Annotated in this window: 97 protein-coding genes, 1 tRNA gene, 1 rRNA gene and 1 pseudogene (1 of these 100 running past the window's edge); 53 read left to right on the top strand and 47 right to left on the bottom strand. The window is 61.5% G+C overall.

Annotated features, from left to right (window positions below; translation table 11 throughout):
• Window positions 1-60: 60 nt before the first annotated feature.
• Window positions 61-1,293, bottom strand: a complete 1,233-nt coding sequence (gene pepT / locus J5J06_17625) for a peptidase T (GenBank protein MCO6438917.1) — start codon at window positions 1,291-1,293, stop codon at window positions 61-63.
• 247 nt (window positions 1,294-1,540) lie between these two features.
• Here pepT and J5J06_17620 point away from each other — a divergent pair, with 247 nt between their 5' ends.
• On the top strand, window positions 1,541-4,897 hold the full coding sequence (locus tag J5J06_17620; protein MCO6438916.1) for a PD40 domain-containing protein: 3,357 nt from the start codon (window positions 1,541-1,543) through the stop codon (window positions 4,895-4,897).
• A gap of 51 nt (window positions 4,898-4,948) precedes the next feature.
• On the opposite strand, the gene J5J06_17615 is transcribed toward J5J06_17620, so the two are convergent.
• From J5J06_17615 to J5J06_17590, 6 genes are all read right to left on the bottom strand, one after another.
• Window positions 4,949-6,061 (bottom strand): DUF21 domain-containing protein, encoded by a 1,113-nt coding sequence (locus J5J06_17615; protein MCO6438915.1) that lies wholly within the window; start codon window positions 6,059-6,061, stop codon window positions 4,949-4,951.
• A gap of 108 nt (window positions 6,062-6,169) precedes the next feature.
• A complete protein-coding gene (locus J5J06_17610) occupies window positions 6,170-6,514 on the bottom strand; it encodes a hypothetical protein (GenBank protein ID MCO6438914.1) in 345 nt (114 codons plus the stop codon).
• A gap of 829 nt (window positions 6,515-7,343) precedes the next feature.
• The gene (locus J5J06_17605; GenBank protein MCO6438913.1) at window positions 7,344-8,699 is read right to left on the bottom strand and encodes a glycine--tRNA ligase; all 1,356 of its coding nucleotides are present in this window, start codon (window positions 8,697-8,699) and stop codon (window positions 7,344-7,346) included.
• Window positions 8,700-8,884: 185 nt separating this feature from the next.
• A complete protein-coding gene (locus tag J5J06_17600) occupies window positions 8,885-9,925 on the bottom strand; it encodes a septation protein SpoVG family protein (GenBank protein ID MCO6438912.1) in 1,041 nt (346 codons plus the stop codon).
• Between the two features lie 12 nt (window positions 9,926-9,937).
• The gene (gene ispE, locus J5J06_17595) at window positions 9,938-10,882 is read right to left on the bottom strand and encodes a 4-(cytidine 5'-diphospho)-2-C-methyl-D-erythritol kinase (protein MCO6438911.1); all 945 of its coding nucleotides are present in this window, start codon (window positions 10,880-10,882) and stop codon (window positions 9,938-9,940) included.
• Between the two features lie 242 nt (window positions 10,883-11,124).
• The gene (locus tag J5J06_17590; protein ID MCO6438910.1) at window positions 11,125-13,260 is read right to left on the bottom strand and encodes a tetratricopeptide repeat protein; all 2,136 of its coding nucleotides are present in this window, start codon (window positions 13,258-13,260) and stop codon (window positions 11,125-11,127) included.
• 250 nt (window positions 13,261-13,510) lie between these two features.
• Here J5J06_17590 and J5J06_17585 point away from each other — a divergent pair, with 250 nt between their 5' ends.
• Complete coding sequence (locus J5J06_17585) at window positions 13,511-14,833, top strand: hypothetical protein (protein MCO6438909.1); 1,323 nt, start codon at window positions 13,511-13,513, stop codon at window positions 14,831-14,833.
• Between the two features lie 41 nt (window positions 14,834-14,874).
• Complete coding sequence (locus J5J06_17580) at window positions 14,875-15,912, top strand: twin-arginine translocase subunit TatC (protein ID MCO6438908.1); 1,038 nt, start codon at window positions 14,875-14,877, stop codon at window positions 15,910-15,912.
• Between the two features lie 32 nt (window positions 15,913-15,944).
• Here the strand turns inward: J5J06_17580 and J5J06_17575 are convergent, their stop codons facing one another.
• Window positions 15,945-16,892: a dihydroorotate dehydrogenase gene (locus tag J5J06_17575; protein ID MCO6438907.1), complete on the bottom strand. Its 948-nt coding sequence runs from the start codon at window positions 16,890-16,892 to the stop codon at window positions 15,945-15,947.
• Between the two features lie 170 nt (window positions 16,893-17,062).
• On the opposite strand from J5J06_17575, the gene coaD reads away from it, so the two are divergent.
• The 3 genes from coaD (at window position 17,063) to J5J06_17560 (ending at window position 18,466) form a co-directional block, all read left to right on the top strand.
• On the top strand, window positions 17,063-17,563 hold the full coding sequence (gene coaD / locus J5J06_17570; GenBank protein MCO6438906.1) for a pantetheine-phosphate adenylyltransferase: 501 nt from the start codon (window positions 17,063-17,065) through the stop codon (window positions 17,561-17,563).
• Window positions 17,564-17,835: 272 nt separating this feature from the next.
• Window positions 17,836-18,090, top strand: coding sequence for a hypothetical protein (locus J5J06_17565; GenBank protein ID MCO6438905.1), 255 nt, complete (start codon window positions 17,836-17,838; stop codon window positions 18,088-18,090).
• A gap of 85 nt (window positions 18,091-18,175) precedes the next feature.
• Window positions 18,176-18,466 carry a hypothetical protein gene (locus J5J06_17560; GenBank protein MCO6438904.1) on the top strand — a complete coding sequence of 97 codons (291 nt, stop codon included), beginning with the start codon at window positions 18,176-18,178 and terminating at the stop codon, window positions 18,464-18,466.
• 94 nt (window positions 18,467-18,560) lie between these two features.
• Here the strand turns inward: J5J06_17560 and J5J06_17555 are convergent, their stop codons facing one another.
• The 3 genes from J5J06_17555 to J5J06_17545 form a co-directional block, all read right to left on the bottom strand.
• Window positions 18,561-19,301: a hypothetical protein gene (locus J5J06_17555; GenBank protein MCO6438903.1), complete on the bottom strand. Its 741-nt coding sequence runs from the start codon at window positions 19,299-19,301 to the stop codon at window positions 18,561-18,563.
• Between the two features lie 242 nt (window positions 19,302-19,543).
• On the bottom strand, window positions 19,544-20,935 hold the full coding sequence (locus tag J5J06_17550) for a 6-phosphofructokinase (GenBank protein MCO6438902.1): 1,392 nt from the start codon (window positions 20,933-20,935) through the stop codon (window positions 19,544-19,546).
• A 324-nt stretch (window positions 20,936-21,259) separates the two neighbouring features.
• The gene (locus tag J5J06_17545) at window positions 21,260-26,026 is read right to left on the bottom strand and encodes a hypothetical protein (GenBank protein MCO6438901.1); all 4,767 of its coding nucleotides are present in this window, start codon (window positions 26,024-26,026) and stop codon (window positions 21,260-21,262) included.
• Between the two features lie 438 nt (window positions 26,027-26,464).
• Between J5J06_17545 and J5J06_17540 the strand changes: the two genes are divergently transcribed.
• Both J5J06_17540 and J5J06_17535 read left to right on the top strand, forming a co-directional pair.
• Window positions 26,465-27,274, top strand: a complete 810-nt coding sequence (locus J5J06_17540) for a hypothetical protein (GenBank protein MCO6438900.1) — start codon at window positions 26,465-26,467, stop codon at window positions 27,272-27,274.
• A 295-nt stretch (window positions 27,275-27,569) separates the two neighbouring features.
• Complete coding sequence (locus J5J06_17535) at window positions 27,570-28,691, top strand: VCBS repeat-containing protein (GenBank protein MCO6438899.1); 1,122 nt, start codon at window positions 27,570-27,572, stop codon at window positions 28,689-28,691.
• A gap of 222 nt (window positions 28,692-28,913) precedes the next feature.
• Here the strand turns inward: J5J06_17535 and J5J06_17530 are convergent, their stop codons facing one another.
• The 6 genes from J5J06_17530 to J5J06_17505 all read right to left on the bottom strand — a co-directional run bounded on the left by J5J06_17530 (window position 28,914) and on the right by J5J06_17505 (window position 39,688).
• On the bottom strand, window positions 28,914-30,281 hold the full coding sequence (locus J5J06_17530) for a hypothetical protein (protein MCO6438898.1): 1,368 nt from the start codon (window positions 30,279-30,281) through the stop codon (window positions 28,914-28,916).
• 255 nt (window positions 30,282-30,536) lie between these two features.
• Window positions 30,537-32,837: a thrombospondin type 3 repeat-containing protein gene (locus J5J06_17525; protein ID MCO6438897.1), complete on the bottom strand. Its 2,301-nt coding sequence runs from the start codon at window positions 32,835-32,837 to the stop codon at window positions 30,537-30,539.
• Between the two features lie 64 nt (window positions 32,838-32,901).
• Window positions 32,902-34,725: a hypothetical protein gene (locus J5J06_17520; protein ID MCO6438896.1), complete on the bottom strand. Its 1,824-nt coding sequence runs from the start codon at window positions 34,723-34,725 to the stop codon at window positions 32,902-32,904.
• 54 nt (window positions 34,726-34,779) lie between these two features.
• Window positions 34,780-36,108 (bottom strand): hypothetical protein, encoded by a 1,329-nt coding sequence (locus tag J5J06_17515; GenBank protein ID MCO6438895.1) that lies wholly within the window; start codon window positions 36,106-36,108, stop codon window positions 34,780-34,782.
• Between the two features lie 565 nt (window positions 36,109-36,673).
• Window positions 36,674-37,072: a hypothetical protein gene (locus J5J06_17510; protein MCO6438894.1), complete on the bottom strand. Its 399-nt coding sequence runs from the start codon at window positions 37,070-37,072 to the stop codon at window positions 36,674-36,676.
• Between the two features lie 264 nt (window positions 37,073-37,336).
• Entirely contained in the window at window positions 37,337-39,688 is a 2,352-nt protein-coding gene (locus J5J06_17505; GenBank protein MCO6438893.1) for a trypsin-like peptidase domain-containing protein, read from the bottom strand.
• Window positions 39,689-40,073: 385 nt separating this feature from the next.
• On the opposite strand from J5J06_17505, the gene J5J06_17500 reads away from it, so the two are divergent.
• From J5J06_17500 to folK, 8 genes are all read left to right on the top strand, one after another.
• A complete protein-coding gene (locus J5J06_17500) occupies window positions 40,074-40,784 on the top strand; it encodes a TIGR00730 family Rossman fold protein (protein MCO6438892.1) in 711 nt (236 codons plus the stop codon).
• 261 nt (window positions 40,785-41,045) lie between these two features.
• The gene (locus J5J06_17495) at window positions 41,046-41,636 is read left to right on the top strand and encodes an HNH endonuclease (GenBank protein ID MCO6438891.1); all 591 of its coding nucleotides are present in this window, start codon (window positions 41,046-41,048) and stop codon (window positions 41,634-41,636) included.
• A 263-nt stretch (window positions 41,637-41,899) separates the two neighbouring features.
• A complete protein-coding gene (locus tag J5J06_17490; protein ID MCO6438890.1) occupies window positions 41,900-43,612 on the top strand; it encodes a diguanylate cyclase in 1,713 nt (570 codons plus the stop codon).
• Between the two features lie 203 nt (window positions 43,613-43,815).
• Complete coding sequence (locus tag J5J06_17485; protein ID MCO6438889.1) at window positions 43,816-45,012, top strand: family 10 glycosylhydrolase; 1,197 nt, start codon at window positions 43,816-43,818, stop codon at window positions 45,010-45,012.
• A gap of 63 nt (window positions 45,013-45,075) precedes the next feature.
• A complete protein-coding gene (locus J5J06_17480) occupies window positions 45,076-45,777 on the top strand; it encodes a DUF480 domain-containing protein (GenBank protein ID MCO6438888.1) in 702 nt (233 codons plus the stop codon).
• 49 nt (window positions 45,778-45,826) lie between these two features.
• On the top strand, window positions 45,827-46,288 hold the full coding sequence (locus J5J06_17475; GenBank protein MCO6438887.1) for an Hsp20/alpha crystallin family protein: 462 nt from the start codon (window positions 45,827-45,829) through the stop codon (window positions 46,286-46,288).
• A gap of 22 nt (window positions 46,289-46,310) precedes the next feature.
• Window positions 46,311-47,477, top strand: a complete 1,167-nt coding sequence (locus J5J06_17470; protein ID MCO6438886.1) for an LL-diaminopimelate aminotransferase — start codon at window positions 46,311-46,313, stop codon at window positions 47,475-47,477.
• Window positions 47,471-48,049, top strand: a complete 579-nt coding sequence (gene folK, locus J5J06_17465) for a 2-amino-4-hydroxy-6-hydroxymethyldihydropteridine diphosphokinase (protein MCO6438885.1) — start codon at window positions 47,471-47,473, stop codon at window positions 48,047-48,049. The genes J5J06_17470 and folK overlap by 7 nt, the downstream gene beginning before the upstream one ends.
• Here the strand turns inward: folK and lpxB are convergent.
• Window positions 48,001-49,194, bottom strand: a complete 1,194-nt coding sequence (gene lpxB, locus J5J06_17460; protein MCO6438884.1) for a lipid-A-disaccharide synthase — start codon at window positions 49,192-49,194, stop codon at window positions 48,001-48,003. The genes folK and lpxB overlap by 49 nt on opposite strands.
• A 382-nt stretch (window positions 49,195-49,576) precedes the next feature.
• On the opposite strand from lpxB, the gene rpsB reads away from it, so the two are divergent.
• From rpsB to J5J06_17390, 14 genes are all read left to right on the top strand, one after another.
• Complete coding sequence (gene rpsB / locus J5J06_17455; GenBank protein ID MCO6438883.1) at window positions 49,577-50,428, top strand: 30S ribosomal protein S2; 852 nt, start codon at window positions 49,577-49,579, stop codon at window positions 50,426-50,428.
• A gap of 180 nt (window positions 50,429-50,608) precedes the next feature.
• The gene (gene tsf / locus J5J06_17450) at window positions 50,609-51,442 is read left to right on the top strand and encodes a translation elongation factor Ts (GenBank protein ID MCO6438882.1); all 834 of its coding nucleotides are present in this window, start codon (window positions 50,609-50,611) and stop codon (window positions 51,440-51,442) included.
• Window positions 51,443-51,503: 61 nt separating this feature from the next.
• A complete protein-coding gene (locus J5J06_17445) occupies window positions 51,504-52,229 on the top strand; it encodes a UMP kinase (GenBank protein ID MCO6438881.1) in 726 nt (241 codons plus the stop codon).
• A gap of 115 nt (window positions 52,230-52,344) precedes the next feature.
• Window positions 52,345-52,911: a ribosome recycling factor gene (gene frr, locus J5J06_17440; protein MCO6438880.1), complete on the top strand. Its 567-nt coding sequence runs from the start codon at window positions 52,345-52,347 to the stop codon at window positions 52,909-52,911.
• Window positions 52,912-53,200: 289 nt separating this feature from the next.
• Entirely contained in the window at window positions 53,201-54,004 is an 804-nt protein-coding gene (locus tag J5J06_17435) for a sigma-70 family RNA polymerase sigma factor (protein ID MCO6438879.1), read from the top strand.
• A gap of 71 nt (window positions 54,005-54,075) precedes the next feature.
• On the top strand, window positions 54,076-54,678 hold the full coding sequence (locus tag J5J06_17430; protein MCO6438878.1) for an Rrf2 family transcriptional regulator: 603 nt from the start codon (window positions 54,076-54,078) through the stop codon (window positions 54,676-54,678).
• Window positions 54,675-56,123: a Fe-S cluster assembly protein SufB gene (sufB, locus tag J5J06_17425; protein MCO6438877.1), complete on the top strand. Its 1,449-nt coding sequence runs from the start codon at window positions 54,675-54,677 to the stop codon at window positions 56,121-56,123. Before J5J06_17430 ends, sufB begins: the two co-directional genes overlap by 4 nt.
• Before the next feature lie 123 nt (window positions 56,124-56,246).
• Window positions 56,247-56,561 (top strand): hypothetical protein, encoded by a 315-nt coding sequence (locus J5J06_17420; GenBank protein ID MCO6438876.1) that lies wholly within the window; start codon window positions 56,247-56,249, stop codon window positions 56,559-56,561.
• A gap of 55 nt (window positions 56,562-56,616) precedes the next feature.
• On the top strand, window positions 56,617-57,381 hold the full coding sequence (gene sufC / locus J5J06_17415; protein MCO6438875.1) for a Fe-S cluster assembly ATPase SufC: 765 nt from the start codon (window positions 56,617-56,619) through the stop codon (window positions 57,379-57,381).
• Between the two features lie 19 nt (window positions 57,382-57,400).
• Window positions 57,401-58,741, top strand: a complete 1,341-nt coding sequence (gene sufD / locus J5J06_17410) for a Fe-S cluster assembly protein SufD (protein ID MCO6438874.1) — start codon at window positions 57,401-57,403, stop codon at window positions 58,739-58,741.
• 11 nt (window positions 58,742-58,752) lie between these two features.
• Window positions 58,753-60,009, top strand: coding sequence for a cysteine desulfurase (locus J5J06_17405; protein ID MCO6438873.1), 1,257 nt, complete (start codon window positions 58,753-58,755; stop codon window positions 60,007-60,009).
• A complete protein-coding gene (locus J5J06_17400) occupies window positions 60,009-60,464 on the top strand; it encodes an SUF system NifU family Fe-S cluster assembly protein (protein MCO6438872.1) in 456 nt (151 codons plus the stop codon). The genes J5J06_17405 and J5J06_17400 overlap by 1 nt, the downstream gene beginning before the upstream one ends.
• 79 nt (window positions 60,465-60,543) lie before the next feature.
• On the top strand, window positions 60,544-61,878 hold the full coding sequence (locus tag J5J06_17395) for a hypothetical protein (protein MCO6438871.1): 1,335 nt from the start codon (window positions 60,544-60,546) through the stop codon (window positions 61,876-61,878).
• A 62-nt stretch (window positions 61,879-61,940) separates the two neighbouring features.
• Window positions 61,941-62,261 (top strand): SUF system Fe-S cluster assembly protein, encoded by a 321-nt coding sequence (locus J5J06_17390; GenBank protein ID MCO6438870.1) that lies wholly within the window; start codon window positions 61,941-61,943, stop codon window positions 62,259-62,261.
• A gap of 78 nt (window positions 62,262-62,339) precedes the next feature.
• Here the strand turns inward: J5J06_17390 and J5J06_17385 are convergent, their stop codons facing one another.
• Entirely contained in the window at window positions 62,340-63,755 is a 1,416-nt protein-coding gene (locus J5J06_17385; protein MCO6438869.1) for an MATE family efflux transporter, read from the bottom strand.
• 305 nt (window positions 63,756-64,060) lie between these two features.
• On the opposite strand from J5J06_17385, the gene J5J06_17380 reads away from it, so the two are divergent.
• From J5J06_17380 to J5J06_17365, 4 genes are all read left to right on the top strand, one after another.
• On the top strand, window positions 64,061-65,149 hold the full coding sequence (locus J5J06_17380) for a PIN domain-containing protein (GenBank protein MCO6438868.1): 1,089 nt from the start codon (window positions 64,061-64,063) through the stop codon (window positions 65,147-65,149).
• Window positions 65,150-65,205: 56 nt separating this feature from the next.
• Window positions 65,206-65,940: a 2-C-methyl-D-erythritol 4-phosphate cytidylyltransferase gene (ispD, locus tag J5J06_17375; protein MCO6438867.1), complete on the top strand. Its 735-nt coding sequence runs from the start codon at window positions 65,206-65,208 to the stop codon at window positions 65,938-65,940.
• Window positions 65,941-66,079: 139 nt separating this feature from the next.
• Window positions 66,080-66,925 (top strand): hypothetical protein, encoded by an 846-nt coding sequence (locus J5J06_17370; protein ID MCO6438866.1) that lies wholly within the window; start codon window positions 66,080-66,082, stop codon window positions 66,923-66,925.
• A 344-nt stretch (window positions 66,926-67,269) separates the two neighbouring features.
• Window positions 67,270-67,947: a hypothetical protein gene (locus J5J06_17365; GenBank protein ID MCO6438865.1), complete on the top strand. Its 678-nt coding sequence runs from the start codon at window positions 67,270-67,272 to the stop codon at window positions 67,945-67,947.
• 123 nt (window positions 67,948-68,070) lie between these two features.
• Here J5J06_17365 and J5J06_17360 read toward each other — a convergent pair whose 3' ends face one another.
• On the bottom strand, window positions 68,071-69,129 hold the full coding sequence (locus J5J06_17360; GenBank protein ID MCO6438864.1) for an HDOD domain-containing protein: 1,059 nt from the start codon (window positions 69,127-69,129) through the stop codon (window positions 68,071-68,073).
• Between the two features lie 155 nt (window positions 69,130-69,284).
• On the opposite strand from J5J06_17360, the gene J5J06_17355 reads away from it, so the two are divergent.
• A complete protein-coding gene (locus tag J5J06_17355) occupies window positions 69,285-70,550 on the top strand; it encodes an undecaprenyl/decaprenyl-phosphate alpha-N-acetylglucosaminyl 1-phosphate transferase (GenBank protein ID MCO6438863.1) in 1,266 nt (421 codons plus the stop codon).
• Here the strand turns inward: J5J06_17355 and J5J06_17350 are convergent.
• The 3 genes from J5J06_17350 to J5J06_17340 are packed head-to-tail and all read right to left on the bottom strand — an operon-like array spanning window position 70,517 to window position 74,938.
• Window positions 70,517-72,103, bottom strand: coding sequence for a glycosyltransferase family 39 protein (locus J5J06_17350; GenBank protein MCO6438862.1), 1,587 nt, complete (start codon window positions 72,101-72,103; stop codon window positions 70,517-70,519). The two genes, J5J06_17355 and J5J06_17350, sit on opposite strands and share 34 nt — an antisense overlap.
• 37 nt (window positions 72,104-72,140) lie before the next feature.
• Entirely contained in the window at window positions 72,141-73,661 is a 1,521-nt protein-coding gene (locus tag J5J06_17345; protein MCO6438861.1) for a glycosyltransferase family 39 protein, read from the bottom strand.
• Window positions 73,661-74,938, bottom strand: a complete 1,278-nt coding sequence (locus J5J06_17340; protein MCO6438860.1) for an MFS transporter — start codon at window positions 74,936-74,938, stop codon at window positions 73,661-73,663. Before J5J06_17340 ends, J5J06_17345 begins: the two co-directional genes overlap by 1 nt.
• Before the next feature lie 584 nt (window positions 74,939-75,522).
• Between J5J06_17340 and J5J06_17335 the strand changes: the two genes are divergently transcribed.
• The 3 genes from J5J06_17335 to J5J06_17325 all read left to right on the top strand — a co-directional run bounded on the left by J5J06_17335 (window position 75,523) and on the right by J5J06_17325 (window position 78,747).
• Window positions 75,523-77,068, top strand: a 16S ribosomal RNA gene (locus tag J5J06_17335).
• Between the two features lie 195 nt (window positions 77,069-77,263).
• Window positions 77,264-78,496: a hypothetical protein gene (locus tag J5J06_17330; protein ID MCO6438859.1), complete on the top strand. Its 1,233-nt coding sequence runs from the start codon at window positions 77,264-77,266 to the stop codon at window positions 78,494-78,496.
• 29 nt (window positions 78,497-78,525) lie between these two features.
• Window positions 78,526-78,747 carry a hypothetical protein gene (locus J5J06_17325; protein ID MCO6438858.1) on the top strand — a complete coding sequence of 74 codons (222 nt, stop codon included), beginning with the start codon at window positions 78,526-78,528 and terminating at the stop codon, window positions 78,745-78,747.
• 17 nt (window positions 78,748-78,764) lie between these two features.
• On the opposite strand, the gene J5J06_17320 is transcribed toward J5J06_17325, so the two are convergent.
• From J5J06_17320 to J5J06_17305, 4 genes are all read right to left on the bottom strand, one after another.
• Window positions 78,765-79,619 carry a hypothetical protein gene (locus J5J06_17320; protein MCO6438857.1) on the bottom strand — a complete coding sequence of 285 codons (855 nt, stop codon included), beginning with the start codon at window positions 79,617-79,619 and terminating at the stop codon, window positions 78,765-78,767.
• Window positions 79,594-80,568: a serine/threonine protein kinase gene (locus J5J06_17315; GenBank protein MCO6438856.1), complete on the bottom strand. Its 975-nt coding sequence runs from the start codon at window positions 80,566-80,568 to the stop codon at window positions 79,594-79,596. Before J5J06_17315 ends, J5J06_17320 begins: the two co-directional genes overlap by 26 nt.
• A 228-nt stretch (window positions 80,569-80,796) precedes the next feature.
• Window positions 80,797-83,688, bottom strand: coding sequence for a tetratricopeptide repeat protein (locus J5J06_17310; protein ID MCO6438855.1), 2,892 nt, complete (start codon window positions 83,686-83,688; stop codon window positions 80,797-80,799).
• Between the two features lie 175 nt (window positions 83,689-83,863).
• On the bottom strand, window positions 83,864-84,265 hold the full coding sequence (locus tag J5J06_17305; protein ID MCO6438854.1) for a response regulator: 402 nt from the start codon (window positions 84,263-84,265) through the stop codon (window positions 83,864-83,866).
• Between the two features lie 220 nt (window positions 84,266-84,485).
• On the opposite strand from J5J06_17305, the gene recJ reads away from it, so the two are divergent.
• Window positions 84,486-86,219, top strand: a complete 1,734-nt coding sequence (gene recJ / locus J5J06_17300; protein ID MCO6438853.1) for a single-stranded-DNA-specific exonuclease RecJ — start codon at window positions 84,486-84,488, stop codon at window positions 86,217-86,219.
• A 59-nt stretch (window positions 86,220-86,278) separates the two neighbouring features.
• The gene (locus J5J06_17295; GenBank protein ID MCO6438852.1) at window positions 86,279-87,292 is read left to right on the top strand and encodes a hypothetical protein; all 1,014 of its coding nucleotides are present in this window, start codon (window positions 86,279-86,281) and stop codon (window positions 87,290-87,292) included.
• Between the two features lie 329 nt (window positions 87,293-87,621).
• Here the strand turns inward: J5J06_17295 and J5J06_17290 are convergent.
• The 6 genes from J5J06_17290 to J5J06_17265 form a co-directional block, all read right to left on the bottom strand.
• A tRNA-His gene (locus J5J06_17290) sits at window positions 87,622-87,695 on the bottom strand.
• A gap of 236 nt (window positions 87,696-87,931) precedes the next feature.
• Window positions 87,932-88,258 carry a hypothetical protein gene (locus J5J06_17285; protein MCO6438851.1) on the bottom strand — a complete coding sequence of 109 codons (327 nt, stop codon included), beginning with the start codon at window positions 88,256-88,258 and terminating at the stop codon, window positions 87,932-87,934.
• Between the two features lie 98 nt (window positions 88,259-88,356).
• Window positions 88,357-88,647, bottom strand: coding sequence for a hypothetical protein (locus J5J06_17280; protein MCO6438850.1), 291 nt, complete (start codon window positions 88,645-88,647; stop codon window positions 88,357-88,359).
• Between the two features lie 100 nt (window positions 88,648-88,747).
• Window positions 88,748-88,942, bottom strand: a complete 195-nt coding sequence (locus tag J5J06_17275; GenBank protein MCO6438849.1) for a hypothetical protein — start codon at window positions 88,940-88,942, stop codon at window positions 88,748-88,750.
• Between the two features lie 73 nt (window positions 88,943-89,015).
• Window positions 89,016-89,513 (bottom strand): HYExAFE family protein, encoded by a 498-nt coding sequence (locus tag J5J06_17270; protein MCO6438848.1) that lies wholly within the window; start codon window positions 89,511-89,513, stop codon window positions 89,016-89,018.
• Window positions 89,514-89,542: 29 nt separating this feature from the next.
• Window positions 89,543-89,944 (bottom strand): YkgJ family cysteine cluster protein, encoded by a 402-nt coding sequence (locus J5J06_17265; protein ID MCO6438847.1) that lies wholly within the window; start codon window positions 89,942-89,944, stop codon window positions 89,543-89,545.
• Between the two features lie 129 nt (window positions 89,945-90,073).
• Between J5J06_17265 and J5J06_17260 the strand changes: the two genes are divergently transcribed.
• Complete coding sequence (locus J5J06_17260) at window positions 90,074-90,757, top strand: RsmD family RNA methyltransferase (GenBank protein MCO6438846.1); 684 nt, start codon at window positions 90,074-90,076, stop codon at window positions 90,755-90,757.
• A complete protein-coding gene (locus J5J06_17255; GenBank protein MCO6438845.1) occupies window positions 90,735-91,976 on the top strand; it encodes a CCA tRNA nucleotidyltransferase in 1,242 nt (413 codons plus the stop codon). The genes J5J06_17260 and J5J06_17255 overlap by 23 nt, the downstream gene beginning before the upstream one ends.
• Window positions 91,977-91,978: 2 nt before the next feature.
• Here the strand turns inward: J5J06_17255 and J5J06_17250 are convergent, their stop codons facing one another.
• From J5J06_17250 to J5J06_17195, 12 genes and pseudogenes are all read right to left on the bottom strand, one after another.
• The gene (locus tag J5J06_17250; GenBank protein MCO6438844.1) at window positions 91,979-92,269 is read right to left on the bottom strand and encodes a FliM/FliN family flagellar motor switch protein; all 291 of its coding nucleotides are present in this window, start codon (window positions 92,267-92,269) and stop codon (window positions 91,979-91,981) included.
• A 117-nt stretch (window positions 92,270-92,386) separates the two neighbouring features.
• Window positions 92,387-93,628, bottom strand: coding sequence for a beta-ketoacyl-ACP synthase II (gene fabF, locus J5J06_17245; protein MCO6438843.1), 1,242 nt, complete (start codon window positions 93,626-93,628; stop codon window positions 92,387-92,389).
• Between the two features lie 20 nt (window positions 93,629-93,648).
• Window positions 93,649-93,900, bottom strand: a complete 252-nt coding sequence (gene acpP / locus J5J06_17240; GenBank protein MCO6438842.1) for an acyl carrier protein — start codon at window positions 93,898-93,900, stop codon at window positions 93,649-93,651.
• A gap of 159 nt (window positions 93,901-94,059) precedes the next feature.
• Window positions 94,060-94,800, bottom strand: coding sequence for a 3-oxoacyl-[acyl-carrier-protein] reductase (gene fabG, locus J5J06_17235; protein ID MCO6438841.1), 741 nt, complete (start codon window positions 94,798-94,800; stop codon window positions 94,060-94,062).
• Between the two features lie 35 nt (window positions 94,801-94,835).
• Window positions 94,836-95,777: an ACP S-malonyltransferase gene (gene fabD / locus J5J06_17230; GenBank protein ID MCO6438840.1), complete on the bottom strand. Its 942-nt coding sequence runs from the start codon at window positions 95,775-95,777 to the stop codon at window positions 94,836-94,838.
• A gap of 14 nt (window positions 95,778-95,791) precedes the next feature.
• Window positions 95,792-96,787, bottom strand: a complete 996-nt coding sequence (locus tag J5J06_17225) for a ketoacyl-ACP synthase III (GenBank protein MCO6438839.1) — start codon at window positions 96,785-96,787, stop codon at window positions 95,792-95,794.
• Window positions 96,788-96,986: 199 nt separating this feature from the next.
• The gene (gene rpmF / locus J5J06_17220) at window positions 96,987-97,172 is read right to left on the bottom strand and encodes a 50S ribosomal protein L32 (protein ID MCO6438838.1); all 186 of its coding nucleotides are present in this window, start codon (window positions 97,170-97,172) and stop codon (window positions 96,987-96,989) included.
• Between the two features lie 204 nt (window positions 97,173-97,376).
• A complete protein-coding gene (locus J5J06_17215; protein MCO6438837.1) occupies window positions 97,377-100,583 on the bottom strand; it encodes a hypothetical protein in 3,207 nt (1,068 codons plus the stop codon).
• A gap of 144 nt (window positions 100,584-100,727) precedes the next feature.
• Entirely contained in the window at window positions 100,728-101,498 is a 771-nt protein-coding gene (gene nth / locus J5J06_17210) for an endonuclease III (GenBank protein MCO6438836.1), read from the bottom strand.
• Between the two features lie 47 nt (window positions 101,499-101,545).
• Entirely contained in the window at window positions 101,546-102,112 is a 567-nt protein-coding gene (locus J5J06_17205; GenBank protein MCO6438835.1) for a class I SAM-dependent methyltransferase, read from the bottom strand.
• 60 nt (window positions 102,113-102,172) lie between these two features.
• On the bottom strand, window positions 102,173-102,676 hold the full coding sequence (locus J5J06_17200) for a DinB family protein (protein ID MCO6438834.1): 504 nt from the start codon (window positions 102,674-102,676) through the stop codon (window positions 102,173-102,175).
• Between the two features lie 36 nt (window positions 102,677-102,712).
• Window positions 102,713-103,774: pseudogene (locus J5J06_17195) on the bottom strand (Mrp/NBP35 family ATP-binding protein).
• Between the two features lie 267 nt (window positions 103,775-104,041).
• Here J5J06_17195 and J5J06_17190 point away from each other — a divergent pair.
• The 8 genes from J5J06_17190 (at window position 104,042) to J5J06_17155 (ending at window position 110,616) form a co-directional block, all read left to right on the top strand.
• On the top strand, window positions 104,042-105,676 hold the full coding sequence (locus J5J06_17190; protein MCO6438833.1) for a HAMP domain-containing histidine kinase: 1,635 nt from the start codon (window positions 104,042-104,044) through the stop codon (window positions 105,674-105,676).
• Window positions 105,677-105,757: 81 nt separating this feature from the next.
• Entirely contained in the window at window positions 105,758-106,438 is a 681-nt protein-coding gene (locus tag J5J06_17185; GenBank protein MCO6438832.1) for a response regulator transcription factor, read from the top strand.
• A gap of 107 nt (window positions 106,439-106,545) precedes the next feature.
• A complete protein-coding gene (locus J5J06_17180) occupies window positions 106,546-107,694 on the top strand; it encodes a DUF1570 domain-containing protein (GenBank protein MCO6438831.1) in 1,149 nt (382 codons plus the stop codon).
• A 91-nt stretch (window positions 107,695-107,785) separates the two neighbouring features.
• Entirely contained in the window at window positions 107,786-108,019 is a 234-nt protein-coding gene (locus J5J06_17175) for a hypothetical protein (protein ID MCO6438830.1), read from the top strand.
• Between the two features lie 349 nt (window positions 108,020-108,368).
• The gene (locus tag J5J06_17170) at window positions 108,369-108,896 is read left to right on the top strand and encodes a hypothetical protein (GenBank protein ID MCO6438829.1); all 528 of its coding nucleotides are present in this window, start codon (window positions 108,369-108,371) and stop codon (window positions 108,894-108,896) included.
• Between the two features lie 78 nt (window positions 108,897-108,974).
• Window positions 108,975-109,427, top strand: coding sequence for a hypothetical protein (locus tag J5J06_17165; GenBank protein MCO6438828.1), 453 nt, complete (start codon window positions 108,975-108,977; stop codon window positions 109,425-109,427).
• 90 nt (window positions 109,428-109,517) lie between these two features.
• Window positions 109,518-110,177 carry a hypothetical protein gene (locus J5J06_17160; protein MCO6438827.1) on the top strand — a complete coding sequence of 220 codons (660 nt, stop codon included), beginning with the start codon at window positions 109,518-109,520 and terminating at the stop codon, window positions 110,175-110,177.
• Window positions 110,178-110,193: 16 nt separating this feature from the next.
• Window positions 110,194-110,616 carry a hypothetical protein gene (locus J5J06_17155; protein MCO6438826.1) on the top strand — a complete coding sequence of 141 codons (423 nt, stop codon included), beginning with the start codon at window positions 110,194-110,196 and terminating at the stop codon, window positions 110,614-110,616.
• Between the two features lies 1 nt (window position 110,617).
• Here the strand turns inward: J5J06_17155 and J5J06_17150 are convergent, their stop codons facing one another.
• A complete protein-coding gene (locus tag J5J06_17150) occupies window positions 110,618-111,292 on the bottom strand; it encodes a hypothetical protein (protein ID MCO6438825.1) in 675 nt (224 codons plus the stop codon).
• A gap of 429 nt (window positions 111,293-111,721) precedes the next feature.
• Here J5J06_17150 and J5J06_17145 point away from each other — a divergent pair, with 429 nt between their 5' ends.
• Window positions 111,722-112,909, top strand: a complete 1,188-nt coding sequence (locus tag J5J06_17145; protein ID MCO6438824.1) for an AAA family ATPase — start codon at window positions 111,722-111,724, stop codon at window positions 112,907-112,909.
• 138 nt (window positions 112,910-113,047) lie between these two features.
• Here J5J06_17145 and J5J06_17140 read toward each other — a convergent pair whose 3' ends face one another.
• Complete coding sequence (locus tag J5J06_17140; protein ID MCO6438823.1) at window positions 113,048-114,031, bottom strand: polyprenyl synthetase family protein; 984 nt, start codon at window positions 114,029-114,031, stop codon at window positions 113,048-113,050.
• Window positions 114,032-114,355: 324 nt separating this feature from the next.
• Between J5J06_17140 and J5J06_17135 the strand changes: the two genes are divergently transcribed.
• Entirely contained in the window at window positions 114,356-114,793 is a 438-nt protein-coding gene (locus J5J06_17135; GenBank protein ID MCO6438822.1) for a hypothetical protein, read from the top strand.
• Window positions 114,794-114,812: 19 nt separating this feature from the next.
• Window positions 114,813-115,343: the 5' portion of a cyclase family protein gene (locus J5J06_17130; GenBank protein MCO6438821.1), read on the top strand. 99 nt of this gene lie beyond the right edge of the window; the window shows 531 of its 630 coding nt (coding positions 1-531); it begins with the start codon at window positions 114,813-114,815; its stop codon lies beyond the right edge, outside the window.

Below are 115,343 nucleotides of genomic sequence, written 5' to 3'. Positions count from 1 at the left end.
ACGCACGCTAACCCATCACGAGTGTCTTTCCAATGGATCGCGCCCCATTTCGCCTGCTAGCTACTTCTTCTGCTTCCCCCAAAGCTGAGCGAGTTCGATCAGCACCTTCACGGCCGATTCCATCTGCTCGAGGCACGCGAACTCCAGCGGGGAGTGGAAATTGTGCATGCCCACGGAGAGGTTGGGCGTCGGCAGGCCCATCTCGCTGAGGCGCGAGCCGTCCGTGCCGCCACGGATGGACTGGAACTTCGGCGTGAGCCCTGCGTTACGGATAGCCTGCTCCGCCAGCGGCACGGCGCGCGGTTCCTTCTCGAAGTACTCGATCATGTTGCGATATTGCTTCTTGATCGACACATCCACTTTCGCTCCGGGAAATTCCGCTTCAAGTGTCGCTGCGATATTCCTAAGAACCTTGGCCTGTTCCTTGAGCTCGGCTGTGACGAAGCTGCGCAGGAGGATCCGGATCTTGGTCTCCGGAACGCCACCCTCGATGACATAAGGGTGAAGGAAGCCGTCGCGCCCGCTGGTTCGCTCCGGGGCGAGTCGGTGCCACGGCATCCGCGTAATAAATTGACCCGCAAGCCGAATGGCGTTGATCATCACGTCCTTGGCGAAACCGGGGTGGATGTTCCGTCCGGTGATTGTCACGGTCGCCAGATCGGCCGAGAACGTCTCGTTTTCCAGTCCCGCCTCACTTTCGCCGTCCAGTGTGTAGGCACAGATGGCGCCGATCTTCTTGAGGTCGAGCTTCGCGGTACCCCGGCCGACTTCCTCATCGCAGGTGAAGACGATGCGGATGGGGCCGTGCTTGAGATCGCGGTTCTGCATCAGATGGTCGACTGCGGTCATGATGGCCGCCACGCCGCTCTTGTCGTCCGCGCCGAGTAGCGTGTTGCCGTCCGTGGTAATCAGCGTCTTGCCCTTGAGCTCGGCCAATTCCGGGTTCTCCTCGACGCGAATCACCCGCGACTTGTTTCCAGGCAGGACGATATCTTTGCCGTTGTAGTTGCGCATGACCTGTGGCTTGACGTCCTTGGCCGTGAATTCCGGGGATGTATCCATGTGTGCCAGCCACGCAATGGTGGGGGCTGCTTTGACCGTCGCCGGCACCGTCGCCATGACGATGCCGAATTTATCCATCACTGCGTCGTCAAGCCCGAGCGCCTTGAGCTCTTCGACGAGCATCCGGGCGAGGTCGAATTGGCCGGGCGAACTCGGATAGTCCTCCGTTTCCTCTACGGCGGTGGTTTCGACCTTGACGTAGCGCAGGAAGCGATCGAGCAGTTCCTTCATGCCGAAGTCTCCGAGTCTGGCGGGGTAGGCAGGCGGAACCAAAGCCGGCCGGGTCCATTTTGTCGCCCGGTCGAGACCGCGCCACGTACGCCGTCCGCGCCTGCTTCGGGCTTGTTGTAAGCCCCCGGCGAAGGGAACGCAACTTCTCACGGTTCACGACTGGAACAAGTCGGCCCGGTCGGCGAAACTGCTCGATCTGATTGGAGGGATCATCGAATCGGCCTGCCTACGAAAGGATCTGCGAGCCATGTCAGCTTCCATCCGAACCTTGCTGTCGATCTGCCTGATTGCCGTCCTGAGCCCGGCTGCATGGGGTCAGACCCATCTGATGCGTTACGCGGATGTCCATGACGACCTGATCGTGTTCACCTACGAGGACGACCTCTGGCTCGTCTCAACCGACGGGGGCGAAGCCCGTCGTATCACCAGTGACCCCGGCGCGGAAACGTGGGCCAAGTTCTCACCCGACGGGCGCTGGGTAGCCTTCAGCGCCGAATACGACGGCGACACGGATGTTTTCGTGATGAGCGTTGACGGCGGAATGCCCAAGCGCCTGACCTTCCACCCGGCCAACGACGGCGTACTTGGCTGGTTCCCCGACGGCAAGCACATTTTCTTCCGTTCGCGTCGGGAGTACCCATCGCGCGCCGAAATGATCTACAAGGTTTCCATTGACGGTGGAATGCCCGAAAAGCTCCCCGTGGACCGCGCCGGGCTGACGGCGCTCTCACCCGATGCGACGATGATCGTCTACAACCGCATCAGCCGGGAGAATCGCACGTGGAAGCGGCACCAGGGCGGCACCGCCCAGGACCTCTGGCTCGGTAGTCTGGCCAAGGGCGATTACCACAAGATCACCGACTGGGTCGGCACGGATAATTACCCGATGTGGGAAGGCGACGCGATCTATTTCACGTCGGATCGCGATTTTGGCACGTTGAACATCTTTCGCTACGACGTTTCGTCGGGAAGTGTCACGCGCCTCACGGACTACCGCGACTACGACGTGAAGTTCCCGTCTATTGGAACGGGCAAAATCGTCTACCAGTACGAGGAGAAGCTGCACCTGCTCGATCTTGCGACAGGCGAGTCTCGGGAGGTACAGGCCGTGATTCCCTCCGACCGCGTTCGCATGCGACCCGAACTGGTAGATGTCGAGCCGCGGACAGGTTCGTTCCGGCTCTCGCCGACCGGCAAGCGGCTCGTGCTGGATGTACGGGGCGAAGTGGTGAACGTGCCCGTGGAGGACGACGGGGGCACGTTCGTGAACGTTACCGACGCGCCCGGCTCCCGGGAGAAAGACGCAGTTTGGTCACCTGACGGGAAGTGGATCGCTTTCTTCTCAGACCGGACCGGCGAAGAGGAACTTTACCTTGCCGATCCGAACGGGCAGGAGGAACCGCGCCGGCTTACCACGGGCGGGATGGGCTTTCGCCGCCAACCGGAGTGGTCGCCGGACGGCAAGTGGCTCATGTTCTCCGACAAGTTCTTGAAGCTGAACCTGGTCAACGCGGAGACCGGTGCAATCACCGTTGTCGACCAGGGTGAATACGACGACGGCTGGAACCGCTGGGGCATCCAGGACTACGCCTGGTCGCCGGACAGCCGTTGGATCGCCTACTCGAAGCTTGAGCAGAGCCTCTACGAGTCGATCTTCATATACTCGCTGGACGACGCCTCCATTCATCGCGTCACCAGTGAAATGACCTCCGACTGGAGTCCGACCTGGGATCCGAAAGGTCGGTACCTCTACTTCCTCTCCATGCGTCACTTCGCGCCGATTATGGGATTCGTCGATCAGAACCACATCTTCCTCGATATGACCGTTCCGCACATCGTGCTGCTCAAGACCGATGAGGCTTCGCCGTTCGCGCCGAAGGTCGTTGAGGAAGAAGTGAAGGAGTCGAAAGAGACAAAAGGCGAGACCGCGGACGCCGCGTCCAAGGGCGAGGGTGACCGGCCCAAGGAGGACTCCGCCGGTGAGAAGAAGGTCGAATCAAAGAAATCAGACGGTGTCAAGGTCGATATCGACTTCGAGGGCATCGGCCGGCGGATCATCGCCGCCAAGGGGGTCGAACCCGGCAACTACTTCCGGCTCGAAGCCACGGACAAGGGCCTGCTCTTCCTGTCGCGCAGCAAGAATCAGTTTGAAAAGTATCAATATGTGGACGACGGGACTTCTGACAGGCTTAACTTAATGAGCTACAAGCTCGATGACGCCGAGACTTCGGAAGTGCTCGGCCGGATCAACAACTATCACCTCTCGCCGGACGGCAAGAAGCTCGTCTACCGGGCGGGCTCGACCTATGGTGTGGTCGATGTGCACGCCAAGGGCAAGGTGGGTGATGGCGAGGTCGATCTATCGCACGCCTTCATTACCGTTGATCGCCTCAAGGAGTTTCTCCAGATATTCGACGAAGCCTGGCGTGTGCAGCGTGACTGGTTCTATGACCCGAACATGCACGGCGTGGACTGGCAGGCGATGCGCGAAAAATACCGCAAGCTCGTTCCCGACTGCGGCAACCGCGGCGACCTGAACTATGTCATCGGGGAGATGATCAGCGAGCTCAACATCGGGCATACCTATGTCTTCGGCGGCGATATCGAGCGCGACGCCCGCCGCGTTCCCATCGGACTGCTCGGTGCCGACTTCGCCCGCGACGGGAGCGCGGACTATTACCGCATTACGCGTATCTACCCCGGCACACCGTGGGACGAGGACGAGCGCGGCCCGCTTGCCGAACCCGGATGCGGTGTTCGTGAAGGCGACTACCTTATTTCGATCGATGGAAAGGAGATCGGCGTCGGCGAGAACCTCCACGAGCGGCTTCTGAACAAGGCCGGAACCATCGTTACGATCAGCTATAACGATCGGCCCAGCGCCGAGGGCGCCAAGTCATGCCGCATTCGCACCACGCGCAGCGAAGGCTCGGTGCGTTATCGCGATTGGGTAGAACGCAACGGGGCGTTCGTCGACCAGGCCAGCAACGGTCAGATCGGCTACCTGCACATTCCCAATATGGGCGAACAGGGTCTGATCGAGTTCGCCAAGGCGTTTTACCCGCAGTACTACAAGAAGGGCCTGATTGTTGATGTTCGGGCCAACGGCGGAGGGTTCACCTCGCGAATGATCATCGACCGGCTGGAGCGCGAGCTTTCCTCCATCACCAAACCGCGCGAGGGCAAACCAATCCCGGACCCGGAGCGCGTCTTCAACGGCCACCTCGTCGTCCTGCTCAACGAGGACACGGGATCGGACGGCGAGCTCTTCTCCGAGACAGTCAAGACACACAAGCTCGCTCCGCTGATCGGCATGCGTACCTGGGGCGGCGCCGTGGGCATCGAGCTGCATCAGCCACTGGTGGACGGCGGGGGTACAACGCCTCCGCAGTTCGGGCCCTACAACCTCGCCGGGAAATGGATCATCGAAGGTCGCGGCGTCGAGCCGGACATCGAGGTACAGAATATGCCCGGCGACGTGCTCAAGGGCATCGATGCCCAGCTCCAGGCCGGAATTGATAATCTAAGGAAACGTATCGGCGACGATCCGCGCGATCTTCCGCCGCCGCCGCCGTATCCGGACAAGAGCAAGCCGAAGTCGTAGGCTCTTTGCGGACGGTCGGCGGGACCGATCAAACACTGACCATGTGTTGAGTCAGTCCCGTCGATCTATCCGCGTCGCTCGTCGTTGCGCCAGCTTGCCGGCCAGGCGCTGCATGTTGGCCACTGGGTCGGTTTCGTCGACGATCTCCTGCCCCAGCAGCGTTTCGAGGGCATCTTCGAGCGTTACGATGCCCTCGAATCCGCCGTGCTCATCGACCACGGCGGCAATGTGTTCGTTGCGGTCAAGAAGCTGGGCGAGCGCATCCGCCACGGAGCCAAGCTCGGGTACGAAAAGTATCGGCCGGCGGATGGCGCCCAGTGTCTCTTCTCCCCGTCCTTCCGCAGCCGCTTTGTAAAGGTCATAGCGAGCGACGTAACCGACGATCTTCTCGACGGTGCCGCGATACACCGGGATACGCGCAAATCGTATGGGAGGACTGGCTTCCGCGGCCGCGGCGATTGGCTGTTCAACAGGCAGGGCGAAGACCACGGTCCGCGGCGTGAGGATCTCCGATACGCGTACCGAGCCCAGTGCCATGAGATTCGAAATCACGTGGAATTCGCGATCGCCGAGCGCGCCTCCTTCCCGTCCCAGGCGAACCGTGGCGAACACCTCCATACGACTGATCTGCTCACGATGACGCTGGTAGCCGATCATGCGGTTCATCCATTCGAGCGCGACGATCATCGGCAGACAGATCACGATCATGGCCCGGATAATGTACGCGGTCATGCCCACCATCCGGCCGGCATGCACCGCCCCGAGCGTCTTGGGGATGATCTCGCTGAAGACCAGGATTGCGAAGGTCATGACGCCACTCGCCACCCCCACGGCAGCGTCGCCGAACATTACAGCGGCCTGAGCACCGACGCCGGCCGCGCCCACGGTGTGGGCGATGGTGTTGAGCGTCAGAATCGCTGCCAGCGGGCGGTCGATGTTCTCCTTCAGGCCCTTCATACTTCGTCCGGCGGGGGAACCCTCCGCCACCAGGGTCTCAACCTGACTGCGGGGCAGGCTGAGGAGGCTCGCTTCAAGAAGGGAACAAAGAAAGGACACGCCCAAGGCGAGCAGGGCGTAGAGAATGAGCAGGGTCATCGTGCGGCTCCAGATGCGGTCTTGCTGCCCGACATATGCCAGGGGATACGGCCGCAGTCTACGTTCCATACAGCCCCGCTCAAGCCTGGCGCGGTGTCCGGCAACTCGAATCCAAGAGCCGAGGTTCGGTGGGATTGCTGCGTTACCGGGCGAGGCTTCGGGAAAGTGTGGAAACAGTCAAAACGTGGAAGCTCGCTCCGTTGATCGGCACGCGCACGTGGGGCGGGGGTTGGGGATAATGAACGGCACCAGCCGCTGGTGGACGGCGGAGGGACTACCCCTCCGCAGTTCGGGCCCTACAACCTCGCCGGAAAATGGATCATCGAGGGTCGCGGCGTCGAGCCGGACATCGAAGTGCAGAATATGCCCGGCGACGTGCTCAAGGGTATCGATGCCCAGCTCCAGACGGGCATCGATAATCTGAAAAAGCGCATCGCGGACGATCCGCGCGAACTTCCGCCGCCCTATCCGGACAAGAGCAAGCCGAAGTCGCAGGCCGCGCGCAAGAAGAGCAAGGATCAAGCCCGATGGGCGTTGGAGTCGGCATTTCGCTGGCGACAGCGCCCACGGGTTTGTCCGCGTGTTTCGGTTACTCGCAACCACCTAACTCCACGAGCTTCTTGGCTGGAATATCTATCGCAAACCACGCTGTCCTGTCATTCTCGTTCGCGGGGGTCCCCCACGCGACGACGAAATGCACTTGGCACCTCTCGCCCGGATCCAAGGACGGGAGTGCAACGCGGATTCCATCGTGCAGAAACTGAATGACGTTGAGGCCTGTGGAGACCTGAATACCGTCAGAGCGAACCCGCGAACTCGGACTCAGTTCCCGCGCAAATCGGGCGGGCATCTCATAGCGCGCCTTAGCGCGATACGCAAGGCTATGGGTGTCCTCAGTGCCAAGTGCTATGCGGTGTCCCAGACAGTCCCATGTTTGTGCGTCAAGGTGCTCGCCGCAATCGACACCTCCCTTGGCGCTGAGCGGGAAGTCAATCCAACTGCAGTCAAACAACACCGAGTGCATGTTACGCAAGACATGGAAACGCCAAACCGCCACCTGACACCCTAGCACTTCACCGTCAGGCGTTTCAAATGGCAGGCCTACTCGGAGCAGTTCTAGGTGAGCCTCGTCGTCTTCCCACGCGAACAGATCCCCGCCATGCGTGATGCCATGTGAAGTATCTGGAGTGCGATACTTTGTGTCAACCGAGGCAAAGACCGCGCGCGGGAGAAACTGCCCTACAGGTGTGACAATGGTCTCGTTGTCGAGTCGCCTTCGACATTTCTCCTTGTGCGCGAACAAGCTCATTATGATGCTACACCGGGCGAAGATATTTCAGAGACACTGCGCCTACAGTCCGAGCCTCTCGTGCAGATACCTCAGCACGCCTTCCCTGGATATCCGCTCCTGACTCGCGTCGTCGCGGTTGCGGACCGTGACCGTGCCGTCCTCCTTGGTCTGGCCGTCGATGGTGAAGCAGAAGGGCGTGCCGGCCTCGTCCATGCGCGCGTAACGCTTGCCGATGGACTGCTTGGGGTCGTACTGGCAGGGCATGTGCCTGCGAATCTCGCGGTAGATCGGCTCGGCGATTTCCGGCAGCCCATCCTTGGCCACCAGCGGAAAGATGGCTGCCTTGATCGGCGCCAGCCGCGGATGGAACTTCATGAACTCCGGGCTGGCCCGCGACTCATCGAAGCTGTACGCCTCGCAGAGCACCGCCAGCGTGAAACGATCGGCACCGGCCGAAGGCTCCACGACGTGCGGTGTGAACTTCTCCTTGGTCTCGTCGTCCACGACCGCGAAGGCCTCTTTGTCTCCGCGCGAGAATTCTCCGTGCTGGTTCAAGTCGAATGATCCGCGATGCGCGACACCTTCTAGCTCCTGTGGCTCCTCGGAGAAGGGGAATAGGTACTCGATGTCCGTACAGGCCTTGCTGTAGTGGGCCAGCTCGTCCTTGTCCTGCTGCCGCGGCCGAAGCTTGTCGCTTTTGATGCCCAACGACTCATACCACTTGATCCGCGTGTCCCGCCAGAACTCGTACCACTCCATCGATTCGCTCGGCCGGCAGAAGAATTCGATCTCCATCTGCTCGAACTCCCGGGAGCGGAAGGTGTAATTGCGTGGGTTGATTTCGTTGCGGAAGGCCTTGCCCACCTGGGCGATGCCGAAGGGAATTTTCACCCGCGACGTGTCCATCACGTTCTTGAAGTTGGCGAAGATGCCCTGGGCCGTTTCGGGGCGGAGGTAGGCCTTGCTGGTGGCGTCTTGCAGCGCACCGACAAAGGTCTCGAACATAAGGTTGAAGGCGCGGGGTTCCGTGAGGCTGCACTTTTCGAAAGCACCTGCATTCATACTCGGCTTCAGCGGACAAGGCGTACTCTCGAGTTGGTCCGCGCGAAAGAGCCCTTTGCAGCCTTCAGTCTTGCAAGTGACCATCGGATCACGAAATCCCCCCACGTGCCCGCTGGCCTCCCACACCTTGGGGTTCATGATGATCGAGCAGTCCACGCCGACCATCTGGTACTCCCGGCCGTTGGGACCCGGCGGGGGGGTGTGGACCATGTCCTTCCACCAGGCGTCCTTGATGTTTCGCTTGAGCTCGACGCCGAGCGGGCCGTAGTCCCAAAAGCCGCCAATGCCGCCGTAGATCTCGCTGCTGCCGAAGATGAACCCTCGGCGGCGGCACAGGGCGACGATCTTCTCCATCGTATCCGTCGATTTCGACATCAAACTGCTCCCAAGCGGCCTCGCCCAAACGATTGGTCCTACGCCCGCAATACCGGCTGTAGCTTGCGTGCGAACAAGCCCAACACTCTGCCTATTGCCTATTGCCTATTGCCTTCCTCTTCTTCCCTTCGTGGCTCCGTGCCTTCGTCGCTTCGTGGCTTCTTCTAGAGAATCCCTGCACCGAATGCCTGCGTATCTTCACGGGCATCGTCCGTTTCCTCGACCTCGGCCGTGTCTTCGATTCTCACTTCATCGGCCGGCGGAGGAGGTGGCGTTTGAGATTCGCTCGATCGGCCTGCCGGCTTTGGCGTACGCTTCGGGCTCTGACCCCGCCCGCTCGTGCCCTTGGACGCCTGCTGGGACGGCTCCGATGCATCCCCGAGAATGCCCGCGCCGAATCCCTCGATCTCCGCTTCGGTCTCCACTCCGTGATCCGGCTCTGTCAGATCGATCGGCTCCGGTGCCGGTGGAGGTGGATTCGAGGATCGCCGACCGGTCGCCGGTGCAGCCTGTTCATCCCTGCGAGGCCGCCTCGACGGCGCTTCGCGGCGCTCTCCCCGATGACCTTCCTCGGAGCTCTGGCCGCGCCGATTACCGGTTCCTCGGCCGCGCTGGTCCTTACCGCCGCGCTCGCCGCGCGAACCGACGTCGCGCCCACGTGATTCTCCTGTGGGACGTCCGCCATGATCGCGCCGACCTTCGCCGCCGGCCGGCCGGCCGCGGAGTCCGGCGATCAGCTCATCATACTCCGTGGGCTGGCGATCACCCTTCGACCCGCCGCCGCCGGTTCCCGTGCTTCGCCGAGGCGCCGATCCACGCCCGCCGTTCCCCCGCGCCGGAGCTTTCGGCGTGGCACCCTCGAATTCCTCGTCGCTTTCGTCCGAGTACTCATAGCTGCCGTGAGCCTTGGCCGCGGCCATCTCATCCTCGTAGGCGTCGAGCACGCGCTCCTGCAGTTTCTCCCGAAATGCGGTCGTAATCGGATGGGCGATATCGCGGTACTGCCGCTGACGGCCTTCGTTGTCCACGTCGCCCTCGCCGGCGTTGACCTTGCGGGAAGGCATGGCCACAAAAAGCCCGTTCGCGCCGTCAACGATCTTCATGTCGCGAATGACGAATTCATCGTCGAAGGTCACGTTACAGAAGGCCCGTAGGCGGTCGGTCGGACGGCGAACAAGTCTGATCTGAACATCGGTGATTTCCATCAGTTCCTCCGGTCAAGAGTCCAAACGCATTCCCACGGGCGCCGGCACGACGTAAGTGCAGAGCGAAGGGTCTCTTTCCTGGACCCGCTTCGCGGCATGTTGGGCCGACGCCTCGTCGTCGAAAAGGTGATACAGCACGGATCCGGCTCCGCTGATCCGAAAGGTACCCATCTCCCAGTCCCTGAGGCAACACTGAACCGCGGCGACACGCGGAGCGACGCGCGCTACGGCTGGCTCGAGGTCGTTACGGCAGACGGCCATGAGTTCGCTGGAGGAGCGTACCCGCGCGATCGCGGCAGGATCGGGACGCTCTCGCCCTTTGTAGTGCTCAGGGCGAAGTGCTGCGTAGACGGCAGCCGTGGATACATTGCAGGCGACATGAACGAGCAGTACCCAACCTGACCACGCCATATTCACTGGTTCGACGCGTTCGCCCCTCCCTCGCACCCGCGCCGCCGGAAGGTGAAAGAACAGCGGAACGTCTGATCCGAGTTCCGCGCCGAGTTCGCCGAGCCTGGCGCAACTCCAGTTCATCTCCATCGCCCTGTTAAGCAGCGCAAGCGTACCGGCGGCGTTGCCGCTCCCACCACCAAGCCCGCCGCCGACTGGAATCCGCTTCTCGAGACGAAGCTGCCGACCGGCCGTCGGTGATTCAGGGCGGGTCGGGTCACTCCTGGCACTGCCGGGAATCACCCGTTCCACCAGCCGGACTGCTCGCACCACGAGATTGTCCTCGGTTGCCAGTTCAGCATGCTCGCAGGCGAATTGAAAGTCGCTGTCGGCTGTTTGGGAGAGGTGCAATTCATCGAAAAGCCCCACCCCGATGACCACGGAATCCAATTCGTGGTAACCGTCACTGCGCTTGCCCAGGACGTCAAGCGTGAGATTGATTTTTGCACAGGTGGCTGCGGATGCGGTTTTCGCGCCGCGTGCGCCTTCGACTCGGGCTTGAATCATGGTGTCAAATCAACGCAAGACGCGCGGCCGGCAAGGGCAGGTTGAGGAGCGATTGCCGGTAGGCCTTGTGAGCCCGGGCGTTCTGGTTTGGCCTTGTCCTCTTCAGCTACTCGTTGTGAAACGCCGTCCGAACCGGACCATCATTGCCTGAGACGCAACTCGATGCGAAACGCCGACGGCCCATTCCATGTTAATTCGGGAGGTTGGGGTGGTCAACCCGCCGGGTACTTGGCGGCTCGGCACTACGGAAGGCCCTGGCGAGGGACCGGTTCGGTGCCCCCCGGTGCGACATAGTGCTTGCCAGCCGTGAAAAGCCCGATTCGGTACCGAACTTCACGCCGAAACCCGGCGTCGTCGGCAGGTCCAAGTGTCATGGCCTTCTCCGCCACCCGGACTGCCATGTCAAATTTGCCAAGCTGCGCCCAGGCGGTCGCGAGACGGACCAGTGCAAAAGGATCTTGATCCCCCCTGGCGGCGCTGGCAATCTCAGCCAGCCGGACGGCTTCCGCACCGTTTCGAATGTTCTGATCCGGGTAGGTCGCCAGGAGGTCTGCAAGAGCGTCCATCAGTTCAAGAGAATCGGGATGATGCTGCAGCCCCTCCCTCCACACCTCGGCCGCCTGAGCTCCGCGCCCGGACGCTGCCAGAATCTGCCCCAACGCCAGCGCTGCCTGCTCTCGCGTGGGGTCGATCGAAAGAGCCCTGGCATACAGTTGAGCGGCGTCAACAGATCGTCCCTGTCGTTCCAGCACTCGACCCAGATGATCAAGGGCGACAACGTCCTTGGGATTGAGGCTCAGTGCGATTTCGTAATGTCGAATCGCTGGCTCGATCCCCTCCTGTCCAAAGCGGGCGTACGCATCGGCCAGGTTGGTATGCACAACGGGGCTCTCGGGAGAAACCGCCACGCCCCGGCTCCAGAGAGCAAGTGCGTTATCCCAGTAGGCCGTCTGCGCCATGCTGAGATGGCCCAATCCCACCAGGATCGCGACCATGATCAGGGATACAATGGCTCGTGTGCGACTCGACCCTTGCCATGAGCGGGTCCGCATGAATTGCAGGAGACCGCCTCCCGCCAAGAGTGCCAGCGGCATGGTGGCGAGGTAGCTGTATCGGTCGGCCACGAATTGCGGGCCGCTCTGGAAGAACCCCAGCACAGGGCCAATCAGCACAACGTAACAGAGAAATGCAATGCCAATGGCCGGCCGTCGCCGAGAGAGAAACGCGACGGCGATGACGACAAAGGCGAGGACAACCAAGGTGGCAATCAAATCGCCTCCGAAGAGTCCGCTGTCCGCCGGGATTTCGTAAAGCGGTCCCAGACCGAAGGGTGCCACGGTCTTGTTCAGGTAGAACGCAAGCCCGTGGATGGCTTGGGCGACACGATCCAGCACGCCGTGATGGGACAGATCGTAGAGGGCACCTCCTCGGTCCTGAGCGATCAATGCTCGCCATCCGGCCGCGATGCCGAGACCGAAGAACGGGAGTTTTTCCAGGAGAAGGCGGCTCCAGCAGCCCATTCGAGTCTTGCCCGTACACGTTGTCCGCCTGAACGGCCAGATGTCCATCACGAGCAATACGACAGGCAGCATGGCGCCGGACGCCTTGGCCCCCAGTGAGAGGGCAAACGACGCCAGGCCTAAGCCGTACCAGAATACGAGCGACGAGGCGCTCGACGAACGAGTTGTGTTCGATGTCGACCGTTCCGATGCCGAAGTGCCATTTGTATGGTGGGCGCGGGATTGGCCGGTCGCTTCGACAAATTGAAGCCACGCCAATATTGCCAGGAGGAAAAACGCTCCGCTGAGTACGTCGCGCCGTTCAGCTATCCAGGCAACAGACTCCACACGCAAGGGATGAAGTGAGAAGAAAAGCGCCGCGAAGCAGCCCGCAAGCAGACGCGGATAAGCGGGATTCTGCCGATCATGCAGTTTGCCCCAGTTGAGAAGCCTCTCCGCTACAAAGTAGAAGAGTACTGCGTTGACAATATGGAGAACCAGGTTGGATAAGTGAAACATGAGAGCGCTGACGCCCGCGATCTGGTAGTCCAACCAGAAGCTCAGCCAGGTCAGCGGCTGCCAGTGACCGGCAAAGGACGTCGTGAACATCCAGGCCAGACCACCCTGCGATAGGTGCTGATAGCGCGTGTTCGCAACCAGAAGTGCGTAGTCATCCCAGAACACGAAACCTGCCAGGAGCACCGGTAGGAATACGGCGCCCGTACAGAATGCGACGACGATCGGCGGGATGGTGCGCAGCCAACCGGATTGGCGTTCCGGCGCAGCCCGAACGTGAGAGTGTTCCTCTCCGTTCGATTTTGCGCCGTAGGTTGCGCTCGCTCTGGAGCGCGCTGCATTCGTCTCATGCTGTTCGTACATTAAGGAATCGTCCATGCAGGCGGCTATTGCGCGCGATTGCGACCTTCCGCAGCCATTCTATACTACCCGGCTTGCGCACGGTGTTGAATCCGCGGGTTGGTCCGACCGAGCGGGTCAGCATGCGTAAGGTATGCAAGAGCAGTACTGAAATCGCGGTCTGGGGAAGGGCGTGCCACGCTTTGTCAATTCTGTCTCCTCAGGCGTCGAAGTAACTCAAGGGAATAGAGACCGATAAAGCGAGCGCTCGCCCGTGAAAACACTGTCGATGCGAACCTGGGTGCTGGCGATCGGCTTACTGGCAGCGGCCGTCTGCGCGGGCGGACTTCAGGGTGAAGGATCGACCGGCCTGACCAAGGGTCCCGTCTCGCCGGAGGAGTTGGATCGGCTCATCGCCGATCTGGGCAATTCATCATACGAGAAGCGTACCGAGGCCACGCGCAACCTCTGCGCTATTGGGATGCAGGCTTATCAACCGCTTGAGGAGGTGGCTCGAAGCGGCAATGCAGAGGCCGCGCTTCGGGCGGGGGTATTGTTGCGGACGCTGGATCGACTGCTTTTCAGCGGCGTTCAGGTCGAACTGGCTTTCTCCCGGGCGAGCATTGCCTGGAACGAACCGGTAGCGCTTTTCATCCGCTTGCACAATGCCACGCCTTGGCCGGCGCGAATCCCGTTTGATTCCGCTCCGGCCGAGACTGAGGCGGAGGCGGGGCAGTTGGGCCTGCTCTTGGACGTCGCCGACTGGCTTTACGTCGAAGGGCCGGACGGTTCGAAGATCGAACTCTACACCGACGACTATGCACCCCATTCATCGCTGGCCCGCGTTGTCGAGGACCGGCTTGATGACCCGCCCGTGAGCGTGCTCGGTCCGGGCGAGCGGCGCGAACTCAAGCTTGAAGAATTCAATCGTGGGTGGGGGCGGTTTCGCATGCTCGACGCCGGTCGGTACAGCGTTCGGCTGGATTATGATCCGCCCTGGTCCGATCCCGTCCTTCTCGAGAATCATGTGGGGCGGGTCGTCAGTAATGTAGCGACGATCAAAGTCACCGAGTCCGCGCCCGATTCCGTGTCGCGCGCCGGTGTGGCCGCCGGCTTGAGCGTCGAGCAGTCCGACGGAGACCTGGTCGTAGCCATCCGCAACCGGAAAGATGTTCCGCTCTGGGTGGGAACCGATTTCGGTGCCGACTCATCCCTGGCGCGTGGAACGTGGGTGTATTCCCGAGGGGAGGAGTTCAAGGACATTGCACAGCTCTCCCCATCGGCAAGAACGGGGAAGCAGAAACCGGAGCTTCGCGAGATCCCACCGGGCCAGACGCTCGAGATCCTGCGCGTGCCCCTCCGTGATGTACTGATGCGGTTGCAGCAGGCTGGGGCCGACGTTGACGGCGAGCAATGGTCATTGGCATTCCGATACTGGAATCCGCCCCTCGATCCGGTTCCGCAAATGGGGGACGAGAACGGCTCGATTGCCCCCGCACCGCAGCGTAGTGCTCAACTGCGGCGCGTTCTGACCACGCAGCACATAAGTAACCGTTTAATCGCTCCGCGGGGCGCGCGATCTGAGGGCGCACGTTAGCCACGCGTCCACACGACACTCCCGTTTGAGGATTGCTCCCCATGTCTCGTGGACCGGACCCTGCCAGCCAAGAACAAGTCGGCCACGGCAATGAGGACGATTTCGGCCTGCGCATGTCCATCGGGGATCACCTTGAGGAGCTCCGCACCCGACTGATACTGTCACTGCTGGGAATCGGGGCCGGAGCGGGCCTCGCACTGCTATTCGGCAGGGAAATCCTGGTCATCATTCTCCGTCCGCTGCTCGTCGTCCAATATGAAAACGGCATGGCCCCCGGTCTCCAGGTGCTCTCGCCCACGAGCGCCTTCAGCGCATACCTGCGAATCAGTATTCTCACCGGACTGATCCTGGCCATGCCCTGGGTTCTTTATCAGCTCTGGCAGTTCATTTCGGCCGGGCTTTACCGCCACGAGCGGCGCTTCGTAAAACTGCTGATGCCGGCGTCCGTCGGGCTCTTCGTAGTGGGTGTGGCGTTCCTCTACTTCATCGTTCTGCCAATGCTGCTGCAGTTCTTCATCCAGTTTAACCGCGGATTCGACCTTCCTGACCTTCACAGCGGACCGCTCGCCCGCCTCCTGTTCGATACCGAACAGGAGGCGCCGCCGGGCGAGGCGGAGGCAGCGCCGGTCGTTGTTCCCATACTGCGCGATGATCCGCAGAACCCGCAATCCGGTTCCATTTGGTTCAACGGCACGACGCGCCGGCTGATGGTGCAGGCACCTTCCGGCCTGTTGTCCACGGAGCCGCTTCTTCCACCGAGGCTGACCAGCATTCACAGCCAGTTTGCCCTCGACGAGTACATCGCCTTCGTACTGACGCTCGCCCTGGCGTTCGGGCTGACGTTCGAAACGCCCATCGTCGTGTTCTTCTTGTCCTGGAGCGGGTTGGTGCGGCGTCAGACGCTGGCCTCGGCGCGGCGATACGTTCTGTTGGGTATCGTCGTTTTGGCCGCGATTCTCACTCCACCCGATGTCATGAGCCAGATGATGCTCGCCGTGCCCATGTATGCCCTGTTCGAGATCGGCCTGTGGGCTGCGCGATGGAACGAATACCGGCAGGCCAAGCAGCAGTCGTCTTAGCGCAATGGGGAAAGGCGTCGCCCGAAGCAGGTTCAGAGGACGCCGCCGACGATATCGCCCAGGCGAACGTGCCCGTGACGGCGCAAGTAATCGGAGAGTCCTTCGCAGATTCGCGCCGGCGTATCGGGGTGGATGAACAGTGCGGTCCCCACGGCCACGGCACTGGCGCCGGCCAGCAGGAATTCCGCCGCGTCCCGCCAGTCCATGATTCCACCCATCCCGATGATGGGGACGCCCGCATCCTTGGCGACCTTGCTGAATACGCGATGAACCATGAAGAGGGCGACAGGTTTGATCGCGGGGCCGGACAGGCCTCCGGTTCGGTTCGCCAGCATGGGACGCTTCGTCTCCACGTTAATGGCCATGCCCGTGAGCGTATTGATGACCGAAAGAACCTCGGCGCCGCCGGAAATCGCCGCGGCCGCGCAAGCGGCGATGTCCGTTACGTTGGGCGAGAGCTTGACGATGAGTTTGGCCCGCTGGACGGTCGGCCTGACGGCTCGCACGAATTTCTCCAGGCGAGCGGGATCGGTCCCGAATTCCAGTCCATCAACGACATTCGGGCAGGAGACATTCAGTTCCAGGCCGGCGATACGCTCGATTGGGTCAAGGCGTCGGCAGACCGCCTGGTAGTCCTCCACGGTGTGGCCGACGACGTTTACGATGACTGGCGTGGAGTTGCCCTCCCAGAAGGGCAGCTTCTCGCGAATGAACTCGTCGAGTCCGACGTTGGCCAGGCCGATGGCGTTGAGCATGCCTCCCCGGGTCTCGACGGTGCGTTCCGGCGGATTGCCGCGCCGGGGTTCCGGCGAGACGGCCTTGGTGACGAAGGCACCGAGTTGATCGGTGTTGGCGAAACGTGCGTACTCGGCTCCGTAGCCGCTTGTGCCCGACGCCGTCATCACGGGATTGGGCAAACGCACGCCGGCAAGATCAACGGACAAGTCGATCCCGGAACCTGATGGTCTCTTCGGGTTCATGAGCGGTCACGATCGTAGCCCCTCTCGCGACTGTCAAGCCGCCGAAGTTTGTGCGATTGGACGAAGGGGCTCGCTAACCTAGAATGGCTTCTCGGATTCAGTACGCGGCCGCTGCCGCCCGGAATCAGGCTTTTCCTATGCCCTCTCGTGAACGAGCAATCTTTCCCGGCATGTTTGACCCGGTGACCCACGGCCACCTGGACATCATCCGCCGCGCGTCCCGGCTCTACCCGCACCTTATCGTGGCGATTGGCGACAACCCCACCAAGACCGCAGTCTTTTCGCAGGAGGAACGACGGGAAATGGTGGCCAAGCACGCGGGCGACCTGGCCAACGTCGAGGTCCGTACGTTTCTTGGGCTGACGGTGGAGTTTGCGAAGCAGATGGACGCGGGAGTGATCCTGCGCGGCATTCGGGACACGGTTGATCTCCACGCCGAACTGGAGATCGCCATGACCAACCGAATCATCGGGGACATCGAGACGGTGTTCCTGATGACCAGCGGGCAGCACGTGCTCACGTCGAGCACGCTCATCAAGCAGATCGTGGAGATCGGGAGTTACGATCCGGAGCACCTCGCCCGGCTTGTACCGCTGGATGTTGCCCGGCGGCTCGAAGAACGCCTGCGAAAACGCGGGACGCGCCACGACAATGCCATGGATGAATCCTGAAGGCCCCGGCCTCCGGCAAGGCAACTTGAGGTCCGGTTCCGATGACTGGGAAAACGCCGATTGACGGCTTTTCACCTCGGCTTGACGGGTGGGGGTTGCCCGGACAGCCGCCAGCCGTGATAATATGCCGATTCAAGGACGGTGCGCCCGGTTACAGACCGGCCTCCTGGGGCTGGTATTCCGGGCGCGTGTCGCTGCCGGCCGATGCATGGCGCGAAACCTCGGCCCGTGGCGCACGCTGATGGTCTGTTTGTTTCTTCAGGAGACTTTCCATGCGTGGTCGTCGTCGCTCGTTTATGGCCGCCAGCATATTGCTCGGCGGTGGACTGTTATACGCGGCAAGTTCCTCGTGCACGAGTTTCGTCGGCGAATCCATGCTGACCTCCACGAACTTCTGTTTCATCTTCGATTGCCAGAACGGATTCTTTGGCGGCACGGTCGATCCGTGCAGCGGTATCGGGAGCGGCAATTCGACGATTGAGAGCGGCGACGCGAACTCGCTGTTCCGGGATTGCCCGACGCAATAATGCGGATGCGTCACGACCTGCGCGCGGTTCTGTTTCTCGAGCACACTGGGGGCACCGGACGCTGCCCCGCGGAGCGACAAACACGATGACCATTCACTCAAAGAACTCAGGACGGAAGCTTCTGGCAGGGATAGCGCTGTTCAGCGCAGCCACGCTCATGCAATTCGGATTCATCGGCTCGTGCGACAGCCGTCTCGTGGAGCTGAGCCAGATCTTTGATCCCTGCGGTACCATCTTCGCCAACTGTACGCCGGGAAGCTTTCAAACGAATGCGGCGTCTATCGGCGACTACTGCATCGACCCGATTTGCACTGTGCCGGGAGGCTGCGATCAGACCGATCCGCCGCTCGGCACGCAACGAAATCTCTGCCCCTGAGCCGTCAATCGGCGGTCAGGCCGGCGCGCATTCAGGCCTATTCGTGATGGTAGCGTCAGGCTAATTCCCGAAGGGTGTGCGCTTGCCGTCTGCCTCAGGAGTTGGCCGCGGCGGCGTGAACCAACAAGGGGTTCGCTGGAGCCCACCGGCGCATATCGAGGGGCGGAATCGCCTCCCGCGGTTGTTCGGCTGATCCGATGATGAGTTCCTGATCCATGCTACCCGGCTCGAGCATGTACAGCATGTGAATCAACTTTGCGAGGGACCGGGCCTGCATCTTGTGCATGACTTTGGAACGGTGAGCCTCGACCGTCTTCTGGCTCAACTCAAGTTCCGCGGCGATGCATTTGTTGGGGTAGCCGCACGCCACGAGGTCGAGGACCTGGCGTTCACGATGCGTCAGCGTTCCAAGCCGCCGCGCGATCTCGTCGCGCTTGGTGCGGAATGTCTTGCGGCGCCGGTCCACATTCCACGCCCGCGTGACCATGTCGGAAAGCGCCGTCGCGTTCAGCGGTTTGGCCAGGAGTTCGGCACCGCAACGCAGCGCGTCCGCGACGAGTAAACAGCACCCTCCACAAAACGGTACCGCCAAGATGAGCGGGGGGGCGTTTCGGAGCGATTCCGGCAATCGCCCCGCGGCTCTGCTGCTCTCGAACGAAGGGTCGCCCACATCCAGAACCAGGCACTCGGGTTCGACATGAGCGTCGTGGCCTGCGCCGAAGGCGTCGGGATCGGCGTAAAGCAGGAGCTCTGCGGCACGGTCCTCTGCAAGTTCCGTCAGCGTCCGCTGAAAACCAGGGCAGCCCGAGATGACATGGAGAACGGGTGCAGTCATACTTTAACTCACTGAGCCAAGTTATGCCCCCGACCACGGGTAATTTCGGCAGAAATGAAAGAAGGATCTATGGGGGGTTTCCCTGAGATTTGCCGGAGGGGAGACATCGGCACTTTATTCTGCGGGAAGCAAATCGGGGAAATCTGATAAGGGCCTGGAAAACAGCGGCAGCGCAAATGAACTTCGGGTAGGCCAGCTTGCCCAAGTCATGAAGTGCGTAGCTGGGAGAATTTCGGCCGAAGCTACGATGCTTGGTTGGGAATGGGTCCGCACGGGGCGACGACGTCGCGAGCGCGGCCACCGCGGTCGCTGACCGTCAGCGTTCTGGCCTCCACGACGTGGGCGTAGCGCTGGCGGAATTGGTGGGGGGTCAGTCCCGCCTCAGCGGCGATGGCGGCGAGCATGGTCGGCGACTCGAAGTCATTTCTCTCGAGGCGGATCATGTAGGCGCGGGCAACACTGTAGCTGTAGCTCGTCAAATCGACATAGCGGACGCGCGTGCGGTTGGAATGGGGGTCCACCATGTCCTCGAAGGCCACGGGCTGCAGATTACCCTCCTTGAGCGCAACCATGACGCCCGGCGGCAGATCGCGCGTGGAGTCCAGGAGGAGGCGCACCCCGCCGTGGCCCAGGTCGCGTGTGTAGCCCATATCAAAAGTCGTCGGACGGGCACAGCGGAGCTCATAGCCCAGGGTGTGGGCGACGAGGGTCAGCTTGTCCCCGCGCTCCCGGAAGCGGCGCTGGAGCTCGTCGGTAATGATCCTGGCCAGGGGAACCTCCGAAAGCCGGGGATGTCCGGCGGCGTCAACGGGAACCTCCCGCCCGAGAATCCGGGAAAGTTCTTCGCGATCCCCCAGCTTGTAGGCAAGCCCTTCGGCCAGTACAGCAACACCATCCTGACGGCCCATTGTGCGGCGCTTGAGGATGGCGCCCTCGATGTGATCGGCGATGGCGCGAATGCTCGTGGATTCCCCGAATTCCTCCGGAATAAGGGTCATGGTGGCCCCAGCAGCCTTGCCGATTCCCAGCGCCAGGTGGCCTGCGTTGCGACCCATGGTGACGACGATGTACCAACGCTTCGTCGTTCGGGAGTCTTCCATGAGGTTGGCGATGATCGTCGAGCCCAAGTGGCGTGCTGTGGTGAATCCGAACGTTGGTGTATCACCCGGAAGGGGGAGGTCGTTGTCGATGGTCTTGGGAACGTGAACGACGCGAATGCGCCCGCCGGAGTGGTCGGCCACGAAGCGGGCGCTCAGCGCGGTATCGTCGCCGCCGATGGTGAGCAGGTGGGTGACGCCGCGCTGCCGAAGGCGTTCGTAAACGCGAACGACGCGGGGCATGTCGGGCCTGGCTACTGTGGAGGACTTCAGCGCCTCGATATCGAGCAGGCTCGTTCGAGCAGTGCGGAGAATCGAGCCACCGTCGAAGTGGATTCGCCCGACGTCTCGGATGCTCAAGTCGACGGAATGCTGGTCGGGATCGAACTCCTCGCCGGCGAGGTAGCTGAACCCGTCGTAGAAGCCGACGACTTTCAAGCCATTGTTGACAGCCTCGATGGCGGCGGCACCGATGACGCCGTTGATGCCCGGGGCGGGCCCGCCGCCGACGATAATGCCCATTGTTGGTTGGAGCATGAGCGCAATTCCCATAGAACCAGCTTCCGTTCCCTCCAGATTATCGGCAGGCGGGCGCTTCCTTGAACCAGTCGGCTCCGAATGACTCCGCCAATCGGGTCAACGGAAAGGCGGAGGCACGACCGGCCCCTTGAAAGAAAGGTCGTCCGCCGGCCTGCGCTCGCAGTTGGAACCCGAACCACGTAGTGGACTTTCTATTCTATCCGTCTCTTCGACGCTGAAAAGGACGGGGGCGAATCGCTTGGGCCCGATAACAAGGAATCCGATGCTGCGGGTCAGCCGGCGACAGGATCCGCCCCGACGACACCGGCGCGGCGCATTGGTTCAGGGGGTTTGCAGAATCGCCTGGAATCGAGCGAAATCGAACAGATCAATGTCCTCGTCGCCGTCAGAATCGAAGGCCCCAAGGCACCGGAGCGTGTTTCCGCTCGAAGCGCTGAGTACCGACGCTGGACCGGCAGCGCAGCCAAGGAATCCAGCGTAATCCGCAAGGTCAACATCCCCGTCCAGGTCGTAGTCCCCCGGCACGGTCAAGTCGCACTCATCGGGACGGCCGTTTCCATCACTGTCGGAGCTAAGCCCGTTAACAAGATCACAAGCATCGAGCCCGAGGTTTCGATTGCAGTCGTCAATTCCGGTAAACAAACTCGCGGCGCCGGTGCTGACGCCGGACAAGTTATTCGCATATTGAGCGCCTGCGACTCCATTCGAACCGGAGAGGCCGACGGCTATGCCAAATTGCGCGCCCGAGTTTCGAACGGACGGAAGAATCTTCGCCTGCTGAGCCCAACTGACACCATCCCAGGCAAAGATGTAGGCTGCTCCGGCATTCGTGGCGCCATCATCGCCACCGTCCGCACCAACGATGGCGAAGGACCCGTCAAGATCCACGGCAACGCCGAATCCGTCGCCGGCGGCGCCATCAGCGGGCAGGATCTTGCCCGCGGGTTGCCAGATTCCGGCTACTTTCTGGAAGAAATAGGCCGAACCGGACCCGGAGCCCTGTTCATCGGTGTAGCGGGCACCGACGAGTATTCGGTCTCCGTCGGTGGCGACGGCCGCGCCGAACCAGTCATCGGTCTTGCCATCCAGCGCCAGCAACTTGGCCTTCTGAGTCCAAAGCGTCCCGGTCCTTTCATAAACGTAGGCCGCGCCCGCGGTCCCGCCGCGCTCGTCCTCGCCAAAGGCACCGACGACCGCCACAGTCCCCGACAGCGCGACGGCGGAACCGAAGAAATCGGAGGGCTGGCCGTCGGCGGCGAGCAGCTTGGCTTCCTGTACCCACAATGAACCCGTCCATCGGAAGACGTAAGCGGAACCGCTGTTGCTTCCGCGGTCATCGTCGTAGCGGGCGCCGATAAGAATCCGGTCGCCGCCAACCGAAACGCTGTGACCGAAGGCATCTCCGGAACCGGGATCCGAAGCACTCAGCTTGGCCTCGAACGTCCATGTCTGGCCGATCAGTCGATAGACGTAGACCGATCCCGAGTTGGATGTGACATCGTCGTCGTAGATGGCGGAAATCGCGGCGATATTGCCGTCGAGCGACACGGACCAACCAAAGCGGTCGTCGCGGTCACCATCATTCGCCAGGACCCGCGTGCCCGGCAGGATGTCGTTGCCTTGAATACGGTAGAACCACGACGCGCCGGCGCGGTCGAATGACGTGTCGAAGCTCTGTGCACCAACAAGCATCCACTCGCCGTCGATATCAACGGCCGATCCAAAGGTATCGCCGAGCCCGCCGCCAACGGGCAGGATTCGGGCAACGTTGACCAGATCGCATGGCTGCGGTTCGCACTCATCGAGGAGCCCGTTGTTGTTGGCGTCCTCGGAAGTCCCTGCGATCAGATCACATTCGTCGGGCTCGCCATTCTGATTGCAGTCGTTGCCAAGAAGCTGGCACTCGTCGGGACGGCCGTCGCTCTGACAATCCGCACTCGTGCCGGCGGCGATGTCGCATGAATCGAGCCTGTCATTTCGATTACAGTCTCGCGTGGTGATCTGGCAGGTGTCGGGAACACCGTCGCCGTTGCAGTCATCGCCTGCGAGTTCGCACTCGTCGGGGATGCCATTGGACTGGCAGTCCTGGCTTGTCCCACGGGCAAGGTCGCACGGGTCGAGCACGCCGTTGTTGTTGCAGTCGCGCCCGGCGAGTTCGCAGCTATCGAGTACGTGATTGCCGTCGCAATCCCGGCCGGAAAGTTCGCAGACGTCCAATTTGGCGTTACTGTCACAATCCCGCCCGGAGAGCTCGCAGGAGTCCAGCACGTGGTTTCCGTCGCAGTCCCGACCGGACAATTCACACTGGTCGGGGATGCTGTTGCCGTCGCAGTCGTTGCCGGCAAGTTCGCATTCGTCGGGGATGCCGTTGACCTGGCAATCCTTACTCGCACCGGAGACAATGTCGCACGTGTCCGGCCGACCGTTTGCATTGCAGTCGTTGCCGGCGAGCTCGCACTCATCGGGAATCCCCGTCAGGTTGCAGTCGTTGCCGGCAAGCTCGCACTCGTCGGGAACGGCGTTGGATTGACAATCCCGGCTGGAGCCGGACGCCAAGTCGCAAGAATCGAGCCGTTGATTTCCATTGCAATCGTTTCCGGGAAGTTCGCATTCGTCGGGAACGCCGCTGCCGTCGCAGTCATTGCCGGCCAGCTCGCATTCATCCGGGACGCCGGTGGCGTTGCAGTCGTTGCCGATGAGTTCACACTCGTCCGGAGTGCCGTTGAGCTGGCAATCCGGGCTGCTCCCCGCAGCAATGTCACACGAATCCAGCCGGAGGTTGCCATTGCAGTCTCGTCCGGAAAGCTCGCACTCGTCGGGAACGCCGCTGCCGTCGCAGTCGTTGCCGGCGAGTTCACATTCGTCCGGAACGCCATTGAGCTGGCAGTCGGCGCTCGTGCCTGATGCGATGTCACAGGAGTCCGGCTGCATATTGTGATTGCAGTCGTTACCGATCAGTTCGCATTCGTCGGGGATGCCGGTCGCGTTGCAGTCGTTGCCGCTGAGCTCGCACTCATCGGGAATCCCCGTGAGGTTGCAGTCGTTGCCGACCAGTTCGCAGTCGTCGGGAATGTTGTTGAAATTGCAGTCGTTCTGCTGGAGTTCGCACTCATCCGGCTGGCCGTTTCCCTGACAATCAAGGCTCGCACCTGCCGACACGTCGCACGAGTCGAGCACACCATTGCCGTTGCAGTCGCGCGTAGCGAGTTCGCACGCATCGGGGATGCCGCTTCCGTCGCAGTCATTGTCCGCGAGTTGGCATTCGTCGGGAATCTGGTCACCCTGACAGTCGAGACTGAATCCACCGGCCGTATCACATGCGTCGATTCGTCCGTTGGCGTTGCAGTCGCGGCCGCTCAGCTCGCAGGAGTCAAGGACGCCGTTTCCGTCGCAGTCGTTACCGGGCAACTCGCACGTATCGGGAACGCCCGAGTCGTTGCAATCCTGATCGGCAAGCTGGCACTCGTCGGGGATGCCGTCGTCCTGGCAGTCGGAACTCGTTCCAGCATCCACATCGCAGACGTCCGGTACCTGATTGCCGTTGCAGTCGTTTCCAGTAAGTTCGCACTCGTCGGGAACGTCATTCCCGTTGCAATCGGGACTTGTCCCGTTCGCGACGTCCTCCTCGTCGGGAATGCCGTTCTCGTTGCAATCGCGGGCGAGGATGCGGAGATAGTAGACGTCCTGCTCTCCATTAAAGGTAGCGGCGTAGGCCACGTGAGCGCCGGCATTGTCGGAGATCATGTGGTAGTAGTCACCGAGCTTCTCCTGGTTGGGGTAGCCGACGGCATGGGCAAACGGCGGGCTTACCGGCTCGTTCTCGGACCAGGTGATTCCGCCGTCAAGAGAATAGGCGTAGTAGAGCTCGGAATACGTTTGCGTGATGTCGTTGCGGGTGTCGTTCCAGATGACGTCGATGCGGCCGTTGGGAGCAACCGACATCGTGCCGAACCACTGCCAAGCGAAATTCCCCACGGGGTCGTCGTTGATGCGAACCGGGGCGCTCCAATTGAGACCGCCGTTCGTGCTGGCAACAAAGTGGACGTCGAGGGGATCGAAGTTGAAAGGATCGAACGGCGTGACGGAGCAAAGCATGTATACGTTGCCGCGGGTGGGGCGATCGGAATGGTCCGTGGCGACCCAGACTTGCCCGTAGAGTCCGTCCGGATTGGGCCCTGTTCCGGGGTTGGCAAGAAATCGGCCCCCCATGTCGACTTCCGCACCGAAGTCGAATTCGAGAGGATTGGCCGGGTCCTTGATGGTTGATGAGCGGGCGATGATGAACTCGTTGTCAAAAAGGGGGCGCTTTCCCGCGACGTAGACCGTGCCGTCGGGCCCGGCCGAAATGGTGCCCCAGATGGGCTGCTGCGGAATCGTTACTGGCGTGTCGAAGGTCATGCCCCCGTCAACGGAGCGCATGAAGATGCGGTTGTCGCAGCATCCGATTGATCCCCAGGAGACGTAGATGTTTCCGCCGCCGATTCCGCCGGTTGGATCGACGGCTGCCCAGGGCTTGTCCCCGCCAAAGTCGGTCGGTCCGATTCTGGACCAGGAAAGCCCGCCGTCCGTCGAGCGAAAGAGCTGAGTCGTGAAGAGCTCTCCGCTGCGCCCGAGGCTCAAATAAAAGAAACTACCGCCGGCGTCGCTGAAAAGAACCGGATCGCTCCGCCGGACGCCGGGTTCGATGACGCCGGGAAAGGTCCAGTGGCGTCCGCTGTCGTGGCTGTATGCCCAGCCGGCCTGGCGAAAATCCGAAGTTACGGAATCGAACTGCCGCCACCCGATAACCATCCGCAGGGGGTTGGTGGGGTCGATGGCGAGGGAGGGCTCGTTGGCGGCGTCTCCGACGATGTTGGCGCCGTTGGCGTCGACATTGACCTGGACACTGACATAGCGGCCGCGAATCCAGGTGCTTGCCAATGGTCCGCGGGACGGCGATGAAGCGCCTTCCGTATCCGTTGTCCGCAAGGGATCGGTCGAGGGTCCCTCATGGGCCGGCAGGTATCGTCCGGCCAAGCGGTCGTGCTCACCGGCCGTGACGGACGTGATCGCAACCATCCCCAGGAGTAACCGACGAAACCAAAACATGGGCACAAACCGGGAAGGCGGAAACGATAGCCGGCGATCAGGCAAAGCGGGTTATCGGCGGTTTTCTTGAGCCGCGCCCCCGATCCCCCATTCGAGCGAGACTCGACCCCTTGGTATTGATGAACCATTGTCTCAACAGGCGGACCGATAGTCAATGGATGAGCGGCTTCGGCGCTTCGAGTTTCTCGGACGAATATCGGATTTTCTGTCCGATAATCCTCTCAGCGACAGGATCGATTGCCGAGAAAAGTGCTATAGCGAAGTCTATGTTCGACTCAGGAAAAGGACGGGTCTTCTTCCGATAGGAGTAAGACACCGGGCGACGCTTGCGGTTCATGCGCGACGACCTATACTCCGCGCCGGCGCACGAAAGCGATCATGCGGACAACCGGAATGTTACACGCCGGAACAACCGGTATCTCCACACGCGGAAGTATCATGAAACGCACTATGTACAATCGAATCGAAACTCCGGCCATTATTCTGATTCTGCTCATTGCCGGCTGCACCGCGAATTCGGCGAAGGTCGGAATGTCCGCGGTGGATCATCGGGCGCGATCCGCAGGTTTGCGGGAGCGCGTGGAGAAGCTGTGGTCGGCGCGTCAGGCCGAAGACTGGCGGACGGTGTTCACGTTCGAGGATCCGGAACTTCAGGCTGCGTCGACCCCCGAGGAATTCGAATCCTGGTCGAGCGAGAATGAGCCCTTCAAGGTGGTTTCGTATTCCGTTCTCGGCGTGGAACAGCAGGGCGATCTGGGGTGGGCCGAACTGGATACGAAGATGGGCGTGAGGCGCTTCCCGACGGCTCCCATTCGCGATATACAGCGCTGGGAGACGTGGCACCGCCTGGATGGTACGTGGTATCCCATTCCTCGAGGAGCGGACGACCAGTACCCCGTCGCGCCGTCCCGGCGGGACGCGGATGCGGAGGCGGCGTTGCGAACGCGGTTCGCGGAGGCATGGAAGGCGCGGAAGTCAGCCGACTGGAAGGCCCTGTTTCAGATGATCGAACCGCAGGATCGCGCCCAGACCGATGAGGCATCTTTTGCCCTGGTGCAGAACAAGATCAAGTTTCTGGACGCGGACGTGGAATGGGTACAGGTCGTCGGCTCGGCGGGAGTAGTTCGAGTGGACTACAAGCACCGCTTTAACGACCCCAGCTTGACGAAGATGACTCCGCGCAATCTGGTGGTTAACGAAGACTGGGTCTTGATCGACGGCACGTGGTATCTGGACGTCGTCAAGTGAGCTGGATCGTACCCGCTTGATGAATTCGTGCTTCATCCTGCGGCGCGCGGCCGCGAGTTCGGGCTTCACAAAGGAAATCGGAATGACAAGTTCGAAGTGCACTTTCGCGGTTCTTGCAGGCGTCGCTGGTATCTTGTGGCTGGCAGGGTGCAACGGCTCATCGGCGAAGCCGAGGGTCTCCGTGGATCAAGACAGTCCTCCCGCGACTACGCCGAAAAAACCGGCTCTTCCCGATGGTCCCTATCAGTTGTGTTCTACTGGATTGCCCACCAGCGGCATGTGGAAGTGTGACCCCATGCTTCTGGACGTTAACGGCGACGGGTACATCGATCTTGCGGCGTTGCCCCGATTGGGCATCGGACCGCACATCTGGTTCGGCGATGGCGAAGGTCGTTGGAAGGAGAATTCCTGGAAACTGTCAGCGACGCAGACTTCCTGTGGTGGCGGTTTCGACTTCGGCGACATCAATGGCGATGGCCACCTGGACATGGCCGTGGCCGATCACTGCAACGGAATATTCGTGTATCTGGGTGACGGACAGGGAGGCTGGATACCGATCGCGCAGGGATTGTTCCCCGAGGACCTGTTGCCGGGGGCACAGAAACGGCAGATGTTCCAAGGGGCCGAGGACCTTGTTCTCGGGGACGTCAACGGAGACGGATTTCCGGACATCGTATCGGGAGCGGCCGACGAAGGCGGCATTAACGTCTATCTGGGGAACGGCACCGGAGACAATTGGAAGAGGCAGGACCAAACGAGTCTGCCGGCGTCACGTTGGACGGTGCGTGTCGAGCTGGCTGACGTAAACGGCGACGGAATCAAGGACCTTCTGGCTTCACATTCCGTGGGGCCGCGTGTCTGGTTGAGTGACGGCAAGGGCGGGTGGACCGCGGCTTCCGATGGGCTGCCTTCGCCGATGATCGAGGGCCTTTATGGCGGCCTCTCCACGGGTGATTTCAATGAGGACGGCCGCGTCGACATCGCCGTGGCAAACTGGGTGGACGGTCCTGAAGTGTACCTGCAGCAGGCGGATGGCTCCTGGCGGAAGATGCCGGACGTTTTCCCGGATATGCAGGGCGGCGCCGTCGGGTTGGATACCGACGATCTCAATCAGGATGGACACCTGGACCTCGTAGTTTCCGGCCGTCTGACGACGGAGGGCGGCTTCGTTCGCGGGATCTTTGCACTGCTGGGGGATGGCAAGGGTGGCTTCCGGTTTTGGGAGAACAGCGGGTTGCCGTCCACCGGATTGGCAGCGTCAACGGGCGTGACCATCGGCGATGTCAATCAGGACGGGGTGCCCGACATTGCCCTGGCCAGCGGTCTGATTGTCGAGACCGGAACCGGGCGATCTGAACCGATCGTCCCGGAGCGGATGCTCGTCTGGTGCTCCAGCCCCAATTCTGGTTCGAAATAGCTGACCCTCTGGTGGCGGGCAATTGCCGGAGCGACAAGTCGGCAAAGCGCGAAATCCGCGGGATTACGATCACCCCTTTTCATCGGTGCGAGAGGGGTTCTTGCGCGAACTGACGACAAGGCCACGCCGTTTCCTCGCACGCCTGAATCCAGGATTGGATTGTTGGAGTAGCAGGCAACTGAGGCCTGCCGGCATCAGGAAACCGCCACCGCCGCCAGTCCATCATGGCCCGGCAAAGATCCGCTGGAACGTGGCATAGTCCCTCAGGTCGAGGTCGCCGTCCTCGTCCCGGTCGAGGCAGTCACAGTTCGACGACCCGAATCCGCCGTTGGGACCGTTGTCACAATCGTCCCATCGCGCGAAGTCGTCGAGGTCGAATCGGCCGTCGCCCGTGCAGTCGTCTATTGTCACCGAGCAGACCCAGCGGGCGATGCGGTTGGCCGTCGTATTGTTTGCCTGCGTGAATTGACCGCCGACGTAGAGCGCGCGGCCGATGGCGTTGGTCTCATCCGTGGACAGTAGGGCGCGAACGGTGTCGTTCGTTCCCGCGCCCACCGACGACCAGCCTGTGCCGTTCCACCGCGCGACTTGATTGACCGCAGTTCCGTTGGCGGCATCAAACTCTCCGCCAGCCATGAGTACCGGCCCGGATCCTTCATCCAGGATCGCCAAATCGAGCACCTTGCCGTTGAGCCCGGCGCCGACGCTGGTCCAGAACGTCCCGGTCCAGCGGGCAATGTTGGATGCAGGGCTCAACGGCCCGCCTGCAGTGGAAAACAGGCCACCGGTGTAAAGGTACGTACCGATCGGGCCGCCGTTGGATCCCAGGACGACGTTTGCGTCGTTGTTCAGACCACTCGTCAGTCCGGACCATCCGATTCCATTCCACATGGCGACGCGGTTGGCCGGGATTCCCGAGACGCTGGTAAAGAGCCCAGCGACATACAGCGCGTTTCCGGTCCCCGAATTCCATGTCGTCAGGCTGTTGACCACGGAACCGGCACCCTGCGTCCCAAGCTTGCTCCAGGAGGTCCCGTTCCATTTGGCGATATTGTTGACCAGCAAGCCGCTGCCGGGACCGACCGTCGCAAAGGAGCCACCCACGTACAGGGCCGTTCCCGTTCCGTCATTGAATGTGGTCAGAGCATAAACCACGCTGCTGGTTCCGCCACCCACGGCGGAGAAGCTCGTGCCATTCCACTTGGCGACCCGATTCGCGGTGACGAGACCGGCGGTTGTAAACATCCCGCCGACGTACAGGGCCGGGCCGGTCCCGTCGTTGTACACCGTCATGGCAAACACAGGCGCGTCGACGCCGAAGGACAGGGCGCTCCAGGAGGAGCCGTTCCATTTGGCAATGTTGTTTGCGAGAACGCCGCCCACCTGGCTGAACGACCCGCCGATGTAGAGGGCCGGTCCGCCGCCGTCGTCGTAGACCGCTAGGGCATTGACTGCTGGGAAAGTCCCGCCGCTCACGCCCGGGTTTCCAAAAGCCGGATCCCATGCACACTGTCCGAATGCCGCTGTACCGGAGAGTCCTCCGATAATCAGCCAGATCCCCGCCCCGATTATTACGCTTCTTTTCCGCATCGCTGAATTCCTTGGCTTCTCCTCTGGCGGCGGGTGTCATGCCGGCGACACTCACGAAAAAGCGAACGACTCGCCCGTCATGGCGGGGCGGCGACGTAGTTATCGCACGCTGCTTCCGAGGCTGTTCGCTCTTGGTCGTGAATCACGAATCGATCGTGACGCCGCGCCTGGCGGCCCGCGCACCGGGTGTGTCCGTTCCCCCTCGATGTTTCCGCATTCACCGTCGGCGGGTGAAGTCCGTTCCCCCGAATCGGCTCACCGACTACGACGCATCTTACACGGAACGGCCGCTAAAAACAAAGCGCAGAACCAGAATGCCATGGGAGTGCCTAATCCGCACGCGCCACAGAGTTGCCGAGGTGGATCATAAGTTCCCGGATCGAGGTCCTCACATTGGTCGCCGACACCGTCGGCGTCGGCATCTTCCTGGTCGGGATTGGGAGTTATCAGACAATTATCGCAGACATCGCCCCAGCGATCGCCGTCAAAGTCGTCCTGGTTGGTGTTTGCGATGTCGGGGCAGTTGTCACAGGCGTCTCCCACGCCATCGTTGTCGCGATCATTCTGGTCAGGGTTGAAGAAACCGGGACAATTATCGGTCGGTACCGGATTGCCCGGCGTATCGTCGTTGTTATCGGGCATGCCATCGCCGTCGGGGTCCTGCTCCGCGCTACACCCGAACGCATTGACGTCCACGTTATCGGTCGTATTGGGGCAATGATCGCAAGCATTTCCGACACCATCGTCGTCATCATCTTCCTGGGTCAGGTTTTCGATGCCCGGACAATTGTCGCAGGCGTTGCCCAGACCGTCGCCGTCGGCATCCATCTGGTCGGGGTTGCTCAGCGCGGGACAATTGTCCTCGCCGTTGTCCCAGCCATCGCCGTCGATGTCATCCCCGTTGTTCGGGGGCGGTCCCGGAGGCTCACCGCCATCATTGGCGCAGCCGTCAGCTCCGGGGATCACCTTGGAGGGATCGTTGGGGCATCCGTCGCACGCATTTCCGAAGCCGTCTCCGTCTGAATCAAGCTGATTCGGATTCGGGACCGTCAGGCAATTGTCCAGTGCGTTGGGAATCGAGTCGCCGTCTGTATCCGTTTCACAGGCATCGCCGATGCCGTCGTTGTCCAGATCGGCCTGGTCGGGGTTCGCCACTGCGAAGCAATTATCTTCGGTATTGGGCACGCCGTCGCCGTCGTTGTCAGCCGGAACGCCACTTCCTCCACCACCCCCACCGCCCGTGGGGGGCGGAGGCGTGCAGGAGTCGATTTCTTCGTAACAATCTCCGGGGCAAGGCGCGATTCCTGTCACGCAGGTGCCGCTGGCGAGGTCACAGGTCTCCGAGCCGTTGCAGAACAGACCATCATCACAATCGGCGTCGCTTGCGCAGTCTCCGCAGCTTTCGGTTGACTCGATACAGACGCCTTCGCCGCCGCATGGCAGCTCGCCAACCATGCAAATGCCTGAACCGACGTCGCAGGTTTCCACGCCCGTACAGAACAGGCCATCGTCGCACTGATCATCGACATTGCACGGTCCGCACGCGTCGACGTCCTCCAGACACCCTTCGGCTCCGCCACACGGGAAACCACTGTGAAGACAGATACCGGTGATCAGATCGCACGAGTCCGAGCCGTTGCAGAATAGGCCATCCTGGCACTGGGCGTCGGCCGTGCAGGCGCCGCATGTTCCGATGGACTCGAAGCAACCTTCGAGCTCGCCGCAGGGGAACGCCCCAGGAACACACTCGCCTGTAGAGACGTCACAGGTCTCCTCGCCATTACAGAACACGCCATCGTCGCATTCGCCGTCGGCAAAGCACGAACCGCACGTCTCGCTGGCTTCATCGCATCCCTGACCCGTCTCGCACGGAAACGCTCCGGGCGCGCAGACACCTTCGGCACAGACTTCCGAACCATTACAGAAGACGCCGTCGTCACAATCGGCGTTAGCCGTGCACCGCTGAACAGCGATGACCTCGATGTTCAGTGGCGGGCCGTAATCCACGGACGCGACCGGAACGTCTCCGAACATGCCGCAGATACTGATCCCCAATGCAGGGGACATCGAAGGGCCGAGTTGCAGCGTGCACATCCCATTGGTCGTGGCCTGTGCCGAAACAATCGCCAGGCGAGCCCAGCGCGGTGTCAGGCCCAGTTGGTCGGCACAGAAAGCGGTGCCCAGATGGGAGCCGCCGATATCATCAATTCCCGTCGGCGAAGACAATCCACTCGTGAAGAACGTGAAAAGTTGGCCGGCGTTGGGATCCTGAAGTGTAATCAGCGGCGCAGACAGACCGACATCCACGTAAACGGAAGCCAGTCCTTGCGGATGGCTCGTGGTTACCCAGAGTTCCAGGAAGAAGCTCTCTCCCTCCTCATAGGCGGTCTGTGACGGAGGCAATGCGGTTACGGCGTCCAGTAGGCCTGCGGATTTCACGGCCAGGAGGCGGGCGCTTACCACCGGCTGTGCTGCGGCATGGTCGGCACTTACGAGTGCGATTGTGACCAATGCAAGAAAGAGCCAGGCGAGATTGTAACGTTGAACGTGTTGCATGGTTGCGCGTCTCAGCGATGGTCGGCGGGTCCGAAACCCGCCGCGGTCAGCGTACCAATGTCCCTCAGTGTTCGATTGCCCCGACGCTTACATCGTTTCGAGGATCACCGGTCCTTACGGGTGCGGCGATCGTGCTCGTCTCTCCCGGTAGAACATCGCGGTACTCACCCAAGAGACTTACGCCGAGCGGACCGCCGGGAAGTCCGACCGTCACTTCTCCGGTGCCGCCGGACGATGCGCGCATCCGCAACGTCGCGACACGCAACCACTGGCCGACCCTTCCCGTGCTCAGGTGTCCCGGCGTCGTGCATCCGCCCACGCCGCGAAGAGCGCCCGCACCAGGTCTTCCCGGCTGTGCCAGCGCACCCAGTGAATCGCTGACCCGGCTGCTCAGCAGATCGAGTTGATTTTCATTCCACTGCACATCCAGATAGGCGGCGGCGACACCGGCGGATGGCGCGGCGACCGCCGAGACCCAGACCTCGACGTAGAAGGTCTGCCCGCGGAGCCAGTCCATACGTGAGGGTGGCAGTCGATCGACGGCGTCGCTTGGAGATGGATTCGTGGTTGTAGTGACCGCGAGGCGGAGCCGATCGGCGAACTTCGGCGCACTAGCAATGGGACGAGCCTGAGAAGGCGGCCCGGAGCACCCGGGGCATTCCGCGCAAACCAGTCCGTAGCAGGCGCTGAACGCGGCGAAATCCGCCGAGCCCACGCAGTTGGCCGGGTCGTTGTCGAAGTTGGCGGCTGCACAGGGACTGCCTGATGCGTAGCAGGCGCCCATGCACTCGCTGAGCAGATTGGCGTCCTCAGTTGCGATAACGCCGTCGCTATCCAGATCGAAAATACACCAGGTGCAGGTCTCGTTGGATTCGTTGCAGGACTCGCACGAGTCTCCGCATGGGGGCGGACCCGACTCGCACACACCGCTCGTCCCGCACACTTCCATGCCATTGCAGAACACGCCGTCATCGCATTCAGTATCGGCCACGCATGCCGCACAGGCGTCGACCAGTTCGTTGCAGGGCTTTCCGCTGGCGACACACGGTGGTACTCCCGCTACGCACGTTCCGGCATTGCAGCGCTCCGCGCCGTTGCAGAAAGCGCCATCGTCGCACTGGGCATCACTTGTACAGGAGCCCCTGGCAAACGCGAAGATGTTGCGCAGCAATGCGAGATTGTTGCCGAGGTGAATTGTGCCAATGCCGGCATCGAGAAAGCCGTTGATGTCGGAAAGGAACACGACGGGACCGCTTCCAGGCTGAAGGGCGTTCCGCTCGATCACCGCCACAACCGTTCGATTCGGCGTACGAAGTACCGCTTGAGCATAGGGTCCCAGGTTCAGTATCCCGCCGAAATAGTTGGTGAGGTTTCCGCTGCCGTCATATTCCGTAACGGCCCCACCTGGTCCGGACAGGAGGGGGTGGTTGGGTGCGAGAACGTTTCGTGCGGCATTTGAGATCGGATCGTTGGAGAACACAACGCCAAACAGGCCCGCGACGCTTTCGTTGGCCGCGGCGAACCCGTCGTTGTCTCCGAAGTAGACGAGCGCCCCGCCGGCGCGAACGAAGCTCTCGATGGCGAGCTGTTCGGGAACTTCCAAGCCGCTGCCAGGCGCAAACAGCCCGAGCGCGACAATGTCGTACCCGGAAAGACTTGGGACGGTGAACGACTCACTGGTGTCGATGACGAATCCGTCGTTGACCAGCGCTTGCCGCGCGGTGCTCATGCTCTCCCCGGCCAACGTGAGGTTAAACAGGTCGGCGCGCTGATACGCCCTTCCCGGGCCCAGCGTGAGGATCGAAGTCTGCGCAAGCGCCGGCGCGGCCATCACAGCCAGCGCCAGAAAGAGTGTCGCGCGTCGGAGAATGGAGCGAGTTGCGTTCACGATGTTTTGCTTTCCGACATAGCACTCCAACTGGTTCTCAACGAGGGTCTTCGCTTACGGTTGACCCTCCCGTTTGGGTAGCCGCTCACTGGTCGGCTGGATGACGTCGTATTGAATCCGGCCGCCGAGTAGCCCCTGTATGGACAGAGGTGAGCCTGCATAGGCCGTTCTCTCGCTGAAGTAGAGCGCCTTGCGGGACACGCCGAGCAATGCGGAGGCCTCGCTGACCACGCCCGGCGCGTCACAACGCTGGCTGGCCAGTCCCCGGACGCGGGCCTTCCCCCGGTCCGTCTGGAGGTTGTAAACCAGGAAGTGATTGGCCGCGCCGAGATAGGTGTACACATCAAGCGGGGTCGAATCCCAGCAGGTCACACAACGCTCCGTTCCGGAGAAGCGCACCTCATTGGCGTTCCAGATGTCGAAGTTGGCTTTCGTCGTTACGGGCCCGTCCGTCTCCTGGCGGAGGTCAACCGCACAGGGCATCAGCGTGAGCATCGTCTCCACGGGAACAACTGCGGTTGCGTCGGGCCGGCCGGGGACACCGGCACCTGCCGCGATGAATTCGAACATAAGTGCACTGGGGCACGAATCGTACTCAAATCCGTCCAGATCCAGACGCCCAGGAACAATGCGGGCGTCAAGGCACTGTCCGCTCTCCGCACTCAGGACCTCGCAGCTCGTGGGCTGCATTCCGTTCGAGCTGCCACGAGACTGGAAGGCATAGGGTTTATATTCCCATGCGGCGATCTGTTCGTAGTCGATGGCTACCGCGGTCCCCGAGAGATGGTTCCATCGGATTTCGCGCCCCTGGGCGTCGACCGCCCATGCGACCAGGAATCCGCGAACCGTCCGCTCGTTCTCATAATAGAGGTTTGGTCTGCCGGGTGGGTCACCCGGATCCAGCAGTTCCCACGGTGCCACACCGATCGGCAGTCCGGTGTGCGCCGACCAGTATGTGGGCTCATTTCCTGTCAGGAGAATCTGCACGCCGATGTTGTTCCAACCCGCATGAGCCCGTTCGCGCAGCATTCCCCCAGGATTGTAATCTGCCTCCAGCGGAGGATCTCCATTCACGAAATACATCTGGACAAAAACATCCTCCGTGTGATCATTGGTGAGTTCGATGAACGTATCTTGGAGAAGTGCTCCGCTATCATCCCATCGGATCTCAATGGACGGGAAGATAAGCATGCTGCCCTTCTGTTCGGCGACGGCACGGCCATCCACGGCTCGCGCGTTCGACGCCGCCAATGCGGCACTCAATGCACATGCGACCAGGCATGCCATCGAAACGTTGGCACGCAAGAGGGCCTTCTTCGCCACTATCGGGGCACGGTGGTTGGCGGCAGCGAGGCCGCGCGTGGTGGTGGGGGTCCCCTCCATTATTCTGCTTCTCCCTCTCCGATGCGGTACGTCCTCTGACCGTGACCCGCCTCAGTTCACGAATGGCCCTTTGCCCCTCGGTGGCGGCACGGTCGGCTGCGACGTTGCCGGACAACGACGCTCCTCGCAGTTTCCCTGATGAGTGTCACGTAAGTGGCATTCACGAGAAGCGCACTGATGCCCATAACACGGCGCCGTCTCATTGTATGAAACGGCCGAAAAGCAAGTCAATGAAAATGGTACAGTCTGATAACAGTGCCACATGCTGGCATTGTGTGATTATTGGACGTGCTGGCTTGGAAGTCCGGTAACAGGTTATGAGAGTGTCACCATCGCGGCACAGACGCTTGTCTTGGTCCGCGGCCTTTGCCTCAGGCCGATAACCCGGAGGGTGCAGCGAGGCATGCAGGGCGAAGTCGGCTGGGAATCGGTGATGCAGAGCGGGCAGAGGCGGAGGCGTTCTGGGGCCTCTTGTGGGGCGCCTCGCGCGCCGAACCGGAACGGCTTGCGACAATCCCCGCGTACCCTCGTAAGGCTTGGAGATGGCAACTGGTCAGTGCTCGGGCTACCCGGCGCCCCACTGTACCAGCAGGAGGATGACCGACGCGGCGGCTCCTCCAATGAGCAGTCCGAAAAGAAACCTCGCCATGGAGAACCGGCTTCGGATCCTTCCCTTTCCGCGCGCGGCACTTGGGCAGGACACGGCTCTGGTCGCGGATGTCGCTTCGTAGGCGAATTCGAACTGGTCAGGCTTGCGGAGGTCCGACCTTTCGACGAAGGAAGCGGTCGGATGAAATTGGTACCGACCGACGACGGGCTCTGGGCCATTGCGGCTTGCACCCTGCGGGCTGTCCGAATCCAGGTACTCCTCGATGCTCTGGCGGGCAAGCACAAGGGCCGCTCGTTGGCGCGTGCGAGCTCGCCGGGCCTTCCCGCTCCGATCACGATTTGCACGTCGAGACATGGCAGGCTCCGTGGCTGGAAAGCGATGACTGATCGTCTGATCCGAATCCGACGGAAGCACTTATCGGCCGGAGCCTGTCCCGGCGCGGAGCGATTCCGGAAGCTCCGCCGAAATTGCCTCTCGCAACACTGAAAAGCGACTATCTTGGCAGGGAACGCCTCAAGACGAGGGCAGCGCCCCGTCGCGCACTATTCAGTATGAATGAAAAACCCGGGCGAAGGTGGTTTTCGCCCGGGCAGGTGGTTGTTGCCGTTTTCGCAAGGCCTACACGTCGGCCTTCTTCTCCTTGAGTGCCTGGATGTCCGGATCCTCAATTCGAAATCCGTAGTCGAAGCGCTTGAAGTAATAGGTCCGCAGGGTCTCTTCAGTGTCTTCACGGAGGCGCTTGATCTCGTCCATTTCACGCTGGGCAAGGAGGTTTGATCCGCGTCCCTTTCGACTGCCGCCCCGCGCGTCCTCTTGCTGTTCCTGCTCGACCTTCTCCAAGCGATCCAGCTCTCTGTATCCGGTGTCGATGGCGACTTTCCACAAGCGAACCAGTACATCTTCGGCATCGGTTCCGATGAACACGGCAGCTCCGGTCAGGACATCCTCGTACTTCTTCACATCGCCGATTGTGCGGGCGTATTCGCCACGATTCTTGCCTTCGCGCCCGCGGGCGTCTTTGATTGCGCTGCGGGCTTCCGCGACGACGCGCCGTGCCGTCTCTAGCCCGGCTCGCTGGAAAGCCTGCCGATCGCTGAAGGGTTTGCCGTCGAATTCGTAACCGGTCCGCTCGTTTTCCTTCAGGACCATGCCGTAGCCGGACGCAAAAGCAGCCAGGTTGTTGTCATCGGCTCGGGCCACGCGCCGAAAGGCACGGGTGGACTCATCGTATCTGCCTTCACGAAGCAGCAGCACCGCTTCGAGTAAGCGTACCTGGTCTTTCTTCGCGTCGGTGAATTTCTTCATGGTGCTGGAGTCGGTAAGCTGATTCACCGTCTCCCGTGCTTTCGCAAGATCGCCGCCCTGGAGGTCCCGAGCCGTCTGAAGGACCTGGTCATCCGCGCCAGTGAGAACGTCAAGCAGCGTCGAACCCGCCGTAATACCCGCCTGCTGGTGCTCTTCGCGAACGGTCATCCAGTTGATGCCGGAGAGGTCGATGGCGATCGGCGTTCCCGTCGCGGCGATGGTCGCCTCGAACTTCCCGGCGTCGAACCGTCCGGTCATCCGCCGGCCGTCCTGCATCAACACAACCGTGGACCCGTCGGGTTGACGCGAGGCGCGGATGAGATTGGGGAGCTTGACCTGAATGGCACCGATTCGTCCGGCAAAGGAGGCCGAGCCGGATACACCCTTGACGACAAGATGACCTGCGTCGGAGTCGAGCACGAAGACGTCACCCTCCACCGGAGAGATTTCGCGGTCCTCTGTCTTGAACCCGATGACGGCGACGTTCTTCACGTCCACATCGGTCGGTTCACCGCCTTGGGGCTGGAACTTGATCGTGGCTTTGACATTCGACGTCGCTGCGAGGTAGTTGCCGCCCTCCAGAAACAGATGCGATCCTTCATCGTTATTGATGATGTAGGCCACGGCACTGACCGGGACCTCCAGTGTTCCGACTGAAGTCGGCCAGGTAATGGTGGAGCTTGCGATGGCCCCGTGAATCCGGTCACCATCATTGAAGTAGAGCACATCCTTGTCGTTGAGGCGCTCGTACTCCGGTACGTTAAGCCGCCCGCGGACGCGGGGCAGGGCGCTCATGAACGGCGTGACGTCCGTGTGCGCGGGCACCTTCCCGAGCACGAAGGCGTTGTGCAAGAGCTCTTTCGAAATCGATGCGGGTGACAGAGACGAGTACTTCGCCCCGCCGGTATCCTCCCGGCCCTCGGGCGCCTTCATGAGCGTGACCGCGCCAAGGACATAACCATCTGCATTGACCATCGCCCCGCCGCTGTTGCCCGGGCGGGCGATCACATCCGTGTAGATCATGCGGATCCGTCCGCCGGGCGTGCGGGGGTACTGGAGCACATTTCCGGCGGTAATAGAGACTTTCGGATTGAGGTTGTTCTCGATCCGCTGCGATGGGCCGCCCGGAAACCCAAAGGCCCACACGGGCATGCGCTCCTCCAGACGGGATTCCGGGAGCAGCCGCAGATAATTCGGTGTCTTCAGCAGCGTGCCCTGGTCATCGGCATAGACTTGGAGAAGGGCCTGGTCCGCCGTCTCATTCTGATAGATGACCATGGCGTCGTACTTCTTCTCCTCACCGTCCACGCCGGAGTTGACGATCGCCGTCCAGGTCAATCGACCGGCGCGATAATGGAAGTTCTGTTTCTCGGCCGGGCTTTTCATGTGCGTCGGGTCTACGACGTGGTTGTTGGTTATCGCCAAGCCGGTTCCATTGATGAAGAACCCCGATCCGGAGCCCAGAGGCGTGTCACCTTTTTCGCGCTCGGAAACGGCCATAAAGATCATGATCGACGCACGTTTGACGCGATCCTCGACCTCGGGCTTCATGGTGGTGGTCTGGGCCAGAACCGGCGCCGCCGCCAGCAGGGCGAGCAGGACGCCGGGCAGAATTCCTTTCTGGCCACGGGCGATGGTAAGGGGGGATGTTGCGGACGAAATCATGATACTCTCCGTGTGGCAGCGAATGGCCAAGTCTTATCCGATTGGGCCTCTTTGAATTACTCACTATTCCCTGGCATTCCGTGCCAGGGACAAGACTCGGGGCTGAATAGGTATCGGAATGACCGGCCGGCTGCCGAGAGATGCACTCGGCGCGCATGCTCGCCGATCGAACCCAACTTGATCGTACGCCGTTCGAGTCGCCGGTGTCAACGATTTTACCGGGTCGCTCGTGCCAAACTGAGCGGCGGTTATCGAATTCAGTATACTCTCGGGGCTACGAGCGTGTGTCGTTTTCTGTCTTTTGAGAAAGGTGGGGTCGCCGGTGCCCAGCAAGTTGCTTCCCGAGCGGGGTTACGCGGACGAGACGTGGCGCGTATTCCGCATCATGTCGGAGTTTGTCGAGGGATTCGAGACCATGTCACGGGTGCCGCCCGGCGTCTCGATATTCGGTTCGGCTCGAGCGACGCCGGACAGTGTGCATTATCTGCGAGCGGCGGACCTCGGGCGGGCGTTGGCGCGGAAGAACTTCTCCGTAATCACCGGGGGCGGTCCGGGCATCATGGAGGCCGCCAATCGCGGTGCCGCCGAGGCCGGAGGCGTGAGCGTGGGGCTGAATATCGAACTGCCCCACGAGCAGTTGCCTAACCAGTATCAGAATCTTGCCCTGGACTTCCGCTACTTCTTCGTTCGGAAAGTGATGTTCGTGAAGTATGCGGTGGCGTTCGTGTGCTTCCCGGGCGGATTCGGTACGATGGACGAGTTCTTCGAGTCGATGACCCTGATCCAGACCGAGCGGGTGGAGCCGTTTCCTGTCGTGCTCCTCGGAGAGGCATTCTGGAATCCGCTCGTCTCCTGGATGAAACAGCAGTTGCGCGACAACAAGTTCGTGGGACCGACCGACCTGGAACTTTTCCATATCACGGACGACGTCGACGAGGCCGTCAGCCTCATTTCCAGGCGGCATGCCAGCTCCAAGCGGAGAACCCAGCGGCGTGCCCGTGAGGTAGCGGCGCCGGAAGGGCACGAAAGACCTCGGAATCCGAGGTCCCGGCCGACGTCCACGCGTGGGGGGAAACACGGCGACATCATGCCTTGAGCCCGTTTGGCTAGGTATTCTCTGAGCTTGCGTCGGAATTAACCGATCGTTGACGCACGCTCTATTGAGGCTTGCGGGAAACGGGTGTACAATGACTGGTAGGGGAAGTTCTACGGAAGTACTTCCCACATGTCGAAATTCAGCCCTGTGTCGCCGGATCGGTTCCGGCACCATTGAGGAGGGTACGCCTTCGCAGCATCGAGTGTGTCCAATCCGGCCAGCGCGCTGGATTCCAGCGTGCTCCTGCTAAACGCTCATTACATGGCGCTGCGGGTGATCAACGCGCGCCGTGCTTTTTCCCTTCTTTGCAAACGAGATCGGAGTTCGTTTCCAGTCGCAGAAGTTGTGGCGATCGAGGACGGTCGGTACGTCTCGTACGATTTCGAGGATTGGGCCGAAATCAGCCGGTTTCGGCACGAATTCGAGCCCGCCAAGCACGACTGGATTCGAACCGTTCATTTCCACATTGCTGTGCCGCGGATCGTGCGCGTGTTCAGCTTCGCGCGGATGCCGCAGCGAGAAGTCAAGTTCAACCGCCGCAACATCTTCGCGCGTGATAACAATACGTGCCAGTATTGCGGCCGGCGCTTCCCGACGTCGGAATTAAGTCTCGACCATGTCGTTCCGCGTTCGCAGGGCGGGGCCTCCTGCTGGGAGAACATCGTCTGCGCCTGCGTGCGTTGCAACGTTCGCAAAGGCGGACGCACGCCGGATCAGGCCCGCCTGGCTCTGGTTCGGGAGCCGGTACGTCCGCGGCGCAATCCCGTCGTGACGATCAAGCTGTCCGATCAGCGATATTCATCCTGGAAACAGTTTCTGAACAACGCCTACTGGGACGTAGAACTGCATTGATCGGGCGCCTCCCAACCTGAATCCGGCCCCGGTCCCCCCGGGTTTCAGCTATCCGAGACATCGCACGAGCGCTCCACGCCCGGCAGGGATGCTTTCCCTCACGGGAAATACGTCACCACCAGCCTGATGCAGGCGGAGCGCGGGGCGTCCGATGTAACAAGCGAAGCATCATCATGACGGGCAGGGTCGTTACCGGACGCTGACGGGTTCGGCGGGTTATTCTCAGGTCCCTTTCTTTACGTCGCCCGAGTCGGGAGTGCCGCTTGCACGACGACCAAACAGTCGATGTCCTGATCGTAGAAAGTGATCCTGACCAGCGTCGTCTGTTAGGTCGGATGCTGGTGCGCGCGGGATTGGGTTGTATCGAGGCAGGGACAATTGGCCAGGCGCGAGACCAACTTCGCAATTGCCGGCCGACCATCATCGTTTCTGCCTACGAATTGCCGGACGGGTCCAGCGTAGACTTATGCGCCGTCGTGCGGCAAGTATCCAAGCTGGATGGAGCGCACTTCATCGTTTTTCATGCCAGCGCTCTTGGTGCTACGACTCGGGATCTGCTCGACTGCGGAGCCGACGACTGCGTCAGCAAGCTCGCGGGATGGGACGAAGTCGTCGCCCGAGTCCGCGTCGGGTTGCGTTTCCGGGCCATGCACGAAAAACTCCGACGCGCTGCGGTAACCGACGGGCTGACCGGACTTTTCAATCACGACCATTTCAATCGACTTCTGGACGCGGAAGTGAATCGATCTCGCCGTTTCGGGCATCCTCTGGCCCTGGTGATGATCGATCTCGACTACTTCAAAGCGATCAATGACAACTTCGGTCACCTCGTCGGGAACGCGACGCTTGAGGCCGTTGCGGAGGTGCTGTGCCGCAGTGTGCGCGAAGTGGATACGGTGGCACGCTTTGGCGGCGAGGAGTTCGCCATTATCGTGCCGGAAGCCACCTGCGGTGACATCATCCATGTCGCGGATCGGATCCGCAGGGCCCTTGCTGAAGAAATCAACCTACCCGCGCTGCGAGGGCACCGAGTGACCGCCTCGTTCGGGTTGGCCGATACCGACGATCCTCGAGTAAACGGTGCATCGGATCTGACCGATCTCGCAGACCGTGCCCTGTACGTCGCGAAACGCCGAGGGCGGGATCAGATTGTCGCCGCCGTGGAACTGGATGATCGCACGGAGTTGGAAGTGCGCATGGAGGTCGGCGAGGCTGATCGCCTCCGGAGGGAGATTGCCGCACAAAACGTCCGCACGCGCGACATGTACTTCCAGAGCGTGACGGCCCTGCTCCAGGCCCTCCACGAATCAGCCCCCAGCACGGCGCGGCACGCGGTCAACGTGGCCTTTTATTCGCGATGTATCGCCGCGCAGATGGGTTGCAGTCGGGGTGTTCTCAAGGCAATCCAGAACGCGAGCCTTCTTCATGATGTGGGCAAGATCGGAGTTCCCGGCCGGATCCTCATGAAGCGTTCGCCGCTCTCCATGTTTGAAAGGCGCATCCTGGCCCGCGTTCCAGATATCAGCACCCGTATCGTCAGCCACCTGCGCGTCCTCGATGCGGAAATGCAGATCATCCGGCACCAGCGGGAACGCTACGACGGCAGCGGCTCTCCGGAAGGGCTTGAGGGGACAAACATACCCATCGGCGCCCGAATCCTGCTCGTGGCCGATGCCTTCGACGCCATGACCACGGATTGTGCCTATCGGGCGCGCCGTCCGATCAATGCGGCGCTGGACGAGCTGGACGCCCATAGCGGCACGCAATTCGACCCGCGGGCGGTTCTTGCCCTCCGACAGGTCGTGACTCGTGATCGCCGATCAATCGAACGGCGTATCAAAGAAACCGTCGAGTCGCTGAACAACGGAAGCGCAATCTCCGGGCAGGGCGGAGTCTCCGAGTCGGATTCCCTCGGAGGCCTGCCCCCGATACTCGAAACGGCCGTCCGCGAGGCGGTTGCATCGCCCGTACCTTGATGGTGCACCCGGGGAATCGGTCGCTCCCCTGACAACAGTCCCTTGCAGGGATTCGCTAAAGTTCGAGCGCTCGACGCAGCGAAGGTAGAGAGAGGCCGTTGCTCCGTGGAGCGGACTGGCCGTCCATTGCCCGCCGGACCGGGGTAGCGGAGAATGAAGACACCCCGGCAAGCGGCAAGGAAGTCCACAAGGAAAGGAGTCCCATGCCTGGTTGGATTCGCTCTCGGCGTATCTTGTTCCTGTATTGCGTATTGCCGGTTGCCCTGGCCGCGGTTTCCGGATGTCACGGTCTCAACCGGACGACCGAGCTATCGGCGAGCCGACCGGTCCGCGCCGTGTGGGTTACGAGATGGGACTATCGAACGCCCTCGGATATCGCGGCGGTCATGGAGAATTGCCGTCGAGCTGGCTTTACGGATGTCCTGTTTCAGGTGCGTGGCGCCGGCGCCGCCTTCTACCGGTCGCGTCTCGAGCCTTGGGCGGATGAACTCGGAGGGCATGACCCGGGGTTTGATCCCTTGAGCGTTGCCTGCCGCGAAGCGCACAAGCGGGGGGTGCGCCTTCACGCCTGGGCCAACGTCATGCCCGCATGGTACGGGAAGAAGCCGCCCGGGAATCCGCGTCAACTCTACAATGCACGACCTGAGTGGTTTCTCCGGGACGAAAACGGACAGCGCCAGCCACTCGGGTGGTATTGCAGCCTGAATCCCACATATCCGGAAGTCCGCCGCTATCTGACGGACGTCATGCGGGAGATCGTCGCTCGCTATCCGATCGATGGCCTTCACTTGGATTATATTCGGCTGCCCGTCGATCCGAGCCCGGCCTATGCACCTGGTCAGGCGGTCCCTGACTACCCGCGCGACCGCCGGACGCTGGCATCGTATCAAGCCGCGACTGGCAAGCGTCCCGACGACGATCCGGCGCTCTGGACCCGATGGCGAGCAGCTCAGGTCACTCGGCTCGTGGCGGACATCCGAGCGATGCAGGAGCGGATCAAGCCGGGAATCATGCTCAGCGCGGCCGTCGGTGCGGACCCTGAGCGCTCCTACCGTGCATACTACCAGGATTCACGTCGCTGGCTGGCGCAAGGCCTGGTCGACGCCGTCTTTCCCATGAACTATGACGCATCGCCCGCGGAGTTCGAGCGCCGTGCGCGAGATTGGGCGGCCATCGGGCGCGGCCGTGTCGTGCAGGGCATCATGTTCGACAAGCGCCCCGGAAGAATTGTGCGTGAGCAGCTCCAATGTGCTCATGCGTACGGGAGACATTACGCGATCTTCGCGTATAACTCATTGTTTGAGCGGCGGGACGACAGCGGGCGACTCCTGAGGGACGCCCAGTCTCCATCGCGTGAGGAGCTGCGCCGCGAAGTGATCCCTGTCATGCACCGGGAGTAGATTCTGCCCATTGCGCTCGAACGATTCATCGACTCGGCTGATTGAGCCCTGGGGATATGTGGCATGAAACTCGGCGAAATCGAACTTCGCGTACTCGGCGTGCTGCTGGAGAAGGCCATGACCACGCCGGGCAGCTACCCGATGACGCTCAACGCCCTCGTGGTCGGGGCGAACCAGAAGCAGAACCGCGATCCAGTGACGGACCATTCGGAGGCGGACGTTGCTCGGGCGCTGCATTCGCTGATTCTCGCCGGTCTCGTTCGGGAGGCGCCGCCCCCACATGGCGCCCGGGCCAATCGTTTCGTGCACAATGTCGTGGAGAAGCTTCATTGGGATCCGCGGGAACAGGCCTTGATGGCGGAGCTGATCCTTCGCGGCAGGCAGACGGCCGGGGAGCTCCGCGCCCACGCCTCCCGCATGACGGCTTTTCCCGACATGCACGGGGTTCACGCGATCCTGAATGGACTCATGGGGGGCGAAACGCCTTTCGTCGAGGAATTGAGGCGCGAACCGGGCAGATCGGCAAACCGTTACCGACACCTGCTTGGTGAGGGTGCCGAGGTCGTCTCGCCCGCGGCGCTTCCATCGCCGTCTCAAGAGGATACGTACCACGAGTCGGTGGACCGCTCGAGTCCCGCCGATGTCGAAGCCCTGCTCGATCGAGTGTCCACACTGGAGTCTCAGGTCGAGCAGTTGACCGGCTTGATCGAGGAGCTGCGCAAAGAAGTGGGCGGACTCGACCGTTTCGACCCTGAAGAGGTATAATGCCCCTCGTTCCCGCGAGCCGAGACGAACAACTTTGAAAGGACGTAACATGCCTTTTCGCCCCTTCTCTGACGTTCAGGTTTCTTTGGGAAGCCTACAGGAAGAGATGAACAAGTTCTTCGATCGCGTGATGCACTCCGGTGTCTCCGCCGGTCCCTTCGACGGGCAGGAGTGGGGGCCTCCGCTGGACCTGTACGAAGAGGATGAACGATTCCGCCTGCTCATGGAGCTGCCCGGGGTCGATCCGGCGCACGTCGAAGTCACGCACGTTGGCAAGACGTTGAGCATTCGTGGTGAGAAGCTGCGTCCCAGCGACGTGGGTACCGGAGGCAAAGCGGTCCGCACCGAGCGGCGTTATGGCTCGTTCTGCAGGACGCTCGATCTGCCTGAGGATATTGACCCTGACCAGCTCACCGCGCGGTGCCGTGGGGGCGTGCTGGAGGTCATCATCCCCAAATCGGAAACGGCCAAGCCGCGGAGCGTACGAATCACTGCTGAAGAGGGCGCTTGATAGGTCTACGTGAGTTATACCCATGAGCTTCCGATCCGATCGGTTGTCGCAGTTACCGGCTTATCTCTTCGCCGAAATTGACCGCCGCAAGCGTGATGCCATAGCGGCCGGACGTGACGTCATCGACTTCGGCGTGGGGGATCCGGATCAGCCTACGCCCGCGTTCATTGTCGACCGCATGGCCGAGGCCATTCGCGACCCGGCCAACCACGTCTATTCCTTCGGCACCGGCATGCTTGCGTTTCGCGAAGCGGCCGCCCGGTACTTCGACAAGCGATTCGACGTCCGACTCGATCCCGCCACGGAAGTCGTAGGACTGCTCGGCTCAAAGGAAGGCATCGGGCACTTGCCGGTCGGTGTGCTGAACCCCGGACAGCTCGCCCTCGTTCCCGAGCCTGGATATCCGGTGTACGTGAATGGGACGATCTTTGCGGGCGGAAGCTGCCACACGATGCCGCTCACTGAAGAGAACGGTTGGCTGCCTGACCTTAAGGCGGTCCCCACTGAGATTCGCCAGCGGGCAAAGATCCTTTGGCTCAACTACCCCAACAACCCGACGGGCGCGATCGCACCGCGGTCGTTCCTGGAGGAGGTCGTCGCCTTTGCTCGCGAGAATGACATCCTCGTGGCGCAGGACGCGCCGTACTGCGACCTCTATTTCGGAGAGGATCGCCCGCTGAGCATACTTCAGATTCCGGGCGCCAAAGACGTCGCCATCGAGTTCCACTCGCTTTCCAAGACATTCAACATGACCGGGTGGCGAATCGCATTCGCCGTTGGGAACCGCGAAGCGCTGGCGTCCCTCGCCCGGGTCAAGAGCAATCTGGATTCCGGTATTTTTCAGGCGATTCAGGTCGCCGCCATGGCTGCACTGGATGGGTTCGATCGGCCTGAGATCCGCGACCTTCGAGCCATGTACACTCGACGGCGTGACGTGCTCGTCGCCGGTTTGAGGGAAGCAGGCTGGCCGGTGACGACGCCCCGCGCAACCATTTACGTCTGGGCGAAGCTTCCTCCGGGGGTGGATTCCCAGTCGGCCGCGCGTCGCCTGCTTGATGAGGCGGATATCGTCGTCATCCCCGGCGCCGGGCTCGGTGTCACGGGAGAGGGATTTGTGCGTTTTTCGCTCGTCAGAAGCGAGGAGCGGATTCGGGAAGCGGTCAAGCGCATTTCGGGAATTCAATGGTAGATCACGACTCGACGGCGTTCATCGCGCTTGGTTCCAACCTCGGCAACCGTTTGGCCGCATTACGCGGCGCGGTCAAAGCAATCGATGATCTACACGCCACGGCGATCGACGGTCCCGGCGCTATCGCCGGCTTGTACGAGACGTTTCCCGTCGACGTGCCCGACGATCAACCGGTGTTTCTCAATTCGGCCGTCCGCGTTGCAACGCGATTGGAGCCTCGCGCGTTGCTCGAGCATCTCCTAGACATCGAGCAGGCCTGGGGACGACAGCGACGGCAACCCAACGCGCCGCGACCGCTCGACCTCGATCTGCTCCTCTTCGACGATCGCGTAATCGACGAAGTGGATCTGCGCGTTCCTCACCCACGACTCCACCTTCGCAGATTCGTGCTGGAGCCGCTCACGGATATCGCCTCGGAGGTTGTTCATCCGGTTCTGGGTCAGACCATTACGGAACTCCTGACCGACTGCCGATCCCAGCAGCAGCCCCAGTCGGTAACGCGCATTGCGGAGGCGGACTGGTTTTACGGCGCCCGCTCTTTTCCTCGGCCTGAATTCATACAGGCCTGTTGACTGCGCCTCCGCTCAATCATCTGCATCAGGATTCCCGTCGTCCGCGATGAAGCATCCGTGCCGCGAAGGGGCTCGGTGATGACCCTGAGGTCCTCAACCGTTCTGCTGCGAACTTCGTCGTTCGTGAGCAATTCCAATGCCGCGGCAGAGATCGGGTCCGTCGACCGGTAGTAGGGCATGAACTCGGGAACGATTCGCCTCCCCGCGAGAATATTCGGCAGGGAAAGGTGCGGCGTGCGAACCATCCAACGGCCAACCAGGTGGTACATCATCCGCGAGGCGTTGTACATGACGATCATCGGCTTGCCGCGCATAGCCACTTCCAGGGACGCCGTCCCGGAAGCGACCAGCACGAGATCGGCTGCTTCGAGGAGTTCAGCGTAGTGCTTTCGCTCCATGACGACTCGAATTCCCGTCCCTTCAGCGGCGCGCGAGATCATCTCGGCAAGGCCGTCGGAGGCGACCGAAACGCCAAACGAGGCGCCAGGTAGTTGTCGAGAAATGGCCTTCGCCACTTCAATCTGCCCCGACAGAACTTCCTTCACGACGTGGCGCCTTGATCCGGGTAGCAAGGCAACGAAGGTCCGAGCGTCTTTCCGAAGTCGAGCGACGATGCTGGAGTCGACTGACCGTTCCCGGTGCTGTTCGGCGAGAGGGTGACCGACATACGTGGCGCGGACGCCACGCTCCCGGAAATACGCCTCCTCGAAGGGGAGGATGACGGCCAGTTCGTCCACATCCCGGCGCAGCTTGCTGATTCGCCGAGATCCCCAGGCCCACAACTGCGGAGCGATGTAGTAAAGTACCGGCAGATCAAGACGCCGGGCCATTCGTGCGAGGCGCAGGTGCAAGGCTGGCGAATCCACCACAACCACGGCGTCGGGCGGGTCGGATTGGAATCGTTCTCGGCAGCGTCGATAGTATGTGACCGCCCGCCCGACCAGCCGTACGGCCCCCAGCAGCATGGCCGAGTGCCCCGTGATGTCGAATATCGTCTCACATCCGGCATCGCGCATTTTCGGACCCGCGACTCCGGCAAACTGAACCGCTGGGTCGGCGCGATGCACCGCCCGGATCAGGCTCGCTGCGTGCTGGTCGGCACTGGGCTCGGCCGCACTAATGAAAACCTTGGTCGGCGGGGTCATGGGCGGGGAATTGACCGCCGAATGGACAGCAACGCAATGGGGCCCTGAAATTTCCCACGCTGGTGATCGCCTTGCTTCAGATGGTCCTGATGGATAAGTTATCCATAACCATATATATAATAGTAGTTTATATCACTCGCCACGGTTCAACGGAATCTGCTGGCCCGCTCCCAGCGGGGTGTGTTGGGCGAATTCTCACTTGGGAAGGTTCCGGCGAAGACTCAGACAGAGCGGCCGCGCCCTGGAAGCCGCCCAATGATGAACCCCGGCCAAATGTCGGCCGCTCGCGCTTGAAGGCGATTCTGAATCTGTTAGACTGCGGGGCTCCCAACGGGACCAGCCGGCAGGGTGGCGACAAGGACCTTTTGTGCGGAGGTGTTGATTGGCAGCGGAGTTAGTGCGTCAACTGATCGATTCCGGAATCCACTTCGGCCATCGTACGAGCCGGTGGAACCCGAAGATGGCCCCATTCATCTTCGGCAAGCGCAACCTGATTCACATCATCGACATACGTGAAACCGTCAAGGGTCTCGTCCGGGCCAAGAAGTTCATCGCCCAGGTCGTCGCCAAAGGCGATGACATACTCCTCGTTGGGACAAAGCGGCAGGCGCGAGGCCTCGTTCAACAATGCGCTCGCTCCTGCGGGATGCCATTCGTCAGCGAGCGCTGGCTGGGCGGAACCCTGACCAATTTCCGGACCATCCGGGCTCGCCTCGCCCGCCTCGAAGAGCTGGAACGTGAGGAGGCGGACGGTACGCTCCAGGAATACAGCAAGAAGATGATTGCCATGCGGACGCGAGAGTTGCGCAAGATCAAGCGCAATCTGGACGGCATCCGCAATATGGATCGGCTTCCTGGCGCCGTTGTTGTTATTGACGTTCACCGTGAGCGTAACGCATTGCGTGAGGCGCGGCGCCTGAACATCCCGACGGTCTGTTTGATCGACACGGATTCCGACCCGGACTTCGCTGATCTACCGATTCCTGGCAATGATGACGCCATCCGCTCGATCGACATGATCCTGACACACCTTGCGGAAGCCGTGGAGCTGGGCAAGAAGAGTCGTGTCGCTCCCGAGCCCGCCGAGACGAAGGGTCCTTCACCACGGCGTCCGCGTCGCGAGCCTTCCCGAGGTGCTTCTGCGGGCGGCGAGCGCGGCGGGAGAAAGGGAGCGGAATCCACCGAGTCGTCGAACATGGCCGCAGATGCCGTCGAGCAAGGCCAGACATCGTAGCGAGACGCTTCAAATCCCAATTGGTTCCGGGTCGGGAGGCCGGCGCTATGTACCGGCAGGGGGTCGCTGCCCCCGACTGAATTGACCGCGTGGTGGTTTTTCTCCCGCCCGATAGGGTTTTCTTGATTCGCAAGGTCGCCGAGAAAGCGACGCGCGATCGTTAATGAGAAGGTGAGTTTCATGGCTGACATCACGCCGCAAATGGTCAAGGAGCTTCGGGCCAAGACCGACCTCCCCATGATGGAATGCAAGCAAGCCCTGACCGAGGCCAAGGGCGACATGGAAGCTGCGGTCGAATGGCTGCGCAACAAGCACAAGGGCAAACTGGCGGAGCGCGCCGATCGTGCCACCGGCGAAGGGCGCATCGGCGTCTATATCGCTCCGGATCGTCGAAGCGGCGGCATCATCGAGCTGCAATGCGAGACGGCCCCGGTCGGCAAAAACGAGCAATTCATCCAGTTGGCCAACTTTATCGCCAAGCGCGTGGCGGAAGGAACGCAGAAAACTCCTGATCCGGCATCGATCCGCGGCGATTCCGAAGTGGATGCCCGCTTCACGGACGTGTTCGGCCGGCTGCGCGAGACCATGAATCTCAGGCAGTGCCGGCGCGTGGAGGGAGCTTGCTTGGCCTCCTACGTGCACCATGACGGCAAGAGCGGTGTTCTGCTCGCCTTGGACGCCGAGCCCAAGTCGGACAAGAATGTGGCTGCCGACCTGTGCATGCACTCGTTGTTTACGAATCCGCTGGCGGTCGACCGAACCGGTGTACCGGCGTCCGAGGTGGACGCCGTTCGGGCGGATGCCCTGCGTATGGCCAAGGCGGAAGGCAAGCCGGAGCAGATCGCCGGTAAGATCGCCGAAGGCAAGGTGGCGGCGTTCTTCGGCGAGCGTGTACTCATGGAGCAGCTCCATGTGAAGACGGACGACTACGGCAAGGCCAAGGTCGGCGACATTCTCAAACAGGCCGGCGTCAATGCCGTGACCGACCTCGTCGTCATGCGGGTCGGCGGGTAGCGCTGTTGAGCGGCGGGGCTTCGGCCCCGTTTTCTTTGCGCGGGTGCCTGGATGCGAATGCATGAACAGTCCGAAGTTCAATCGCGTTATTCTCAAGATCAGCGGTGAGGGCCTCTGCTCGGCCGGGAGGACCGGCATTGACGGGGACCAATTGCGCCGGCTTGCGGACGAGATCAAGCTGGTCGTCGACCTCGGGGTGCAGGTCTCGGTCTCCGTGGGCGGCGGGAACATCGTTCGCGGCAGCACCATCGCCCGCACGGCACCGATCGAGGAATCGACCGGTCATTACATGGGCATGCTGGCCACGGTGATCAACGCCCTCGCCGTGCAGGATACGCTCGAATCGCTGGGTGTTCCGACGCGGGTCATGAGCGCCCTGTCCATGGAGAGCGTTTGCGAGAAGTTCATCCGCCGCCGCGCGGTACGCCACTTGGAGAAAGGGCGCGTCGTCATCCTCGCCGCCGGAACCGGTAATCCCTTCGTCACGACGGACAGCGGGGCGGCCCTTCGGGCTGCAGAAATCGGTGCCGACGCACTGCTCAAGGCCACCAAAGTGGACGGCGTTTACACCGCCGACCCGGTCCGTGATCCCAGTGCCACGCGCATCGAGCGGATGACGTACGATCAACTGCTCGAGATGCGCCTGGAGATCATGGACGTCAGCGCCGTCGATCTCTGTCGGCGTAATCACGTTCCCATCGTCGTGCTCGATTTGTGGATCCCCGGAAATATGCGCGACGTGGTTTGCGGAAACGGGATTGGTACCTATATCGGTGATGACGCCTGAGCGGTGACCGGCAGCATTCTGCCCTGCCCCGTTTGCCGCGTCGGTTCCACGCCATCAAGACTTTCCGTCATCGTTTCCTGGTGTAGAATCGTGGCAATACTTCGGGAGACCAGTCATGAACCCCGCCGCCATCGAGAAAGACTGTTCGGGCAAGATGAGCAAAGCCGTCGAGTACCTCAAGCAGGAACTTCGGGGTCTGCGCACCGGAACGGCCCACCCCGGGCTCGTCGAGCACATCCGCATCGACGTTTCCAGCTACGGAACGCAGAACGAATTGCGCGAACTGGCCACGATCGCCGTGCCCGATCCGGCGACGTTGCTGGTCAAGCCGTTTGATCCCGGGACATTGAAGGACATCGAGCGCGGCCTGCAAACTTCGAACCTGGGTGTGACGCCGATGAACGACGGCAAGGCAATACGCCTGCCCATCCCGCCGCTCTCCGGCGAGCGTCGGCAGCAGATCGTCCAACAGGTCAAGAAGTTGGGCGAGGCACAGAAGATCGCCGTCCGCAATGCCCGGCGCGACGCCAATAAGGCCGCGGAAACGCTGGAGAAGGATAGCAAACTGAGCGAAGACGAGGCCAAGGACCTCAAGGACCGCATTCAGAAACTCACCAAGAAGTTTGAGGACGAAATCGACGCCGTCATGTCCGCCAAGTCGAAGGAACTCCAGCAGGTCTAGTCGCACTAGAATTGCACTGCTGCTTTACGCGCAGCCTTCCGCCCTGTGATGTACTTCATTCGGGCGCACCGGCCGCCGCGGCATCCAAAGCCCGTAACACGGCCGTACCAGAGTGGGGATTCTCGGCCCAACGGGGCTTTCGCCAGTTGATACCTCCCTCATGTGGTGATATATTTAATGTGCACCACATTGGTGATGATTCCGCTCCTTTCGGGCCAGAAGGCCGCCTGAGGCTGCCCGTCCCGGGAGGGGGGTCGTTGGGTCTCTTTGTGGAAGGTGACCAGCAGAGATGGTAGCAAACACGACAAACGCACCGGAGGCGTTTTTTGAGCGGAAGGACGCGCGCAAGAGGTACATTCCCGATCGGCGTCTACGCAGGCCGTCGGCGTCCGCTTCCGCGGCGCGAATTGCCCGCCAAGTCGAGGACGTACAGGCGGACATTCCGGACCTGGAAGAGCACGACGCCTTTGTGGCGCTCCAAACTTGCGCCTATCGGGCTTCGCCCAACAGTCGACGCCGAGCGGGTAACCGTCCGCGTGAACGTCGCATTTGGGCCCAGCGTTGGAAGACCATTCGGGATTACCTGGTCCACCGCAATCTGGGCCTGGTGTATTCCATGATCGGCCGCTTCGAGACGCAGGATGTCGATCGCGACGAGTTGCGCAGCGAAGCGCTCTTCTCTCTCGTTCGTGCGGTGGAAGGTTTCAATCCTTGGCTGGGTTTCCGTTTCAGCACATATGCGTGCAATGCGGTGATGCGAGCGATGATTCACTCGGTTCGCAAGGCTCGTCGCGCGCGAAGCACCGCACCGGTCGGACACGAGGATTGGCTGGAGCGTCCGGCGAAGGAAGAGAGCCGATCGGCCCTGCACGCCGAGCGGGTCAACAAGGCGCTCCGCGAGAACGTGGGCGAATTGACCCCGCGCGAGGCACTGGTTCTCTCCTGGCGGTTCCCCATGGACGGGGGCGTAGGGCGTACCCTCGGCGAGTGCGGCGATGCCATGGGCCTGAGCAAGGAGCGCGTCCGCCAGATCCAGAAGAGTGCTCTGGACAAGATCCGCGCTGTGCTCGAATCCGATCCGGTATTGCAATGATGGTACGGCCGCGGCGAAAATCGCCTTGGTCGGCGATCAAGTCGCGATGATGTGATTACGGAATTGTCAATTTGCTTTCATTGACGCGAAAGACCGACTACGCCCTCGTGGCGTTGGCCCACATGGCCCGCAACGGTGCGGGCAAAGTGTGTGCACGCGATCTTTCGGACCGTGTGCATATACCGGTTCGCGTCTTGACCAACGTGCTGAATCGCCTGACACGTTATGGCTACCTGAGCTCGGTTCGTGGCGTGGCTGGAGGCTATTGCCTGGCCCGGCTGCCGGAAGAAATTTCCGTCCGCGAGATCGTCGAGGCGATGGAGGGGCCTGTCCGGTTGGCCCGCTGTTGCGAGAGCGAGGAAACTGGTGGGGGCAGTCGCTGCCAGCGTGAACCCGGCTGCGAAATCAGCTCGCCCGTTAAGAAGCTGCACATGGGCATTCGGGAGTTCTTCGATCGCGTTACGGTGCATGATCTGGCGTGGGATACCATCAGCCTGGTTGCGCAAACGCGGGAGTCGAGCCGTGCTCCGACACATGACGGCCGAATGGTGGAGGGAGCCGGCGTTCGGCGTACATGTTGCGGGAACGGAGAACGGAACGGAGTCGTTTCAAACGTACATACCGACGTGTTGTCGCAGGAGAAGATTGCGGCAACCGGAGATCATTCGGAATGACCGACACACAGAAAACCCTGGATCGTTGGGCCCGGCAGGAATACAAGTACGGGTTCATAACGGATATCGAGGCCGACAGCGCTCCGCCGGGATTGAATGAGGACATCATCCGATTCATTTCCCAGAAAAAGGGCGAGCCGGACTTCATGACGGAATGGCGTCTGCGATCCTATCGCCATTGGCTTACCATGAAAGAGCCCACATGGGCGAACATCAACTATCCGCCGATCGATTATCAGAGTATCGTTTACTACTCGGCCCCGAAACAGAAGAAGGACGGACCGAAGTCGCTAGATGAGGTTGATCCCAAGCTCTTGGAGACTTACCAGAAGCTGGGTATTCCCTTGCAGGAGCAGGCCGTTCTGGCGGGCGTGGCCGTCGACGCCGTTTTCGACAGTGTTTCCGTTGCGACGACGTTTCAGGGCAAACTGAAAGAACTAGGTATTGTCTTCTGCTCATTCTCCGAAGCCGTCCGCGAGCACCCGGAACTGGTGAAGAAATACCTCGGCTCCGTTGTTCCCCACACGGACAACTTCTTCGCCACGTTGAATTCGGCGGTCTTCACTGACGGCTCATTCGTGTACATTCCCAAGGGCGTCCGCTGCCCGATGGAGCTTTCCACTTATTTCCGCATCAACGCCGCGTCGACGGGACAATTCGAGCGGACCTTGATCATCGCGGACGAAGGCAGCTACGTAAGTTACCTGGAGGGCTGCACGGCCCCGATGCGGGATGAGAACCAGCTGCACGCGGCTGTCGTGGAATTGGTCGCTCTGGAGAACGCGACGATCAAGTATTCGACAATCCAGAATTGGTACCCCGGGGATGAAGAAGGGCGCGGCGGCATCTACAATTTCGTCACGAAACGCGGCAAGTGTGCTGGCCGGAATTCAAGGATCTCCTGGACACAAGTAGAGACGGGCTCCGCCATCACCTGGAAGTATCCGAGTTGTATCCTGCTGGGTGACAACTCCGTCGGCGAGTTCTACTCCGTCGCGATGACCAATCATCGTCAACAGGCGGATACGGGTACCAAGATGATCCACGTGGGGAAAAACACCCGGAGCACGATCGTCTCCAAGGGCATTTCCGCCGGGCGGGGTCAGAACACCTATCGCGGCGGGGTTCGGATCAATCAGGGCGCGGAGCGGGCCCGGAACTATACGCAGTGTGACTCCCTGCTCATTGGCGACCAATGCGGAGCCCATACCTTTCCCTACATTGAAGTCAAGAACAGCACCGCCCAGATGGAACACGAGGCCACGACCTCGAAAATCGGCGAGGATCAGCTTTTCTACTGCAATCAGCGCGGCATCAGCACGGAGGATGCGGTGTCCATGATTGTAAACGGCTTCTGCAAGGAGGTGTTCCGCGAACTGCCCATGGAATTCGCCGTCGAAGCCCAGAAATTGCTCGAGGTAAGTCTGGAAGGCAGCGTGGGCTGATTGCCCGGGAAACGGCGGCCGCCGGAAGCCCGGGTGAGGCCCCAACAAAGGTCGGGGAAGGGCTTTCCCGAAGCGACCGGCGGCCGCGCATCGGATCGCTGCGGGCAACGAACATTGAAAGCCATGCAGATTTCTCCTCACGAGTTGAAGGATGCGCTCGCCCGAGGTGAAGACGTCGCACTGCTGGACGTTCGGTCTGTGGATGAATCGGAGATCTGTCGGCTGAAAGAGGGTAGGTTGGTGACGCGGGAGCTGCTGGAAGAAATTCTGCAAACCTGGGCGAAGGATCGGGCAATCGTGACGTATTGTCATCACGGAATCCGCAGTCTGGACGCCGCGTCGTTTCTCGCTTCACATGGTTTTACCAATGTTCGCAGTTTGAGCGGCGGGATCGATGCCTGGGCGGCGCAGATCGATCCGCACCTGGCAAGGTATTGATTTTTCGTGGGTTCGATGCCGAAGGGCACTCACGTATATGAACGAGGTCAACGAAATGCTGGAAATCCGCAATCTGCATGCCACGGTCGAGGGGCGCGAGATTCTCAAGGGGATTGATCTGACGGTCAGGGCCGGCGAGGTCCATTCCATCATGGGTCCGAACGGATCCGGAAAGAGTACGCTTGCCCAGGTTCTTGCCGGGCGGGACACGTACGAGGTCACCCAAGGTGAGATACTGTACAACGGCAAGAACCTGTTGGAGTTGGAACCGGACGAGCGGGCGTGCGAGGGCGTCTTTATGGCGTTCCAGTATCCTGTCGAAATCCCCGGCGTGAACACGAGCTATTTTCTCAAGGCCGCGCTTAATGCGCAGCGCAAGTATCACGGCCAACCCGAACTCGACGCCGTGGAATTTCTCCAGCTCGTAAAGGAGAAAGCCAAGGTCGTTGGGCTCAACGAGCAGTTGCTGGGGCGGTCCCTGAACGAGGGCTTTTCCGGTGGCGAGAAGAAACGGAACGAGATCTTCCAGCTTTCCGTGCTGGAACCCGGCATGGCCATCCTGGACGAAACAGATTCGGGACTGGATATCGACGCGCTGAAAGTCGTGGCGGACGGCGTGAATCGCCTCCGTGACTCAAAGCGATCGTTTATTATCGTCACGCACTACCAGCGATTGCTGAACTACATTGTCCCCGATTACGTCCATGTGCTCCGTGGCGGGCGCATTATCCGCTCGGGCGGAAAGGAACTGGCGCTCGAACTGGAGGAGAAGGGATATGGTTGGGTCGAGGAACTGGAGCCTTCAGGGGCGGGCGCCTAGGCGAGGGAGCGAGGCAAACATGGTCGAGACGGTGGAGCATGTTGACGCATATGTCGCCCGGTTCGAACGATTCGAATCCGAAGGCGCCAAAGGTCGCTACCCTTGGCTATTGCCCATTCGCAAGGCAGCGATGGCGCGGTTCGCGGAGCTGGGTTTCCCGACGACACGGCATGAAGAATGGCGGTTCACGAATATCGCTCCGGTGGCGGGGGGGACCTTCAACCAGGCGGGGCAGCAAGCGCTCGCGGTGAATCCGAAAATTCTCGAAAGCGTTCGTATCTCCGAAGACGAATCCGGGCTGGTGTTCGTAAACGGCCGGCTTGCCAAGGGGGTCTCGGACGAATTGACGCTGCCGTCGGGCGTTCGCGTGTTGAGTCTTGCTGCGGCGATGGACCGTGAGTCGAACCTGTTGGAAGGCCATCTTGCGCGGCATGCGAACTATCAGGAGAACGCCCTTGCAGCACTGAACACAGCCTTGATGGAAGACGGCGCCGTTGTGATCGTGCCCAAAGGAAAGGCGGCAACAACACCCGTGCACCTGGTTTTTGTTTCGGATGCCGCCCAAGGGCCGATTGCCTTGCACGGTCGCGTCCTGGTAATAGCCGACGAAAGCAGCCAGGTGGACGTGGTGGAAACCCACGTCGGGCAGGACGGACATTCGTACTTCAACAATCCGGTGACGGAAGTGTTTGCGGGTGAAAACGCCGTCGCCCGGCACTACAAGATCATTCGCGAGTCGGACGAAGCCTATCATCTGGCCACGACAACCTTGCACCAGAAGCGGAACAGCGTCGTCAATTCGTACACGCTGACGCTCGGCGGACGCATCGTACGCAACGACATTGAGTCGCAACTGGACGGCGAAGGGGCGGACAGCCACATCGACGGACTTTATCTGACCGACGGCGAACAGCTTGTGGATAACCACCTGCGCGTGGACCATCTCAAGCCGCATGCCTCCAGCCGGGAATTCTTCAAAGGCGTACTCAGCGGGCGGTCCCGCGGCGTATTCAGCGGGCGGATTTTCGTCGCCCAGGTCGCCCAGAAAACCGACGCCAAACAGAGCAACATGAGCCTGTTGCTTTCCGATGAGGCCCAAGTGGACAGCAAGCCTCAACTGGAAATCTTCGCCGATGACGTGAAATGCACCCACGGGGCGACCATCGGGCAGGTGGATCGCGACGCTGTGTTCTACCTCCGATCGCGGGGCATCTCGGAGCGCGACGCCGTGAGTATCCTGGTCCATGCATTCGCTCGCGAGAGCCTCGAACACATTCCGCTCGGGGTCCTGCGGCAGAAGCTCGAAGGTCTGCTGACCGAGCGTTTGCCCCATACCGCCCTCGTGAAGGAGGACGTATGATTCCCTCGACCATGGTCGAGAGGTACTCTTCAAATCGAAGCAACGGGGAAGGTCTCAGCGTGGAGCGACTGCGAGAGGACTTTCCGATACTCCGGCAGCAAGTCCACGGTCGGCCGCTGGTCTACCTGGACAATGCCGCCACCACGCAGAAGCCTCAGGCGGTGATCGACGCCCTTATTCGCTATTACACCGAGGACAACGCCAATATCCACCGTGGCGTCCACGCGCTGAGCGTTCGCGCGACAAGATTGTATGAGTCCGCCCGGCGAACGATCTCGGCGTTTCTCGGGGCATGCGAGCCGGAGGAAATCGTCTTCGTCCGCGGGGCCACGGAAGGGGTGAACCTCGTGGCCCAGTCGTGGGCCAGGCCGCGCCTCGCGCGGGGAGATGAGATCCTCATTACAGGGATGGAACACCACTCCAACATCGTCCCGTGGCAGATAATCTGTCGGCAGACGGGAGCGGTACTCCGGGTTGCGCCGATCGACGACCACGGAGCGCTGGTGGTTGATGAATACGAGCGGATGCTGTCCCCTCGGACGAAGGTCGTGGCCCTGGCGCACGTTTCCAATGCGCTCGGGACGATCAACCCAGTCCAGAGCCTGATCCGGTCGGCTCACAGTTTCGGGGCGGTTGTGCTGGTGGACGGTGCCCAGGCGGTTCCCCATCAGGCCGTGGACGTCGCCGGACTCGATTGCGATTTCTACGTCTTTTCGTCGCACAAGGTCTACGGCCCCACCGGCGTGGGAGCCCTCTACGGCCGCCGCTCCTTGCTCGAACAGATGGAACCCTACCAGGGTGGCGGGGAGATGATCCGCTCCGTGACCTTCGAGGAAACGACCTATAACGATATTCCGTACCGGTTCGAGGCCGGCACGCCCAATATTTCGGGAGCCATCGGCCTCGGGGCGGCGATCGAGTACCTCAAGGCGGTCGGCATGGACTGGATCGCGGCCCACGAGACCGATCTCCTCGCCTACGCAACGGAGTCACTCAAGAGGATCGAGCCGCTCCGGATCATCGGTACGGCCCCCGACAAGGCGGCGGTCATCTCCTTCGTCCTGCCGAGGATCCACGCCCACGACGTGGGGACCGTCCTGGACAGGGCGGGCGTTGCCGTCCGGACCGGGCACCACTGTGCCCAGCCGATTATGGACCGATTCGGCGTACCGGCCACGACAAGAGCCTCCTTCGCGCTGTACAATACCCGGGCGGACGTGGACGCCCTGGTCGCCGGGCTTGAAGAGGTTCTTAAGGTGTTCGGCTGATGTCTGACTTGCGAGACCTGTATCAAGAGTTGATCCTGGATCACAACAACCGTCCCCGGAACAAGGGCCGGATCGAGGGGGCGGATCGTGTTGCCAAGGGGCATAACCCGCTATGTGGCGATCACGTGACCGTTTACGTGAAGCTCAAGGACGGCGTGGTTGAGGATGTGACGTTTGAGGGCTCGGGCTGCGCCATCTCTACGGCATCCGCTTCGTTGATGACCGAATCGCTGCGGGGCAAGACGCTGGAAGAGGCCAAGGCGCTTTTCGCCAAGTTCCACGGGCTGGTGACGGGGGAGGTGGCGGAGAACGGCCAGGGCTCCGGACTTGGAAAGCTCGAGGTATTCTCCAATGTCTGCCAATACCCGGCGCGGGTAAAGTGCGCCACGCTGGCTTGGCACACAATTCGGGCAGCTCTCGAAGACAAGGATGAACCCGTCGTCACCACGGAGTGAACTCGCGCCGACAATGCGTTGCGTCGGCGCAGTCAAATGGTTCACCGCGCACCGGCCGACGAAGTGAGGAGACTTCGCCATGCAGGCGCCCCCCAATCTGGAAGCCTTTGCCCTGCCGCAGAGCAGCTCGACGAAACATGCAGGCTGCGGTTCGTGCGGGAGCGCAACGGGCGAGGACGCCCGGTGCGGAAACGGTCTGGAAAAGATCTACCCCACCACGGCCGTGCGATTCGGCTTCATGCGCTACATCGGGGAGTTCTCCCACGCTCCGGACATGAAGTTTACCTGTGGAGCGAAGGTGGTCATACAAACACGCCGCGGGATCGAGCTGGGAGAACAAGTCTCGCTGACCTGTTCCGGCTGCGACAAATCCGTCTCACGCGACAACATGAAAGAATGGGTTGCGGCGTGCGGGGACGACTCATACTTTTTCGATGCCGGGCGAATTCTCCGTGAGGCGACGGCCGCCGATCTGACCGAGCACGCCCGAATTCAGCAGGACAATCGCGATCGTCGCGACATCGCTCGACGCATGGCGGCCGAGCACCGCCTCCCTATTCGCGTGGTGGAATGCGAATCGCTCTTCGGCGGCGAACGGATCATTTTCTTCTTCACTTCCGACGAGCGCGTGGATTTCCGCGGGTTGGTCAAAGATCTGGCTCAGGAGTTCCGAACGCGAATAGAGATGCGCCAGGTGGGTGCTCGCGACGAGGCGCGCCTGCTTGCGGACTTCGAGACGTGCGGCCGGGAGGTCTGCTGCAAGGTCTTTCTGAAGACACTTCGGCCCATCAGCATGCGCATGGCCAAGTTGCAGAAGGCGACGCTCGATCCCACGCAGGTATCAGGGCGATGCGGTCGGCTGAAATGCTGCCTTCGATACGAACACGAGAGTTACGAGGACCTCGACAAGCGTCTGCCGCGCGTCGGCGTGCGCATCCGAACGAGTCACGGCGACGGGGTGATTGTGAACCGCCAGGTTCTGACGCAGTTGGTTCAGATTCGAACGGACGCGGACAAGTTCGTCACGGTTGTCGCCGAGGACATTCTGGAAACCGGCGTGAAACCGCCTCCGCCGGGAGCAGCAGAATCGGGAAGCGGTGATTCCTCGCGGCGTCCACGTCGTGAACGGGGATCATCACAACGTTCCGGACAGCCGCAGCGATCGGCAAGGCCTCGGCGTCCCGTACGAGAGACGAATGATGCCCAAGAGCCCACCGAAGAACGTGAAGATACCGATGCCGACGGGTCGACAGAAGGATCTGAATTGTCTGGCGCTGAGCAGGACCCGGCGGGCGAGGGTCGGGGCGAGCCTTCCCGTCGCCGGCGGCGGGGCGGGCGTCGACGGCCCCGTCGACCCAGACGGTCAGACGGTGAAGGCGGCGCTTCGAATGATGGAGGGAGTGAGGGGTCGTGACGGACGATAGAATTGAAAAGCGTAAGGAAGGCGGTTCCGATGCGGAGGTTTCGGGTTCTCCGGTGGACCAAATCAAGGCGCAAGCGATCGAATCGGCGGTTGTCGAAGTGCTTCGCACCTGCTTTGACCCCGAGATACCTGTCAATATCTACGATCTGGGGCTGATCTACGATATCGACGCCGGACCGAATGGCGAAGTCGAGGTCAAGATGACGCTGACCTCGCCCGCCTGTCCCGTGGCCGGCAGTCTGCCGCCCGAGGTGGAGCAGAAGATCCGCACGGTGGACGGCGTAACTGACGCCAAGGTAGAGGTGGTCTGGGATCCCCCGTGGACGCCCGAGCGCATGTCCGAGGCGGCCAAGCTGCAACTGAATTTCTTCTGACCGGTGCCAACCCGACGCGAGCATCCCAGCTTCCGCTTACCGATTTCTTACCTGCGCAAATCCCACCGAAATTCGACGTCACACGCGAGTCTGCAGCCATTTGCCACGGAAATAGCGCACACTGGATGCAATGGCCCGCCAGATCATATCCGTGAACATGCCCATCCAGGCTCCGAGAAGGCCCATCTGCAGGACGATGCCGCCCAGGTAGCCCACAGCAAGCCGCAAGGTAATGCCCACAATGGTGATCAGCATGGGTGTGCGCGTGTCGCCCGCGCCGCGTAGTCCGCCGACATAGACGATCGATACGACCAGTGCCGGCGTAAGGACAAAGAGCACCCGGAATGGCGCAGTGCCGGCCTCCCTCACGAGCGGGTCAGAACTCATCACGGCGTAGACGGTATTTGCACCGATGAACAAAACCGCGGAGACGATCACCGCCAGGATTCCACACTGCCGAACGCCTTCATGGCCCACTTGCTTGGCGCGGATCGGGTTTCCCGCTCCGAGAGCCTGTCCGATCATGGTCGCGGTAGCGGCCGCCCAGGCCACGGCCGGCAGATAGACAAGGGATTCTGTGCGAACGGCGATCATGTGTGCTGCAAAATAGGCCGTGCCGAGGGGGGGATCCGCGAGTCGTGAGAGAATCGCCAGGTAGCAGAAGTGGCCGGACCACATGATTGCACCGTCGGCGCCGGCCGGTACCCCAACATGCAGAATGCGGCGCGTCCGCTCCCAGGTAGGAACCGTCTCCCGCGGAACGAGCCGCAGCCCGACGCGCCCCCGTGCAAGCAAGACCAGCGTGAGAGCGAGCCCCACTGCATGTGCCACGACAGTACCCGTGACGATCCCCCGCACACCGAGAGATGGGATCGGCCCCGGTCCATAGACCAATGCCCAGGAAACGCTCATGTTGAGCAGATTGATCAGCGCGAAAATGAACATGGGGGTGCGCATGTTCCCGATGCCACGAAGGGCGGCGCAGGCGACCAGCGTGACCGTGGTGCAGGCAAGGCCGAGGGCACCGATGCGCAGGTAGTCGACGGTGATCGTGAAGGACTCGCCGGTCATGCGGCAGTACGTTGCAATGGCGGGGGCGATGCCGTAGATGAGTGCGGCTATCAAGACGGCGAGCGCGACGGCAAGCGTCAGAGACTGGTTGGCGACATGGTTCGCCTCGTGCCGGTCGCCCGCGCCTTCGTGACGGGAAACGAGGGCCGTCGTGCCGATCCCGATCATGGCGGCGAGCATGGAAACAAGCCACGCAACGTAAGCGGCCAGTCCCACGGCGGAGGTCGCGGCGGCGCTGAGCCGGCCGGCGAGAAAAATGTCGAATGTCCCCACCGCCGTGTTGAGCAACTGCTCGGCCAGAACGGGCATGGCGAGGACAAAGAGCTTCCGGCGAACGGAGCCGGTTACGAGCGTGGACCGTGCTTCCACCGCCGTTGGCACGGAGAGGGAATCAGCATCGGCGACGGCGGTACCTGTGGTCATGGCGCATGCGACTCGACAAACGGTTATGCGTGGGACGATTCGGTGGCACCCCAGGGCATCACGCCGCAATACCCGCTCGCTTAAAGAACGGAATATAGCGCCGCAGTAACCACTTGACCATTGCGCCGGCCCCTCTTGCGCAGCGCTGGAAGTACAGGCCGGGGGGAGTATACTGCCGGTTTGGGCGATTCCGCGGTTGGTTGACCGCGCCGGCATGCAGCATCGAGGCGAACACCCCCATGGCCATGGAATCCGGTTCATCGTCCTTGAGACCTCCTCCCAGCGTGCGGACCAGTGCGTGGGCGATGATCGGCCTGCGCTTGGCGTTCCTGCTGGTCCTCATGGGAGTGGGGTTCGGGCTGGCTTCGGACGAGCAGCGTCTGACCGGGCGCTTGGCGCAGCATCGGGATCTGATCGTCATCAGCTTCCTCGGCGCCGGGCTGATTGTCATTTCACTGGACATCTTTATCCCTCGAAAGTCGCTGGGGGCAATTTCCGGCGTCTTTTTCGGCTTGGTCGTGGGGATGGTCGTGGCCTACGGCCTGTCGCTGATCCTCAACCTCGTCGTGGAGGCCAACCCCGGCGGGCTGGAATCGGACGATCCCGTCACCAGTGCGCTCAAACTCGCTCTGGGAGTCGTGTGCTGCTACCTGGCGGTGAGCTTCATACTCCAGACGAAAGACGACATCCGGTTCGTCATTCCGTACGTGGAATTCTCGCGGGAAAGCAAGGGCGGCCGGCCGCTTGTGCTGGATACATCCGTGGTGGTGGACGGCCGTATCGCCGACATCGCCGCCACGAACATTTTCGACTCGGAGCTGGTCGTTCCTCGCTTCGTGCTCCAGGAGCTTCAGACCATTGCAGACAGTTCGGACAAGCTCAAGCGAAACCGCGGGCGTCGCGGCCTGGACATGCTCAACAAGCTGCAATCGTCCGACATCGTGGATATCCGCATATTGGAAGTCAAACCGGAACGCAGTGCGGGCGACGCTGGCGTGGACGAGATGCTGGTTGATCTGGCCAAACAACTCGAAGGCAAGATCGTCACCAACGACTACAACCTGAACAAGGTCGCGCGGCTGCGTGGCGTTCCGGTCATAAACATCAACGATTTGGCGGGCTCTCTGCGCCCCGTTGTACTGCCCGGCGAGACGATGGTCATCAAAGTCGTCAAGCCCGGCGAGGAAGTCGGACAGGGGGTGGGATACCTCGAAGACGGAACGATGGTCGTGGCCGAGGGGGCGCGCGAGCATATCGGCGAGAACGTGACACTCGTGGTCACGAGCGTGTTGCAGACGTCGGCGGGAAGGATGATCTTCGGCCGCATGGACGGCATGGCCCCGCCGGATCGTCGGCGCCCGCGTCCGGGAGGACCGAATTCAACGTCCGCATGACGTAATAGCCGGTCGGTTTCGATCGTTCCATTTGTCGTCTGGAAGGAGAACCGGTCATGCCGAAGATCGCAGTGATCATTCCCGCCGCAGGCAAGGGGGAGAGGTTCGGCGGCGGCGAGAACAAGATCTTTTCCAAGCTGGACGGGCGGCCTGTATTCCTGCGGACCGTTGAGCATTTCATCCGCCGTGAGGACATCTGCCAGATTCTTCTCGGTGTCGCTCCCGAGGACGACGAGGCGATGAGGACCCAATATGGCGCGAATCTGGCGTTCATGGGTGTCAAGACCGTGACGGGCGGAGCACGGCGCTGCGATACGGTGGCCGCGGCGCTGGGCGAACTGTCCGACGACGCCGAATTCGTCGCCGTGCACGATGCCGCGCGACCGTGTGTTACTTCCGAGCATATCGACGCCGTTTTTGCTGCGGCAGCGAAGAGCGGCGCCGCGATTCTTGCCGTCCCCCTTTCGGGGACGATCAAGCGCGTGGGAACGGCAAACCTCGTGGAGAGCACGGTTCCCCGGGCCGGACTTTACGAAGCACAGACGCCTCAGGTCTTTCGAAAGGACATTATCAGCCAGGCCTATGCAGCGCTGACGGAATCCGACAAAGACGTCACGGATGATGCAGAGCTCGTCGAGCGGGCCGGGCATCCGGTCACGGCCGTAATCTCCGATTCGACGAACCTGAAGATCACGACGCGGGCCGATCTCGCGCTGGCTTCGGCGATCCTCAAGAGTCGCCCCTCCAAGCCGGCGGCCAAGCTCGGGGCATTCGAGGAGGCGCAGTGGTAACCGGCGTAGGCGAAAGGACTTCCGGGTGTTACGGAGCCTCGCAGGGGCATCGTGGTTTGACAGGGAGTTTCGGCAGTCGTGTAATGCCCATTCTCGCTTTGGTGCGGGGTTTCTTTCTTGGTTTATCGAAGGGCCCGCTATGAACACGCGACCAGTTCTGCGATCAATCTTCGTCCTATTGGCGTCGGTTGCGCCACTTGTCCTTTCCGCCTGCAACGTGCAATACGCATTCCCGGGCAAGCAGCGCCCCAAGGGTCCGCTGGAGACATGGAACGACACCCGCACGGCGTCCGATGACGCCTCGGCGGACATCCGTGTGGTCGATTCCACGGAGGCTGATCTCGTCGAGGATATGGTCGCCCACCGCCAGGGCTACCACCGGGGCCTGAAACGTCTCGAGCGGTATTATCGCGAGCACGGCGACGCGCAAAAGGCCAACTGGGCTGCCTATGAAATGGAGGGCCTGCAACGCGTTAAGGCATTCCGGTATTTGATGGAGGCCGAGGTGGCCTCAGATAAGCTTCGACCAACAGAGTCCATTCCGGAAGCGGATGCCCTGTACGAGCAGGGACTCAAGGAGATGCGCCGCGGCGGACACGGAGTGCCGGCGCTGTATCGCGAAGATGTCATGGTTGAGGCCGCACAGACATTTCGCAAGTTGATCGAGCAGTATCCTTCCAGCGACAAGATTGATGACGCGGCCTACATGCTGGGCGAGATTCACAAGGAGTATCTGCCCGATCAGGACGAGCTTGCCGCCAAGTGGTTCGAGCGCGCCTGGGAATGGGATCCGCAGACGCCGCACCCTGCACGGTTTGAAGCGGCCACCGTCTATGACTACCGGCTGCACGACCGTGAACGGGCCCTCGAGCTTTACCATGCCGCCGTGGAGAACGAGTCCACCCACCTTGCCAATACGCGATTCGCAGAAAAGCGAATCGAGGAGCTATCGCGAGAGACCTCGGCGGCCCGCGTGGGGCAGTGATCTTACCGAGCGTCCCTGCATCGCGCGAAACTGGAAAGCTCTTCGACAGCCTGAGAGTACAAGACGTGCAGGATTCGTCCCGATGGGTGGCCATCAGTCCTGCGTTTCTCCCTTGTGAATTGATCCAATTCACAGCATTGAAAACGCCGGTTCGTCCTTGCTGACACCTGGAAATCAGGTAGTATGAACACGTTGGTCCGTCAGCTGCCTCATTTGAGCCGATCGGAGCATCGGCGCTGAAAGGGCTTCTCTCCACGTTTCGGTGGCCGGGATGAGCCGTCGAGATGGGGGACCGAGCCTTGGCGTTCGGTAGGGGACGGGCGCTGCGAAGGGGAGTCCGGGTCGTGAAAAAGACACACCAGCCGCGCGGGCCAGCATCGCTCCTCTGGGAATCATTGCAGACCGAGTCTGGGGTTGAGCGAGCGGAGACCCCTCGACCGGGGACACCGCCGACGGCGACGTGTCGCCTGCCCTACGATCGCCGCTGCCTGGCCAAAACGCGATCCGGTCGACGTTGCCGGGGCACGATTCGCGAAGGCAGCGACTTCTGCATTTTCCACGATCCAGAGTTGGCCGAGGTGCGTCGTCAGCGCCAGCTTGCCGCCAAAGCGGCGCGAAAGCGAAACGACATTTCCAACCTCCCCGATGGGTATCTTCGAAAGCTGAGTTCTCGTCGCGCTGTCGGGCAAGCGATGGATCGCCTTTACCGCGAGATCCGACTGGAGCGCATGACTGTCGAAATGGGCAAAGTTCTGTTCGACATTCTAACGCGACTCATGGACGCCGGACTGTGCGAAGATGGGAAAGAACCGCAGTCCTGGAAGCGGACCAAAGCCAAGCGAATGCGCCCGCGCCTGGCGGAATTGCTTACCGATGCGGAGAAGGCGGCGTGGCGCAGGGCGATCAACGCGGCCCAAGCTGCGCCCGCGCGGCGGGCGGACATGCCGATCAAACCGGGTGTGCGGGGAGATGGTCAGCGCGGCGGCACTTCTCAACGGTCCACGTTGACGATTGCATCCTGATTGGAACATTCAGAGCGATCAGTTGGTGCGGGCCGACCGCTTGCGCGTCCGAGGATCGACTGTTGGAGCGACGGAGCCGCACCCTCGTCGTGAATGAATGCTCCTCTCCACGACCGCTCTTATCTAAGAGAATGAGACGGCTTCTTCGACTTCCTCGGGCAGTCCTTCGAGCACGCTGGGCCAACCCGGGTGGTCCGGCAAATTCAATTCCTGAACCTGTTTGGCGCTGAGCAAATCATAGGGCTGTGGCAACGCATACCCCATGAGCGCGGTAATCATTTCCGTGGTCTGAAGCATGAGCCGCTGGTTGCGGAGCGGATCATCGGTCTCTACTGCGGTGTGGTGATTGGCAATCAGGCTGGACAGGTCCTCGGGGAGTTTCCACTCAGTGGCGAGCAATTCGCCGAATTCCTGATGAGAAACAAAGCAGAGGAAGTCAAAGATCTCGGGAGTGATCTGTTCCCGGCAGATGTTGCGATAATTGGCGATGACGCGGAGCGTGACGATGCTGCCGATATTGTGCAGCAGCCCGATCAGGAAGGCATCTTCTTCGTCAATGCCGACGCAAGGAGCTAGCCGCCGCATCGTGTGGGCAGAGGCAACGGAGCACTCCCACAGGCAGCGGGCCAGTTGACGGTCTTGCTCGCCGGCGTGAAACGTGGCCGCGCGCATCGATTCATGGAAAAGAAGTGTTCGGACGGCCTTGACCCCAAGGCGGGTCACCGCCGGGGCGACGGAAGTGAACTGGTGGACACCCCGGTAATAGGGCGAATTGGCCGTGCGGATCACGGCCGCCGCAAGTACCTGGTCTTCGCTGATGGCCTCAGCGACCTCGCTCAGGCTGGATTCCCTGGAACTCAGGAGCCGCAAGGCTCGCTCGGCGCCGCGCATCAGCGGCGGCAGGGAAAGGTCGTGGCCGTCAAAATAGGATACGAGCAGATTCTCCAGTCCGACAATCTCGGCGCTGAATTCAGGCCGCTGGGGCTCCTGCGGTTCGATGAGCGTCGCATCGGGGACGATCCACCAGGGAGCATCCGTGCCTGGCCGGGAGTCTGCCAACGGCTCCCGTTCCAGCGTCGCCGTGCCCGACGCACCACGCGCGGGTTCCCGGCAGGTCCCGGTCGGCGGTGACGGGGAAGGTCGTTCGGTCAGGCGATCGGTAATCCAGGTCCAGAATCCCATGAGTATTCATCCCCGGGTGACGAGTCGAGGCGTCCCGGAAGAGCCGGAACTGCTGCTTGCGGTTCGGAAACGGCGTAAAGGGGCCGTCCGAAATCCGCCTGATCCCGAAAGTCCCATCGACAACCCTACATTGCGAGTTTTGCCGGATTCGCAAGATGCCTCGGTGGCACGGCAACATCGTTGTGCTGTTGTTGATCGGACAGCACCCTGCCCGGGATTATGGGACGCGAAACCCAACGCTCGGCCGATGGTCGGCTGCGCGTGGCAACCTGATCCGGGCGTCGGTAGACTCGGTGTCCATGTTGCTCGCTCTGTTTGCCGGGACCTGCGTCGGCGCGCTGACCCTGTCAATTGTCATGACCGGGATCATTCGTGCCTGGGCCATTCGCGTGGATTTCGTCGATCGGCCCGGCGCCCACAAGCAGCATGCCGCTCCCGTAGCCCAGGGTGGCGGGATTGCCATTGCACTCTCCGTCCTGCTCCCTCTTCTTGCCGGCGTGTTGGGGGCCTGGCTGCTGACCCGGGAGGGGGTCCCAACCTGGGTTCCGGACGCGCTGGGGGAACAGTTATACGGCGCGGCCTCCAAGCTTCCGCAAGTGCTGGCCATCGTCGGAGGTGTGATTGTCCTGCACGTCGTCGGCCTGCTCGATGATCGCACCCCGATGGGTCCGGGGCCGAAGTTTCTGGCCGAATTTCTTGTTGCGGGTGTCATCGCCGGGCCTTGCGGCATCCGAGCGTTTGAGTTCCTTCCTTCCATCGTATCATTCGTCGTGACGGTGATCTGGATCGTCTTGATTACCAACGCCTTCAACTTCCTCGACAACATGGATGGGTTGAGCGCTGGCGTGGCGGCCATCGCCGCTGTCACCTTTGCAGTCGCATCGTTGGCAGCCGGCCAGCTCTTCGTGCCGCTACTGGCCCTGCTGGTCGCGTCGGTGTCGCTGGGCTTCCTGCTATGGAATTTCCATCCGGCGAGAATCTTCATGGGAGACGCGGGAAGCCTGGTGCTCGGGTTTCTGATGAGCCTGCTGACGATTCTCGTGACCTTCTACGATCCCCGCCAGGACCTTCAGCCGTTCGGCGTGCTCGTCCCGTTGGTTGTGCTGGCCGTTCCACTTTATGACGTGATCAGTGTGGTCGTGCGGCGCCTCCGTCTGGGGATCAGCCCACTGCGCGGTGACCGCCGCCATTTCTCGCACCGTCTTGTGCGGCGGGGGATGAGCATTCGCGCCGCCGTATTGACAATCTATCTCGCCACGGCCGCGACGGCCCTGCCGTCCATAGTACTTGCCCGAGTCGACTGGTTGGCCGGATCACTGCTGCTCGTTCAGAGCATCTGCGTCGTCGGACTGATCGCCTTGCTGGAGGACTGGCGTGAAACCGATCCTCACTCCGAACCGCCTCGACGCACGAACTCGTAGACGAACCCGATTTGATGAAGATACGGGCTCTGCTTCGCGACAGTAAACTTCTGCGGGAGCGGATTGGGCACCGTATCGACGCGGGGGGAGACGACCACGAGGCGATTGAAGCCGGCGATGGCGTCCGCCAGCGCTTCGTCGGGTGGGTCGCGAAGGAGGAGCACCGAGGGCTCCGAACGGGCCGGAAGTTGTTGCAGGTAGTAGGCGACATTGTGGTACGTTTGCGCAGCCCAGAACGGCGGCCAACCAATCGTGTCGAATATGATCAGCGTTCGCGTTCCCAGGTCCTCAGCGATGTATGCGGCAGCGGCCCGATTCTGCGGATTGTCCGGAGTCGGCAGGCGAATCGTCGCGAGTACTACAAGCAAGAACAGGGTGCCCGCCGCAGTGCGCGCGGACAGGCGAGTCGAACACCAGGCGAATCCCGCCAAGGCTGCCAGTCCCGGCATGACCAGCGCAATGTATCGCAAGTGTTTGAGCGTCTCCTTGCCGGTGGCAATGTCGATCGCAGCAAAGCAGATGAGCGGGATGACACACCATCCGCCGAGCAGAAACGTCGCCGTCCGGCTCCGTCGCCAAGAAAGAACCACGCAGGCCGCGACCAGGGATGCACCCAGGATCGACTTCCAGACCGCGAGTCGAAACGGGTCCTGAGCAAATAGCAAACGCAACGGCGCATCGGTCAGGCGCATGAGTGTTCGAAGTACATGGCCTTGCGAGTCGGCGTTGATCCAGCGGTATGACTCGATGATCTCGCGCTGTGCGAGCAGACTGGGAAGCCAGAGCAGACCAAAGAGCAGCACAGCGACCCCGGCAGACACGAGCCACCACCCCAGGCGCCGGCCGCGCGCATAACAGAAGGCGAACGGTATCTGGCCCAGGAGAATCAGCGCGGAAAAGTAATGCGTCAGGACCGCGAGCAGGCTGCTCAGTGCATATGCGGCGCAAGGGCCGACCCGGTTGGAAACGCGACTTTTCGTCCCCAGCGTGATGCCCGATAGCGACCAGTAGCTTACCGCCAGAAGCAGCATGGCGAGTGCATAGGGGCGAGCGTCCTGGGCACAGCGAATTGACGCGAAGGAAAGACCGAGAACAGCCGCGGCGGCGATCGCCCCAGACCAGTCGCTGACCTTTCGTACGGTCAATGCAACGACCAGAATCGTCAGCAGGGAGAAGACCATCGACGGGAAGCGTAAGGCCCATTCGTTGTCGCCGAACACTCCGCGCCAAAGATGAAGGAACACGAAGTAGAACGGCGGGTGCGTGTCGAAGCGCATGCCCGACCACACTTCGCCCGTTCCGGTCCCAGGGCGGATGGCATCGAACGTCGGTATCCCCGGCAGGATTACGCCGTGTGGCAGCGCTTCGAACGCCGCGCGGCGCCCGGCGGAGTCAACCAGCGAATGGACTTCGTCCAGCCAATAATCTGGGGCGGCGAGCTGGTAGAACCGCAGGAGCGCAGACACGGCGAGCATTAGAATCAGCAGGATGGGGCCGATTCGTTCAAGTGTCTTGCGCGATCCACCTCGAGATTTTCCGGCTTCGTCTCTCATCCTCGAAGTGTCTCTGTCGCGCACCGGGCCGGTCGACTCAATAATCCTTTGGACCTACCTGGATCAGGCGATGGGTTCCGAACGGCAACTGCTGGTACTCCCGGCCCTCGATCTCGAACGGTTCCCATTTCCGCCCTGCCTCCGCGAGCAACTCCAAAGCGTCGGATCGGAAGACAATCAGGAAGAATCGGCGTGGATCTTCCAGAACCGAATCCGGCGGCGGATTTTGTTTCGCGTCGAGCTTCAGGTAGTGCACCGGCCGATCCCTGAAGGGATAGTACGTTAGCGGCAGTCGCTGTGCTTCGTCCCATCCGGGGACATCTGCGTGATCCACAGCAAGAACAACGGGCTCACCGGTCGATCCCGGTTCCGATTCGACGAACTCCACGAGCTCCCGAAAGCCCGGCTCGACACGCGTACCGAATGTTGTCCACGCCGGTGCTGTCGCCAAGACAGCAGCCAATGCGACGGCCGGCGCCAGGAATCTGTGCATTCGTTCCACAATGAGGATCGGTACCAGCAGGGCCGAAATGGCTGCAGGCAATAGGTAGCGCTCCACCATGAGCGGTTGGACGATCCACGAGAAGGCCAGCAATCCAATCCAGGAATAGGCGAGCCATGTCAAGAGCAGTAGAACCAGGTCGTCGCGCGCATCAGATACTTCGTTTCGATCACCGCTCCCGGGAAGTTGCGGCGCCAGTTGCCTGAAACGCATGAAAATCCAAATGCCGATGGATGAGGACACGAGCGCGATCCAGCCCCATCCATAGGTGACAGCGCCGAGGAGTGCGAGCGCCTTCGGGACGGTCGGGGGTTGGATCCAACCGACTGCCGCCCGCGCCGTCGTCCCGAACAAAATCACACGCAGGAAAACCGGCGAGGCCAGCATCGCGATGAGAGCCAACGCGGTCGCGGGAGCCCAATGCCGCGTTCCCTGACGCCTGCCTTCGTGAGAAAGCACCCACCAGGTCAAATGCGCAGCCAGCACGGGCAAGACGAGCAGATGCGCAAAGAGCCCTGCTCCGGCCGAAAGTACGTATCCGAGCAAATACCGCGTCCGGCTCGTTCTCACCAGTTGAAACCAGAACCAGGTAGAAAGCACGGCAGCGAGGACGAGGAGCGTGTACGGACGGGCCTCCTGGCTGTATTGAAGGAGCGCGAGCTGGAATGTGACCAGCGCAGAAGCGGCGAGCGCCGTCGAGTTGGAAGCAGCGGTGCGCATAAGACAATAGACAGCAGGAATGATCGCAACGCCGGCGACAAAGGCAGGCAATCTGAGCAGCCATTCGGGCGGGTGCGGTCCGTGGTCAAGTAATCGCACCATGAGTTGATAAAGGGGTGGAATGGTAATCTCAGGAGGCCAGCGCAGACTCTCGCCCAGCGGCAATTGCGAAACATGCCAAGTGGACAATTCGTCGATCCAGAGCGAGGGCGCACCCAGTCCGCGCAATCGCAGAAAACCACCGGCGATCGACAGGACGGCGAGCGATAGCGGGGCAAAAATCGCTATAACGGGCTGGGATTTCAGACGAGACCTAATGGCATCGGTTGCTGTCATCAGTGGGAGGATTCATTCGATACGCCGACGTCGGCCGAACGCCGCAAGGCCGCCTCCTGCGCGGGTAGAACGGCCAAAGCCCCCAGCCCCACGCCTACAAATATGACAGCGCCCACGCGGAACGGCCATGCCGGTCCCAGATCATAAAGCCTTCCAGCCAGAAGGGGCGCGATCGCACGGGCCAGGGCAACGATGCTTTGCGACACACCCAGGACGCCGCCCTGATGGTAGCGTCCCGCGTGACGAGAGAGCATGGCATTAAGATTTGGTCCCGTGATTCCTTGCCCGAAAGCAATCGGGAGCGACCCCACAATAAGCAGAACCCAGCCCGTCGTGGGATTGGAAATCACCGCCGCTCCGGAGAGCATCAGGAATCCGAATGTCGTAATGAACGGACCCGTGGCAATCAGGCGACTCTCTCCATATCGCTTGGCGAGACGCCCCACGAGTCCTCCTTGAATAATCACCATCAGAATACCGAAGTACGTGAATACGAGTCCGGTTCCGAGGAAGTCGAGATCGAAGCGTTTCGTACAAAGCAGGATGAATGCCAGTTCCAGCAGAACGAAGGCGAACGTGGCGCTGAACAGCAACATCAGCAGTTCACGAAGGCGCGGCTCACCAAAGACTTTTCGGAAGTGGCGGACGCGCACGGCGTGGCGGGCGACGGGCCTGTCGGGGTCGGCAGGTGCGGCTGCCGGCCTTGACTCGGGAAGCAGGCGCCAGACAAGGAACAACGACCCCAGTGACAACGCTGCGGCACCGAATGCCGGCCAACTCGTTCCCGCTTCGCCCATCGCAGAACTACCGAGGGAGGCTAAAATGGCTCCCATCGCCGGTCCGATGACAAATCCAACGCCGAAGGCGGCTCCGAATAGGCCCATGCCCTTGGCCCGATCCTGTGCCGAAGTTACATCACCGATGTAGGCCTGTGCCGTCGAGATGTTTGCGCCGGTGATCCCGTCCAATGTTCGCGCTACAAAAAGAAGGGGAAGGGAGTGGGCGAGATCAGCCACGCCCAAAAGCACGTGCGCGCAGACGCTGCCGCCCACGCTGATCAGCAGGACGCGACGCCGGCCGACGTGATCCGACCAGCGCCCCAGCAAGGGCGTGAATACCAGTTGCATCAGGGCGTAAATGCCGACGAGGAGACCGAGCGTCGTGCCACTGGCCCCGAGCCGTTCGGCATACACACCCTGGAGCGGGATGATCAGTCCGAAACCGGCCAGGTCAACGAACGCGACCAGGAGGATGATCAGAAGGGGAGAGCGTTTCATAGGCAACCGTGTCGCTGGGCCCGGATTGGGAGCCGATCTTCGGGCTCCGACTCAGCGTAGCATAGCGGCGATTGGAAGGTCCGCGAACCAGGCCCGGCCGAGGGTATCCGGTTGTCGGGGCTGTTACCTTGTCGAATCCTCCCACGGGCCCCAGCGAATCACAAGTTCTCCTCTCATGGCACGTTAGGACTGTCAAAGGGATCGGACGGCACCTCGGGCGAGGCCGGGCGTGCGCTCGGAATCGAAACATGCCAAGACTGCTTTTCGAGGGAAGAAATGGTGCTTGACAGTCCGAATAACCGCGTTATAGTACGTTGCTCGCCTGCCCCCGAGGGCAGGCCGCTCTTTGACAAGTGAACGGGTTTGTCGTCGTGAGAATGTGGTCGGACGGTGCTGCCGCGTTTGCATTGGGCAGCGTTGTTCGTCTCAAGCAGTGTTCCGATGCTAGCCAGTAATCGGAGCACGCCACTGGTCCGCGAGGACCGGTTCGGCTCTCATTCTCACAGACGCGATAATGAGAAGCCTCAAGTTCAATTCAGGTGTCGAGGCGGCGTAAGCTGCCTCGATTTCCCGAACAGGAAAAACAACTGAAGAGTTTGATCCTGGCTCAGAACGAACGCTGGCGGCGTGGTTAAGGCATGCAAGTCGAGCGGACCTTATCGAGGGGTAACCCGAGATTTGGTTAGCGGCGAACGGGTGAGGAATACATGGATAACGTACCCTGGACTCGGGGATAGCGGCGGGGGCAACCCCTTTGCGAAAGTGCCGGTAATACCCGATGACCCCGCGGGAGCGCATGCTCCTGCGGGCAAAGCTCCGACGGTCCGGGATCGGTCCATGTCCTATCAGCTTGTTGGTGAGGTAACGGCTCACCAAGGCAACGACGGGTACCGGGCGTGAGAGCGTGTCCCGGCACATCGGAACTGAGATACGGTCCGGACACCTACGGGTGGCTGCAGCAACGAATATTCCGCAATGGACGAAAGTCTGACGGAGCGACGCCGCGTGCAGGAAGAAGTCCCTCGGGATGTAAACTGCTGTCAGGGGTGAGGAATAATGACCAGCCCCAGAGGAAGCACTGGCTAACTCCGTGCCAGCAGCCGCGGTAATACGGAGAGTGCAAGCGTTGTTCGGAATTACTGGGCTTAAAGCGCGTGTAGGCGGAGTGCAGGGTGTCGAGTGAAATCCCCGGGCTCAACCCGGGAACTGCTCGGCAAACCGGTATTCTGGAGGCAGGCAGAGGTGACCGGAACGACTGGTGGAGCGGTGAAATGCGTAGATATCAGTTGGAACGCCGGTGGCGAAAGCGGGTCACTGGGCCTGACCTGACGCTGAGACGCGAAAGCGTGGGGAGCAAACAGGATTAGATACCCTGGTAGTCCACGCCGTAAACGATGCGCACTAGGTATGAGGAGTTTTGACGCTCTTCGTGCCGGAGTAAAAACAATAAGTGCGCCGCCTGGGGAGTACGGCCGCAAGGCTAAAACTCAAAGGAATTGACGGGGGCTCACACAAGCGGTGGAGCATGTGGATTAATTCGAAGCAACGCGAAGAACCTTACCTGGGTTTGACATGCACGGATGCCCTCTTGGAAACAGGAGTAAGCTGCCTTCGGGTGAAACGTGCACAGGTGCTGCATGGCTGTCGTCAGCTCGTGCTGTGAAGTGTCGGGTTAAGTCCCTCAACGAGCGAAACCCTTATTGCTAGTTGCCAACAGGTCATGCTGGGGACTCTAGCGAGACTGCCGGTGTCAAACCGGAGGAAGGCGGGGATGACGTCAAGTCATCATGGCCCTTATGCCCAGGGTGTCACACGTGCTACAATGGCCGTTACAGAGCGACGCGAGACCGCGAGGTGGAGCAAATCGCAGAAAGGCGGCCTCAGTTCGGATTGGAGTCTGCAACTCGACTCCATGAAGCTGGAATCGCTAGTAATCGCGGATCAGCCATGCCGCGGTGAATGTGTTCCTGAGCCTTGTACACACCGCCCGTCAAGTCATGGGAGCTGGCAGTACCCGAAGTCCGCTTAGCTAACCCGCAAGGGAGGCGGCGGCCGACGGTAAGGCCGGTGACTGGGACTAAGTCGTAACAAGGTAGCCGTAGGGGAACCTGCGGCTGGATCACCTCCTTTCTAGGGGATACCTAGACACCAGACCCTCTCGGGGGTCATCGGTGATCAAAGTCAACGCATTTTCGACCGGGCCTTCGGGCTCCGGCGGTGCGACCGCAAGGAAGCACCCGGCGACAAACCCGTTTACCTTGATACCGCAGCGCCCGGTGGACATTCGTGTTCACCGGGCGTTTGCTTTGTAACCAGGAGACGCGCATGCCTTGCCGATTCGCAAACGAACGCTCGCGATGGTCCTGTTTGGCGCTGCTCATCATCTGCTCGTCGACGTTGGCCGCCGGGCCCAAGGTGAATGGGCGACTCGAGTCGTTCGGCAACATTTCCGCGCTCCGCGTTTGGGGGACGCCGAAGGAAATGGGCTTTGCCCACGGCTATCTCCTGGCGGACCGCGTGCTCGACAGCGCGTCGTTCGATTATCAGGGAAAATCAGCCGACGAGCGCGCCGTCCGCGACGCCATGCGCTCCTACCTGGCCGGGATGCTTGTCCTGCCGCCGCGCGTTGAGGAGGAGCTGGAGGGCATACTCGCGGGAGTGAAGGCCAAGCTGGGCGATCAGGCCGGGCAGAAAGAACTGGGTCGGCCGTTGAACATGAGCGACCTTCGCTTCTGGACGGGGTTCGATGCCATTCGAGCTGTTGCCTGCTCGGGATTTACGGTCTGGGGTGACCGGGCGGGCGATGCAGGAGTGATTACGACCCGCAACTTTGATTTTGAACTGCTCGGCAGCAAGATGCTCGACCGCCAGATCCTGCTCATCCGCGAGCCGGACGGCCGCAACAAGGTCGCCATGGTCACACTGGCTGGATACATCGGCGCATTCACCGGCATCAACGAGAAGGGCGTCTGCTCCTTTATTCACGATGGCTCCGGCGAGAGCACGATCGACGGGTTCTCCTCGATCAAACCGTTGATTCCGCAGCTGACCGAGTGGTTGGAAACGACCACGCCGGCGGATGCGCCCAAGAGCGCTCACGCGCTGCTGAAAGAGCTGGGGCGGTATCCCTTCAGCTACATGTTCCGCGTGGTGACGCCGCGCGTGGGGGACAGCCCGCCCGAGCGCGTTTTTCACATCGACACGTCCGGCATCGGCGAGAATGCGGCCGGAAACGGAGTGTGCATCACCACAAACCACTATGTTCTGGCTCAGCTCAAGCCGGACGATCGAGCGGACGCCTGGTCCAAGAAACGCTTCAATCGTCTGGAGGACGAGACCAGGAACCCGCTGACATCGGCCGACGTTTGGAAGGCTATGGAGTCGGTCGCCTGGAGTGACGCGAGGACTGGAACACTGCACACCGTTGTCGTTTATCCTGAGCTTCGCAAGATGGAACTCGCATTCGCGGCCGTGGAGGACGGCAGGCTGATTCCCGCCCCGAAGCGGGGTCAGGTGACCATCACGTTCGATGAGCTGTTCAACAAGCCGCACGACTAATGCCGCACGGCTCGTCTCAAGGCGCGCACATGAAAAAGGGCGTCAAAATCAAGGATCTGGCCGTCGAAATCGGCGTGACCTCCCGCGAGCTCATCGATCGCTGCCGGGCCGAGGGCATGCGGGTTCAGAACAGTATCACCAAAATTTCCCTGGCAGAAGCGAGGCAGGTGAGATCGTGGTTTACACCGGGAAGAGCAAGCAGCGAATCCCCTGGTTCAGCTTCCCTCGAAGCCCCGTTTCAAAGCCACTGATCCTCAAATCACATTGATCAGGCCACCCCCGCCAACGGCCGGATCGCGTTGGTCAACGATTCGATCGTCACCGGCTTGCCCAGGTCCAGCGGCAGGAATACGCCGTGGTTGTGGTCGCTGGCCAGGATGACCATGCACCCGTGGAGGATATCGTAGCCGGTTTCTTGCGGCTGATGCCCACAGAGGAAAAAGTCGGCATCGAGGAGGCTGCGCAGCGTCTCCAGCGCCGGAGCCGTGTGGTACCGACCCCAGACAAGCATGTGTCCGGCCCCGCGCTCGGCGAGATCGGCTTCGGTGGGAATCCGATCGAGCACCGTGGGATCGAACGCGGGCAGTTCTCGCGGGCCCGGCAGCGAATGGGAGCAGAAGACGCGATTGGCCGTCCGGCCGGCCAAGGGGTGCGAGCGGATGAATTCGTTGATGGCTTCGAGGACCTCGCCATTCGGGTCGTCGTAGGCCTGGGCGACACTGCGCTCGAAACCGACCGTCACAATCCGCCCATTCTTGGTAATCTCGTGCCGGTGGATCTGGGCGAGCTCATGGTTGCTCTGAAGAAAGTGAACCTGGTCCGGGAATTCACACTTCCAGCGAGCGGCTTCGAGCAGCACTTCATGCGATGTATCCGGCCCGTCAAGCGTTTCCACGTCCTCGTGGATGATCTCATGCAGAATGACGTGGCGTGCACCATACTGGGCAAGATCGCAGTAGCGCTGGAGTTTCTCAAAATTGCGCCGGTGGCCATGGAGGTCACCGGTCATGACCAACTGCCCGTAGTTCGGGAAGTCCAGCCGGGACCCTCGGCGGTGGGGGTCGTTACGGTTGAGGTCGGCGGCCTGACGGAAGATCTCAGCCGCTCGTTTCCGATCTATCATCCGATTGCTCGACGGTTTGCGCCAGAGGATCGATCACGGGTGCGCGGGAAGCGAGAAGCTCGGCTCGCGCCTGGTCGCGCTGCTTGTTCCAGAGCTTCTGGATTACGGCGAGCCTGGCCGCCACCTGTTTCATGTCCGCGGGGCGCTCGCCGGGGTTTTCCCGGCAGCTTTCCATCACCAACTGCGACAGCGCCAAAGGAATCTTATCATTACGCTCGATGGGGGCAACCGCCTTCTTCGACGCGATAACCTGCCTCCCGCCCGAGGTCCCCACTCCTGACATTTTTGTCGGATAGTTCTCCCCCGTCAGCAGCCAATACATCGTTGCGCCAAGATTGTACACATCTGTACGCCGGTCGAGCGGCAGCCGCTGTACCTGCTCCGGTGCGATGTAATCCGGCGTTCCCTGGATGCGCGACTTGCGGTGTCCGATGGGGCAGGATTGCCCAAAATCGATGATCTTCACAACGCCCTTGCGGCCGATCATGATGTTGTTCGGCTTGATATCGCTGTGCACGTAACCGGCGTCGTGGAGTGCATCCAATCCCACCGCCACACGCTGGAAGAGCATCAGAAACGTATTGAGCCGGTTGGGCAGAGCCTTATCCAGGGGCAGGCCGTCTACGTACTCCATGATCAGGATCACCTCGCGTAGCTGCAACAACTTGCGTACGCGATGGATGGCGTAGCTCTTGCGCAGGTAGGCATGGTCGGCCTTGCTGGCGACTTCGTGCTCGATCTCCACCTGGCGAATGAAAGGATCGTCCTCTGCCGATTCGCGGAGTACGTGCTTGACGGCAACCTGGCGATTGGTGGCCACCTCCACGGCGAGGCTGATGCGCGAAGCGGCGCCGACGCCGAGGAGGCGGGTAATGCGGTAGCCTGGTATCTCCGTGGGCAAGGTGACGACCTGCAACTGTCCCGTCTGGATTCCGATCGGACTCCCCACGGCCGATCATACTCGATTACCGGCCGGAGGGGCACCGACCCCGGTCAATCCGGCTGTTGATCGATCGGCTGCGGAGCATAGCGAAACGCCTTGTCTCGTCCAACCGGCCCCGGCGAGAACAATCGTGGTGCATTCTCGGACGATTCCGCCGCATGTGCTTGAAGCGGCGGCCGGCACCCTCGCCGTCTCTCCGCCGCTTGATCGAATTCGCAGGCGGTAACGCGAAGGTTATCGGAGCAGGGCACGGGCTGGAGTATCCGGATCGATGGCCACGGCGCGCTGAGCCAATTCCCGAGCGCGATCCGACTGTCCGATCTTGTTCGCTGCAATGGCGGCCTGCGACAGATAATCCGCATTCTGCGGATGGAGCCGAATCAGGGTTTCCAACTCTCGAAGAGCATCCTCGGTGCGATCGGCCCGCATCAACGTCTCCACAAGCTCGTGGCGAAAATCCGCATTCAGGGGATCGATGAAGAGGGCCTCCCCGTACCAGAAGACGGCTTCGGAAAGCCGATCGTGCCGCCGCTGGATTCGGGCGATCTCAGCCGGGACATCGGCCTGGTGCTCCTCAGTCCGGGCCAATTCGAGGAGTTGCGGCAGGGCCCGATCGTCATTGCCTCCGTGCAGATATGCGGCCGCAAGTCCCCGCCAGCTTCGTGGATCACGCGGGCAGGATCGCTGCAAGCGCTCGTAATGTTCGCGAGCCACGGACCATTGTTCCTCGCGCAAGGCCTTGTCGCCGAGCAGCCCTCGGGCCGTGCAGTTCTCCGGATCGACCTCCACCAGCTCTTGAAGGCGAGGCGACGCCTTTTTCTCCAGGCTTGCTCTTGTCGTGGGAGACTCAATCTGGGGCATGGCCGCTTCCACTGCCCGAGCAAGGACGGCTAGACAGGCCGGCGAGCCGGGGTTTTCTTCGAGCGCCTCGTCGGCAACCTTGAGGGCTTCACCAATCTCTCCTGCGTCCAGAAGGGCCTGGGCCAAGCGAGCTTGCAGATCGGGGTTGTCCGGGTTCTCGGCCAGCAGGGCACGGACCGTGTCGGGCTCTTCGGGCGGGGTGAGGTCGAAGCCCCACGCAACCGCCTGCTGGCGCGCCCAAACCGCGAAGTCCCTTGAGAAGTCCTCCGGTTCAACGCCCAGCACGACTCGAAAAACCTCGGGCTGGGACTTGCCGTTGCGGAATGCCTCGAGCATGTCGAAGATTTTCGCGTAGCCAAAACGGTCGATGATGTACTCGCACATCCATTCGCTTTGGGCGTAGGCTTGGGCGCGGTCGGTAGGGCGGCGGGGCCTCACGAACGCCCAGCTTACGGAAACGAGATCGAACAACTCGTCACGACGGACGGCCTCAGAGAGCATGCGCATCCAGTCGTAGCTTCGCGGGGCGTCCTCCTGGAGCACGGCCAGTCCTTCGGTAAACCAGTGTGGAATACGATTGTGTGTCGCAGCAAGCGTGACGGTGTGCGTGAATTCGTGACGGACCACGCGGGCAAAGTGGTAGGGACCGGTCAAGCCGGCCGCGCGGCGTGGCGCGGAAAGGGCGATGATGCGCCCCGTGCAGGCACCGATCGTGTGGATCCACGGCTGCCCGGTAATCCGCACGGCGAATTCGCGCAGCGATGGGAAGATTTCGATGATCGTCTTTTCACCGAGCGTCGTCTCGAAATCATCCGTCACCTCGGGGTAGATCTTGTCCATGTATCGGGCGATGGCTTCGGCCACGACCCCGTCTTCATCCCCCCTGTAGCGGACGATGACGTGGTCCGTCTCGACGGTGGAAAAAGCGCGCAGATCGTCCAGCAAGTCCAGCGTGAATTTCGTACGCTGGTTGAACGGGTCGATCTGGAAAGCAGTGCCAAGGACATCCCGGGCCTTGTCCTCCCGACCCCATTGCATGTACATCAGCCCGAGTTCGTTGCGTGCGTTGGCATCGTTGGGATTCAGCTCGATAGCCCGCAGGAATTCGCGCTCCGAGTCGGCATACTGACGGATTCCCGACAGCGCCGTGCCCAGTATCTGATGGAATACTGGACAGCGCGGGGCGATGGACTCGATCTGCTCGCGATACCCTTCGACGCCATCCTGGTCAAACCGGCAGGCATGAGCGGCGGCCGTCAGCGAGAGGGCAATCAGGTCTCGCGGGTTGACTTCCAATGCCACGTTCGCTGCGGCGATTGCTTCGTCATAGCGTCGTTCGATCAACAGTCGTTCGGCCTGGACGTGCCATGCGGGAGGAAAACGAGGGTTGATTTTCAGAGCTTCCTGTGCGTTTTTTTCCGCGTCTTCAAAGTTCCACGCGTCGAGGGCAACGCGGGCAAGGCCGACATACGCCTGCGGCAGGTGCTCGTTGATCCGCAGTGCTGCGAGGTAATCGGAGACGCTCCCGTCGATCTCGTCATTGTTATATCGTTCCCGGAGCAAGTCGGCCGCTGCAAGTCGCGCGGGCCAATAGGTCCGATCCAGAGTCGAATACACCGGTTGGAGCATCTCGCGGAGCACGTGGCGGGTGCGATCGGCGACATTCGTTCGCGTAAGCATACTGTACCGCAGGAATCCCTGGGCGGTGGCCGTGAGCCACGTCGGATCGCGGGGAAGCTCCGCCCGCTCCACGATCTGCCGATCAAACCAGCGGTACGCCTCGATGGCCTTTTGGAAGTCGCCGAACAACTCATGCCATTGGCCGATGAGCAGCCGCGATTCGGGACGCTCGGGAGCAATCTCGACGGCCCGCTCGGCATGCCTGAACGCCGCATCGTATCGACCAAGCACCATCTGAAGTTCAGCCGACGTTGTCTGCCAGTCGGCCGAGTCGACACCGCTTACTTGTCCCAAGGCGGACGAGGCGCCTTCATAGTTGCCGGTCTGCATCAGGCAACGCGCCAGTCCGACGGCCGAGGCGACGTCGCCGGGCTCATCCCCGAGTCGGGTGCGATAGGCGTCGATCGCAGCCCCGTATTCCCCTTTGATGTAGAGTTCATCGGGAGAAAGCTCGGCGGTAGGGGGGACGGACTCTTCCGCTGTCTCCTGCGCCGTCGCAGCTCCGAAACCGAACACGGCGAAGGAAAGAACCCACGGAATCGTGCAGGCCGCCGCGAGAGAAACGGGATTCGCCGGTCGATTCATGCTGAACATCCCTGCCTTATCCGGCGGCCTGTGCTCCGGGCGCATGGGACAATGGGCCGCTGGAACTGCAAGCACTCGCCCTCGGTATCCTATTGTAGCGGCGATCGTGCGGCGGGGGGCGCGCAACGTTTCAAGGCGCCATGGGCTCGACGTGCTGTGCCGCATCATGCGGAGATTACGACGGTGTCTCGGCGGCAAAGAGGCGGTCGATGCATTGCATGAGCCGGTCCATGCGGAACGGCTTGTTGAGGTAGTCATCCACCCCAAGGCTCTGGGCGAACGCCTGGTGGCGCTTGCCCTCGTTACCCGTGATCATGATGACGAAGGGGCGCTGGCCGCGCTTCTTCCCATTGCTCTTCAGCTTCTCGAGCACGAGAAATCCGCTACGCTTGGGCAGCATCGCGTCGAGCAGAACAAGGTCCGGATCGTGCTGCGATGCCGCCTCAAGCGCCGCATTGCCGTCGCCGGCGGTTTCAACCGTGGCGCCGGTTTCCTCCAGCATGGCGCACAAGGCACTGACCAAATCGCGGTCATCATCGACCACGAGGACGGTTTTTCCAGCTAAGGTTGCAGTCACGACGTTAGACCCCGAACAATTCAAATGATTGAGCCGCTGCGTGAGAATATAGGCAGCCGGGATTGTGTGTTCAAGTCGGTTGGGGCATTCCCTTTGTGCGTTATTGTCGCGTGAACTGGAGTTTCAATTCGGTGACGCGGCTTTACGGCCGCGCTGCGCGGCGATAGACTCGCGCGCCTGCCGTTTATGAGGGCAATTGCAGTCCGAACGGAGCGCTGGCGTGGCCAAGGAATGGCTGGTTCCGACACCGAACGAACCCGTCGACCGCCTTGCGCAGTTATGGGGTGTTCCCCCACTTGTCGCCCGCCTGCTGATCAATCGCGGGCTATCCGAAGAAACGCCCTGCGATTCATTCCTTTCGCCTCAGCTTCGCGACCTGCATGCCCCGGCCATGCTGCCGGGCATACCCCAGGCCGTACCCCTTGTCATCGACGCCGTCCGTAACGGAAGACGGATCGTCCTCTACGGCGACTACGACGTGGATGGCACAACGGGCGTCAGCATCTTATGGCACATGCTGACCCGTCTGGGCGCCAAGGTGTCGTTCTACGTTCCGCACCGCATCGAGGAAGGCTACGGCCTGAATGTCGAGGCCGTGCAGAAGTTGATTCGGCAGGACGGGGCCGACCTGATCATCTCCGTGGACTGCGGCATCACCGCCGTCGACGTCGCCGATGTGACCAGGGCGGCCGGCGTCCCGCTGATCATTACGGACCATCACACGCCTCACGCGCAATTGCCCCAGGTCGAGGCCATTGTCCATCCGACGGTGGGGGGGGCGTACCCCAATCCCCACCTTTGCGGTGCGGGAGTCGCCTTCAAGCTTGCCTGGGCAATCGCGCAGGATGCAAGTGGCAACGAGAGAGTCCGACCGGATCTTCGCGACCTGCTCATGGAACTTCTCTCGCTTGCGGCCTTGGGCACGATTGCTGATGTTGTCCCGTTGGTGGGCGAAAACCGCATAATCGCACGCCACGGCCTGCGTCTGCTTCCGCATTCCATCCTGCCCGGTGTTCGCGCTCTGATCGAAGCGGCCGGTTTGTCCGGCGGCAAGATCAGCGACTACGACGTTGGGTTCAAACTGGCCCCGCGCATCAACGCTGCCGGCCGGATGGGCCACGCACGCCTTGCCGTCGAGTTAATGACCCGGGCTGACCAGGCCCGCGCCCAGGAAATCGCCCTTTATCTCGAAGAGCACAACCGCTCCCGGCAGTCCACCGAACGAAAGATTACCCGGCAGGCGACGGAGATCGTCGAGCGCGACGGCCTTGCGGGTGACGGGCGGCGGGCGCTCGTGCTGGCGGGGGAAGGGTGGCACCCCGGCGTCATTGGCATTGTTGCTGCCCGCCTTGTTGGCCGCTATCACCGCCCGGCCGTCCTCATCGCCCTTTCCAATGGCGAAGGTCAGGGCTCCGCGCGGAGCATTCAACCTTTCGACCTTTCCGCAGCACTGGCCCGATGCGAGGAGCACCTTGTCTCTTTCGGCGGACATGCCATGGCCGCGGGGCTGCGCATTTCCACCGACCGCGTGCCCGCATTCACGGAGGCCTTCGTCGAAGTGGCCAACAATCGTCTGAGCGGCGCCGATCTGCGCCCGAGGCTGAAACTGGATGCTGAGGTGTCGCTGGGCGAGCTCACCATGGCCACCACGGAGCATATTCTTAACCTGGGCCCCTTCGGGCTGGGCAATCCCCGCCCTCGGCTGGCCACGGGTTGGATTGAACTTGCCGACGAGCCGCGCTGCGTTGGCCGGCAGTCGGACCATTTGCAGGCTTCATTTGTGGACGGCAAAACACGCGTTCGCGCGATCGGCTTCGGACTCGGGGCACACCTCGAGGATCTCAAGCATCATCGCCGATGCCGAGCGGCGTTTGAGCCGACGGTCAACGAATTCAACGGACGGCGCACCGTGGAAATGCAGGTGTTGGACCTGAGGTTTCCGAACGAGACTTGAACGCCGCCTATTCACATACTTCGCGCCCCTGCGCGACGCTCTGCCGACTGTGTAATTCGATGGCGTCAAGTCATCAACAGCAATTCAGTGATATCAGCCGGCGTCTGCTCTATTCGCTTGCCCTGATTCCCATAATTCCGGCGACTTCCTCACTCCTGACCATATGCCTATGGGAAATGCGACCTCCTCCAGCCGCCTGGGACGAGTTGCGCTGCTGGCACCTTCTCCTGGCCACCCTGACTGAGGCCGCGGTAATAATCATCTGGCGTCGAATGGTCCTGTGGACGCTGGGGAAGTCGCTCCTCACCGGCATGATCGGGATGATTCCCTTCGTGCAGGTAGCCATCGCCCAAGGATGGTGGAGCTTTCAATCCAGCGGTTGTTTTGACTTCCGCCCGGAGCTTCTCCGTACGGGACAATTTCATCTCGGTCTGGGCTTCTGGAGCTGGCTGCTTGTGTGGGTATGGTGGGGGATGGAGAAAACCCGAATGCAGAGCGAAACGACCAAGACTTCTGAATCTCCAATCACGAAAAGTATATCGCCGCTTGGCATACGGATCATCCTTTCGATGGGCTATATTCCGGTCGTATTTGGCCTGTTCTGGATTGTGAGTGTGGCAATTGATTCGCTCGTCATATCACTCAACGACCCCTACGATATGGGAGTCTCTTACCTGGCCGGAAGCATTCCAGCCATCGTCATATGGGCGGTGATTTGGAAGCGCCTCCTGCCCGCACCCAAGCCGATGATTGCGCGGGCAGTACTTTGCGCCGTTCTTCTGATCGACATCCCGGCCGCCTTGTTGATGTTGGTTCCGAATTCGGCGACGCTGCTGCAGCAAACCCTTTACGTGGGCCCGATCATCGGTTGGGGAGTCTGGATGGGGCTCACGCCCCGGCTGTGGTTCCACGGAGTCGGATATGCACCCGGTGGGGGACCTGACGTGGATTGCCCCCGTTGCATCGAATGCGGCTACCCGCTCATCGGGCTTACCTCAACCCGCTGCCCGGAATGTGGAGCGGAGCCGACTTTGGATGAATTATGGCAAACGTGCGGCGGAGACTTGCACTGAACGAAGCGGGAACCCTCGCCAAGCTGACTTCCTTCCACCAAGTCAGAGGGCGAGTAGTCGCTTCACCAATGGAAGCCACGACGAGAAAATCCAATCGTGGTCCAAACAGATCAGCTGTGGCTCACGCTGCGTTGAAACCACGCCCGATATGAACCCCAACGCAGTGCGCCAATGTCGGAAATCAATCGACGCGTGTAGTTGTAATACTGCCGATTCGAACTGTTTGATCCGGTCGGCATCGTCCTCAAGCATGAACAGGAACATCTGGCGCTGTCGTCCAAGGTTACGAATCGGTCGTAACTCACCGCCATGAAGTCATTTACGGAAATTACCGACGGCTGGACTCGAACCAGCGACATCCTGCTCCACAGGCAGGCGCTCTAACCAACTGAGCTACGTCGGCGGCCAACTGTAGATTAACGCGACGCCGCCCGAAGGCAACACGCCGCAGTGGCCCGAGGCCATCTACGGCCGCGGACTGGCAACGAGCGGCGACGGGGGCTACGCTGCAATTCCTCGCCGTCCATCTCAGGGCGGGAGGAAACGCCCTGCTTTCGGATTTGCTCGAATGCAACAGAACATACATTATCGGACGTTGAATATTGCACTTGCTCACACCCGGTCCCAACCAGCATCCGCCTAGGGCCTGCCGCGTCGACCCGGCTGTGGCGCCTTGTTCTGACTTTCCAGGGCCGGGGCCAGATCGATTCCGGCGCGCAATTCGATTTCTTTGCGACCCGGGTTGAACTGGTACCCGGCTACTTTCTGCTCCTGGGCATCCAGAATGTACACGACGTCCTGGTCGTTCTGGAGGCCGACGCCCACGGTGATCACGTAGTCGCCGAGTGTCTGGGTCATGCCGGCCGCGAGGACCGGGGCAGGTCGTGTAGAAATGAGTAGGACGCCGACGAGAAGGATCGTCGCCGTCGTTGCCAGGATGCCGATCGTGAAATCTCTCGAATCCATCGTAGTCGCTCCAGGTTGGAGTTGATTAGGGGTTCCGTATTGCAATCGACGTTTCCGGGATGCTCGTAAGAGGCCTCGCGGGCCTGTGGAGCGGGCAGCTACTTCCGCCCGAAATCCTGTGCGAGGTCGCGCGATCCGCCATAGGCATAGTTGTTGAGCTGCGGATTCGTCGGGTAATACGCGTGCAGGCGGCGGTTGGCCTTGTCCACGACGTAGACCACGTCATAGGACCAGCCCTGTGCCTTCGCAGTAACCATGGCGAAGTCGCCGGGACGTGCCTTGGTCTGCCCGAAGGCCGTCGTCGGCGAGTAGCTGCCGGCGAGCAGGACCCCTAGTAGAAATAGGTTGATTCCGGCCAGCAGAACGATCCACGAGCGTCGAGTAAGCATCTCTGTTCTCCGGTGCGATTGGAATTCAGCCTGAACCACGGTTATTGAGGAGTGAGACGGTGCAGCACGGCGTGCGTCTTGCATGAGCCGAGTGCCGGCCTCAGGACAGGTGGGACCGCTTGGGATTCAGGAAGGAAGCAAGACAGACGATCACCACGATGCCTGCGGCGATTGCCCAGGTCACCACCACGCCCTCTTCGTCCGGCAGCCTGGCCGGCGTCTGAGCCATGGCCGCCGCCGCCGACAAATGCAGCACAGGAATCGCAACCATCGTCAGCACGCGTCGTAAGGTCATGCGCTTGAACCTCCCTTGACCGGTACATTATAGGCCCGCCGGGGATCCGGTAAAACGCCCTATCCTCGATGCTCTAATTCAAGGGTCGAAAAAGCGTGCGGAAGGCATCGGCGGGCAAGAATACGGTATCCCAAGATTTCGAGCGCTGTCGGGCGTAACGGTCGTACTGGGAAGCGGATATGTAACCGAAGTGATACCATCGGTTGCGAAACAGGTGGACGTGCTCGTCGCGCCCGATGTCGGACCATTCCGGATACCAGTAAACAAAGACGAGAACCGGCTCGAATCGCTCACCGAATACGCCGTGCCAGCGACGGAGGTCTTCGAGGTCTTCCCGCGTGACCCAGTTCTGGCGATGCGATGAGCGCCGGCCGGGTTCCGTCTCCATCTTGCGCCCCTTCGAATCCACGATCCACGCCGATTCCCCCGGACGGTAGACGATGAAATCGAAGGATTTGATGCGCGCGCCGCCGAAAATCGCCCGGCGCTGTTCGTCTACGGGAACATAGGGCCAGCCCCGCGAGCGGATGAAGTCCTCGAAGGCGGCTTCGTAATGATTGTTCCGGAGCATTCGCTACTTCCCCGGCAGGGTTGCGGCGTTCAGGCCGATTTGCGCTTCCGCGTGCGTCGCGTGGCGGGATCCGGTGCTCCCAGGCGGCGGCCGGTTTTTTTCTCGTAGTATTCTTCCAGCTGGCTGGCATGCGTAAAAAGATGCTCGTAGCCATACTGCCCGCCAACGTAATCGCAATCGCCCGGCTCGTATTCTCGGCAGATCTCCGGGCGCGTATCGTAGATCTGGCAAAGATTGTTCGCGCCGAGATGTTTGCATCGGGTCTGGATCTGGATGTACCAGTCGCCATCTTCTACGAACACGCTGATTCCCTCGTGCAGGATGTACCAGCGTATGTCATCGTAGTCGCGCTTCGAGCGTGGCTTGTCCAGGGGCAGGGCGAGGTATCGGCAGCACGCCGCCGTGCAATGTTCGCAGAGAATCGAGCCCATGCGGTTTCGTGTTCCTCTCAGCTTCGGGACGTCGCTGGCGATTATAGAACCGGGCATCACCCGGTCAAACGGGACAAGCGAAACCGGCAGCGCAGACGAACCTCTTTGCCGGACGTACCATGATACATCATGATGCGAATCATCGCCGGACAATGGCGAACGCGCCGCCTCGAGCGACCGCCCACCGAAACGACCCGGCCTATGCCCGCCCGGGTGCGGCAGAGTATATTTGATATCCTCTCGAGCTATTACGGATGCCCTGGACAGTTGCCACTCTTGGACGTCGCAGACGTCTTTGCCGGCAGCGGATCGATGGGACTTGAGGCCCTTTCCCGCGGGGCGCGCCGCTGCACCTTTTACGAGCGTGATCGCCAGGCCCTGGAATCGCTGCGAAGCAACATTCACAGTCTTCAGGCCGAAGCCCGGGCGGACGTCGTCACGGCTGATGCCTGGCGCGTCGCGACAAGACAGACCGAAAACCGCCCTTTCGACCTCATTTTCCTTGATCCGCCCTACGCCGACTCCATGGACACGACCGAATCAGGAAACGTGGTGGGTTTCCTTGCTCGCGCGGTCTCGGGCATTTCCGGGAGCCACTCCCGCAGTGCCTGCAACGAAGGTATTGAACGCGATTCGATGGTCGACAACGGAGTAATCCCGCTGGTGCTATTGCACCATCCGCGGCCAGTGCGATATCCGGATCCGCGGAACTGGTTCGTTCTCGACCGGCGCGAAATCGGCTCCAACGCGGTGAGCTTCTTTCGGCCGCGAGTTCGCGGCACAATAGCTAATGATGACCGGCTCCAAGCGTGACAATTGGGAAGCGGCGCTATTCGTTCTCCACGCGCTGCGCGCGCGTGGCTACCAGGCATTGCTGGCTGGCGGATGCGTTCGGGATCGACTCCTCGGCATCGAGCCCAAGGACTACGACGTGGCCACGAACGCTCCGCCGGAGAGCGTGCTGGCAATCTTTCCCCGGGGCCGCAAAGTCGGCGCCCAGTTTGGCGTTATCCTGGTTCGGAAATATGGCTTTGACATCGAGGTTGCCACATTCCGCACCGAGGGCGATTACTCCGATGGGCGACGCCCCGATCGGGTCATCTTCGGCACCGCGGCAGAGGACGCCCGTCGCCGAGATTTCACAATTAATGGCCTGTTCCTCGATCCCGACGCTGATCACATTATCGATTACGTCGGCGGCCGGGCCGATCTCGACGCCCGAATCCTGCGGACCATCGGTGATCCCCGGCTCCGCTTTGCTGAGGATCACCTGCGTATGCTCCGCGCAGTGCGGTTCGCCGGGCGGCTGGGTTTCACCATCGAGGCGGAGACCCTGCACCAGATTCAATCCCACGCCGAGCGATTGCGGCGCATCAGCCCGGAACGCATCCGTATGGAACTCGAAGCCATCCTTGAAGCGCCCACGCGGGCCCGAGGTTGGGAGCTGATACTCGAGACCGGGTTGCGCCCGCACCTGTCGGCCTCCTGGCCGGTCGATGCGAATGCGGACCAGGCGGCCCTGGCACGATACCAGGCGATGCCCGAAATACCCTCCGAATTCAGCCTGACGCTCGCCTCAGCCCTGTACAACGCCCCACCCGAGATTTCCGACCTGTTTCCGGCACTTCGGCTCAGTAATCGCCAAGCGGAAAGCGTTCGGTGGCTGGTCGCGTGCGCGCGAAGCCTCTCTGCCTGTCCCGACCTCGAGTTAGCCGATCTGAAGTTGCTGATGGCCCGGCCGGACTGGCCCGATCTGATATTCCTCCTTGAGGCCATCTGGAAATCGGAAGGGCGCGAGCCGGTTTTCCTGGATGGGCTGAAAGCCCGCGCGGCCATGATCGATGAGGACGCCGTGGCCCCCCCACCTTTCGTTACGGGCGACGATCTTCTGGCACTGGGCCTGACACCTGGACGGAAGCTGGGCCGAGTTCTCGACGCAGTTTACCGAGCTCAACTCAATGAAGAGATCACGGATCCGGACGCCGCGATGACCATGGTTCGCGGTCTGCTCGGTGCAGGTAGTGATGGGTAGTTTCACTTTTTTCCCAGCATCTCGATCCGGTCGTGGACGGATCGGACGCAGGTCAGTCGAACCCCGAAATTCTCGCCGACCTTGACGGCGTGGCCGCGCGCGATGGGCTGGTTGGCTACCACCAGGGTCAGTTCCGCGTCGAAAGGCACCTCGAACTCGATAATCGTGCCGACTTTCATCTCCAGGATCGATTCGATCGACATGTCCCGCTCGGCCAGTGTCACCGTTAGTGGCACGTCCAACTGGAGCAGGCGCGCTACGGTGTTACTGCCGGTACCAGGATTGGCTTGCATTGTCGCAGACGGCATATTTCACGGCGGTGCGCAGAACTCCACTTCCGGGCGCAAGCCAACCTTGAGCGCCCTGTCGTTCTTATCGACAGAGGCGTCGGCTCCACTCCAATCCCTTGGTCAGGCCCACTGGCGAATGACAATACAGGCGTTGTGGCCGCCGAATCCGAAGGAATTGCTCATGGCGATGCGAACCCGGGCGTCGCGCGCCGTGTTGGGGCAATAATCGAGATCGCAGCCCTCGGCGGGATGGTCCAGGTTGATCGTCGGAGGGATGGTGGCGTTGTGGATGGCGCGTATGCAGGCAACCGCTTCGACCCCCCCACTAGCCCCCAGAGAATGACCCACCGAGCTCTTCGTGCTGCTGACCACGAGGCGGCTGGCAGCCGAGCCGAACACCTGCTTGATCGCTGTGGTCTCGGCCACGTCACCAAGCGGCGTTCCCGTCCCGTGGGCGTTAATGTAGTCCACGTCGCTGGGCGCGACGTGGGCGTCTTCCAAGGCCAAGCGCATGGCCTCGGCGGCGCCGGCTCCGCTCTCGGCCGGCTGCGTAAGATGCTCGGCGTCGCACGTCGTGGCGAAACCGATGACTTCTGCCAGAATATTCGCCCCCCGCTGTCGGGCGTGTTCGAGCTCCTCAAAGATCAGAACACCGGCGCCCTCGGCCAGCACGAATCCGTCCCGGTCCCGATCGAAAGGTCGGCTTGCCACTTCGGGCTGATCATTGCGCGAGCTCAATGCCTTCATCGATGCAAATGCCGCCAGAGCGAGAGGCGTGAGAGCCGCCTCAGAACCGCCCGTGAAGATCACGTCGGCCTCGCCGCGGCGGATACGATGCAATGCGATCCCCATCGCGTTCGTCGCGGAAGCACAGGCCGTACTGACCGCAATGCTCTCGCCCTTCGCACCATATTGAATAGATATGTTGCCGGCGGCCGCGTTGACCATCAGCTTGGGAATGGTGAATGCGGAAACCTTGCCCGGGCCCTTTTCCGCCAGACGTGTGAACTGCTCTTCGAGCTCGTTCATACCTCCGATGCCCGACCCGATGATGGCCGCCAGGCGACGCGGGTTCTCCCTGGATACGTCGAGGCCCGACGCCCGCAGGGCTTCATCGGCCGCGATCATCGCCAGGGTCGAGAATCGATCGAGCCGCTTGACGAGCTTTCGGTCGAGATATTGGTCCGGCTGGAACGAGGGAATTTCCCCGCCGATGCGCACATCAAACCCTGAGGCGTCAAAAAGAGACACCGGGCGGATGCCGCTTCGGCCTTGAACAAGCCCATCCCACAGCGGGTCGACGCCGATACCGAAGGGTGTAACGGCGCCCATCCCGGTTATGACCACGCGCTTACCGGACATGGTGACGACCAAAAACCTGGCTACCCGGCCTTACGATGCTGTTTGATGTACTCGATGGCCTCGCCGACGGTCTTGAGCTTCTCAGCCTCCTCATCAGGAATGGTGAGGTCAAACTCGTCTTCGAGTTCCATTACCAACTCGACTATGTCGAGCGAGTCCGCATTGAGATCATTCTGGAACGACGATGAGAGCGTGATTTCGCCCTTATCTACGCTGAGCTGGTCAGCGACAACCTGAATGACCTTCTCCTGAATTTCCTCAAGAGAATGCACGCCGCAGTCCTCCCGTAATTAGCGTATAGCGGTACCGCGCACCGCGAATTGTCGGAATCCTATACCGTCCGCCCTTCCCGAGCAAGGCACGCCGATCCTCAACTTCAAAGCCGCCAATCAGACCTCTGGAATCTGCCACCCCGCCCGAACGGATGACCATTACATGTGCATCCCGCCGTCCACGAGGAATACCTGGCCGGTGATATACGACGCACCCGGCCCGGCCAGAAATGACACCATCTCGGCGACTTCCCGCGCTTCGCCCATCCGCCCCAACGGGACAAACTGCTTGACCGATTCCTTGATCTTATCGGGAAGCACGTCGGTCATGTCCGTGGCAATGAAGCCCGGGGCAACGACGTTGCAGGTGATATTGCGCTTCCCCAGCTCTTTGGCGATCGACTTGGAAAGGCCGATCAGGCCCGCCTTGCTCGCCGCGTAATTCGCCTGCCCGGCATTGCCCATGACACCCGAAACGCTGCCGATGTTGATGATCCTGCCGTTCCGCTGCCGGACCATGTATTTGCTGACCGAGCGCGTCAGCCAGAACGCCGAACGCAGATTCGTCGTCAACACGCTCTCGAACTGCTCGTCTTCCATATTCAGAAGCAGGCCATCCCGCGTGATACCGGCATTATTGACCAGGATGTCGATGCGCCCGAATGACTCGGCCACGCTGTCCACGAAGGCCTCAACGGCAGACCGGTCGGTCACGTCAAGCGTACGAGGCTCGATCCGTCCCGGAAGCTCACGCCGGCGAACCTCCTCGGAGAGCGACTGAAGCGCTTCCGCTGATCGGGCCGAAGCAATGACCGTGGTGCCATGCTCGGCCAGGACCTCGCAGATTGACCGGCCGATACCCCGGCTTCCTCCTGTGACGATGGCGATTTGCCCGCTCATTGGCGATTTCCTGCCCTGCGTCAAAGTCCGCTTGTTTATACCGGCTGACCGGCCACGGCCCCGCCGATGGCCGCGACCGCGCTGACATTCACACAACGCGCCGCGCGATCGATCTTACGCATCAGGCCGGTAAGCACCCGCCCCGGACCCATCTCCACGAAGCTCTCAGCCCCGTCCTTTTGCAACCTCTCCACACACTGTTGCCAAAGAACAGGTTCGACCAGTTGCCGAGAGAGCGCCTGACGGATGGATTCCGGGGCGCCATGGTAATTCGCGTCCACGTTGGCCGCGACGCGCACGCTCGGTGATCGGATCGTTGTGCGGAGCAATTCTTCCTGCAATCCCCGCGCAGCCGGTTCCATAAGCGGCGAGTGAAACGCCCCGGCCACCGGCAATCGTACCGACCGAAGCCCCGATTCCTCCGCCAGTTTGGCGACGCGATCGCAGGCACTCGCATGCCCCGAAAGCACGATCTGGCCGGGACAGTTGAAATTCGCGGTCACGAGCACTTCGCCCTCGCGGGCGCGGTTGCACAGTTCCTTGGCGGTGGGAATATCAGCACCGACCACGGTGACCATTCCGCCGGCCGACGCTTCCGCCGCCTCTTGCATCAGCTCGCCGCGACGCCGCACGAGCCGGACCGCATCGACGAACTCGATCGCCCCGGCGGCGCACAGAGCCGAGTATTCCCCAAGACTAAGTCCGGCCGCGAATTCAAATTGATCCAGGGAGCCGCCCGCTTCCAGAAACGCCTCCCAGATCGCCATGCTCGTCACGAAAATCGCAGGCTGCTGAACGTCCGTCTTTTCGAGCAGACTTGCCGGGCCTTCGAAACACGCCGTGGCGAGGTCAAATCCCAGTACGTCATTGGCACGCTGGAAAACACTCCGGCCGGCAGAACTTGACGCCGCAATGTCGGCGCCCATGCCGACTTGCTGCGCCCCCTGTCCCGGGAATACGACTGCTGAATGAACCATGGAGCAGACTCCTCCTACAACCGTAAGATCATCAGGCCCCACGACAGCCCGGCACCGATGGCCACCATCAGAATCAGATCGCCGGCCTTGACCCGCCCCGCCTTGCGCGCCTCGTGCAAGGCAATGGGCACGGAAGCCGCCGAAGTATTCCCGTAGCGATCGATGTTCATGGAGACCCGCTCCGCCGGCAGCCCGAGTTTCTCTCGCACCGACTCGATGATCCGCATGTTGGACTGGTGCGGGATAATCAAGCGGATATCCTCCGGCGTCAGGTTGCAGGATTCCAACGCCCGATCGATGAGTTCCTGCATCTTGTTGACGGCGAAGCGATAGACCTCACGCCCCTTCATGCGCAGATAGTGCAGACGCTCCGCGACGGTATTCGATGACGTCGCCAGGCGCGATCCGCCCGCCGGGATCCAAATATGATCCGTCCGTGACCCCTCGCAGCCCAATTCCGAGTACAGAATCCCTTGTTCCGGATCGTTCGAACGCGAATAAACCACCGCTCCCGCCCCATCTCCGAAGAGTACGCAGGTCGTTCGATCCTCCGCGTCAGCCACCCGCGTGAGAACCTCGGCACCCACGACGAGCACGTTCTCGTAAACGCCCGAAGAGAGCAGACCGGAGACAAGCGATGAGCCGTACAGGAAACCCGCGCAGGCCGCACTGACATCCATGGCTGCGGTTGGCTTGGCGGACCCCAGCCCCGCCTGAATGAAGGCTGCCGTTGCAGGAAATGGATGATCGCCCGTGGCCGTACAGCAAACGATTAGGTCGATGTCGTCGGCAGAGATCCCCGCGTCCTTCAGCGCTGCCCGCGATGCTTCGAGAGCCAGATCGGAAGCAGCCTGCTCCGGCGCCGCGTAGTGCCTCTCCCTGATCCCCGTACGGGTAACGATCCACTCGTCGGTGGTGTCCAGGTAATTGCAGAAGCTCTGGTTATCACGGACGTCCGCCGGAACGTACATCCCTGTGCCCCGGACGCGGACGGGCATTCGCAATGTCATCCTTCTCGGTTCCCTGGATAGACTGCGTGCCGGCGGTCAGGCCGAGCTTCTCTGCTAAGGACGGATCAATCGAACCAGGAAGCCATGACGAACCCCGCGCCGGGGCCCCGCCCTTCTGCCCGATTCATTACGCCGATGGCTGTCTCGGCGGATTAGCTGTCGTGTTTGCTCAATAGCCGTTCTTGAAGCCGCGCCGCAATTATTCTTCTTCCTTACCCACCGGCAGCACAAGCTTGGCACTGACGTAACCACAAAGCTCGCATGCCGTATGCGGCAACTTGGGTTTCCCACACTTCGGACACGGGCTGAGCGTGACTGCGCGCAACGCATGATGCGCCCGCCGCGTCCGACTTCGCGATTTCGATTTCTTCTGAACCGGGAGCATGTAAACAATTCCTCCTCCGAGGACACCAATCGGAGGCATCCAACGGGGTCTGTTAATCTGGGCGACCAGGCTTTGGGGCGCTCGCTCTGCGGCCCTGAACTACACCTCCCGCGCAGCGTATTTCGGAGGGCAATACTTGTCAAGAAAGCGCCACCAACTCGTTCCGGCAGCGGAATTCACTGGGCGAAACTCAAAAAAGAACCGTTACGGGCAGTCGCTCGGCACCGAGAACGGATACGGCTCAAACGCGAACGCCCGGACGGTCTGAAGGATATCGTTACCGTTTACCAGCCCGTCAGGCGCCTCAGGATGCAAATCAGCCCATGTCATTGGAGGCGACGCCGAACCTTGCTGGAATCCCTGCACTACGGCTGTAATGTCAAACCCGCCCACATTGCCGTCCGGCGGCAGCCACTCTTGTGCGACACCGTCGAACGTTCCGACGACGTCCGCCCAGAAACGCCCGTCGGCCGGGATCGGCGTCGTATTCACGACCAGATCTCCCGAGAACAGGACGCCGTCATAGCTGGAGCGAACGGCATAGCTCGATCCGGGCACGATTGGGCAGTCGCCCACGTGCACGACGGATTCCGACCAGACCCGCGGTGCGGGCGGACTGGCCGACAGCCGCGAAACGCCCATGGCGTTTGGCGCGTCCACCCATCCGACGATGCCAGGGGTCCCCGGCCCGCTCAGCAGTTCGACCTGGAAGTTCACCGCGTCTGTGCCATTATTGGGCGCGAAGGAGATGTACCGGTTTGTTTCGGCGCTGTCCGGCCAATCGGCGGCAATCGGACTGGCCGCTCCGCAGACGAGGTCGAATACCTCCAATGCATCCACTCCCGCCTCAATGACCGAGCCGCCGCCGAAGTCCGAGGCGATGAACCGAATTCGGACGGAGTTGGTATAGTCGATCAGCCCGGCAAGCGGGAGCATGCGGAAATACCAGCCTCCGGCTGCTTCAATGCCGGTCGGCCCTACCCGCTCCAGAAGCGTCCAAGTGGCCCCGTTATCGTCACTGACCTGCACATCGAAAACGTCGGCTTGCGGATTGTCACCGGCGGTGTTCGAGTACCAACGGGCGTAGCGGACGTACGGATTGCCCATTCCCGTCAGGTCAAAGGCCGGGGAGGTGAGGATCGTATCACCGTTGTCCACGTCGGAGTTGCCCGCCACGTTGTCCGTAACGTAGCACTGGCCGGAACCATCGTAGTCGGTGGGCGGGTCGCCGCGACTGCCGCCGCCGGCAGGTATGCCTCGGGTCCACTGCCCGTCCGTGGCGGTGCCCGAGACCGCCCAGCCCGGCGCCGACTCGAAATCAAAGGACGCTTCGACATCCACGCCGGTGGCCACAATCCGTGCGTAAGGGGCGCTCTCGCCGTTCGGTGGATCGTACATCGGACCGAACCCACTCGCCTCCGCCGAGACGAAGAACTCCAAGACCTCACCGCAAGTAGCCGCGGGAATCTCCCCCTGATACGAATTCGGGCTTGACTCCGTCATGGACGCGGTGATGAATCCCCCGCTCGTGCCGTTCCGCCAATGCAACACGCCGGAACCCGGCACGGGACTGCCGTTCGTCGGCACAACGTCTACGAGCAGCGGGTAGGGCGCTCCCGGCGGAATCGTGGATGGAATGCCCTGCGGATAGGAAAACTCGATGGCCTGGACCGGCGGGCAATCGATTCCATGCGCACCGAAGGCCGTGCAGATCTCGCTCCAGTGCGGCGAGCCGTTGTTGATGTTCGCGTCGTCGTCATCCAGCGTCAGGAAGTCGATCGCGATCTGCGGCGTGATACCCGATCCCGAGTGCAGCAGAATGGAGTTGACCGTCAGGTTACGAACAATCGCCAGGCCCATGAGCGGTTGGCTCTGCCCCAGATTCTCGCGCAGGTCCCAGACGCACCCGGACAGCAGATTTCCGCAATCATGGGATTCGCTGCCGCACGTGGAGCAACTCGTCGCGCTGTACTGGCAGTTGTTGTCCGCATTGCGTAGCGGCGTGTTGCAATCGTTAAAAAAGAACCCGTAGCCCAGGCCTGGGTCATCGGCCACCAGCATGGCGATGCAGTCGGACATGCCCTCGCCATATTCTGCCTGACCGCTTCCGGCCATCTCCACCAGGTGGTGGCCGTATTCGTGCTGCGACACGCTGGCGAAAGACGTGTTGCCGTACGTCGATGTCGCCCGGCAGAAATTGAGGGCGCTGCCGTCATACCAGGCGTTCCCCGGGCAATAGAAATCGTTGCGGTTCACCCGGACGGTGAAATTGGTTTGTGTGGATACGACCGGATACGTGGGATGTACGCTGAGCACGAAATCACGCACGTCGTTGGCGTTCATGTACCCGTTGACCTGGGCGAGAACCAGCTCGTCGGTGTTCGGCAGGTTATGTACAAAGCTGGCCGGACCAGGCGGGGTGACCGTCTGCGTGAGCTCCTCCGTAATTCCCGCCGCATTGATCACCTGGAAGTACTGCCCGCGAATCGGCGAAAGGACGGTCACGGAACTCGTGCCGGCGTTGGGAATCTCGAAATTCCCGAACGGCGTGGCGAATGCGGATGCGCCGCCCTGAATGGAGACCGTGGCATACCGGAATGCCGCGGACACTTCATTGGTGCACTGGGCCGCCTTGGGACCCGGCGTGTAGTTGCCGGTGACGCTGCCCAGTACGTTCTCGAAAACGATCAGGTCTTCGTCGAGGAGGATTTCCCCGGTGGCGTTATCGACGACCAGGCGATGCTTGAAGTACTCACCGGCTGCGGGATTGCCGCCTTCCGCGACGAAAGAAACCGCCACGCGCGGGTCGGACGCCGCCTCTTCAGGCCCCGCCCAAATGACGGCCCGCTCCTCCGCAAACCGATCGACCTGCGGAAACCTGCTCACGACTGCCGCACGGGCGGAGGCGAAGTCGGCCACCGGTCCACGCTGCGCGGCGTTGAAACCGCCCAGATTTCGCAGGTTCGACCGTGCCCACACCGCCGGGTGGCCCGGCTCGTTCCGCACCAGCACCCGCAGCTCTCTCCCGTAAACCGGCAGCCCGCTGCGAACCTGGTTGTAATAGGCCAGCGTAAACTTGTACGAGCCCGTGTCCGGGTCAAACATGACCCCAACGGTCTCGCGATTGTTGTCGACCAGGCTTCCCGGTGCCAAATCGGCCGGATCCGCCCCCAGCAGTTGGGCGTATTGGACGGCAACCTGATCGGCCGACTCGCGCGCTGAGCCCCCGTTGGCCAGCGCGACGCCGAACAGTGCCACGACGCGACCCTGCTCTTCCCGGACTTGAACACCGGGTCTTTCCGCTTTGAGTTGTTCAATCGCCGCCCGGTAATCGAACGGTTCGGTTTGTCCGCTGGCAACGGCCAGCGAGCCGCACAGCAAGAAGAACGCAACTAGACCTGATCGCAACATTCCAGACCCTTTCCAATTGATCTGACGAGCCGGTGCTCAGCCGGCCGCAAGAGACTGTGTAGAGTCGCTATCTTAGCACATTCTTATGGGGCCGGGAAATACGAAATTTGGCCCAGGTGCCCGCCGGCGCTCGACGCGCGATGCTCAGCGGACGGCAGATTCTGAAGTTGATCGGGGCTTGCGGCTTGTTTTCTTCAGTCTCACTGCCGGTGCCGGACTGTCGGATGTGAGCTCGGCCGAGGGACACCATCGCGAAAGCGCACACCCCGGGCAATTTGGTTTGCGCGCCGAACAGACCCTTCGTCCATGCCAGATCAAAGCGTGGCCGACAAATGTCCATTCGGACTGCGGGACGACGGCCATGAGGTCGCGTTCGATTTTTACGGCATCCTTGCTGTCTCGCGCGCTGGGCGCCAGGGCCAATCTGAGCGCCAGTCGCCCAATGTGCGTATCCACCACCACGCCTGCGTTCCTACCGAACGCCGTTCCCAGAACGACATTGGCCGTCTTTCTCGCGACGCCCGGCAGGCTGATCAGCGCGTCCATGTCGCTGGGAACTTCGCCGCCAAAGCTCTCCACAATTCGCTGCGCAGCAGCTTTGATGTTCTTGGCCTTTTGGCGGAAAAAGCCCGTCGGTCGAATGATCCGTTCGATATCGGCGAGTGAAGCGGCAGCCAGGTCGGGCGCCGTCGCGTAGGCCGCGAACAGCGCGGGCGTAACCTTGTTGACCGTCTCGTCCGTGCTTTGAGCGGAAAGAATGGTGGCGACGAGGAGTTGGAACGGATCGCAATGACGAAGGGCGCAGTCAGCTTCGGGATAGAGCGCATGCAATTGCGCGACGATCTTGCCGGCGCGCCGGCGGCGCTGCGCGGGCGATTCCCCCGTTTCCAGTCGGGCAGGTTGAGGCTTGGCCATTTCCAGTTTCTCCCCGGCGGAAGGCTCCTCGTACAGATTGATCGACCCTACCCGCCGCGCTTCACCGACAAAGCCATACCGTTCCCGATGGGCACGATCACCGTGAAGAAATCGTCGCGCCGATGGATCCACTCCAGAAACGGCGCCAACTGCGTGGCATGAGACGTCGTGTTGTCCGTCAGAAGGATGGCACGCTCCGAGAGTTTCTCCGCCAGGATTTCCACATAGCGGATGCAGTTTTCCTTGTCGGCGTCGTTGAGCACGAAGTCGATCGGCCCGTCGATCGCAGGCAGCAGGTCCACGGCCCTCCCTACGCGGAAGTCCACCACATGGCTCAGTCCGGCCTCTTCAAATCGGACACGTGCCGTGTCGGTCTTGCGCCGCTCGCGATCGATGGTGATAAGTTGCCCGCCCGACGCCGCCAGCCCGGATGCGATCCAGATTCCGCTGTAGCCGTAACTCGTGCCGATTTCCACGACCCGCCGGCATCCGCGGGAAAGTACGAGCGCGTGAACGAATTCGGCCGATTCCCTGGGGAGATTCAGGGCGTCGTCCGTTCGGGACATGAAGTGTTCGAGTTCCGCGAGGACGGTCTGTACGCGTTGGGGATCCATGAGATTCCTGTTCCTCGTATGATGCTTCGCCTTAGCGGGGTCTTGCCGTGCGCGGCAGTGCTACCGGAGAAACGGCTTGCCCAACAAGCGGCGAATCGTGGCGATCTGGCCAGCGTGAAACGCCTCGTGTCGATTGCAGTGCGCCACCACCCCGGCCTTGTCCCGGTAATGCGGGTGGATGCTCTTTCCGTCGGCGCCGAATGCCGGTTCCGCTAACAAGGCATCTGACATGTTCCGTACCGCGTCCACCGTCCGGATATGAATCTGCTTCATGGCGTCGAGGACGACGGCCGGAGCGGGATAGTCATGCTCCCTTGCCGATTTCACCGGGCCGCCAATCGGGAAATGCGACTTGAATCCGGCGTCGATAAACGGCTTACCCAGACACCGATCAAAAACGAGGGTATGCTGGGAGGATGCCAAATGACCGCAAAGCCACAGCGCATGCGCCAGCCCCGGCGCCGGCTGATAGAACCACTCGTCTCCCTCGATGTCCGCGATCAGCTTGAGCGTCCAGTCGCGGGTTCCGTCAATCTGGTCGGCCAGCAAGTCCGAGATTTTCATGCGCATATCCTTGAGGGCGGTTCGCCGATCCGACGGTTATTCGATCGACAGCGTGGGCGCTCCGGATACTTCCTGGCTCCTTATGCTGATCCTGCCGGCGGTCGCGGCGACCACCTGGTCCAGCGCCTGGCGGACGTGATCGTCGGTGTCGGTAAACAGCCTGCCGGGTTCGCCACGATCGCCGTGAACGCGAATCTGAGCGTTCAGCGGAATTTCGCCCAGGAAGGGCACGCCCATTTCCTCGGCCGCGCGCCGCGCGCCGCCGTGATCGAATAACTCGTCACGATGCCCGCAATTCGGGCAGAGGTAATAGCTCATATTCTCGATGATGCCCAGGCACCCCACGTTCAGATGTTCGTACATGCGAACCGCCCGACGTGCATCGAGCAAGGCGACATCCTGGGGCGTACAGATAACCACCGCCCCGGTGAGCGCGGGGATGGACTGCGCCAGCGTCAGCGGCACGTCACCGGTTCCCGGCGGCAGGTCAACGATCAGGTAGTCAAGTTCGCCCCACGCCACCTGCTCGAGAAACTGCTTGATGACTCCGTGGGCCATGGGACCACGCCAGATCAGCGGCTTGTCGCGGTCCACCATGAATCCGATGCTGATCACCTTCACGCCGCCCGCATCGACGGGAATGATCATGTTGTCCTGCACCTCCGGCCGGGCTCCTTCGATTCCCGTCAGCGTCGGAATGCTCGGACCATAGACGTCGGCATCGAGCAATCCCACCGACGCCCCACTGCGGTGAAGTCCATAGGCCAGCAGGACCGCGGCCGTGCTCTTGCCCACGCCACCCTTGCCCGCGCCCACGGCCAGAATGTTCTTCACGCCCGGCAACTGTTCCGCCCCTGCTCCTCGAGTGGAGCGGACCTGGGCACCCCACTCGATCGTCACATTGCCGATTTCCGACAGGGAAGCCAGGGCCTGCCGGACGTCGTGCTCGATCTGGTCCTTCATGGGACATGCCGGCGTGGTGAGCTCAATCTTGAGCTGCACCCGGGAGCCGTCCAGCCGGATGTCGCGGACCATGTTGAGCGAAACGATGTCGCGGTGGAGTTCGGGATCCCTTACCGTCTTGAGCCGTTCGAGAATCGCGTCTGGGGTCAGCGCAGCCACCGGAAACACCTCGTGAGGATGGAAAGGCGCTAAGAAATAACAGGGCCGATCGCTCGGCCCGCGGTTACCGGACTATAGTGATAGGAGGTTCATGACGCCAGCGGGTACCGCCGGTGGTACCGGCTCTGCGATGCCGACGCCTTCTGACTGGCAACGGGTGAACGATCCAAGTATTCTCAGGTTCCAGGTCCTGACCGCAACACGCTTGTCGACTCCGACAATTCGGCGAGCAACGGGAGTGACATGCCAAGACCAGCCAGACAACCTCGGCGCCCGCTGATCGGACGCACCGGCGCCTGGCTTGTCGTCTTCGCCATTTCCCTGATCGCACTCGGCGTCGTCCTGGCCATCCAGCAGTCGGAACGCTTGAGCAGCCTTCTGACGCTCCAGGCGAGAAATATCGCCATCGAAATCGCCAACAAGTCTCGTGCCGAGGTCACCATGGATCTCGAGACGCTATTCGAGGCGGCCCATTCCGAATCTGCGGGCATGGGTGACGGCTCGGCACCGGGCGCTGCCGTCAGGCCCCCGTGGGTCAAGGCGCTCTATGAATGGAACCGCGGGAAGTTGCTGCTGCGCCTGGGCAGAACCGATCCGCCCCGCGAATTGGAGGCGGTGGTATCGGAACGGTTGATCGCCCTGCAACTCCTTGCCGATGTTGAGACGCCGGTTCGCACGCAACTCGTGACCGACGCTCAGTCCGGAGCCGCTTACCTGATTGCCATCGAGACCGCGCGGCGCCCTGCCGAGGCCCCCGGTACGCTGGTCGCCTGGCTCGACGATCATCGCCTTGTCCGCGAGATCGTCGAGCCACTGCTCGTCTACGGGCTCGAACTTGTTCCCGCGAACCAGCCCAACCTGGCCCCCTGGGTCCAGCCGATTTCTCTCGGCGGCGTGCGCGAGGGTACGGCCTTGTGGGAGCTTCGACCGACTGTCGAGTACCTTGCGGAACAAACCGCCGCCGTCCGTTGGAACACGTGGTTCCATCTCACCTTGACAGGCGTGGCGTTGATCACGCTGTTGATCGCCATGGTCATCCTTCTGCGCGTGACCCGCCGGGAGATCGCCCTCGCGGAAATGAAGGCCAACTTCGTAGCGGATGTCTCCCACGAACTCAAAACGCCTCTGGCGGTGCTCCGCTTGTATGGCGAAACGCTCCAGAGCGGCCGGGTCAAGGACGAAGCCAAGCGACAGGAGTATTACGCGATCATCACCCGGGAGAGCGCCCGCCTTACCAACATGATCAACAACATCCTCGACTTCGCCCGCATCGAAGCCGGCCGAGGCGAGTATCGGTTCAAGCCCACCGACGTCGGACAGGTTGTCGAGGAGACTTTCGAAGCTTACCGCCCCGAACTGGATCGGGCGGGGTTTCAACACCAGCTTCGCATCGAACCGGCGCTGCCTTTCGTCAACGCCGATCGCGACGCCATCGTTCAGATTCTGTTCAACCTGCTCAGCAATGCCACGAAATACTCGGACGAAGAGAAATTCGTCGAGGTGGACGTAAAGCGGGACACGCGCCGCGGCAAGCATGGCATCGCCATCGCCGTGAGCGACCGCGGAATCGGCATCAGCCCTGAAGACCGCCTTCGTTTGTTTGAGGGATTCTATCGCTCCCCGGACGATCGCGTCCGCCGCCGGAGCGGCGCCGGTCTCGGACTGGCCCTGGTTAAACACATCGTCGATGCCCATCACGGCTCGATCGACGTCGAAGGCCGTCTGGTGCGCGGAACGACTTTCCGGATCTTCTTGCCCGCGTCGGAGGTCTCGGCCGGTGCCGAGCCCACGGCATCGAGTAGCGGCTCTCCCATTTCGGCCCCGGCTGAAGGAAGCGGAAGTGGAGTGCTCCAGCCCGCAGACAACACCGCAGGCTGATGGTAGAATGTGCGGCGGCGCGAGCCGAACAGGTTCGGCTTGGCCGATGTGCGATCGTGACGGCATACGGAGGTTGCACTTATGGCTCGAATTCTGGTGGCCGAAGACGAAGAAGCAGTCGCAGCGGGACTACGCGACAACCTCGAATTCGAAGGGTACGAGGTGGTGCTGGCCAAGGATGGCGAGGCCGCGCTGAAGGCCGCAACGCGCGAGAATCCCGACCTGATCCTGCTCGACATCATGATGCCCGTCATGGACGGGCTCGAAGTATGCCGGCGGATTCGCGAGGCGGGATTCGTCGTACCGGTGCTCATGCTCACCGCCAGGAGCCAGGAAATCGACGTGGTTCGCGGCTTGGAAGTTGGCGCCGACGACTACGTCACCAAGCCTTTCAGCATCCGCGAACTGCTCGCCCGCATCAAAGCCGCCTTGCGGCGGACCGACGCCGGAAAAGGCCTCTCGCGGATCATGCGCATCGGCGACGCCACCGTCGATCTGGTCAAGGGACGCATCGAGCGCGGCGGCGCCGTTTACAATCTCGGCCATTTCGAATTGCAGATCCTGAAGATCCTCATCGAGCATGCCGAGGAGCCCGTCGACCGAAACATGCTCCTGGACGTCATCTGGGGCCTTGAAGGGTTCCCCGCCACCCGGACCGTCGATAACCATATTGTCAGCCTGCGGCGGAAGATCGAACCGGATCCCAAGCACCCCCGCTACATCGTTACCGTGCACAGCATCGGTTATAAGTTCGTACCCTAAGCAAGCGAATTGACCGGCGGCCGCACCCGCCCTCGTTTCCTCGAAGCGTCTCCGCCATGTGTCGGACCACCGGCAGCGAAAAGCGATGTTGGCAGCATTCCCGCCGCATGCGTATTGCGCTGTCTGTCTTGTTGCTGGTGCTCCCGGTTACGGCTTCGCTCGTGCTCGCGCGGTCCGGGCCAAAGTGGCGCGAGTACCCCACACGCTACTACATCGTCCATTCCGATCTTGACGAGGAAACGGTCCGCGAGGCGTGCCTTCGCGTCACCGCGATGGCCGATGAGTATCAGGATCGCACCAGCGGCTTCACCGGACGCATCACCACACGCCTGCCGTTCTTCCTTTTCGCTCGATTCGAAGATTACCGCGCGGCCGGAACCATCCCTGGGAGCTATGGCATGTACGACGCCCGGGCCAAGCGACTGCTGGCGACGCTCGAGCCCCCTGTGGGCGAGCGATCCTGGATCGTGGTTCAACACGAGGGCTTCCACCAATTCGTTGCCTCTGTGATCGGGGGCGACATCCCCGTATGGGTGAATGAGGGTCTCGCCGAGTACTTTGGAGCAGCGATATTCACCGGCGACGGGATGATCTCGGGCTTGGTTCCACCGGATCGGCTGGCGCGCATCCAGAGCGGACTACGGAACAACGAATTCATTCCCTTCCCGAAGATGATGACGATTGATGGCAAGACGTGGAACGCCGAGATCAAGAGGGCAAACTACGATCAAGCCTGGTCCATGGTCCACTTCCTCGCCCATGCGGAGGATGGGCGATTCCGTCCGTTTTTCGACGGGTTCCTTCGCGACGTCAGCCGGAAAGGTTTGGCCTGGGACATCGCCTGGCGGCGGAACTTCGGAGTCGGCGTGGAGGACTTCGAGGCACGCTGGAAGGCGTATTGGCTTGCCCAGCCGGAGAACCCCACCGGAGCCGAGTATGACCGCGCCGCCGTTGCCAAGTTCACCTCACTCCTCGCGCGGGCGACGGCGTCCGGCCAGCACTTTGCGGGATTCGACGCATTCGTCGATGCCGTCCGCAAGGGGGACATCCGCATGCCCCGAAACCAATGGCTGCCGTCAAGCCTGGGTGCCGGCGCTCTCGAGCAAATCGCATCGCTTTCCTGCAAGCTCGACTCTCCCCGGGCGCGTCCGCCACGCCTGGTATGCACCTCGGCGTCCGGGGCCGAGTGGACTGGTTCGTTCTCGTTAAAGGGAAAAGCCGTTGCGGAGGTGCAAGTCCGCCAGGGCAAGCGTTGAAGTGCTACTTGAACAGACCGGTTGTGGGTCAAGCCCCCAAACTGCCGATAAACCCGGAGAATCTGAAATCCACGGTTACGGGAAACGCATCATGAACTGCCGGCCCATAAAACGACACAAGCGACTGCTGGTCTGGGGCACTTCACTCACGCTCCTGGGCGGATGCCTGCCCGACAACTACTTCGCCCTGACCACACGGAACGTTGCCGTCGCCATCACCGACGGACTGATTTCGCTTGCCCTGAGCCCCCTCTTTGATTCCTTCGATCCCGGCTCCAACGGCGGCAGCGATAACGCCAACGATAACTCCAGCGACGGAAACTAATGCGCGGCGCCTAGCCTCCGCCAGAATGCAAATCTGCCCGTTCTGTTCGGTAACCAGCGAGTCGGGGCGCGTCCGATAGAATCAAGACCCCCGCCGAGCGGAACGTCCTGAATCAGCGTTCCCCCAATGAATCGTACACTTTCCGCGCCGGCATCGCTGGGGCCCCGTGCTCCCCGCGAATGATCCATTCCCGGCACCAGTCGGCGGAGGTTCCGCTGCCATGCCCATTGCTCATCGTTCCGCCTCAGCGACGGAAGCGCGCGCCCATCGCCGCCGCCGGCGGCTCATTCGGCCATCCTTCCAACTCCGATTCGCTGTGCCTGTCGCCGCCGGAGTTTTCCTCTTCTCGATGACCCTGGGTTTCCTCCTCAACGCGCTGATGCTCCAGGAAGCAAGGCACCAGCTTATCGCCCCGCAGGATGGAGCATCGATTGTCTGGCTGCTCGGCTTGATCTTCAGCGCCGCGTTCGGTGCGGTGGCGGGACTGGGCTTTCTCGTGTGGGTGGTTCTGGCCACGCGGCGCATCTGCGGCCCGCTGTCCCTCCTGGAACGCCAGATGAACGAGCTCGCGGACGGCCGAGTACCCCGGCTTCGCGGCCTGCGCCGACGAGATGAATTCCGCGAGCTGCATGCCGCCTTCGCCCGCGTCGTTCGAGCCCATCGCGTCACCCGGGAAGCCGAACTCAAACTGCTCGAAAAATCCGTGGACGTGGCTCGGGAGGCCATTGATGCCGACGGGGCCACGCAAGCTGACGCGCTTCGCAGACTTCGCCACCACCTGGCAACGCTCCGCCAGACGCTCAGTGACAACTTCAAACTTGAACCCTTCGCCGTCGAGCTCGCCCGCCAGCCACTTGCGAAACTGGAACGCACGTGACGATTCCGCAGCGGCTGCGTAAGCTGTGAACAGCCCTTATTTTCTTACGCCCATGTCGGACCCGCCTCGGAGCAGCGTATGGAACAGACGAACCCCGCAGCAAGCGCCGAGCATCGCCTGTTGGACCGAGCCCGACGCTGGATCATGCTCATCCTGATCTGGCTCATCGCCGTGTATGTCTACGACGTGGTCACGCAATCTCAGGAAGTTGCCATTGGTTTGATCGCTGCGGCCGCCACCATTGCGGTCAACCTGTACGCGCGCAAGAAAGCCGTCGACCAGGTCACGCCGAACTTCGCTTTCAATTTCTGGATGTATGTTCCGGCCGTCCTGTTTCTCGTGATTCCCATCGTCTTTCACATCGCCGTGTTCATTGCCCGTCAGGACCAGCGGTCCATCTGGCAGGATCTGGCTCAGGTCATGCCTTTCCTATTTAAGCTGGGACTTCCTGCCGCCGCGTTGCTTTGGACGTATTATCTCTTGGGCCGGTGCCGTGCCCGAATGAACGCACAAGCGGATAACACCTCCTGAGATTTCGCCGTCCCGCTGGAATACACCGGTCCCCGCTCGACCGGCGTTCATCCCCTCTTGCCCCCGGGCGATTCCGACGATAATGCAACCATGTCGTCCGACGACGCAGGCCATTCCCCTTCATCTTTGCCGAAGCGGACGCCCGAGGATGCATTCCTCATCGCCGCAGCCGCCGCGGGTGATCGCGCCGCCTTCTCAGAATTGATGCGCCGTTTCGACCGGCTCGTCCGCTACACGATCTTTCGAACAAGCGGCGATTTCGCTCGGCGCGATCCGCAGTGGCTCGACTCCGTGGCCTCGCTGACGTGGGCCGGCTTCGCTCGCTCGATCCGCCGCCCCGACCGCCCCGAGATCTCCAGCCTGGCCACCTATTTGATCCAGATCGCGCGAAACCAAACGCTCACCGAAAAGAGCCGCGCCGCAAAAGCGGCCGCCCCAGGGATGGAGACGTCGCCACCCGAACGGTCGCACGATCAAGACGATTCCGATCCGGCCGCGATTCTGGGGCGCTTCGAGCTGCTTGCTCAGCTTCGGGAATGTCTGTCCGAACTGGACGAGCCTGAGCGGAAAATGGTGTCCCAGATCGAGGCGCTTCTCGGCCGCCGCTGGGGCGAAGCCGCTCGAAAGCTGGGCGTCGCCGAATCGACGTTGCGCTCCCGCTGGCCGGGGTTTCTGCGCCTCATTCGCGAGCGCATGCAGCAGAAAACCGGGGTGGATTTCGCGCCGGACCAAGATCAGGCGGACTCCTGAAATGGAGTTGCAGAATATGAGCGGGAATCAATCAAAACTTCGAATCGAGTCGCTTCTGGCGGAGGCAGACTTCGCGGAGCGCGCCGGCGTGTTTCGAACCACGCCCGAGCAATCGGCTCTGGATGCGCTGACGCGCCGGATCGAGGCGCCTCGCGGAATTCGGCTCTATCGCTGGATTTCTGGCGCCGCAGCGATTGCCGCGCTCCTGGGCGCCGCGGCCGTACTTCGATTTGCCCCGTGGAATTCCACCCCTCGAATCGAGGAGCCTTCGCCGGCCAAGCCGGTGCTTCTCGCTGCATATCGCGGGTTCGATCGCTGTATCGAAGGCCCGTCCGGCGTTGCTTCCGGCGATTGCGCCCGGTTCGACGTCGACCGTGATCAGCGCGTCAGCCTTGCCGACTTTGCCGGAATTCAACGCTCGGCCGCCGGCACTCACTAACTCAGATTGGTGCAGGCAGACGTTCTCGAAGGCCCAACACGGTGCCGCTGGTCAACACCATCATGGCCATCGCCAGCATGCCCCATTCCGAAACCGTAGGCACGTCTCCGCTGCTGAACGTCGCCGTCTTATTGGTCAGGTAGACGAAATCCCCGGTATTCGACCCATTGTCGTCGATGGCGTTGCCCGCAACCCAGAAAGTGACCGGCCCCACATCCATGCCAGGGGACTGCCACTGGAGCACGTAGTCCACCGCGTTTCCATTGGCCGCCCAGTTGGCTACCGAGTTGTCCACGCCCGTCGACGTGTGGTTAACGAAGACCTGGGCACCGGAATTGAAACGCGTGTTCGTCGTGTCGCTGAGAAGGAGCGTTCCCACATGGTTACCGACCGGATCTTCCACGCTGATCTGGAATCCGCCCCCGACCTGAACCGGGTCAGCTACGCGAACGATCAGGTTGTAGACCGTGTTTGGACTGTAAAGGGTCGGCGCTCCGCTGAGGGATACCGAGCCCGAACCCACGTTACTGCCGTGGCAAACCATGCATGTGGCTCCGCCGCTGGCCGGGCTTCCGGTCCGCCCTGACGGAGGATTGGATCGAAACGCCCAGGCGTTTGTGGCGAAAGCCGCGCAAGCCAGAGGCACGAGCAGCGTGGCGAGACGCTCAACCTTCATGCTTCTCCCCCCTTCACGAGTTCCGATAACGCATCACGGCCCCGGCATCGGGCACGGCCTGTCAAACGCACTCCCCTGCCTCCGTAAACCAAGGCCATGCGGAAGATGCAGTGTACCAAGGAAAAGAGACGACCTCAAAGAACTGCCCGCTCAAACAGACGGAGGCGGCCCCCCTTGCCAACGAGGCGATCCATGCGCCGCGGCCCTTCAGCCCTGCATCTCGGATTGGGCCTGATTCGCAGCCGGGCCGTAGTACGCGTCGGAATCCCTCCCACCACGAGATCATCGGTTCGCGGCTGCAGGTTCACGGTTTTCAGCCCAAACCCACGCGGCGGATTCACCGATATACCGGTAACTCGACGACACGGCTCTGCCGGCGGGAGGGCTCTCCGCGCGGACCGGCGGGCGTCGATGATCTCGGGAATGGGCATGAGTTCCACGATCCAAGCGATCATCTTTAATGCGAGCGAGGAGGCCGCCGCTGACCTCCGCGAGCACATCTATGCCCTGAACTTTGTCAGGGTCAACGGCGAAGTTTCGGATGCCTCCGGGCTCGCCGAATTGCTTGCGAACTCGTCGCCGAATCTGGCCTTCTTCTTTCTTGGACCTGATCCAGCGGAGGTCATCGCCCTGATCGACGAGGTTTCCGCCCGATACCCCGGGCTGGCGATGATCGCCATCGGTCGCAACACGAACCCGGAGTCCATTCTCGCCCCGATTCGTGCCGGATGCGATCAGTTCGTCTGCTGGCCGATTGATCCGAACGACCTTGCCACAGCCGTCAGCCGCGTGGCAAGCAAACGCCTGCTGACGCGATCCACCAGCCAGTGCATCTGTATCACGGCCGCAAGCGGCGGCGTTGGCGTCACGTCACTGGCCAGCAATTTGGCTCTCGAAATCGGCCAGTTGACCGCGAAGCCCTGTGCCCTCGTGGATCTGGATTTCCAGTTCGGCGATCTGGCGTTGCTGTTCGATTGCGACCCCAAGTACACGTTTTACCATCTGGCCGACTCGGGGGCTCACTTCGATCGCACCGTTCTGGAAAGCGTCGTCAGCAAGTTCCCTGGGACCAACGTCGTGCTGCTGCCGAGGCCCGAGAAAATTGAGCAGACCGAAGGCATTACCGCCGACGTCGTTCACCGTGCCATCGAACTGCTCACGAGCACCTACGAATTCGCCGTCGTCGATGTGCCGCGACGGCTTGATGCCTGCACGAACGCCGCGCTCGGGCAGGCGGACAAAATTCTCATTGTCTGCCAGTTGATTGTCCCAAGCCTGAGAAACGCCGTCCGCTACCACGACGCGCTTATGCGACTGGGCATTCCTGAAGACCGTCTGGAGGTCATCGTAAACCGTTCGGACGCCACAGGCGGGCGCGTCACCACGAAGGACATTGAAGAGGCCATCAAGAAGCCCGTCTTCGGTGTCGTGCCCAACGACTACCACTACGTCGCCCGCTCTCTTGATTTCGGCCGACCCTTCTCCACTGCGGAACGCAACAGCTCCGTTCGCACCGCCATCGCCAAGATCGCCAGGTCTCTGGTGGGGGATGCCGCCAGGGCGGATACATCTGCCGAGAACCGGCGAGGATTCCTCAGCCGACTTCTTTCGAAATAAGGGAAACCCGCCGAGTCCATCGTGCCGAGCCAAGTTGGAATCCGGATGACCTCAGTCCGGCTCCGAAGTGTCCGAGCTTCTGCAGCTTCGGTCAGGAGCGGCCGCCGGAAGCTCCGGACTGTTCGCCCCCATTCCCGATCAGAAGCTCCGGTCAACGATGAAGTCAGCCATGGCAGCGAGCGACGCCTTCGCATCGCTGTCCGGCAGGTCACTCAGGCAGGTTCGTGCTCGGGACACGTAGCCGCGGGCCGCGTCCAGCGCATGGTTCAGGCTTCCTGATTCGGACAGCAGCGATCGCAGGGCGAGCGAATCGTCCGAGCGGTCCGTCAGGAGCAAGTCCTTCACCTTCCGAGCAACGCTTTCGGACGTGTGATGGAGGGCATGGATGACCGGCAGAGTAACCTTCCCCAGGGCCGCGTCCCGCCCCAGCGTCTTCCCCACGACGGCCTCGCTACCGGTCACATCGAGCACATCGTCAACGATCTGGAAGGCCACACCCGCGCTCAGTCCGAATTCGCGCATGCGCTGAATCACGTCTTGATCCGCCCCTGCGAATCGGGCTCCAAGCTCGCAAGACACGGCCGTAAGTGCGCCTGTCTTTCGCTTCAGAATCTCGAAGTACGTTGCCTCGGTGACGTCCAGCGTTCCCGCGTGGTGATTCTGCAGCAGCTCGCCTTCGCAGACTTCATTGGTGGCCGCGCCAATGCGCCGGGAGGCGTACTGGTCGTCCAGGCTGCTGCACAGGTGAAAAGCGTGGCTGATCAAGAAATCGCCCAACAGCACGGCCGCGACGTTTCCCGCAATCCGCCCCACCGTCGGCTGGCGACGCCGCTCCGTCGCCTCATCGAGCACGTCGTCGTGGACCAGCGTGGCCATGTGGACCATTTCGACCACGGCCGCGAGCGCAGGATGCGCGGGGCGAAGCCGGCCGGCTGCCTTACCCGACAGAAGAAGCAACGCCGGTCGGAGCATCTTTCCCCGGTACGACCGAACCGTATCGCACAAGGCACCGAGAAACGGAAGATCAGACTCGATTTCCGCGTCAAAAATCGTGACGCACTCGGCAAGTTCGTCGCCGATCGGGGCATATAGTTCGGTCAGCGTTGTAGATAACTGGATCATGGATAACGGAGTCTTCTTCGGGTGTACCGGGTCCGCCGCGCGTGGAGGCGTTCCGAAAACAGCATTCTAAACGCGCCGCAGCTACTCTCCAGCAGCTTTCGAAAGTTTTGAAAGTAGCGAAAAGCGGAGGCTCTTATCGTTCCGCAATCACCCGACCGGCCCGCCAGGTTTCCTCCAATGCGCGAGCGGATTCCCCCCTGCCGTTGGCGTCGAATGCAGGCGGCCCTTTCCGCCTCGGGACCCGCTCCCCGACTTTCCCGCTCGATAAATTAAGATTTCGCGAATTCCGATACCGTCCTTATGAGCGTCTGCGAATTGCCCTCGATGACCGCCATTGCCCCCGTGGGGGCCCGCCGGGGTTGGTGGGAGAGCGCCCTGGAATGGGTCGTGGACGCTCGCTCCCGCAGGGTCATATCGTTGGTTATCGGAATCTGGATCTTGAACGCGTTCGATCTGGCGTTCACCGTCCTGTCCCATGAGCAGGGCATGCTCCACGAGTCGAACCCCGTGGCGAGCTTCATCCTGAGCCTGGGGACACCGTCGATCGTGTGCTACAAGATCGGCCTGGTCCTCCTCGGGAGCTATCCGCTGCTGCGATTTCGGTCCGCACGGATAGCCGAGATGGCGGCCATGACCGTGCTCATCGTCTATGCGATGCTGGCCGTCCGCTGGTCCTCGTGCTACGAGCTTTACACGCTGTCGTTCTATCACACGCCCAACCTGGCCAGCGCCGGACCCCCTATTGCCCCGGCCATTCCCTGACCCATAATGCGCGGCGATCATGTCGCGCCTCATCGACATCAGTCCGCCGTTGGATCCCGCTCTGGCTGTCTGGCCGGGCGATACCCCCCTATCGCGCCAAGTGCTGCTGGACATGGCCCGCGGCGACAACCTGACACTTTCCTCCCTTACCGCGACGGTTCATTTGGGAGCACACGCAGACGCCCCAAGCCACTACGGGAAGGATGCGGCGACGATCGAGCAGCGGGCGCTGGAGCTCTATCTTGGGCCATGCGAAGTCGTGCGTGTTGCCGCCCAGCGGGGCCGGAGGTTGGGACTCGATGCCCTGCCGCCCCGGATCACCACGGAGCGCGTTCTGTTTGCCACGGGAACGTTTCCGGACCCGCGGAACTGGAACAAGGACTTCGCGGCGTTCGAGCCGGCGCTGATCGATGCCCTGGCTTCGCGCGGCGTCCGGCTGGTGGGCATCGATACGCCGAGCGTGGACCTGTTCGATTCGAAGGACCTGCCGTCGCATCAGGCGTTGCTGCGGAATGACATGGCCGTGCTTGAGGGACTTGTTCTCACCAAC

Source organism: Phycisphaerae bacterium, assembly GCA_024102815.1.
Taxonomy (GTDB): domain Bacteria; phylum Planctomycetota; class Phycisphaerae; order UBA1845; family UBA1845; genus JAGFJJ01.
Note: the sequence above shows the minus strand (reverse complement) of the source record. Positions and strands in the feature narration are given on the sequence as shown.

Excerpts from the sequence above, each read along its gene's own strand:
- J5J06_17495 (MCO6438891.1), top strand. The coding sequence starts at position 41,046 with ATGGCGCTGCGGGTGATCAACGCGCGCCGTGCTTTTTCCCTTCTTTGC.
- J5J06_17500 (MCO6438892.1), top strand. The coding sequence starts at position 40,074 with ATGTCGGAGTTTGTCGAGGGATTCGAGACCATGTCACGGGTGCCGCCC.
- J5J06_17225 (MCO6438839.1), bottom strand. The coding sequence starts at position 96,787 with ATGACATTGCGAATGCCCGTCCGCGTCCGGGGCACAGGGATGTACGTT.
- nth (MCO6438836.1), bottom strand. The coding sequence starts at position 101,498 with ATGGCCAAGCCTCAACCTGCCCGACTGGAAACGGGGGAATCGCCCGCG.
- J5J06_17370 (MCO6438866.1), top strand. The coding sequence starts at position 66,080 with ATGAACACGCGACCAGTTCTGCGATCAATCTTCGTCCTATTGGCGTCG.
- J5J06_17320 (MCO6438857.1), bottom strand. The coding sequence starts at position 79,619 with ATGATAGATCGGAAACGAGCGGCTGAGATCTTCCGTCAGGCCGCCGAC.
- J5J06_17145 (MCO6438824.1), top strand. The coding sequence starts at position 111,722 with ATGAGTTCCACGATCCAAGCGATCATCTTTAATGCGAGCGAGGAGGCC.
- J5J06_17565 (MCO6438905.1), top strand. The coding sequence starts at position 17,836 with ATGCGTGGTCGTCGTCGCTCGTTTATGGCCGCCAGCATATTGCTCGGC.
- J5J06_17545 (MCO6438901.1), bottom strand. The coding sequence starts at position 26,026 with ATGTTTTGGTTTCGTCGGTTACTCCTGGGGATGGTTGCGATCACGTCC.
- fabG (MCO6438841.1), bottom strand. The coding sequence starts at position 94,800 with ATGAGCGGGCAAATCGCCATCGTCACAGGAGGAAGCCGGGGTATCGGC.
- J5J06_17620 (MCO6438916.1), top strand. The coding sequence starts at position 1,541 with ATGTCAGCTTCCATCCGAACCTTGCTGTCGATCTGCCTGATTGCCGTC.
- sufB (MCO6438877.1), top strand. The coding sequence starts at position 54,675 with ATGACCGACACACAGAAAACCCTGGATCGTTGGGCCCGGCAGGAATAC.
- J5J06_17185 (MCO6438832.1), top strand. The coding sequence starts at position 105,758 with ATGGCTCGAATTCTGGTGGCCGAAGACGAAGAAGCAGTCGCAGCGGGA.
- rpmF (MCO6438838.1), bottom strand. The coding sequence starts at position 97,172 with ATGCTCCCGGTTCAGAAGAAATCGAAATCGCGAAGTCGGACGCGGCGG.
- folK (MCO6438885.1), top strand. The coding sequence starts at position 47,471 with ATGGTAGATCACGACTCGACGGCGTTCATCGCGCTTGGTTCCAACCTC.
- J5J06_17200 (MCO6438834.1), bottom strand. The coding sequence starts at position 102,676 with ATGAAAATCTCGGACTTGCTGGCCGACCAGATTGACGGAACCCGCGAC.
- J5J06_17470 (MCO6438886.1), top strand. The coding sequence starts at position 46,311 with ATGAGCTTCCGATCCGATCGGTTGTCGCAGTTACCGGCTTATCTCTTC.
- sufD (MCO6438874.1), top strand. The coding sequence starts at position 57,401 with ATGGTCGAGACGGTGGAGCATGTTGACGCATATGTCGCCCGGTTCGAA.
- J5J06_17310 (MCO6438855.1), bottom strand. The coding sequence starts at position 83,688 with ATGAATCGACCGGCGAATCCCGTTTCTCTCGCGGCGGCCTGCACGATT.
- J5J06_17580 (MCO6438908.1), top strand. The coding sequence starts at position 14,875 with ATGTCTCGTGGACCGGACCCTGCCAGCCAAGAACAAGTCGGCCACGGC.
- J5J06_17360 (MCO6438864.1), bottom strand. The coding sequence starts at position 69,129 with ATGGGATTCTGGACCTGGATTACCGATCGCCTGACCGAACGACCTTCC.
- J5J06_17530 (MCO6438898.1), bottom strand. The coding sequence starts at position 30,281 with ATGCGGAAAAGAAGCGTAATAATCGGGGCGGGGATCTGGCTGATTATC.
- J5J06_17250 (MCO6438844.1), bottom strand. The coding sequence starts at position 92,269 with ATGCAAGCCAATCCTGGTACCGGCAGTAACACCGTAGCGCGCCTGCTC.
- J5J06_17485 (MCO6438889.1), top strand. The coding sequence starts at position 43,816 with ATGCCTGGTTGGATTCGCTCTCGGCGTATCTTGTTCCTGTATTGCGTA.
- J5J06_17385 (MCO6438869.1), bottom strand. The coding sequence starts at position 63,755 with ATGACCACAGGTACCGCCGTCGCCGATGCTGATTCCCTCTCCGTGCCA.
- ispD (MCO6438867.1), top strand. The coding sequence starts at position 65,206 with ATGCCGAAGATCGCAGTGATCATTCCCGCCGCAGGCAAGGGGGAGAGG.
- J5J06_17265 (MCO6438847.1), bottom strand. The coding sequence starts at position 89,944 with ATGGGCTCGATTCTCTGCGAACATTGCACGGCGGCGTGCTGCCGATAC.
- J5J06_17330 (MCO6438859.1), top strand. The coding sequence starts at position 77,264 with ATGCCTTGCCGATTCGCAAACGAACGCTCGCGATGGTCCTGTTTGGCG.
- frr (MCO6438880.1), top strand. The coding sequence starts at position 52,345 with ATGAACCCCGCCGCCATCGAGAAAGACTGTTCGGGCAAGATGAGCAAA.
- J5J06_17190 (MCO6438833.1), top strand. The coding sequence starts at position 104,042 with ATGCCAAGACCAGCCAGACAACCTCGGCGCCCGCTGATCGGACGCACC.
- J5J06_17560 (MCO6438904.1), top strand. The coding sequence starts at position 18,176 with ATGACCATTCACTCAAAGAACTCAGGACGGAAGCTTCTGGCAGGGATA.
- J5J06_17420 (MCO6438876.1), top strand. The coding sequence starts at position 56,247 with ATGCAGATTTCTCCTCACGAGTTGAAGGATGCGCTCGCCCGAGGTGAA.
- lpxB (MCO6438884.1), bottom strand. The coding sequence starts at position 49,194 with ATGACCCCGCCGACCAAGGTTTTCATTAGTGCGGCCGAGCCCAGTGCC.
- J5J06_17270 (MCO6438848.1), bottom strand. The coding sequence starts at position 89,513 with ATGCTCCGGAACAATCATTACGAAGCCGCCTTCGAGGACTTCATCCGC.
- J5J06_17155 (MCO6438826.1), top strand. The coding sequence starts at position 110,194 with ATGAGCGGGAATCAATCAAAACTTCGAATCGAGTCGCTTCTGGCGGAG.
- J5J06_17590 (MCO6438910.1), bottom strand. The coding sequence starts at position 13,260 with ATGTACGAACAGCATGAGACGAATGCAGCGCGCTCCAGAGCGAGCGCA.
- J5J06_17480 (MCO6438888.1), top strand. The coding sequence starts at position 45,076 with ATGAAACTCGGCGAAATCGAACTTCGCGTACTCGGCGTGCTGCTGGAG.
- J5J06_17505 (MCO6438893.1), bottom strand. The coding sequence starts at position 39,688 with ATGATTTCGTCCGCAACATCCCCCCTTACCATCGCCCGTGGCCAGAAA.
- J5J06_17150 (MCO6438825.1), bottom strand. The coding sequence starts at position 111,292 with ATGAAGGTTGAGCGTCTCGCCACGCTGCTCGTGCCTCTGGCTTGCGCG.
- J5J06_17205 (MCO6438835.1), bottom strand. The coding sequence starts at position 102,112 with ATGGATCCCCAACGCGTACAGACCGTCCTCGCGGAACTCGAACACTTC.
- J5J06_17575 (MCO6438907.1), bottom strand. The coding sequence starts at position 16,892 with ATGAACCCGAAGAGACCATCAGGTTCCGGGATCGACTTGTCCGTTGAT.
- J5J06_17405 (MCO6438873.1), top strand. The coding sequence starts at position 58,753 with ATGGTCGAGAGGTACTCTTCAAATCGAAGCAACGGGGAAGGTCTCAGC.
- J5J06_17295 (MCO6438852.1), top strand. The coding sequence starts at position 86,279 with ATGGCGTCAAGTCATCAACAGCAATTCAGTGATATCAGCCGGCGTCTG.
- J5J06_17380 (MCO6438868.1), top strand. The coding sequence starts at position 64,061 with ATGATCGGCCTGCGCTTGGCGTTCCTGCTGGTCCTCATGGGAGTGGGG.
- J5J06_17350 (MCO6438862.1), bottom strand. The coding sequence starts at position 72,103 with ATGAGAGACGAAGCCGGAAAATCTCGAGGTGGATCGCGCAAGACACTT.
- J5J06_17525 (MCO6438897.1), bottom strand. The coding sequence starts at position 32,837 with ATGCAACACGTTCAACGTTACAATCTCGCCTGGCTCTTTCTTGCATTG.
- J5J06_17160 (MCO6438827.1), top strand. The coding sequence starts at position 109,518 with ATGTCGTCCGACGACGCAGGCCATTCCCCTTCATCTTTGCCGAAGCGG.
- J5J06_17255 (MCO6438845.1), top strand. The coding sequence starts at position 90,735 with ATGATGACCGGCTCCAAGCGTGACAATTGGGAAGCGGCGCTATTCGTT.
- tsf (MCO6438882.1), top strand. The coding sequence starts at position 50,609 with ATGGCTGACATCACGCCGCAAATGGTCAAGGAGCTTCGGGCCAAGACC.
- J5J06_17515 (MCO6438895.1), bottom strand. The coding sequence starts at position 36,108 with ATGGAGGGGACCCCCACCACCACGCGCGGCCTCGCTGCCGCCAACCAC.
- J5J06_17510 (MCO6438894.1), bottom strand. The coding sequence starts at position 37,072 with ATGTCTCGACGTGCAAATCGTGATCGGAGCGGGAAGGCCCGGCGAGCT.
- fabF (MCO6438843.1), bottom strand. The coding sequence starts at position 93,628 with ATGTCCGGTAAGCGCGTGGTCATAACCGGGATGGGCGCCGTTACACCC.
- J5J06_17540 (MCO6438900.1), top strand. The coding sequence starts at position 26,465 with ATGAAACGCACTATGTACAATCGAATCGAAACTCCGGCCATTATTCTG.
- J5J06_17280 (MCO6438850.1), bottom strand. The coding sequence starts at position 88,647 with ATGCTTACTCGACGCTCGTGGATCGTTCTGCTGGCCGGAATCAACCTA.
- J5J06_17600 (MCO6438912.1), bottom strand. The coding sequence starts at position 9,925 with ATGGAAATCACCGATGTTCAGATCAGACTTGTTCGCCGTCCGACCGAC.
- J5J06_17355 (MCO6438863.1), top strand. The coding sequence starts at position 69,285 with ATGCCTCGGTGGCACGGCAACATCGTTGTGCTGTTGTTGATCGGACAG.
- J5J06_17165 (MCO6438828.1), top strand. The coding sequence starts at position 108,975 with ATGGAACAGACGAACCCCGCAGCAAGCGCCGAGCATCGCCTGTTGGAC.
- J5J06_17215 (MCO6438837.1), bottom strand. The coding sequence starts at position 100,583 with ATGTTGCGATCAGGTCTAGTTGCGTTCTTCTTGCTGTGCGGCTCGCTG.
- J5J06_17140 (MCO6438823.1), bottom strand. The coding sequence starts at position 114,031 with ATGATCCAGTTATCTACAACGCTGACCGAACTATATGCCCCGATCGGC.
- J5J06_17395 (MCO6438871.1), top strand. The coding sequence starts at position 60,544 with ATGCAGGCGCCCCCCAATCTGGAAGCCTTTGCCCTGCCGCAGAGCAGC.
- J5J06_17535 (MCO6438899.1), top strand. The coding sequence starts at position 27,570 with ATGCTTCTGGACGTTAACGGCGACGGGTACATCGATCTTGCGGCGTTG.
- J5J06_17170 (MCO6438829.1), top strand. The coding sequence starts at position 108,369 with ATGACCCTGGGTTTCCTCCTCAACGCGCTGATGCTCCAGGAAGCAAGG.
- J5J06_17345 (MCO6438861.1), bottom strand. The coding sequence starts at position 73,661 with ATGACAGCAACCGATGCCATTAGGTCTCGTCTGAAATCCCAGCCCGTT.
- J5J06_17180 (MCO6438831.1), top strand. The coding sequence starts at position 106,546 with ATGCGTATTGCGCTGTCTGTCTTGTTGCTGGTGCTCCCGGTTACGGCT.
- coaD (MCO6438906.1), top strand. The coding sequence starts at position 17,063 with ATGTTTGACCCGGTGACCCACGGCCACCTGGACATCATCCGCCGCGCG.
- J5J06_17555 (MCO6438903.1), bottom strand. The coding sequence starts at position 19,301 with ATGACTGCACCCGTTCTCCATGTCATCTCGGGCTGCCCTGGTTTTCAG.
- J5J06_17260 (MCO6438846.1), top strand. The coding sequence starts at position 90,074 with ATGATGCGAATCATCGCCGGACAATGGCGAACGCGCCGCCTCGAGCGA.
- J5J06_17475 (MCO6438887.1), top strand. The coding sequence starts at position 45,827 with ATGCCTTTTCGCCCCTTCTCTGACGTTCAGGTTTCTTTGGGAAGCCTA.
- pepT (MCO6438917.1), bottom strand. The coding sequence starts at position 1,293 with ATGAAGGAACTGCTCGATCGCTTCCTGCGCTACGTCAAGGTCGAAACC.
- J5J06_17435 (MCO6438879.1), top strand. The coding sequence starts at position 53,201 with ATGGTAGCAAACACGACAAACGCACCGGAGGCGTTTTTTGAGCGGAAG.
- fabD (MCO6438840.1), bottom strand. The coding sequence starts at position 95,777 with ATGGTTCATTCAGCAGTCGTATTCCCGGGACAGGGGGCGCAGCAAGTC.
- J5J06_17135 (MCO6438822.1), top strand. The coding sequence starts at position 114,356 with ATGACCGCCATTGCCCCCGTGGGGGCCCGCCGGGGTTGGTGGGAGAGC.
- J5J06_17340 (MCO6438860.1), bottom strand. The coding sequence starts at position 74,938 with ATGAAACGCTCTCCCCTTCTGATCATCCTCCTGGTCGCGTTCGTTGAC.
- ispE (MCO6438911.1), bottom strand. The coding sequence starts at position 10,882 with ATGATTCAAGCCCGAGTCGAAGGCGCACGCGGCGCGAAAACCGCATCC.
- J5J06_17175 (MCO6438830.1), top strand. The coding sequence starts at position 107,786 with ATGAACTGCCGGCCCATAAAACGACACAAGCGACTGCTGGTCTGGGGC.
- J5J06_17400 (MCO6438872.1), top strand. The coding sequence starts at position 60,009 with ATGTCTGACTTGCGAGACCTGTATCAAGAGTTGATCCTGGATCACAAC.
- J5J06_17605 (MCO6438913.1), bottom strand. The coding sequence starts at position 8,699 with ATGGAGAAGATCGTCGCCCTGTGCCGCCGCCGAGGGTTCATCTTCGGC.
- J5J06_17325 (MCO6438858.1), top strand. The coding sequence starts at position 78,526 with ATGAAAAAGGGCGTCAAAATCAAGGATCTGGCCGTCGAAATCGGCGTG.
- J5J06_17445 (MCO6438881.1), top strand. The coding sequence starts at position 51,504 with ATGAACAGTCCGAAGTTCAATCGCGTTATTCTCAAGATCAGCGGTGAG.
- J5J06_17615 (MCO6438915.1), bottom strand. The coding sequence starts at position 6,061 with ATGGAACGTAGACTGCGGCCGTATCCCCTGGCATATGTCGGGCAGCAA.
- sufC (MCO6438875.1), top strand. The coding sequence starts at position 56,617 with ATGCTGGAAATCCGCAATCTGCATGCCACGGTCGAGGGGCGCGAGATT.
- J5J06_17550 (MCO6438902.1), bottom strand. The coding sequence starts at position 20,935 with ATGCTCCAACCAACAATGGGCATTATCGTCGGCGGCGGGCCCGCCCCG.
- J5J06_17285 (MCO6438851.1), bottom strand. The coding sequence starts at position 88,258 with ATGGATTCGAGAGATTTCACGATCGGCATCCTGGCAACGACGGCGACG.
- J5J06_17275 (MCO6438849.1), bottom strand. The coding sequence starts at position 88,942 with ATGACCTTACGACGCGTGCTGACGATGGTTGCGATTCCTGTGCTGCAT.